This window comes from Curtobacterium sp. ISL-83, assembly GCF_018613895.1.
Classification (GTDB): domain Bacteria; phylum Actinomycetota; class Actinomycetes; order Actinomycetales; family Microbacteriaceae; genus Curtobacterium.
The window spans coordinates 112,140-194,967 of the sequence record NZ_JAGGPH010000016.1; the positions used below are offsets into that span (position 1 = coordinate 112,140).

The 82,828-nt window shown below is 70.9% G+C and carries 70 protein-coding genes and 2 pseudogenes; 10 read left to right on the forward strand and 62 right to left on the reverse strand.

Annotated features, from left to right (window positions below; translation table 11 throughout):
- Positions 1–404: 404 nt before the first annotated feature.
- The 13 genes from leuA to hrcA form a co-directional block, all read right to left on the reverse strand.
- Positions 405–2,174 carry a 2-isopropylmalate synthase gene (gene leuA, locus J7E22_RS15455; protein ID WP_214982721.1) on the reverse strand — a complete coding sequence of 590 codons (1,770 nt, stop codon included), beginning with the start codon at positions 2,172–2,174 and terminating at the stop codon, positions 405–407.
- A 297-nt stretch (positions 2,175–2,471) separates the two neighbouring features.
- Positions 2,472–3,866, reverse strand: coding sequence for an ABC transporter permease (locus tag J7E22_RS18330; protein ID WP_214982722.1), 1,395 nt, complete (start codon positions 3,864–3,866; stop codon positions 2,472–2,474).
- The gene (locus J7E22_RS15465; protein WP_214982723.1) at positions 3,863–4,615 is read right to left on the reverse strand and encodes an ABC transporter ATP-binding protein; all 753 of its coding nucleotides are present in this window, start codon (positions 4,613–4,615) and stop codon (positions 3,863–3,865) included. Before J7E22_RS15465 ends, J7E22_RS18330 begins: the two co-directional genes overlap by 4 nt.
- Positions 4,616–4,725: 110 nt before the next feature.
- On the reverse strand, positions 4,726–5,415 hold the full coding sequence (locus tag J7E22_RS15470; protein ID WP_214982724.1) for a response regulator transcription factor: 690 nt from the start codon (positions 5,413–5,415) through the stop codon (positions 4,726–4,728).
- The gene (locus J7E22_RS18335) at positions 5,412–6,650 is read right to left on the reverse strand and encodes a histidine kinase (RefSeq protein WP_214982725.1); all 1,239 of its coding nucleotides are present in this window, start codon (positions 6,648–6,650) and stop codon (positions 5,412–5,414) included. Before J7E22_RS18335 ends, J7E22_RS15470 begins: the two co-directional genes overlap by 4 nt.
- Before the next feature lie 56 nt (positions 6,651–6,706).
- Positions 6,707–7,651 (reverse strand): GTPase Era, encoded by a 945-nt coding sequence (gene era, locus J7E22_RS15480; RefSeq protein ID WP_214982726.1) that lies wholly within the window; start codon positions 7,649–7,651, stop codon positions 6,707–6,709.
- Complete coding sequence (locus J7E22_RS15485; RefSeq protein ID WP_214982727.1) at positions 7,648–8,973, reverse strand: hemolysin family protein; 1,326 nt, start codon at positions 8,971–8,973, stop codon at positions 7,648–7,650. Before J7E22_RS15485 ends, era begins: the two co-directional genes overlap by 4 nt.
- Positions 8,974–8,977: 4 nt before the next feature.
- Positions 8,978–9,439, reverse strand: a complete 462-nt coding sequence (ybeY, locus tag J7E22_RS15490; protein ID WP_214982728.1) for an rRNA maturation RNase YbeY — start codon at positions 9,437–9,439, stop codon at positions 8,978–8,980.
- Entirely contained in the window at positions 9,436–10,485 is a 1,050-nt protein-coding gene (locus J7E22_RS15495; protein ID WP_374193283.1) for a PhoH family protein, read from the reverse strand. Before J7E22_RS15495 ends, ybeY begins: the two co-directional genes overlap by 4 nt.
- Positions 10,475–10,828, reverse strand: coding sequence for a histidine triad nucleotide-binding protein (locus J7E22_RS15500; protein ID WP_214982729.1), 354 nt, complete (start codon positions 10,826–10,828; stop codon positions 10,475–10,477). Before J7E22_RS15500 ends, J7E22_RS15495 begins: the two co-directional genes overlap by 11 nt.
- A gap of 49 nt (positions 10,829–10,877) precedes the next feature.
- Entirely contained in the window at positions 10,878–11,624 is a 747-nt protein-coding gene (locus J7E22_RS15505; RefSeq protein ID WP_214982730.1) for a 16S rRNA (uracil(1498)-N(3))-methyltransferase, read from the reverse strand.
- Entirely contained in the window at positions 11,624–12,736 is a 1,113-nt protein-coding gene (gene dnaJ, locus J7E22_RS15510; RefSeq protein ID WP_214982731.1) for a molecular chaperone DnaJ, read from the reverse strand. The genes J7E22_RS15505 and dnaJ overlap by 1 nt, the downstream gene beginning before the upstream one ends.
- A 103-nt stretch (positions 12,737–12,839) precedes the next feature.
- Positions 12,840–13,859 (reverse strand): heat-inducible transcriptional repressor HrcA, encoded by a 1,020-nt coding sequence (gene hrcA, locus J7E22_RS15515; protein ID WP_214982732.1) that lies wholly within the window; start codon positions 13,857–13,859, stop codon positions 12,840–12,842.
- Between the two features lie 107 nt (positions 13,860–13,966).
- Between hrcA and J7E22_RS15520 the strand changes: the two genes are divergently transcribed.
- The gene (locus J7E22_RS15520; RefSeq protein ID WP_308159273.1) at positions 13,967–14,395 is read left to right on the forward strand and encodes a DUF4870 domain-containing protein; all 429 of its coding nucleotides are present in this window, start codon (positions 13,967–13,969) and stop codon (positions 14,393–14,395) included.
- Positions 14,396–14,408: 13 nt separating this feature from the next.
- On the opposite strand, the gene hemW is transcribed toward J7E22_RS15520, so the two are convergent.
- Positions 14,409–15,626: a radical SAM family heme chaperone HemW gene (hemW, locus tag J7E22_RS15525; protein WP_214982733.1), complete on the reverse strand. Its 1,218-nt coding sequence runs from the start codon at positions 15,624–15,626 to the stop codon at positions 14,409–14,411.
- Positions 15,627–15,654: 28 nt separating this feature from the next.
- Here hemW and J7E22_RS15530 point away from each other — a divergent pair, with 28 nt between their 5' ends.
- Entirely contained in the window at positions 15,655–16,356 is a 702-nt protein-coding gene (locus J7E22_RS15530) for an HAD family hydrolase (protein ID WP_214982734.1), read from the forward strand.
- Positions 16,357–16,650: 294 nt separating this feature from the next.
- Here the strand turns inward: J7E22_RS15530 and J7E22_RS15535 are convergent, their stop codons facing one another.
- The gene (locus J7E22_RS15535; protein WP_214982735.1) at positions 16,651–17,298 is read right to left on the reverse strand and encodes a DUF1990 family protein; all 648 of its coding nucleotides are present in this window, start codon (positions 17,296–17,298) and stop codon (positions 16,651–16,653) included.
- Between the two features lie 135 nt (positions 17,299–17,433).
- On the reverse strand, positions 17,434–19,281 hold the full coding sequence (gene lepA, locus J7E22_RS15540; RefSeq protein ID WP_214982736.1) for a translation elongation factor 4: 1,848 nt from the start codon (positions 19,279–19,281) through the stop codon (positions 17,434–17,436).
- 384 nt (positions 19,282–19,665) lie between these two features.
- On the opposite strand from lepA, the gene rpsT reads away from it, so the two are divergent.
- On the forward strand, positions 19,666–19,926 hold the full coding sequence (gene rpsT / locus J7E22_RS15545; protein WP_214982737.1) for a 30S ribosomal protein S20: 261 nt from the start codon (positions 19,666–19,668) through the stop codon (positions 19,924–19,926).
- 122 nt (positions 19,927–20,048) lie between these two features.
- On the opposite strand, the gene holA is transcribed toward rpsT, so the two are convergent.
- The 14 genes and pseudogenes from holA to J7E22_RS15605 form a co-directional block, all read right to left on the reverse strand.
- A complete protein-coding gene (gene holA / locus J7E22_RS17740) occupies positions 20,049–21,068 on the reverse strand; it encodes a DNA polymerase III subunit delta (protein WP_251009225.1) in 1,020 nt (339 codons plus the stop codon).
- A 580-nt stretch (positions 21,069–21,648) separates the two neighbouring features.
- A pseudogene (locus J7E22_RS18340) lies at positions 21,649–23,436 on the reverse strand (ComEC/Rec2 family competence protein); the annotation flags it as partial.
- On the reverse strand, positions 23,433–23,507 hold the full coding sequence (locus tag J7E22_RS18445; RefSeq protein ID WP_374193285.1) for a hypothetical protein: 75 nt from the start codon (positions 23,505–23,507) through the stop codon (positions 23,433–23,435). The pseudogene J7E22_RS18340 and the gene J7E22_RS18445, both read right to left, overlap by 4 nt.
- Complete coding sequence (locus tag J7E22_RS15555; RefSeq protein ID WP_251009226.1) at positions 23,486–24,463, reverse strand: SLBB domain-containing protein; 978 nt, start codon at positions 24,461–24,463, stop codon at positions 23,486–23,488. The genes J7E22_RS18445 and J7E22_RS15555 overlap by 22 nt, the downstream gene beginning before the upstream one ends.
- Before the next feature lie 140 nt (positions 24,464–24,603).
- The gene (gene leuS / locus J7E22_RS15560; RefSeq protein ID WP_214982739.1) at positions 24,604–27,159 is read right to left on the reverse strand and encodes a leucine--tRNA ligase; all 2,556 of its coding nucleotides are present in this window, start codon (positions 27,157–27,159) and stop codon (positions 24,604–24,606) included.
- A 190-nt stretch (positions 27,160–27,349) separates the two neighbouring features.
- Positions 27,350–29,047, reverse strand: a complete 1,698-nt coding sequence (gene cydC, locus J7E22_RS15565; protein WP_214982740.1) for a thiol reductant ABC exporter subunit CydC — start codon at positions 29,045–29,047, stop codon at positions 27,350–27,352.
- On the reverse strand, positions 29,044–30,699 hold the full coding sequence (gene cydD / locus J7E22_RS15570; RefSeq protein ID WP_214982741.1) for a thiol reductant ABC exporter subunit CydD: 1,656 nt from the start codon (positions 30,697–30,699) through the stop codon (positions 29,044–29,046). Before cydD ends, cydC begins: the two co-directional genes overlap by 4 nt.
- A gap of 9 nt (positions 30,700–30,708) precedes the next feature.
- Entirely contained in the window at positions 30,709–31,713 is a 1,005-nt protein-coding gene (gene cydB / locus J7E22_RS15575) for a cytochrome d ubiquinol oxidase subunit II (RefSeq protein ID WP_214982742.1), read from the reverse strand.
- A gap of 18 nt (positions 31,714–31,731) precedes the next feature.
- A complete protein-coding gene (locus J7E22_RS15580) occupies positions 31,732–33,144 on the reverse strand; it encodes a cytochrome ubiquinol oxidase subunit I (RefSeq protein WP_214982743.1) in 1,413 nt (470 codons plus the stop codon).
- Positions 33,145–33,425: 281 nt separating this feature from the next.
- Positions 33,426–34,361 carry an ABC transporter substrate-binding protein gene (locus J7E22_RS15585; RefSeq protein ID WP_308159274.1) on the reverse strand — a complete coding sequence of 312 codons (936 nt, stop codon included), beginning with the start codon at positions 34,359–34,361 and terminating at the stop codon, positions 33,426–33,428.
- Complete coding sequence (locus J7E22_RS15590; protein ID WP_214982744.1) at positions 34,358–35,095, reverse strand: ABC transporter permease; 738 nt, start codon at positions 35,093–35,095, stop codon at positions 34,358–34,360. Before J7E22_RS15590 ends, J7E22_RS15585 begins: the two co-directional genes overlap by 4 nt.
- Positions 35,092–35,814, reverse strand: a complete 723-nt coding sequence (locus tag J7E22_RS15595; RefSeq protein WP_214982745.1) for an ABC transporter permease — start codon at positions 35,812–35,814, stop codon at positions 35,092–35,094. Before J7E22_RS15595 ends, J7E22_RS15590 begins: the two co-directional genes overlap by 4 nt.
- The gene (locus J7E22_RS15600) at positions 35,811–36,680 is read right to left on the reverse strand and encodes an ABC transporter ATP-binding protein (protein WP_214982746.1); all 870 of its coding nucleotides are present in this window, start codon (positions 36,678–36,680) and stop codon (positions 35,811–35,813) included. Before J7E22_RS15600 ends, J7E22_RS15595 begins: the two co-directional genes overlap by 4 nt.
- 250 nt (positions 36,681–36,930) lie before the next feature.
- The gene (locus J7E22_RS15605; protein ID WP_308159275.1) at positions 36,931–37,578 is read right to left on the reverse strand and encodes a TetR/AcrR family transcriptional regulator; all 648 of its coding nucleotides are present in this window, start codon (positions 37,576–37,578) and stop codon (positions 36,931–36,933) included.
- Between the two features lie 220 nt (positions 37,579–37,798).
- Between J7E22_RS15605 and J7E22_RS15610 the strand changes: the two genes are divergently transcribed.
- Both J7E22_RS15610 and J7E22_RS15615 read left to right on the forward strand, forming a co-directional pair.
- Positions 37,799–38,863, forward strand: a complete 1,065-nt coding sequence (locus J7E22_RS15610; protein ID WP_214982748.1) for an App1 family protein — start codon at positions 37,799–37,801, stop codon at positions 38,861–38,863.
- A gap of 132 nt (positions 38,864–38,995) precedes the next feature.
- Positions 38,996–40,870 carry a glycoside hydrolase family 15 protein gene (locus J7E22_RS15615; RefSeq protein ID WP_214982749.1) on the forward strand — a complete coding sequence of 625 codons (1,875 nt, stop codon included), beginning with the start codon at positions 38,996–38,998 and terminating at the stop codon, positions 40,868–40,870.
- Positions 40,871–40,989: 119 nt separating this feature from the next.
- Here J7E22_RS15615 and J7E22_RS15620 read toward each other — a convergent pair whose 3' ends face one another.
- The 6 genes from J7E22_RS15620 to J7E22_RS15645 all read right to left on the reverse strand — a co-directional run bounded on the left by J7E22_RS15620 (position 40,990) and on the right by J7E22_RS15645 (position 47,825).
- Entirely contained in the window at positions 40,990–42,363 is a 1,374-nt protein-coding gene (locus tag J7E22_RS15620) for a glucose-6-phosphate dehydrogenase (RefSeq protein ID WP_214982750.1), read from the reverse strand.
- A gap of 147 nt (positions 42,364–42,510) precedes the next feature.
- Entirely contained in the window at positions 42,511–42,927 is a 417-nt protein-coding gene (locus tag J7E22_RS15625) for a cytochrome c oxidase subunit 4 (protein WP_214982751.1), read from the reverse strand.
- 3 nt (positions 42,928–42,930) lie between these two features.
- Entirely contained in the window at positions 42,931–44,667 is a 1,737-nt protein-coding gene (gene ctaD, locus J7E22_RS15630) for a cytochrome c oxidase subunit I (protein WP_251009227.1), read from the reverse strand.
- 11 nt (positions 44,668–44,678) lie between these two features.
- Positions 44,679–45,581 (reverse strand): cytochrome c oxidase subunit II, encoded by a 903-nt coding sequence (coxB, locus tag J7E22_RS15635; RefSeq protein ID WP_214982752.1) that lies wholly within the window; start codon positions 45,579–45,581, stop codon positions 44,679–44,681.
- Between the two features lie 287 nt (positions 45,582–45,868).
- Positions 45,869–46,258 (reverse strand): iron-sulfur cluster assembly accessory protein, encoded by a 390-nt coding sequence (locus J7E22_RS15640; RefSeq protein WP_214982753.1) that lies wholly within the window; start codon positions 46,256–46,258, stop codon positions 45,869–45,871.
- A 133-nt stretch (positions 46,259–46,391) separates the two neighbouring features.
- Positions 46,392–47,825: a dipeptidase gene (locus J7E22_RS15645; RefSeq protein WP_214982754.1), complete on the reverse strand. Its 1,434-nt coding sequence runs from the start codon at positions 47,823–47,825 to the stop codon at positions 46,392–46,394.
- A 53-nt stretch (positions 47,826–47,878) separates the two neighbouring features.
- Here J7E22_RS15645 and J7E22_RS15650 point away from each other — a divergent pair, with 53 nt between their 5' ends.
- Positions 47,879–48,451, forward strand: a complete 573-nt coding sequence (locus J7E22_RS15650; RefSeq protein WP_214982755.1) for a DUF3043 domain-containing protein — start codon at positions 47,879–47,881, stop codon at positions 48,449–48,451.
- A 697-nt stretch (positions 48,452–49,148) separates the two neighbouring features.
- Here the strand turns inward: J7E22_RS15650 and J7E22_RS15655 are convergent.
- From J7E22_RS15655 to J7E22_RS15775, 25 genes are all read right to left on the reverse strand, one after another.
- Positions 49,149–50,225: a quinone-dependent dihydroorotate dehydrogenase gene (locus J7E22_RS15655; RefSeq protein ID WP_214982756.1), complete on the reverse strand. Its 1,077-nt coding sequence runs from the start codon at positions 50,223–50,225 to the stop codon at positions 49,149–49,151.
- Positions 50,222–50,737, reverse strand: coding sequence for a transcriptional regulator NrdR (gene nrdR, locus J7E22_RS15660; RefSeq protein ID WP_214982757.1), 516 nt, complete (start codon positions 50,735–50,737; stop codon positions 50,222–50,224). The genes J7E22_RS15655 and nrdR overlap by 4 nt, the downstream gene beginning before the upstream one ends.
- A gap of 12 nt (positions 50,738–50,749) precedes the next feature.
- Positions 50,750–52,057, reverse strand: coding sequence for a histidinol dehydrogenase (hisD, locus tag J7E22_RS15665; protein WP_214982758.1), 1,308 nt, complete (start codon positions 52,055–52,057; stop codon positions 50,750–50,752).
- A 130-nt stretch (positions 52,058–52,187) separates the two neighbouring features.
- Positions 52,188–53,027 (reverse strand): hypothetical protein, encoded by an 840-nt coding sequence (locus J7E22_RS15670; RefSeq protein ID WP_308159276.1) that lies wholly within the window; start codon positions 53,025–53,027, stop codon positions 52,188–52,190.
- Positions 53,024–56,506, reverse strand: coding sequence for a DNA polymerase III subunit alpha (gene dnaE / locus J7E22_RS15675; RefSeq protein WP_251009262.1), 3,483 nt, complete (start codon positions 56,504–56,506; stop codon positions 53,024–53,026). The genes J7E22_RS15670 and dnaE overlap by 4 nt, the downstream gene beginning before the upstream one ends.
- Before the next feature lie 164 nt (positions 56,507–56,670).
- Positions 56,671–57,600, reverse strand: a complete 930-nt coding sequence (locus tag J7E22_RS15680) for an RluA family pseudouridine synthase (RefSeq protein ID WP_214982762.1) — start codon at positions 57,598–57,600, stop codon at positions 56,671–56,673.
- Positions 57,597–58,304 carry a signal peptidase II gene (lspA, locus tag J7E22_RS15685; RefSeq protein ID WP_251009228.1) on the reverse strand — a complete coding sequence of 236 codons (708 nt, stop codon included), beginning with the start codon at positions 58,302–58,304 and terminating at the stop codon, positions 57,597–57,599. The genes J7E22_RS15680 and lspA overlap by 4 nt, the downstream gene beginning before the upstream one ends.
- Before the next feature lie 2 nt (positions 58,305–58,306).
- Positions 58,307–59,002: a DivIVA domain-containing protein gene (locus J7E22_RS15690; RefSeq protein ID WP_214982763.1), complete on the reverse strand. Its 696-nt coding sequence runs from the start codon at positions 59,000–59,002 to the stop codon at positions 58,307–58,309.
- A gap of 196 nt (positions 59,003–59,198) precedes the next feature.
- Complete coding sequence (locus tag J7E22_RS15695; RefSeq protein ID WP_308159277.1) at positions 59,199–59,495, reverse strand: YggT family protein; 297 nt, start codon at positions 59,493–59,495, stop codon at positions 59,199–59,201.
- Positions 59,496–59,577: 82 nt separating this feature from the next.
- Positions 59,578–60,135, reverse strand: a complete 558-nt coding sequence (locus J7E22_RS15700) for a cell division protein SepF (protein ID WP_214982765.1) — start codon at positions 60,133–60,135, stop codon at positions 59,578–59,580.
- Between the two features lie 43 nt (positions 60,136–60,178).
- Positions 60,179–60,901 (reverse strand): YggS family pyridoxal phosphate-dependent enzyme, encoded by a 723-nt coding sequence (locus tag J7E22_RS15705; RefSeq protein WP_214982766.1) that lies wholly within the window; start codon positions 60,899–60,901, stop codon positions 60,179–60,181.
- Positions 60,902–60,908: 7 nt separating this feature from the next.
- Positions 60,909–62,072: a cell division protein FtsZ gene (gene ftsZ, locus J7E22_RS15710; protein ID WP_214982767.1), complete on the reverse strand. Its 1,164-nt coding sequence runs from the start codon at positions 62,070–62,072 to the stop codon at positions 60,909–60,911.
- A 195-nt stretch (positions 62,073–62,267) separates the two neighbouring features.
- Positions 62,268–63,593, reverse strand: coding sequence for an FtsQ-type POTRA domain-containing protein (locus J7E22_RS18345; RefSeq protein WP_214982768.1), 1,326 nt, complete (start codon positions 63,591–63,593; stop codon positions 62,268–62,270).
- On the reverse strand, positions 63,590–65,026 hold the full coding sequence (murC, locus tag J7E22_RS15720) for a UDP-N-acetylmuramate--L-alanine ligase (RefSeq protein WP_214982770.1): 1,437 nt from the start codon (positions 65,024–65,026) through the stop codon (positions 63,590–63,592). Before murC ends, J7E22_RS18345 begins: the two co-directional genes overlap by 4 nt.
- A complete protein-coding gene (locus J7E22_RS15725) occupies positions 65,023–66,195 on the reverse strand; it encodes a glycosyltransferase (RefSeq protein WP_308159278.1) in 1,173 nt (390 codons plus the stop codon). Before J7E22_RS15725 ends, murC begins: the two co-directional genes overlap by 4 nt.
- Positions 66,192–67,598 carry a putative lipid II flippase FtsW gene (ftsW, locus tag J7E22_RS15730; protein WP_251009229.1) on the reverse strand — a complete coding sequence of 469 codons (1,407 nt, stop codon included), beginning with the start codon at positions 67,596–67,598 and terminating at the stop codon, positions 66,192–66,194. The genes J7E22_RS15725 and ftsW overlap by 4 nt, the downstream gene beginning before the upstream one ends.
- Positions 67,561–69,090: a UDP-N-acetylmuramoyl-L-alanine--D-glutamate ligase gene (gene murD, locus J7E22_RS15735; protein WP_251009230.1), complete on the reverse strand. Its 1,530-nt coding sequence runs from the start codon at positions 69,088–69,090 to the stop codon at positions 67,561–67,563. The genes ftsW and murD overlap by 38 nt, the downstream gene beginning before the upstream one ends.
- A complete protein-coding gene (mraY, locus tag J7E22_RS15740) occupies positions 69,083–70,186 on the reverse strand; it encodes a phospho-N-acetylmuramoyl-pentapeptide-transferase (RefSeq protein ID WP_214982772.1) in 1,104 nt (367 codons plus the stop codon). Before mraY ends, murD begins: the two co-directional genes overlap by 8 nt.
- Positions 70,183–71,703, reverse strand: a complete 1,521-nt coding sequence (gene murF, locus J7E22_RS15745; protein ID WP_214982773.1) for a UDP-N-acetylmuramoyl-tripeptide--D-alanyl-D-alanine ligase — start codon at positions 71,701–71,703, stop codon at positions 70,183–70,185. The genes mraY and murF overlap by 4 nt, the downstream gene beginning before the upstream one ends.
- Entirely contained in the window at positions 71,700–73,316 is a 1,617-nt protein-coding gene (locus J7E22_RS15750) for a Mur ligase family protein (protein ID WP_214982774.1), read from the reverse strand. The genes murF and J7E22_RS15750 overlap by 4 nt, the downstream gene beginning before the upstream one ends.
- 35 nt (positions 73,317–73,351) lie before the next feature.
- Entirely contained in the window at positions 73,352–75,121 is a 1,770-nt protein-coding gene (locus tag J7E22_RS15755) for a penicillin-binding protein 2 (protein ID WP_214982775.1), read from the reverse strand.
- A 49-nt stretch (positions 75,122–75,170) separates the two neighbouring features.
- Entirely contained in the window at positions 75,171–75,944 is a 774-nt protein-coding gene (locus J7E22_RS15760; RefSeq protein WP_214982776.1) for a hypothetical protein, read from the reverse strand.
- Position 75,945: 1 nt separating this feature from the next.
- Positions 75,946–76,905, reverse strand: coding sequence for a 16S rRNA (cytosine(1402)-N(4))-methyltransferase RsmH (gene rsmH, locus J7E22_RS15765; RefSeq protein WP_214982777.1), 960 nt, complete (start codon positions 76,903–76,905; stop codon positions 75,946–75,948).
- Between the two features lie 105 nt (positions 76,906–77,010).
- On the reverse strand, positions 77,011–77,442 hold the full coding sequence (gene mraZ / locus J7E22_RS15770) for a division/cell wall cluster transcriptional repressor MraZ (protein WP_214982778.1): 432 nt from the start codon (positions 77,440–77,442) through the stop codon (positions 77,011–77,013).
- Between the two features lie 1,292 nt (positions 77,443–78,734).
- On the reverse strand, positions 78,735–79,130 hold the full coding sequence (locus tag J7E22_RS15775) for a DUF3040 domain-containing protein (protein WP_214982779.1): 396 nt from the start codon (positions 79,128–79,130) through the stop codon (positions 78,735–78,737).
- A 96-nt stretch (positions 79,131–79,226) separates the two neighbouring features.
- On the opposite strand from J7E22_RS15775, the gene J7E22_RS15780 reads away from it, so the two are divergent.
- Positions 79,227–80,345, forward strand: a complete 1,119-nt coding sequence (locus J7E22_RS15780; protein WP_214982781.1) for a polyprenyl synthetase family protein — start codon at positions 79,227–79,229, stop codon at positions 80,343–80,345.
- 123 nt (positions 80,346–80,468) lie between these two features.
- Here J7E22_RS15780 and J7E22_RS15785 read toward each other — a convergent pair whose 3' ends face one another.
- Positions 80,469–80,834, reverse strand: a complete 366-nt coding sequence (locus J7E22_RS15785; protein WP_214982782.1) for an Rv2175c family DNA-binding protein — start codon at positions 80,832–80,834, stop codon at positions 80,469–80,471.
- Between the two features lie 218 nt (positions 80,835–81,052).
- Here J7E22_RS15785 and J7E22_RS18450 point away from each other — a divergent pair.
- The 3 genes and pseudogenes from J7E22_RS18450 to J7E22_RS15800 all read left to right on the forward strand — a co-directional run.
- Positions 81,053–81,295: pseudogene (locus tag J7E22_RS18450) on the forward strand (hypothetical protein); the annotation flags it as partial.
- Between the two features lie 316 nt (positions 81,296–81,611).
- Positions 81,612–82,172, forward strand: a complete 561-nt coding sequence (locus J7E22_RS15795) for a LysM peptidoglycan-binding domain-containing protein (RefSeq protein ID WP_214982784.1) — start codon at positions 81,612–81,614, stop codon at positions 82,170–82,172.
- A gap of 193 nt (positions 82,173–82,365) precedes the next feature.
- Positions 82,366–82,828, forward strand: a 463-nt coding sequence (locus tag J7E22_RS15800) for a protein kinase (protein ID WP_214982785.1), incomplete at its 3' end; no start/stop codon positions are given.

Below are 82,828 nucleotides of genomic sequence, written 5' to 3' on the forward strand. Positions count from 1 at the left end.
CGATCACGCCCGCCCGCTGGCACGCCCGTCGGCGAGCGGGCAGGACACGCCGCGGGCGTTCGCCGAGTGGGCGGAACGAGTCGCGGCCGCCCACCGATCGTGACGAGAAGTGCCCGCTCGATCGCGCCCACCGCGACCGGCCCCCGCACGCACCACAATGCACGCCCGCCCGCCCGCCGGCGAGCGGGCAGGACACGCCGCGGGGGTTCGCCGGGCGGGCGGAGCACGTCGCAGCCGCCCGCCGATCGCGACGAAACGGGCCCGACCGGCGCGAGGCTGTCGAGCCGGCGACGCGACGACGGAGGCGCGGTGCGGGGCGGACCCGCACCGCGCCTCCAGGCGGTGTCACCTCACCGGTGGCGCCAACGAGGTCCGGCCAGGACCGACCTGTCAGCACCGCTCCGTCAGGCGGAGACGAGCTCCGGGGCGCCCGTCGCGGCACCGGCGCGCACCGCCCGGTTGACCGCGGAGACGATCGCCTTGAGCGACGCCGTTGCGATGTCAGCGTCGATGCCGACCCCCCAGAGGCGCACGCCGTCGACGTCGAGCTCCACGTACGACGCGGCCTGCGCGTCGCCCGAGGCGCTCATCGTGTGCTCCGAGTAGTCGTACAGCGTGACGCCGACGCCCTGCTCGCGCATGACCGACAGGAAGGCGTCGATGGGCCCGGTGCCGACCGCCTCGGCCGAGACCGCGCCCTCGTCGACGCGCATCGCGACGGACAGCTTCGTGGTGCCGTCGAAGTCGCTCGACGTCGCCGTCTTCGTGATCTCGTAGCGGCCCCACTTGTCGGACTCGTCCTCGGCGGGCAGGTACTCGTCGCGGAACAGGTCCCAGATGCGCTCGGAGGAGAACTCGCCGCCCTCGGCATCGGTGTGCGCCTGCACGACCCCGGAGAACTCGATCTGCAGCTTGCGGGGCAGGTCCAGCGCGTGGTCGGTCTTGAGCAGGTAGGCGACCCCGCCCTTGCCGGACTGCGAGTTGACGCGGATCACGGCCTCGTACGAACGGCCGATGTCCTTCGGGTCGACCGGCAGGTACGGCACGGCCCACGTGATCTCGTCGACGGTCTTCCCGGCGGCCTCGGCCCGGGCGCGCATCGCGTCGAAGCCCTTGTTGATGGCGTCCTGGTGGGAACCGCTGAACGCCGTGTAGACGAGGTCCCCGGCCCACGGCTGTCGTTCGGGCACGGGCAGCTGGTTGCAGTACTCGACCGTGCGCTTCACCTGGTCGATGTCCGAGAAGTCGATCTCCGGGTCGATGCCCTGCGTGAACAGGTTCATCCCGAGGGCGACCAGGTCGACGTTGCCGGTGCGCTCCCCGTTGCCGAAGAGGCAGCCCTCGATGCGGTCGGCGCCGGCCATGTAGCCGAGCTCCGCGGCAGCCACGGCCGTCCCGCGGTCGTTGTGCGGGTGCAGCGACAGGATGACGTCCTCGCGGTGTGCCAGGTGTCGCGACATCCACTCGATCGAGTCGGCGTAGACGTTCGGCGTCGCCATCTCGACCGTGGCCGGCAGGTTGATGATCACCTTGCGGTCCGGGGTCGGCTCGAAGATCTCGAGCACCGCATTGCAGATGCGGACCGCGACGTCGAGCTCGGTGCCGGTGTACGACTCGGGCGAGTACTCGTAGAACACCCTGGTGTCACCGGTCAGGCGCGCTTCGGCGGCCTTGCACAGCTGCGCGCCGGTGACCGCGATGTCCACGACCCCCTGGACGTCGGTGCGGAACACGACCTCGCGCTGCACGATCGACGTCGAGTTGTACAGGTGCACGATGGCCTGCTTGGCGCCGTCGATCGCCTCGTACGTCCGGTTGATGAGGTGCTCGCGTGCCTGGGTCAGCACCTGGATGGTGACGTCGTCGGGGATGGCGCCCTCGTCGATCAGGCTGCGGACGAAGTCGAAGTCCGTCTGCGAGGCGCTCGGGAACCCGACCTCGATCTCCTTGTAGCCCATGCGGACCAGCAGGTCGAACATCGCGCGCTTGCGCTCGGAGTCCATCGGGTCGATGAGTGCCTGGTTCCCGTCACGCAGGTCGACGGCGCACCAACGCGGTGCACGGTCGATGCGCTTCGTGGGCCAGGTGCGGTCCGGCAGCTCGACGCTGATCTGCTCGTGGAACGGGACGTACTTGTGGATCGGCATCCCGGAGGGGCGCTGGGTGTTCTGCATTGCTTCGTCGCTTTCGTCGTCAAGTGGAGAGCGGCCACGACGGACTCCGCGACGAGGTGGGCCGGAAGTGTCAGGCCTCGTCGCGGCAGCGAAGGAGGAGGAGCGCCGAGTACATTGCCCGCCCACCGTAGCACCGGCGGGGCGGGTTCGCGCGCGTGTGACGGAAGCGCGACGCGGCTCGCCGGGCGTGGTCCCGGGACGCCTCGCGGTCCCGGCGCGGTCCTGTCGCGGTCCCCGCGCGCGGCCCCAGCGCGCGGTGCGGTCACGGCGTGACGTCACGCGATCCCGCACCGGACGTCAGTCGACGGCCAGTGCCTCCGTCGGGGACACCCGCATCGCACGACGGACGGGCGCGATCGTCGCGACGACCGCCAGCACGAGCGCCCCGACGACCACGATCATGACGGTGGGGAGCGGCAAGACCGGCGTGATCGGTTGGCCGAGCGTGCCGAGGAGCGTCTGTCCGCCGACCCACCCGTAGAACGTCCCGAGCACCAGGCCCGTCACGACCGCGGCCACCACCATCTGCACGGCCTCGGTGATGATCATCCGGCGGACCTGCGCTCCCGTGAGCCCGAGGACCCGGAGCAGCCCCAGCTCCCGTCGCCGCTGCAGCACGCCGAGCGCCAGGGCGTTGACGACCCCGACCGCTGCGATCACCGCGGAGAACCCGACGATCACACTGACGACGACGTTGAGCTGGACGAAGAAGTCGGTCTGCTCCTGCACCATCCGCGGCGTCAGACCCGGCTGGTGGGACACGACGGTCTCCAACGTCCGCTGCATGATGCCGAGGGCCACGGCGAACGTGACGAGCAGGGTCACCCCGATGACGAGCCCGATCGTCGCGCGCGACGACCGCCCCGGTGCCCGCATCGCGTTGCGACCTGCGAGCAGGACGACGGGGTCGTGGGCCCCGATGCGGCCGATGAGCTGGAGCACCGGGGGCATGACCAGGGTGGCGCCGATCGCGACACCGGCGAACGACGTGAACCCGCCGAGGGCGGCCGGCAGGACCGCCAGGGGCGAGGACCCGCTCCCGACGAGGCCGACCACCATGAGCACTCCACCGAGCGCCGTGAGCACGATCGACCAGACGGTGCGCGCCCGGCCCGACCGGATGTCCTGGTGCGAGGGTTCGATGCTCGAGGACAGGGCCTCGAGCGGCGTCACGGTCAGGACGCGCCGCGACCCGACCCCGAACGCTCCCCAGGTCGCGAGCACGACGGCGACGATCGGCAGGACGAGCTCCCACGGCAGGAGCGTGTAGGCGGTGTCGGGCAGGAAACCGTTGCCACGCAGGACCACCACGAACAGCGCGGACAGCCCGGTGCCGACCACCGCGCCGACGAGTGCACCGACGACGCCGACTGCCAGCCCGGTCCGGGTGATCCGCCGCCGGAGGGTCGCGCCGGTGGCCCCGACGAGTCGCTGCAGTGCGATCAGCCGGGTCTGCCCGGCGATGAGCGTCGCACAGGTGTTCGCGGTGACGATCGCCCCCACGTACAGCGCGATGCCGAGGAACAGCCACCCCACGACGGACAGGATCGCCTTGACGGCAGCGAGGTCGGACAGGCCGCTCGCGCCGAGCGCCTCCGTCACGACGCCCGGGGCGATGACGAGTGCGGAACCGAAGGTGGTCCCGAGCGCCGCGACGAGGATCGTCGGGGCGAACGCGCGGAGGCCGTTCACGCTGCGGCCTCCATCCCGAGCATCGTCGTGGAGATCTCCGCCGCGGTCATCGCCGGCCGGTCCGCGACGATCCGCCCGTCGGCCAGGAACAGGATGCGATCCGCGTTCGCAGCCGCCACGGGGTCGTGCGTCACCATGACGACGCTCTGCCCCCACTCGGCGACCGCCCCGCGCAGGATCGCGAGGACGTCGCGGCCGGTCCTGGAGTCGAGCGCGCCCGTCGGCTCGTCGGCGACGACCACCGCCGGACGCGACGCCAGCGCACGCGCGATCGCCACGCGCTGCTGTTGGCCGCCCGACAGCTGGTGCGGCCGGTGTGTCAGACGGTTCCCGAGTCCGAGCATCTCGACCAGCCGGTCGATCCACGCGGACTCCTCGCGCGTCGGCTTGTGTCCGCCGAGCAGGAACGGCAGCTGGATGTTCTCGCGGACGTCGAGGGTCGGCACCAGGTTGAACGACTGGAACACGAACCCGAGGCGTCGACGACGGAGTTCGGTGAGTTCGCGGTCCGCCAGCGCCGTGATGTCGACGCCGTCGATCTGGATGCGGCCGCTCGACACCGCGTCCAGCCCGGCAGCGACGTGCATCAGCGTGGACTTCCCGGAACCGGACGGCCCCATCACCGCGGTGAACTCACCCGCGCCGACGTCGACGCTGACGTCGTCGAGCGCCGTCACCCGCCGCGCCGCGTCGCCGTAGTGCTTCGACACGTGGTCGAGACGGATGATCGGTTCGTGGTCAGTGGTCATGCTGACCACGATGACCGACGGGAGGCCCGTGGCGCGTCCGTCCCGCGACTGCTGTGGATGGTCCGCTCGGTTGGCTTCCCTGTGGAGGGGTCATCCGAGCGGATGAGGGCTCACTCGGCCTTCGCGACCAGACCGTGCTGGTGCGCGAACACGACGAGGCGCACCCGGTCACGGAGCCCGAGCTTCGTCAGCACCCGGGAGATGTGGGTCTTGACCGTCGCCTCGCTGACGTACTCGTGCGCCGCGATCTCGCTGTTGCTGAACCCGCGCGCCGCCAGGTCGAAGATCTCGCGTTCCCGTGGCGTCAGGTCCGAGAAGGCCGCCGGCACGGTCGCGGCGAGCTCGGAGGCGTCCTCGTAGCGACGCAGGAGCTCACGGGTCGCCGACGCGGCGAACACCGCCGTCCCCGCGTGCACGGTCCGGATCGCGGCGAGCAGGAACTCCGGGTCGGCGTCCTTCAGGACGAACCCGCTCGCCCCGGCACGGATGGCCTTCGCGGCGGCCTCGTCGAAGTCGAAGGTGGTCAGGACCAGGACCTTCGCCCCGTCGGTCCCGGCGTCCTCGACGATCCGCGAGGTCGCCGTGATGCCGTCCATCACCGGCATCCGGACGTCCATCAGCACCACGTCCGGTCGTGACCGTCGGACGAGTTCCACCCCTTCGGCACCGTCCCCGGCCTCGCCGACGAAGAGCAGGTCGGCTTGCGAGCTGATGAGCATGCGGATACCGGTGCGGAACAGCGCCTGGTCGTCGACGAGCGCGACGCGGATCGGGTGCTCGGTCGGCGAGGTCGTGGTCATCGTGGGGTGCGCTCCTGCTGGGTCGAGGTGATGCGGCCGCGGGGCATCTGCCCGCTGGCCGGGACGGCGGGCATCCGGACCGCCACCGTGAAGTCGTCGCCGCGGGGCCCCGCCGTCAGGGTCCCGCCCGTCATCGCTGCCCGCTCTCGCATCCCGACCAGGCCGTGACCGGTCCCTGGGCCGCTTGTTCCGTCGTCGGCGCGGCGGTTCACGACGGCGATCTCGACGGTGTCGGGGCGGTAGGTCAGCGATGCGTGCACCGGGCTGCCCGGCTCACCGTGCTTCCACGCGTTCGTCAGGCTCTCCTGCACGATCCGGTAGACGGCGAGCTGGGTCGTCGTGGGCAGGTGCGAGGCGTCGCCCTGGCGATCGATCCGGACGTCGAGCCCGACGTCGCGCATCTCCCCCACCAGCCGGTCGATGTCGTCGATCTCGGGGGTCGGGACCGTGCCCTGCTCGTGCCGCAGCGCGCCGAGGAGCTCACGGACGTCGCCGAGGGCTCGACGTGCGGTGCTCGAGATCGTGTCCAACGCCTGGTCGGCGATCGCCGGGTCGGCCCGCAGGGCGTACCGGGCGCCGTCGGCCTGCGCGATCACGACCGCGAGCGAGTGGGCGACGATGTCGTGCATGTCCCGCGCGATGCGGACGCGCTCCTGCTCCACCGCGACGGCACGATCTGCCCGGGCTGCGTCGCGTTCGGCGACGAGCAGTGCTTCGCGGCTCATGCTCGCGGCCTGCCGGACGCGTCGGACGAGGCCGGCGAGCCAGGGCAGCAACAGCAGCAACAGGACGATGGCGAAGTAGGTGAACGCGACCCGGGCGGACTCCTCGAGCGGCGGACCGGCGGTCACGATCCCCAGACGGTCCTCGTAGTCGCCGACGGCGACGTACACCGCCGCGACGAGGGAACCGCCGATGGCCGAGACGAGTCCCGCCGTCCGGACGCGTCGGCTGCCGTAGGCGCTGGTCGTGTACATGATCGCGGCGATGAAGGCGTTCGACAGGTCGGGCTGTTGGGCCGTCACCATCTCGAACACCGCGAACACCCACGCGATCGCCAGGGCGACACCGGGCGAGAGTCGACGGAGCGCCAGCGCGGTGGTCATCCCGACGACGGTCAGGTAGCCGAGCGGACCCTCGATGGCGCGGGCGGCGCTCACGATCACGAGTGCACCGAGGACCACGGCGACGAGGACGTCGGTGATGACCTGCGCACGCAGCATGGGACGGAACACCCCACCACGGTACGTCGCGGTGGGTGGCCCCGCGTCAGTCCGGCGGATGACGCGGATCAGAAGCCGAGGCGCCCCAGCTGCTTCGGGTCGCGCTGCCACTCTTTGGCCACCTTCACCCGGATGTTGAGGTAGACGTGCCGGCCACCGAGCAGTGCCTCGATCTCGGCGCGGGCCCGGGAGCCGACGTCCTTGAGCCGCTCGCCGCGGTGGCCGATCACGATCGCCTTCTGGCTGTCCCGCTCCACGAACAGGTTCGCGAAGATCCGCAGGGGGCCGTTCGGGTCTTCCTCCGGGTCGGGCTCGACCACGTCCTCCACCACGACGGCCAGCGAGTGCGGCAGCTCGTCGCGCACGCCTTCGAGGGCAGCTTCACGGATCAGCTCGCTGATCCGCTCCTCGTCGGTCTCCTCGGTGACCGCCGACGCGTCGTAGAGCTGCGGCGACTCCGGCAGCAGCTTCGTGACCTCGTCGAGGAGCACCTCCAGCTGGAACCCCTCGGTGCCGGACGTCGGGATGATCGCGTCCCACTCCCGGAGCTTCGAGACGGCCAGCAGCTGCTCACCGACGCGGTCCTTCGAGGACCGGTCGATCTTCGTGACGATCGCGACCTTCTTCGCGCGCGGGTACTGGTCGAGGGTGTCGTTGATGAACCGGTCGCCCGGCCCGATCGGCTCGTTCGCCGGCACGCAGAACCCGATCACGTCGACGTCACCGAGCGTGGACTGCACGAGGTCGTTGAGCCGCTCACCGAGCAGCGTCCGCGGGCGGTGGACGCCGGGGGTGTCCACGATGATGACCTGGCCGTTCGGGCGGTGCACGATGCCGCGGATCGCACGACGCGTCGTCTGCGGCTTCGAGGACGTGATGGCGACCTTCTCGCCGACCAGCGCGTTCGTGAGCGTCGACTTGCCGACGTTCGGACGGCCGACGAACGACACGAAGCCGGCGCGGTAGGGCTCACCGTCGGGACGCTGGGCTGCGGGGGTGGCGGTGTCGGTCATGCGTGGTGGGTTCCCGTCGTGGTGGGTGCGGAGTCCTCGGCGAACGCGTCCTCGACGTCCTCCAGGGCGGTGGTGCGCTCAGCGAGCACGGTGATGAGGTGGCGGCGCTTGCCCTCGACACGGTCGGCCGTGAGCACGACCCCGGACACCGTGACCGTGTCGCCGCGGATCGCCAGGTGGCCGAGCTCCTTGGTGAGCAGGCCGCCTGCGGTGTCGACGTCGTCGTCGTCGAGCTCGATGCCGAACAGGTCGCCGAGTTCGTCGACCGGCAGCCGCGCGGAGATGCGCCAGACGCCCGGCTCGACCTCGACCCGGTCGACGACGGCGCGGTCGTACTCGTCGCTGATGTCGCCCACGAGTTCCTCGATGAGGTCCTCCATCGTCACGAGTCCGGCGACGCCGCCGTACTCGTCGACGACCAGCACCAGGTGGTTCTTCGCCGCCTGCATGTGGCGGAGTGTCTCGTCGGCGTGCTTCGACTCGGGGACGAACTCGGCCGGACGCAGCAGGGTCGTCACCCGTGCGGTGGCGGAACCCGGCCGTTCGTAGAGGGCGCGCGACACGTCGCGCAGGTACAGCACCCCGAGGACGTCGTCGCTGTCCTTGCCCGTGACCGGCATCCGTGAGACGCCGGTGGCCAGGAACTGCTCCATGGCCGCGGCGACCGTGTCGGTGCCGTCGACGGTGGTCATGTCGGTGCGGGGCACCATGACCTCGCGGACGAGGGTGTCGCTGAACTCGAACACCGAGTGGATCAGCTCGCGGTCGTCCTGCTCGAGCACGTTGCTCTCGGTCGCCTCGTCGACGAGCGAGAGCAACTGCTCTTCACTCGACACCGTGGAGGCGCTGCCGCCCCGGCCCGGCGTGACCCGGTCGCCGATCGCGACGAGCAGTCCGGCGAGCGGCCCGAGCACGATGCGGATGCCGTGCACGAGTCCGCCGGTGGTGCCGATCAGCCGTTCGGCGTGCGCACGGCCGACGCTCCGGGGACTCGACCCGACGAGCACGAACGAGACGGCGGTCATCACGGCAGCGGCGACGATGAGGGCGACCCACCAGGTGTCGAACACCATCACGAGCGCGATGGTGACGAGGACCGCGGCGGCCGTCTCGGCGAGGACACGGAAGAAGTTGAGGGCGTTGACGTGCGCGCCGACGTCGTCCGCGATGGCCTCGATCGCCCGACGTCGCTTGTTGCCGCGGGCGATCTCGTCGAGGTCGGCCCGGGACAGCACCGACAGCGACGCGTCGGACGCGGCCAGCAGACCGCCGACGACCACCAGGACGAACGCCACCGCGAGCAGGGCGGCGACGAGCACCATCAGGTCACCGCCCTCGGCGCTGTGCGGCGAACGCGGAGAGGATCTCGCCCTGCAGGCCGAACATCTCGGCCTTCTCCTCCGGCTCGGCGTGGTCGAACCCCAGCAGGTGCAGGATGCCGTGGCACGTGAGCAGCAGCATCTCGTCGGTCGTGGAGTGCCCGGCGGTCTTCGCCTGCTCCTCGGCGACCTGCGGGCACAGCACGATGTCGCCGAGGAGGCCCGCCGGTGTCGGGTCGTCCTCGGTGCCCGGGCGGAGCTCGTCCATCGGGAAGCTCAGGACGTCCGTCGGGCCGGGCTCGTCCATCCACCGCACGTGCAGCTGTTCCATCGCGCCCTCGTCGACGAGCACGATCGCGAGCTCGGCGTCAGCGTGGACGTGCAGCGCGTCGAGCGCGAACGCGGCGAGCCGCTGGATGGCGGCCTCGTCGACCTCGACGCCGGACTCGTTGTTGAGCTCGATGCTCACCGGTTGCCTCCTCGGGCATCGTGCTGGCGGTGTCCGGCCTGCTCGGCCAGTCGTTCCTCGTCGTACACGGTGTAGGCGTCGACGATGCGGCCCACCAGCGTGTGCCGGACCACGTCCTCGCTGCCGAGACGGGCGAAGTGGATGTCGTCGACCTTGTCCAGGATCCGGGTCACGAGCCGCAGCCCGGAGAGGTTGCCGGGCAGGTCGACCTGCGTGATGTCACCCGTGACGACCATCTTCGAGCCGAAGCCCAGACGCGTCAGGAACATCTTCATCTGCTCGGGCGTGGTGTTCTGCGCCTCGTCGAGGATCACGAACGAGTCGTTCAGCGTCCGCCCGCGCATGTACGCCAGCGGTGCCACCTCGACCGTGCCCGCCGCGAGCAGCTTCGGCACGAGCTCCGGGTCCATCATCTCGTTGAGCGCGTCGTAGAGCGGCCGCAGGTACGGGTCGATCTTGTCGGTGAGGGTGCCCGGCAGGAACCCCAGGCGCTCCCCCGCCTCGACCGCGGGACGCGTCAGGATGATCCGGTTCACCTCGCGCCGCTGCAGGGCCTGGACCGCCTTCGCCATGGCGAGGTAGGTCTTGCCCGTACCGGCCGGACCGATGCCGAACGTGATCGTGTGCTCGTCGATGGCGTCGACGTAGGCACGCTGTCCGTCGGTCTTCGGCCGGACGGACTTGTTCCGGCTCGAGACGATCGGGGTGCCGAACGTGTCGGACGGCTTGCGGTCGTCGTCCAGGATGCGCGCCGACGTCGGGATGTCCGCCGGTCCGATGTCCTGTCCGTTCCGGACCATGCCGACGAGTTCGTCGACGAGGGCCTTCGCGCGCTGGACGTCGCGGTCCGGTCCGGTGAGCGAGACCTCGTTGCCCCGGACGAGGACGCGGACGGCGGGGTACTGCCGTTCGACGGTCTTGAGCAGCCGGTCCTGGGGGCCGAGGAGCTGGACCATGGCGATGCCGTCGACCCTGATGTCGACGCTGCTCTCGCCGCTGCCGACGGAGTCGTCGGTGGCGGACGGGGCGGGTTCGTTAACCGGCAAGGGTGCCTTCCTGCAGTTCACCTGCGAGTACGTGCGCGTGCACTTGGAACACGGTCTGACCGGCGGCTTCGCCGGTGTTGAAGACGAGTCGGAACTGGCCGTCAGCGCGCTCGTCGGCGATGCGACGGGCCGTGGCGACCATGTGGGCGAGGAGGTCCGGGTCGCCGGCGGCGAGCTCGGTGACGTCCGCGTAGTCCTCGGTCTTGGGGATGACGAGCACGTGGACGGGTGCCTGCGGCGCGATGTCCTCGATCGCGATCACGCGGTCGTCCTCGGCGACGATGGTCGCCGGGATCTCGCGCGCGATGATCTTCGAGAAGATGCTGGGCGTGCTGGTGCTCATTGCTCCATCGTAGAACCCGGCGCCTCCGTGCATCCTTCCCGCTTCCGCGTCACCAGCGTCCGAGCCGCGTCTGGAGGACTGCCAGCGCAGCCGGTCCCGCGGTCGACGTCCGCAGCACCGTCTCCCCGAGCCGCACGCGGAGCGCGCCCGCGGCGACGAGGCGTTCGAACTCCGACCCGTCGATCCCGCCCTCCGGTCCCACCACCAGCACGATCTCGTCGACGTCGGCGGGCGGCTCCCACGCGGACAGGCGCACGTCGCCCACCGGATCGAGCACGAGCACCACCCGTCGACCCGCTCCGTCCGCGGTGGAGCGCGCGAGCTGTGCCGTCGTGACCGGGGCGTCGACGCTGGGCACCCGTGCGCGGATCGCCTGCTTCGCTGCCTCGTGCGCGATCGCGGCCCAGCGTGCCCGGCCCTTCTCGACCTTCGCGCCGTCCCACTTGGACACGCTCCGCGCTGCCGACCAGGGAACGATCCGGTCGACGCCGATCTCGGTCGCCGCCTGCACCGCCATCTCGTCCCGGCCGCCCTTCGCGAGGGCCTGGACGAGCGTCAGCGACGGCGACGCCACCGGCGCCACGGACACGCCGGACACCGCGAGCACCAGGGCGTCGCGGTCGACCGACGACACCGTGCCGACGGCGACCGTCCCCCGGCCGTCGCCGATCCGCAGCGCCTCGCCCACCCGGACCCGGGACACGGTCACCGCGTGCCGCCCCTCGGCACCGTCGAGCGTGACGCTGCCCCCGGCGGTCACGCCGTCGAGCGTGTCGACCAGGTAGAGCGAGGCCATCAGAAGTTGAAGAAGCGGTCGCGGATCTTGCCGAACATCCCCTGCTGGAACCGCGCCAACTCGGGCTTCGCCGCCTTGTGCGACTTCGCGAACTGCTCGACGAGCTGGCGCTCCTTGTGGGAGAGCTTGGTCGGGGTGACGACCTGCACGCCGACCCGGAGGTCACCGCGTCCGCTGCCCCGCAGCTTCGTGACACCGCGGTCCTTGATCACCAGGACGTCGGCGCTCTGCACACCGGGACGGACCTCGAGCTCGACCGGGCCGTCGAGACCGTCGATCGTCGTCTTCGTGCCGAGGATCGCGTCGGCCATCTGGACCTCGAGCGTCGCGAGCAGGTCGTCGCCGTCACGGCTGAAGACGTCGTGGTGCCGGACGCGGACCTCGAGGTAGAGGTCGCCGGACGGGCCGCCGGCCGGTCCGACCTCGCCCTGCCCGGGCATCTGCAACCGGAGACCGGTTTCGACGCCCGCGGGGACGTCGACCGGGATCGACCGGCGCGCACGGATGCGCCCCTGGCCCTGGCAGGTCGGGCACGGGTTCGGGATGACCGTGCCGTACCCGCGGCAGGTACCGCACGGCGCGCTCGTGACGACGTTGCCGAGCAACGACCTGACCTGCCGCTGGATGTGGCCCGTCCCGCCGCAGATGTCGCAGGTCTGGGGGCTCGTGCCCGGCGCGCAGCACGATCCGCCGCAGGTCTCGCAGAGGACCGCGGTGTCGACCTCGACGTCCTTGTGGGTGCCGAAGACGACCTCGTCCAGGTCGACGTCGATGCGGAGCAGGGCGTCCTGTCCGCGCTCGGCGCGGCTGCGCGGGCCGTTGCCGCGCCCGCCGCCCGCACCGCCACCGAAGAAGGCGTCGAAGATGTCACTGAACCCGCCGGCGCCACCGCCGAACGGGTTGTCGGCCTGCGGCCCGGCGTCGTACCGACGCCGTTGCTCGGGGTCGCTCAGCACGTCGTACGCGTGCGTCACGTCCTTGAAGCGCTCGGCGGCGTCCGGGCTCGGGTTCACGTCCGGGTGGAGCTCGCGCGCCAGTCGGCGGTACGCCTTCTTGATGTCGGCATCGGAGGCGTCTCGCTGGACGCCGAGGACGTCGTAGTGGTCTGCCACGTATCCCTCAGTCGGTTCGGATCGGTCGGATCGGTTCGGTCAGGAGGCCCGGTGTGCGCCCCGCTGGTGGGTCGCGCCCGTCAGGTGGCCGGGTCGGTCTCGGTCAATGCTCACCGAGGAGTTTGGAGAGGTACCGTGCGACGGCGCGCACGGCGGCCATGTTCGTGCCGTAGTCCATGCGGGTCGGCCCGAGGACGCCCAACCGAGCGACCTCACCGCCCGCCAGGTAGCCACCGGCGACGATGCTCGTCGCGTCGAGCCCGTACTCGGCGTTCTCCATGCCGATGCTCGCCGCCACCGCGATGTCGTCGACCTGCATCTCACTGAACAACCGGAGCAGGGTGACTTGTTCCTCGATGGCCTCGAGCACGGGGAAGAGGCCGCCGGAGAAGTCCTGTTCGCTCTTCGCCAGGTTCGCGGCGCCGGCCATCAGCAGGCGGTCCTGCCGGTTCGCGCCGACCTGCTCGATGAGCGTCGCGACGACCACGCCGGCGAGGGGCTGCCCCTCCGGTCGGAGCTGCTGCGGGACGGCCCGGAGCGCCCGCGGGACGTCCTGGAGCAGGAGGCCGACGGCAGCGCCGTTCACGACGCTGCGGAGTTCGGTGAGCGCGGTCTCGTCGATCGGCACGTCGGTCTCGACGACCCGCTGCTCGACCCGCGCGGTGTCCGTGATCAGGACGATCATCAGCCGGGAGTCGCCCAGGCGGACGAGTTCGACGTGCTGGACGCGCGCCCGGATCATCGAGGGGTACTGGACGAGGGCGACCTGGTTCGTGAGCTGGCTGAGCAGCCGGACGGTGCGCCCGAGGACCTCGTCGAGGTCGTTCGGCGCCCCGAGGAACGTCTCGATCGCGTGCCGCTGGGCGCTGGAGAGCGGTCGGGTCCCCGCGAGGTGGTCGACGAAGAGCCGGTAGCCCTTGTCGGTTGGGACACGACCCGACGAGGTGTGGGGAGCGACGATGAGCTGCTCGTCCTCGAGCTGGGCCATGTCGTTGCGGATGGTGGCGGCGCTGACACCGAAGGCGTGCCGTTCGACGATGGTCTTCGAGCCGACCGGTTCGCGGGAGGCGACGTAGTCCCGCACGATCGCCTTGAGGACCTCGAGGCTGCGTTCGCTGACCACCTGATCCCCTTCCGTTCGTTCTGGCACTCGGACGTGTCGACTGCTGATCCTACGCCCGACCGCCGACGCCCCGGGACTTCTGCACAGGCCGCCGGTACGCTTCCGGCATGACCTACGGACAGCAGCCCGGCGGCGGCCAGTACCCCGGCGGACCGCAGCAGCCCGGCGGCCCCCAGGGCCCCGGCGGGTACTACCAGCCGCCGCAGCCGATGACGCCGGCGGACCAGCGGCTCTGGGCGACCCTGACGCACATCGGCGGGATCTTCTCGAACTTCGTCGCGCCGCTCGTCGCCTACCTGGTGCTGCGGGACCGCGGCGCCTTCGTGCGCGAGCACACCCGCGCTGCCCTCAACTTCCACCTGACGATGGCCATCGCCTACGTCGCCGGGACCATCCTGTCGATCGTCGTGATCGGACTGTTCATCATCTGGGCAGCGGGCATCGTGTCGATCGTCTTCGGGATCATCGCGGCCGTCGCGGCCAACCGGGGCCAGCTCTACCGCTACCCGCTGTCGATCGAGTTCATCCGCGAGTAGCGCCGGCGAGCGGTCAGTCCAGCAGCTCCCGCACCACCGCGTCGGCGAGCAGCCGGCCCGTCCTGGTCAGGTCGATCCGCCCCCGCACCGCGGCCGACCCGTCTACGAGACCACGTGCGATGAGCCCGGCGACGCGGCCACGGGCCTCCTGGCGGAGCTCGGAGGTGGTGAGTTCCCCGCGGACACGCGCGGCGAGGAGCACGCGCTCGACGTAGCGGGTCTCGGCGTCGAGCGTCTCGCGCCCGGCGGCCGGCGACACGCGGTCGAGCACACGGTTCGCGTAGGGCGCCGGGTGCTTCACGTTCCACCACCGGGTGCCCGCGACGCTCGAGTGGGCGCCGGGGCCGACCCCCCACCAGTCGTGGCCCTTCCAGTAGGACAGGTTGTGCCGGCTCGCGTGCTCCGGGCCGCGCGACCAGTTGGAGACCTCGTACCAGGAGTACCCCGCGGCCCCGAACACCTCGTCGGCCAGGTCGTACATGTCCGCGGCGAGGTCGTCGTCCGGGGCCGGGAGCTCACCCCGCGAGACCGCCCGGCCCATCGCCGTCCCGTCCTCGACGATCAGCGAGTACGCCGACACGTGGTCGGGTGCGCAGGCCACCGCCGCGTCGAGCGAGGTCCGCCAGTCGGCCAGGGACTCCCCCGGCGTCGAGTAGATGAGGTCGAGGCTGACGTCGAGCCCCTGCTGCTTCGCGAGGTCGACGACGACGGGCACGCGCAGCGGGTCGTGGGTGCGATCGAGGGTCGCGAGCACGTGCGGGACGGCCGACTGCATGCCGTAGCTCATCCGCGTGAACCCGCCGCGCTGCAGGGTCGCGATGGACTCGGCGTCGACGGAGTCGGGGTTCGCCTCGGTCGTGATCTCCGCGCCTGGCAGGATCCCCCAGGTGTCGTCGATCGCCCGGAGGATCATCACCAGGTCGGACGCCGGCAGCATCGTGGGGGTGCCGCCGCCGAAGAAGACCGTCGACACCGGGCGCCGCGGGACGCCGGAACGGTCGAGCACCGTCGCCGCCCACTCGATCTCGCGCACGGCGTGGCCGGCGTAGTCGTCCCGCCGGACGCCGCGGAGCTCCGAGGCCGTGTAGGTGTTGAAGTCGCAGTACCCGCAGCGGACGCGGCAGAAGGGGACGTGGACGTACACGCCGAAGGGCACGGCACCCGCGTCCGGGCCCGGGGTGATCAGGCCGTCCCGTGGGGCGGGATCGGCGATCGGGAGGGCACTCGGCATGGACTCCATTGTCGGCCATGATGGAGGGATGGAGCACCACGCGGTCCCCACCACGGTCCTCTGGGACATCGACGGCACGCTCGTCCTCAACGCGTCGTCGCCGGGCAACCTGTACCACCTCGCGCTCGAGCGGGCCGTGGGCCGGGACCTCACACTCCGCGTCGGACACCAGCACGGACGCACCGATGCCGGGCTCATCGCGGAGCACGTCCGGGCACACGACCTCGGGGACGACCTCATCCCCGTCGTCAGCGGGCACCTGCGGGACCTCACCACCGAGCGGTACCACGCCGGCGACCGGCGACGCCCGGCCCCCGGCGCGATGGACCTGGTGGCCCGGTTCGCGGAGCTCGGATGGCGCAACGGCCTGCTGACGGGCAACTCCGCGTACCGCGCTCGCGTCAAGCTGCTCGGCGCCGGGTTCGCCGTCGACGCCTTCGACTGGGAGCACTCGTACTTCGGCGACGAGGAGGTCGACCGCACCGGCGTCACCGGCCGCGCTGCCGAGGCCCTCGCCGGGACCCGTGCCGTGATCGTCGGGGACACCCCGCGCGACGGTGAGGCCGCCGACGCCGTGGGGATCCCCTTCGTCGCCGTGGCGACGGGGGTCTACGACGTGGACTCGCTCCGGGCCACGGCAGCGGTGACGATCGCGCGCGACTGCGTGCAGGACGGGCAGCTCATCGAGGAGGCGATCGCGGCGTTGCCGCCGCTCCGCCCGGTCGGCTGAGCCGACGGCCTGTCGGCGTCTCCGTCTGGAGGCGTGGGACGGGCTCAGCCACGCGCCTCCCGTCCGCGGGTCCACGCGTCCGGCGGCCGCCTGCCGACGCGCCATCGCGGCCCCGCCGAGAGCGCTCGACACGCCGCACGCCCGACGCCGAGGGCGCGGAAACCGTCGCTCGGCGACGCCCAGCGCGACGGATTGTGCTCCCCCACTGCCCGCGCCCGGGCGTGTCGCAGCAGCGCTTGGTCGCCGCGTGTCGTCGCCGCGTGTCGGTCGCCGGCCGGGCGGCCAGCAGGCGGGTCAGTCGCCGCGGAGGGCGGCCAGGTACTTCTCCGCCATGACCTTCTGCTGCCGCCGCAACAGCGGTGCGACGAACTGCCACTTCCGACTGGCCGGCTGCGAGAACTGCCGGATCTGCAGCCAGACGGAGCCGTCCGGGGTCCGCTCCACGACGAAGGACTCCTCGCCCGAGAGCGGGTGCCCCTCGAGCGTGCCGTACGCGAAGCCCTTGCGGTCGTGCTCGTCGATGATCGACACGACCCGGACCGGTGCCTGCACTGTCTGTCCGAACGCGTGCATCGTCAGGGTCGCCGTGGTCCCGGCGGTGACCAGCGGGGTCCCGTCGGCCGCGAACTTCTCGACCCGGGGCGTCCCGATCGAGGCCGGCGTGATCGGCACGCCCTCGTCGTCGAAGGTGACCGGGTTGTAGCGGACCTCGTCGTCGTCGGGCTGTTCCTCGACCTGCACGCGGATGCCGCTGCGCTCCTGGATCTGCCACGTCAGGGTCTGCGTGACCGCGGTCTCGAAGCGCGCGTCGCCGTGGCCGATCCGGGAGCGGGACTCCGTCGGGGTGAACCCCTCCGGCGGGTACGTCATGAGGTCCGGTGCCTGGGTCGCGCCCACGGCTCCGTACGTCAGGGCGGTCCGGTAGCTCCCGCGGGTACTCATGGCCGCAATGCTACCGGGGTGCCGGGGGTGCGGCCGCCCCGGCGGGTCGCGCGGGCCGCTCAGCACCCGTGCTGCGGGCCTCCCGGCCGTGATGCTGGCCGCCCTCCGGACGCGGGTCCGGAGGGCGGTCCGGCGCTACTTCTTCTTCTCTTCGACGTCCCCGGAGAGCGCGGCGATGAAGGCCTCCTGCGGGACCTCGACCCGGCCGATGGTCTTCATGCGCTTCTTGCCCTCCTTCTGCTTCTCGAGCAGCTTGCGCTTGCGGGTGATGTCACCGCCGTAGCACTTCGCCAGGACGTCCTTGCGCATCGCGCGGATGCTCTCGCGCGCGATGATGCGGGCGCCGATCGCGGCCTGGATCGGGACCTCGAACTGCTGGCGCGGGATGAGCTTCCGGAGTCGCTCCGTCATGAGCGTGCCGTACGCGTACGCCTTGTCGCGGTGCACGATCGCGCTGAACGCGTCGACCTGCTCACCCTGCAGCAGGATGTCGACCTTCACGAGGTCCGCGGCCTGGTCGCCGATGGGCTCGTAGTCCAGGCTCGCGTAGCCCTGCGTCTTGCTCTTCAGCTGGTCGAAGAAGTCGAAGACGATCTCGCCGAGGGGCATCTGGTAGCGGATCTCGACGCGGTCCTCGCCCAGGTACTCCATGCCGAGCAGGGAGCCTCGGCGCTGCTGGCAGAGCTCCATGATCGCGCCGACGTAGTCCTTCGGGGCGAGGATCGCCGCGCGGACCATGGGCTCCCGGACCTCGAGGATGCGGCCCGTCGGGAACTCGGACGGGTTCGTGACCTGGGTCGTCGTGTTGTCCTCGGTCGTGACGTCGTAGATCACGCTCGGGGCGGTGGTGATGAGGTCGAGGCCGAACTCGCGGCTGAGCCGCTCGGTGATGATCTCGAGGTGCAGCAGGCCGAGGAACCCGCAGCGGAAGCCGAAGCCGAGTGCGACGGAGGTCTCCGGCTCGTAGACCAGGGCCGCGTCGGAGAGCTTGAGCTTGTCGAGCGCCTCGCGGAGGTCCGGGTAGTCCGAGCCGTCGATCGGGTACAGGCCGGAGAAGACCATCGGCTTCGGGTCGGTGTACCCGGGCAGCGCCTGCGTCGCCGGACGCTGCGCGCTGGTGACGGTGTCGCCGACCTTCGACTGGCGGACGTCCTTGACGCCGGTGATCAGGTAGCCGACCTCGCCGACGGACAGGCCCTTCGTCGGGGTCGGCTCCGGGCTCGACACCCCGATCTCGAGGATCTCGTGCGTCGACTTGGTCGACATCATCTGGACCTTCTCGCGCGGCTTGATCGACCCGTCGATCATGCGGATGTACGTCACGACGCCGCGGTAGCTGTCGTACACCGAGTCGAAGATCATCGCGCGCGGCGGGGCGTCCACCGTGCCGGTCGGTGCCGGGACCGTGCGGACGACGCGGTCCAGGAGCTCCGCGACACCGACACCGGTCTTGCCCGAGACCCGCAGCACGTCCTCCGGCTTGCCCCCGATGAGCTGGGCGAGTTCGGCCGCGTACTTGTCCGGGTCGGCGGCGGGCAGGTCGATCTTGTTGAGCACCGGGATGATCTCGAGGTCGTTCTCGAGCGCCAGGTACAGGTTCGCGAGGGTCTGCGCCTCGATGCCCTGTGCCGCATCGACGAGCAGGATCGCGCCCTCGCACGCCGCCAGGCTGCGCGAGACCTCGTACGAGAAGTCGACGTGCCCGGGGGTGTCGATCATGTTCAGCGCGAAGGTCTCACCGTCGAGCTCCCACGGCATGCGGACCGCCTGGGACTTGATCGTGATGCCGCGCTCGCGCTCGATGTCCATGCGGTCGAGGTACTGCGCACGCATGGCGCGGTCCTCGACGATGCCGGTGATCGAGAGCATGCGGTCGGCCAGCGTGGACTTGCCGTGGTCGATGTGGGCGATGATGCAGAAGTTGCGGATCGCCCCGGCCGGGGTCGCGGCGGGCTCGAGCGGCGCAGATGCTTGTGGGCTCACGGTTCCTCGGGGTGGGTCGGACGGTCGGACAAGTCTCCCACGTCTGGTCGCCCGGCGAGACGCCCCGTCCCGCCGATCCGCTCGCCGGGCGAGACGCCCCCGTCCCGCCGATCCGCTCGCCGGGCGAGACGCCCCCGTCCCGCCGACACACCGCCGAGTACGCGAGACGCCGCGGTATTCGGCACCGTCTCGAGCAAACCGGGGCGTCTCGAGCAGACGGGGTCGTTCCGCGGCGTTTCGCTGCGTTGTTCCGCGCGGTTCCGCCTGGTAATGTTGGTGGCTGGCTTACGCGTTCCGTCGCCCACGGGTGGAACGCGATGCGACCAAGGGCCCCTCTACCCAGCGGTCGCAACCACCCGTCCGAGACGAAGCAGGAGAACATCCATGGCGAACATCAAGTCGCAGATCAAGCGCATCAAGACCAACCTGAAGGCCCAGGAGCGCAACAAGGCCTACAAGTCCGAGCTCAAGACGTTCATCCGTCACACGAACGATGCCGTTGCTGCCGGTGACAAGGACAAGGCCGTCGCGGCCCTGGCCGTCGCCACCAAGAAGCTCGACAAGGCCGTGAGCAAGGGCGTCATCCACAAGAACCAGGCTGCGAACCGCAAGTCGGCCATCGCCAAGAAGGTCGCGTCGCTCTGACGCTCTGATCCTCGTTCGAAGGCCCCGCACCGTTGGTGCGGGGCCTTCGTCGTTCCCGGGTCCACCTGCGCGGTCAGTACCGTTCCTGCACCGCCGCATGCGGACGGGAGGCCCCGCTCGCGTCAGCGTGCCTCGCCGCGTCGAGCGATGGTGCGGACCATGACCTCGAGCGCGTAGTGCGCATCGCGCGACCCGCCCTTCACCGCGGTGTCGGCCTCGGCGATGCTGGTGATCGCGTTCGCCAGGCCGGCCTCGCTCCAACCGGCGACGTCGCGCTGTGCTCGCTGCACCTGCCACGGCGCCATGCCGAGGGCTGACGCCGCCTGCCCGCTGGGGCCACGGAACGCGCTGACCTTCGCCATCGTGCGGATCTTGCTCGCGAAGGCGGCGACGATCGGGACCGGGGCTTCGCCCGTGGCGAGGGCGTGCCGCAGCTCCACGATGGCGGGTGCCGAGCGTCCGGCCAGGGCGATGTCCGCCACCTTGAACGCGTTCGTCTCGACGCGGCCGCCGTAGTACTTGTCGACGACCTTGTCCGTGATCTCCTGCGCTTCGTCAGCGAGGAGCTGTCGGCACGCCGCGGCGAGTTCGGCCAGGTCGTCCGCAAACGCTGTGACGAGCGTCCGGACCGCGGACGGCGCGATCTTGCGACGGGCAGCGCGGAACTCGGCGTTGACGAATTCGATGCGGTCGGTCTCGCGCTTGAGTTCGTCGCACACGACCTCGATCCCACCGCCCACCCCGCTGCGGATCGTGTCGAGCAGCTTCTTGCCCCGCATCCCACCGCCGTGGCGGAGCACGAGCGTGACGTCGTCCGCCGCGGCCCCGAGGTACGCGATGGTCTCGGTGATGAACGCGTCGGTGCACTTCTCGACGTTGGTCACGCGCACGAGCCGCGGTTCGCCGAAGAGCGACGGGCTCGCGAGGGTCGCGAGCAACCCGGGAGCGTACTGGTCGGCTTCGAGGTCGTGGACCTCGAGCGCGGGGTCCTCGCCGACGAGCAGGTCGCGGAGCACACTGCTCGCCCGCTCGGCCAGGAACTGTTCCGGCCCGGTGATGAGCACGACCGGCGACGGCCGGATGCCCGACCACGGGACCTGGTCGATCTTCGCGGCGGCGCGCGCGGGCTTCTTGGCGGGCATGCGTTCCTTCCGGTGGTGCTCCCTCGATCCTACGGGCGGCCGCCGACGATCCGCGTTCGGTACAGATGCGGACGGCTCCGTCGGCACCGGCACGGACGACGACCGTCCCCTGCCGGTCCGTCCGGAACGCCGTCGTCCCCGCGGCGCGGAGCATGTCGAGCGCTCGCGTGGTGGGGTGGCCGTAGGTGTTGTCCGCGCCGACGCCGATGAGGCCGACGGGTGCGGCGACCTGCTCGTAGAGCGCCGGGTCCTGGTCGGCGGCCCCGTGGTGGGCCACCTTGACGACGTCGACCGGGTCGAGTCCGGTGGCCAGGAGCCGTCGTTGCGCCGTCTCACCGAGGTCGCCGAGCAGGAGTGACGACACGCACCCGACGCACCCGTGGCCGGGGTCGGTCCGGAGCACGACGCTCGCGGCGTTCCCCGCCGCGACGTCACCGCTCGACGGCCAGAGCACCCGCCACGTCAGCGGCCCGAGCTCTCCCGACACCCCCGCCGATCCGCGACGCACGTCGACTCCGGCGTGCTGGAGGTCGCGGACGATGCGTTCGTCGGCAGCACGTCCCGTCGGACCCACGAGCGCGGTCCTCACGGACCCGGCGACCGTGCCGACGGCACCGACGTGGTCACGGTCGAAGTGCGTCAGGACGAGCAGGTCGATCCGCTCCACGCCGAGCAGGTCCAGGCAGGCGTGGAGTCGCTCGGGATCGTCGCCGGTGTCGACCAGTCCGATGGCGTTGCCGCCGCGGAGCAGGATTGCGTCGCCCTGTCCGACGTCGCAGGCCGCGATCGACCAGTCGTCGGGGATGCTCCCCCGCGCGACGACGACGGGGAGCGCCACGCTCGCTACGCCGATCACGACGACCGCGCCGGCGGCGAGGACCAACCACCGACGGAGCATCCCGGTGACCAGGACGGCGACGGCGACGGCGACACTGACCCCGGCCGCCGCGGCGACGCCGATCCCGTCACCCGGCCAGGGTGCCGACGCGAACGGGAGCTTCGCCGCCGTGTGTGCGACGACGCCGATGGCGCTCGCGGGGGCCCAGGCGACACCGGCCAACACCGAGGCGCCGTCCGGCCACACGGGAGCCAGCAGGCACGCACCGAGCCCGATCACGGTCACCACCGGCGCGAGCGGCTCGGTGAGCAGGTTCGCGGGCACGGCGTAGGTCGGCAGCGCAGCAGCCAGCGGGATGGTGGCCGGCCAGCACGCGAGCTGCGCCGACACCGGGACCGCGAGCACGGCCGCGAACGGCTTCCACACCCACTTCCCGACGAGGTCGGCCAGGGGCGGCCCGAGCACGACGATCCCGCTGGTGGCCAGCACCGACAGGGTGAACGCGAACGACCGGGCGGTCCACGGGTCGACGACGAGCATGCCGACCACGGCCAGCGCGATGACCGGCACGCCGCGCACGGGTCGCCCGGTGAGGTGCACCACGAGCACGATGACGGCCATCACGGTCGCCCGCACGATCGACGGATCGGGACGGACGAGCACGACGAACGCGAGGAGCAGGGCGACCGCCACGGCGGCACGGATCACCCGCGGGAGCCCGCACGCGCGCCCGAGGACCACGACGAGTGCCACGATCACGGCGCAGTTCGAGCCGGACACCGCGGTCAGGTGTGTCAGGGCGGCGGTCTCCATCGCGGCCTGCGTGTCCTCGTCGAGTCCGCTCCGGTCACCGATCGCGAGTCCACGGAGCAAGGACGCACCGGGTTCCGGCAGGGCCGACGAGACGCGGACGAACGCTTGCCGGGCGCGATCCGTGGCCGCCAGGAACCCGGTGGGCGGCTGCGTCCGTGGGGTTCCGCGGAGGAACACCACGAACGCCGTGGGCGACCCGGGGTCGTCGGGCTGCACCGTGGCACGGCCGGCGAGTGACGACCCGGCCGCGACCGTCCGCGGTCGGTCTGACGAGTCGGCCGCCGGCACCACCCGCACGGGCACCCGGAGCGCCGCCGCACCACCCGCGCCGACCGCACCCTCGACGGCCCGCAGCGTCCCGAGCACGGATCGGTCGCGCGGGGTCAGGTCGCGGTCGAGCGTCAGCTGCACCCCGACGGCACCCGGGCCGATCGACCGTACGGCGTCGGGCTGCCGCCGGACCTCCCCGACGCCGATCGCCACCGCCACGAGCGCGACGAGCGCCGCAGCCGTCAGGACGAGCGCGACCAGCACCCGCACGGTGTCGGGTCCCGAGCGCACCGCCCACAGCACGAGCGCGGCTCCCACGACGATGACGGCCCCGACGACCACGGTGGGGACCGCGGCCCGCGGCTGGCCGACGAGCAGCGCGGCGGCGAGCCACGCACACGCTGCCGGGAGCGCGATCCGCGTGTCGGAACCGGTCACCCCGCTCACACGCGCACCCGGTCGCGCAACTCTGCGAAGCGGGTGTCACCGATCCCGCTCACGTCGAGCAGGTCCTCCACGGCTCGGAACCCACCGTGCTCGTCACGCCACGCGATGATCCGACCGCCAGCGACGGGCCGATGCCCGGCAGCGTCTCGAGGGCTGCCTGGTCGGCGGTGTTCAGGTCGACGACGCCGGTCGGCGCCCCGGCCGTACCCGCCCCTCCGGGCGCCCCGGCAGCCCCGGACGCGCTCGTCGAAGATCCCGTCGTGCCCGCCCCTCCGGACACCGGGCCGAGCGCCTGCGGGACCTCGGCCTCGCCGACCCGCGGCACGTACAACCGCTCGCCGTCCTCGAGGACGCGGGCCAGGTTCAGCCGTGTGAGATCCGCTTCGGCCACCGCGCCACCGGCCCGCGTGAGCGCGTCCTGCACCCGGCTGCCGACCGGCAGGTCGACGACTCCGGCGTGGGCCACCGCGCCGAGCACGTGCACGACCACGGTGGCGGGGGCCGTCGCCGCGGCCGTCGGTGCCGCCGAACGCGCTGGACCGTCGGCGGCCCCTGGTGACGCAGGCCGGGGCGTCTCCCCCGAAGCCGTCACGGTCGGCGCTCCGGTCACGACGACACCGTCACCGCCAGCACCCGAGGACCCCGCGCCGAGTGCCACGACCACGAGTGCGATCGCCAGGACGACGCCGCCGAGGACGACCGCCGCACGGGGCGAGAGCGCGAGGCGGCCGGACAGTCCCGACGTGACCGGTTCCCCGGCGGCGGCAGCCCCGGCGCCCGAGCCGACCGGGCCAGCGACGAGCGGCGCGCCCGCCCCCAAGGCGGCCGGCAGCAAGTCGTGCAGCGCCCCCGGCAGCACGACCTCGACGCGCTCCTCCGGCCCACCCGCCACAGCGCCGCCGAGGCCGACGACGTCCCCGAAGCTCCCGTCGTCCCCGAAGCTCCCGCCGCCAGCGAGTGGCCCGGGCACCGGCTGCGAGACGGACGACCTCGACGACGGACCGGACGGGGGCCATGGCGACGACATGCCCGGAACGCTACGGAGCCCGACCACCCGGCCGGGCCCCGTCACCGCGAGCTGTGGAGAGCTCGGTCACCGCCCCCGCTGTGCAGGAACGACGCGCGCACGTTGCACGCGACCACGCAGCCCACGCAGCCCGGGACGGATCAGCCCTTGATCGCGATGTTCACGAGCTTCGGCGCCCGCACGATCACCTTCACGATCTCCCGGTCCCCGATGTACCGCTGCACGCTCGCCGACGACCGCGCGAGTTCCTCGAGCGCGGCGGGCTCGATCGACTTCGACACCTCGAACGAGTCCCGCACCTTCCCGTTCACCTGCACGACCGCCGTCAACGTCTCCTGCACGAGCAGCGTCGGGTCGGCCTTGCGCCACCCGTACGTGGCGACCGTGGCCTCGTAGCCCAGCATCTCCCACATCTCCTCGCCGGTGTACGGCGCGAAGACGCTCAAGCCGAGGGTGATCGTCTCGACGGCCTCCCGGACGGCGGGGTCGCCCGCTCCCGGGCCGCTGTCGATCGCCTTCCGGGTCACGTTGACCAGGTCCATGAGCCGTGCGATGACGACGTTGAACTTGAACGCCTCCATCATCCCCGGCGCGTCGGCCAGGAACCGGTGCGTGACCTGACGCAGGGCACGGTCGCCGTCGGCCCAGACCACGTCCTTCGTCGAGGTGACGTCCTGCGCGAGCCGGTAGGCGCGCGCCAGGAACCGTGCGGAGGCCGCCGGCGAGACGTCCTCCCAGTTGATGTCGTCCTCGGGCGGCCCGGCGAAGCCCATCACCAGGCGGATCGCGTCGACGCCGTTCGCGTCGAGTTCGTCACCGAGCGAGACACCGCCCTTCGACTTCGACATCTTCGAGCCGCCGGAGAGCACCATGCCCTGGTTGAGCAGCGCCGAGAACGGCTCGGTGAAGTCCAGGTACCCCAGGTCGAACAGCACCTTCGTGACGAACCGTGCGTAGAGCAGGTGCAGGATCGCGTGCTCGATGCCGCCGATGTACTGGTCGACCGGCGCCCACTTCCGGGCGGCGGCGGGGTCGAACGCCTGGGTGTCGTCGGTCGCCGACAGGAACCGCAGGAAGTACCACGACGAGTCGACGAAGGTGTCCATCGTGTCGGTGTCGCGGAGCGCCGGGCTGCCGTCGACGGGGTTCGGCACGTTCACCCAGTCGGTGGCCCCACCGAGCGGCGAGGTGCCCTTCGGCTTCAGGTCGAGCCCCTCGGTCGACGGCAGCCGCACCGGCAGCTGGTCGAAGTCCACCGGGTGCTCGGTGCCGTCCGCGCCGTGGATGATCGGGATCGGGGTGCCCCAGAAGCGCTGGCGGGAGATCAGCCAGTCGCGCAGCCGGTACGTCTTCGCGGCACGCCCGGTGCCGCGCTCCTCGAGCAGGCGGATCGCTGCGGTGATCGCGTGCTGCTTCGACATCCCGTCGAGCGGCCCGGAGTTGATCATCCGACCCTGGCCGGTCAGGGCCTTGCCCGTCGCGACGGGGTCGAGCACCGGCAGGTCGAAGTCGTCGAGCGTGGCCCCCTCCGGGATCACCGGGATCGATCCGGTGACGGCGGCGTTCGTGTCCACGACCACCCGCACGGGCAGGTCGTAGGTGCGCGCGAAGTCGAGGTCGCGCTGGTCGTGCGCGGGCACCGCCATCACGGCTCCGTGGCCGTAGTCGGCGAGCACGTAGTCGGCGGCCCAGACCGGCAGGCGTTCGCCCGTCAGCGGGTGGATCGCGAACCGGTCGAGCGGCACGCCGGTCTTCGGCCGCTCGGCGTTCTGCCGGTCGATCTCGGACGTCTTCTGCGTCGCCGTCAGGTACGCGTCGAAGTCGGCGCGCACCGAGGGTGCAGCGGACGAGACGAGCTCAGCCGCCAGGTCGGAGTCCGGCGCGACCACCAGGAACGTCACGCCGTGGATCGTGTCGGGACGGGTCGTGAACACCGTGACGGGCTCGTCGCGCCCCTCGATCTGGAAGTCGACGTCGGCACCGACCGACCGGCCGATCCAGTTCCGCTGCTGCGCGATGACCTTCGCCGGCCACCGTCCCTCGAGCTGGTTGAGGTCGTCGAGCAGCCGGTCCGCGTAGTCCGTGATCTTGAAGTACCACTGCGTCAGCTTCTTCTTGACGACGACGGCCCCGGAGCGGTCGGACGTGCCGTCGGGCAGCACCTGCTCGTTCGCGAGCACGGTCTGGTCCACCGGGTCCCAGTTGACCCAGCTGTCCTTCCGGTAGGCCAGGCCCTTCTCGTACATCTTCAGGAACAGCCACTGGTTCCACTTGTAGTACTCGGGATCCGAGGTGTGGATCTCGGTCGACCAGTCGAAGGACGGCGCGTAGCGCTTGAAGGACGCCTTCTGCTGCGCGATGTTCGCGTACGTCCACTCCTTCGGGTCGACGCCGCGCTTGATCGCCGCGTTCTCCGCGGGCAGCCCGAACGAGTCCCACCCGATCGGGTGCAGCACGTTGAAGCCCTGCTGCCGCCAGTACCGCGCCACGAAGTCGCCGAGCGCCCAGTTCTCGGCGTGCCCCATGTGCAGGTCACCCGACGGGTACGGGAACATCTCGAGGATGTACTTGCGCGGTCGCGTGTCGTCGAGGTCGGTCGTGAAGAGCCCGAGTTCCTCCCAGCGGGGCTGCCACTTCTCCTGCAGACGACGGAAGTCGTAGGCGTTCGGGTCCTCGGGGTACGGCTCGGTGGTCACGGAACTCTCAATCGGTCTGGAGGCACGGCTCACGCCCGTCGGGCATGGTCCGGTTGTCAAGATTACAAGCCGGGAGGCTCGCCCCGCGCCGTCGTGACGGCTCACGTGCCGCAGACGGTCGGCTCCCGCCCCGCAGATGCCCCGGGTCGCACGCCGCGGGTCCCAGGACCCCGGTCCACCGACGGCGGGTTCAGGCGTCGACGAGCCGGCCGTCCCGCATCCGCAGGGACCGGTCGACCAGGTCACGTGCGACCGGGACGTGCGACACGATCACGACCGAACGACCAGCCGCACGCGCGGTGGTCACCAGATCCCGCAGCACGGTGTCGCCGAGGTCGGGGTCGATGTCCGCGGTCGGTTCGTCGAGCACGAGCACGGGGAACGCGTGCAACAGCGCCCGCGCGAGTGCGAGCCGGTGCGCCTGTCCGCCGGAGACCAGCACGCCCCGCTCCCCCACGGAGGCGTCGAGGCCGCCGCGACGCGCGAGCCAGTCACCGAGCCCGACCCGCTCCAGGACGGCGACCAGGTCGTCGTCGGTCGCGGACTCCCGGGCGAACAGCAGGTTCTGCCGCACCGACTGGTCGAACACGAACGGGTCCTGCTCGATGAGCCCGACGCGGGCACGGACGGCGTCCGGGTGCAGGTCCTTCGCGGAGACCCCGTCGATCGTGTACGTGCCGTCGTGGTCCACGAACCGGACCAGGGCGTCGACGAGCGTCGACTTGCCGGCGCCGCTCGGTCCCTCGAGCACGACGACCTCGCCGGGGAGCAGCTCGAACGAGACACCGTCGACCGCCGGACGGTCCGCGCCCGGCCACCGCACCGAGAGGTCGCGGACCGCGATCGTCACAGGGCCGTCGACCACCAGGGACTCCGGGTCGGCCGGTCCATCGGGCTCGGCGACGATGCCGGCGGGCGCCTCGGCGGGCACGACGGTCTCGATGCGCTCGGCCGCCGCACGCACCCGTCGGGAGGTCAGGACCGCGAGCGGCACCGCTCCGACGACGTCGAACAGGGCGAGCGGCACGAAGACCGCGAGTGCCCAGAGCGGCCCGTCGAGTGCGCCCGACACCACCGAGGGCGCCCCGACCGCCAGGATGCCGATCACCGCGGCCCCGCCGACGAGTCCGACGAGCGCACCCACCAGGGACTCCACGCTGCCGCGCCGCCGGACCGCCCGGGTCACGTCGGCGTCGAGCCGGGCGAGGTGCGCGAGCCGCTCGTCGAGGGTGCCGTACGCCGCGAAGACGTCGAGCGTCCGAACGGTGTCGAGGACCAGGTCGGCGAGGTGTCCCCGCGCAGCCGCGGTGGCCCGGTCGGACTGCTCGGCGATCGCGCGCGTGGCGATCGTGCCCACGAGCCCCGCGACGACCAGCGCCAGGAGCAGCACGAGTGCGGCGGGGACCGAGACGATCGCGACGGCCACCACGGAGAGCACGGCCACGGTCGCGGCGGACACCAGGGGCCCGACGACCCGGATCGGCAGGTCCTGCAGCCGGTCGGTGTCGGTCACGAGCCGGGTGAGCAGGTCACCGCGCCCGGTCGCGCCGAGGCCCGTCGGCGCGACGGACGAGAGCCGCCGGTACATCTCGGTGCGGACGACGGCGAGCTGTCGGAACGATGCGTCGTGGCCCGCGAGCCGGTCGACGTACCGCAGGGCCGCGCGGCCAAGCGCGAACGCCCGCACCCCGACCATCACCAGCGTCAGGTACAGGATCGGCGGGTGCTCCGCGGCCCGCGTGATCAGGTAGCCGCTCGCGGCCAGGAGCGCCACCGCGCACACGGCGCTCAGCGCGCCGGCGGCGACCGCCTTCGCCCAGCCGGCACCGCGTGGCACGGCGAGCCACAGGACGGACGTGGACCGGGCCTCCCGGCCGGCCGCGCTCATGCCGCGGCTCCGCGCTCACCGGACACCGAGGCGGACACCGCGACGCCGCCGCCGGTCCGGACGTCCACCCGGAGGTCCCCGACGGCCACGACCGCGGGTCGGTGGCTCGCGACGACGACCACGGCACCTGCAGCCGCGAGCGCGCGGATCGCGGCGATGACGTGGGCTTCCGCGTCGGGGTCGAGGGCCGACGTCGGCTCGTCGAGCAGGACCAGGGGGGTCCGGACCCGTCGGGCCCGGTACAGGGCGCGGGCGACCGCGACGCGTTGCGCCTGGCCGCCGGACAGTCCGGCACCGGCTGCTCCGACCGGGAGGCCCGGCTCGACTCCCAGCCCGGCGTCGCGGAGCGCGGTCCGCACGTCGGCGTCGTCGGGGGTCGCGCTGAGCGCGACGTTCTCGGCGACCGTCCCGCGGACGAGCCGCGGGCGCTGGTCCGCCCACGTCACGCGATCGGCTGCGGGCCCGCTCCCGGGGAGCACGACGGTGCCCTCGTGCGGCAGGACCCCACGGATCGCGGCGATGAGGCTCGACTTGCCCGAGCCGCTCGGCCCGGCGAGGACGACGATCGCGCCGGCGGGGGCCCGGAGGTCCACCGGGCCGATGACCGCGTCGGGGCGTCGGACGAGCAGCCCGTCGAGCTCGAGGGCCGTGCTGGCGGGTTCGACCACGGTGGTCGTCGCGGCCGCGGTCTCGTCGTCGAGGACGTCGAGCACGGCGGCCGAGGCCTCGACGCCGTCCTGTGCGGCGTGGAAGTCCGCACCGACCTGCCGGATCGGGGCGAACGCCTCGGGGGCGAGCACGAGCACGAACATCGCGGCCCCGAGCCCGAGGGACCCGTCGACCAGGCGGATGCCGATCGACACCGCGACCAGGGCCACGGACAGGCTGGCGGCGAGTTCGAGCGCGAAGCCGCTCACGAAGGACAGCCGCAGGACCGCGATCGTGCCGCGTCGGTACTCGTCGGTCAGCGTGCTGATCCGGCCGACCTGCCGACGGGCGCGGCCGAACACCTTGAGTGTCGCGAGCCCCTCCACCGCCTCGGTGAACCCGCCGCCGAGCCGGGCCAGCGCGTCGGCTTGCCGGCGCTGCAGCGACTGCGTGGCGAGTCCGATCAGGATCATGAACACCGGGATCACGGGCAGGGCGCAGAGGACGATGATCCCGCTCGTCAGGTCACCGAAGCCGATGGCGACCAGGAGCACCGGTGTGGCGACCGCCGTGAGCGCGAGCTGCGGCAGGTACCGCCCGAAGTAGGCGTCGAGTGCGTCCAGCCCGGGTCCCAGCGTCGTGGCGAACCCCGCGCTCGAGCGCCCGGCGAGCCACTCGGGGCCCCGGTCGGCCGCCCGCGCCAGGACCGTCGCTCGGAGCTCGCTCTTCACCCGCGCCGCGGCACGGGCCGCGAGGTCGTCGGTGGCCCACGCCGCGGCCGCCCGGACGAGGACGGCCACGGCGAGGAGCGCCAACGCCTGGACGAACGTCGGCGGGAGCGAGCCGTGCCCGACGGCGTCGACGCCGAGCGTCACGGCCGCCGCGATCCCCCAGGCGATGGCGATCGTCGCCACCGTCCGGACCAGGCCGGTGCCGGCGGCGGCCAGCACGAAGCCGCGCGCCGTCCGGGACAGGCGCAGGAGCCGCGGGTCGAGGGGCTTCACGGCCGGGCCCTAGTGCGCGGCCTGGGTGATCTGGGCCCGCGAGACACGCTTGCGGAACACCCAGTAGGTCCAGGCCTGGTAGGCGAACACGAGGGGTACGAAGACCAGCGCGACCCAGCTCATCACCGTCAGCGTGTAGGTCCCGCTCGAGGCGTTGTACACGTTCAGGCTGTTCGCGGGGTCGTTGGTGGCGGGCATGACGTCGGGGAAGACGGCCGTGAACATCGAGAGCACGATCGCCGCGATCGTCACCGCCATCAGCGTGAACGCCCGGCCCTCTCGTCCCCAGGCGGTGCAGAGCACGGCGAGCACGAGGGCCAGCGCCGCGACGACGGACAGGACGAGCGAGGTGGCGGTCGCCCGGACGAACGCCATGGACACGAGGAACACGGCACCGACCACGATCGTCAGGATGCCCGACCGCGTTGCCAGGCGCTTCGCACGCTCGCGGATCTCGCCCTCGGTCTTCAGCGCGACGAACACCACCCCGTGCGTGAAGAACACCAGCAGGGTGGTGCACCCCGCCAACAGCGCGAACGGGTTGAGCAGGTCGAACAGCGTGCCGGTGTAGTTGTGGCCGGCGTCCATCGGGATGCCGCGGACCACGTTGCCGAAGGCCACGCCCCACAGGAACGACGGCACCGCACTGCCGACCACGATCATCAGGTCGAAGCGGCGCTTCCACGCGAGGTACTTGTTCTGGTGCCGGTACTCGAAGGAGACACCGCGCAGGATGAGCGCGGCCAGGATCAGCAGCAGCGCGAGGTAGAAGCCGGAGAACATCGTCGCGTACCACTCGGGGAACGCCGCGAACAGGCACGCACCGGCGACGATGACCCAGGTCTCGTTGAGGTCCCACACCGGGCCGATGGTGTTGATGAGCACGCGACGGTCGGTGTCGTCCCGGCCGAGGAACGGGAGGGACATCCCGACGCCGAAGTCGAAGCCGTCGAGGACGAAGTAGCCGACGAAGAAGACGCCGACGATCGCGAACCAGAGAACGGGCAGGTCCATGTCAGGCAGCTTCCATTGCTAGTAGACCGTCACTTCGTGCTTGACCTCGCCCGTCGCGGCGTCGACCTCGGCAGGAGCAGCCGGGCCCTCCTGGGCGACCTTCTTGATGAGCTTGAACTCGACCACCGCGAGCGATCCGTAGATGGCCGTGAACACCACCAGGGAGATGAGGACCTCGAGCCCCGTCACGTTCGGCGAGACCCCGTCCGCGGTCCGCAACAGCCCGAACACGAGCCACGGTTGCCGACCCATCTCGGTGAAGATCCAGCCGACGATCATCGCGGCCATCGGGAGCGGGACGGACCACGTCGCGACGCGCCAGATCCAGCGCTGCGTCGGGAACCGGCCCTTCCGCGTCAGCCAGAGGCCGGCGAGCGAGATCGCCACCGCGCCGACGCCGAGGGCGATCATCCACCGGAAGGACCAGTAGGTGACCCAGATGATCGGCTTGTAGTTGCCGGGGCCGTACACGTGGCTGTACTGCGCCTGCAGGTCGTTGATGCCCTCGACGGTGCCGTTGAAGGTGTGCGTCGACAGGAACGAGAGCAGGTACGGCACACGGATCGAGAACAGCTCGTGGACGCCGTCCGGGGTGCCGAGCGTGAAGATCGAGAACGAGGCGTCCTTGCCGGTGGCGGTGTTGTAGAGCGCCTCCGCCGCGGCCATCTTCATCGGCTGCGTGTCGACCATCGTCAGGCCGAGCTGGTCGCCGGTCAGCACCGTGAGGGCCCCGGCGGCGAGCATCGTCCACATGCCGAACTTCAGCGCCGGCAGCATCGTCTCGAGGTTCTGGTTCCGAGCCAGGTGGTACGCGGCGACCGAGATGATCACCGCCGCTGCGACCATGAAGCACGCGAAGAGCGTGTGCGGGAAGGCGGCGAGGGCGACCTTGTTGCCGAGCACCGCCCAGATGTCGGTGAGTTCGGCCCGACCCTTCGCCGGGTTCATCGCGAACCCGACCGGGTGCTGCATGAAGGCGTTGGCGGCGATGATGAAGTACGCCGACATGATCGTGCCCGCGCTCACGCACCAGATGCTCGCCAGGTGCAGTCCCTTGGGCAGGCGGTCCCACCCGAAGATCCAGATGCCGATGAACGCGGCCTCGAAGAAGAACGCCAGGATGCCCTCGAGCGCGAGCGGTGCCCCGAAGACGTCGCCGACGAACCGGGAGTAGTTGGACCAGTTCATGCCGAACTGGAACTCCTGCACGATGCCCGTGACGACCCCCATCGCGAAGTTGATGAGGAAGATCCGTCCGAAGAACCGGGTCAACTGCAGGTAGTGCGCGCGCCCCGTCCGGTACCAGGCGGTCTGGAACACGGCCACGACGACGGCCATGCCGATCGTCAGCGGGACGAAGACGAAGTGGTAAATGGTCGTGAGACCGAACTGCCACCGCGACAGGATGAGCGGATCGAGGAGGTCGTTCATGCGGCGCGTCCGTGTCGGCTCGCCGCGCGCTGTTCGTGCACGTCAGTTGCTTCCTGTGGAGGGGAACTTCTGCCTGTCACATCCATTGGGACGTCTCCACGGTACTGCGCTCGACCCCGTTTCGACAACTTGTAGAACCCGGTGTTGCACAAACGTGCATGGCCTCTGATCGGCACAACCGTGCGGAACAGGTGTGCCGCACGGGCACCCCCGAGAACGACGACAGGTGCCGGGCAGTTGCCCGACACCTGTCGTTTTCCTGGTGGCCGTGCGGCCGAGGCCTACAGCAGGTTGTGGTCCTGCAGGAACGCCTTCGCGACCGACGCCGCGGACTTCTGGTCGACCGAGTTCTGCCGGTCGAGCTCGATGAGGGCCTCGGTGGTGAGGACCTTGTTCACCTTCTCGATCGCGTCGGCTGCCTTCGAGTCGAGCTTCTTCGACACGATCGGCGTGACGTTGTTCGCCGGCACGAGGTGCTTCGGGTCCTCGAGCGTGACGAGCTTCTCGGTCTTGATCGAGGCGCTGGCGGAGTAGATGTCCGCGACCTGCGCGTCACCGTCCTGGATCGCCTTGATCGTCAGGGGGCCGCCGGAGTCGTTCTGCTGGTCCACCTGACCGGTGATGCCGTACTTCTCCTTGAGCCCCTTCGGGCCGTACGCCGCGGTGGCGAACTCGGGGTTGGCGGCGATCGAGATCGTGCCCCCGATCTTCGACAGGTCGGCGATGGTCTTCAGGTTGTACTTGTCGGCCGTCGCCTTCGTGACGGTGTAGGTGTCGGCGTCGGACGCCGCGGCGGACGACAGTGCCTTCACACCGGACGGCAGCGCGGTGGCGAGGGCGGAGTTGATGCCGTCCGTCGTCGTCTCGGTCGTGGTGGGCTTGCCGTTCTCCTGCAGCAGGAAGTTCAGCAGGTTGCCGTTGTACTCCGGGAAGACGGTGATGCTCCCCTTCGCGACCTCGGGCCAGTACGCCTTGCGCTGGCCGATGTTGAGCTGCTTCTTCACGGTGAAGCCCGCGTGCTGGAGCTCCTGCGCGTAGAGCTCGGCGATGATCTCGTTCGACGGGTAGGCCTGCGACCCGACGACGATGGTCTTGGAGTCGCCCGAGCCGGAGCCGGACTTGAGCGGGTCGCTCGACGAGCAGCCCGCGAGGGCGATGGCGGCGGCGGTCGCGACGGCGATGGTCGCGGCGAGACGCCGGGTGGGTGCTGTGATCACGGGTGGGTTCCTTCCACAGGGGTTGATGCTCGTGGTGCCGAGCTGGTGCTGCGCCGCGACGGACGCGCGGTTCCCGCGGTGATGCCCGCGGGGACGGCGAGCCGCTGCAGGACGGCGAAGATGATCTCGAACGCGATCGCCAGGGCGATCACGACGAGCGATGCGCCGAGGACCTCGACGTAGTCCGAGTTGGCGAGGCCGGAGAAGGCGTAGCCGCCCAGTCCGCCCGCGTTGATGTAGGCCGCCAGCGTGACGGTGGCCACGACCTGGAGGACGGACGCGCGGATGCCACCGACGATGAGGGGCAGCGCGAGCGGGATCTCGACCTTGCCGAGGATCTGCCACGCGGTCATGCCCTGCGCGCGGGCCGCGTCGATCGTGACACGGTCCACCGCCTCGACCCCGGAGTAGGTGCCGGCGAGGATCGACGGGATCGCGAGGATGACGAACGAGATGATCGGGGCCTGCAGCCCGAGTCCGAGCCACAGCGCCAGCAGCGTCAGGAGCCCGAGCGTCGGGAGGGCCCGGATGCCGCCGGAGAAGCCCACCGCGAGGCTGCGGCCCTTGCCGGTGTGTCCGATCAGGAGACCGAGCGGCACCGCGATCACCATCGCGATCGCGACCGTGAGGAGCGTGATGCCGACGTGCTGGCCGAGCCGGACCAGGATGGCGTCCTGGCCGACGTTGTTCGCGGGGGCGAAGATCCACGCGATGCCCTGGAGGAAGAGGTTCATGCGGTGACCTCCCCGGACCGGACCTCGGCGGCAGCGCGACGGCGGACGGACCGTGCGGCGCGCCCGGTGCCGCGGGTCCACGGCATGAGCAGGCGTCCGATGAGCACCAGCAGGCCGTCGATCACGAGCGCCAGGACGATCGTCAGGACGATCCCGGTGAGGATCTCGGCACTGATGCCCCGCTTCAGCCCGTCGGTCAGCAGGAAGCCGAGGTTCGCGATCCCGAGCAGCGCACCGACGGTGACGAGACTGACCGTCGACACCGCGACGACCCGGATCCCGGCGAGCAGCACGGGCCCGGCGAGCGGGAACTCCACGCGGAAGAACCGCTGCGTGGGCGAGTACCCGAGGGCTTCGGCCGCGCCGACCACCGCCGGGTCGACCGCGTCGATGGCATCCGCAGCGGAGCGCGCCATCAGCGCGACGCCGTAGATCGTCAGCGCGATCACGACGTTGATCGGGTCGAGGATGTTCGTGCCGAGCACCGCGGGCAGGGCGAGGAACAGCGGGAAGGACGGGATCGCGTAGAGCAGGCTCGCGACGACGACGATGGTGGAGCCCGTCGCCCGGGCCGCCCCCGAGCGCTTCCGCAACCGGGAGACGAGCAGCCCGAGCGGCACGGACAGCACGAAGCTGATCACGATCGGCGGGAGCGCCAACCAGATGTGCGCGATCAGGTTCGAGGTGATCGTGTCGAGGTTCCCCAGGACCCAGTTCACACGTCTCCCCGGTGCTGCTGCGGCACGGCCTGTGCGGCGTCGACGACCTGGACCGGCCCGGTGAGCACGCCGGCTGCCCGGCCCTCACCGTCCACCACGATCGGCCCGGTCGGGGTCTGCTCGACGCGGAGGGCACGACGGCCGCGCCCGGCGCCGATGAAGTTGGCCACGAAGTCGTCGGCGGGTTCGGCGAGGATCTGCGCTGGCGTGCCGAGCTGGGCGATCTCGCCGCCCTTCTGGAGGATGACGACCTGGTCGCCGAGCTTGAACGCCTCGTCGATGTCGTGCGTGACGAACACCACCGTCTTGCCGAGCTCGCGCTGCAGCCGGATGAGCTCGTCCTGCAGGTCGTTGCGCACCAGGGGGTCCACCGCACCGAACGGCTCGTCCATGAGCAGGATGTTCGGGTCGACGGCCAACCCCCGGGCCACGCCGACACGCTGCTGCTGCCCGCCGGAGAGCTGCGACGGGTAGCGGTCCGCGAACGCCCGGTCGAGTCCGACGGTGTCCATGAGGTCCAGGGCGCGCTGACGCGCTTCGGCCTTCGGGACGCCGGTCAGGAGCGGGACGGTCGCGATGTTGTCGACCACCTTGCGGTGCGGCAGGAGGCCCGCGTTCTGCATCACGTAGCCGATGCGGCGACGGAGCTGCACGGGGTCCACACCGGTGACGTCCTCGCCGTCGATCTCGACCGTGCCGGACGACGGGTCGACCATGCGGTTGATCATCCGGAGGAGCGTGGTCTTGCCGCTGCCGCTCGACCCGACGAGCACCGTCGTGGTGCGCGAGGGGATGACGAGACTGAATTCGTCGACCGCGCTGGTGCCGTCCGGGTACGTCTTGCGTACCGACCGGAACTCGATCATGGGTGCCCTTCTGTTCGGAGGTAGCCCGACTCCGCACGAGAGTACCCGCCGGGTCCGACAGCGGTTGCGTCGTGACGATCCGTGACGGTTCCCGGCGGGTCGCGCACATCGGACACCGATCCCGCGTGCACCGGACACCGAGACCGCGGATCGCGGACGTCGACGCCCGCGTCGGAGCACACCACAACGCGCCACGACGCCCGCGCTCCCTGTTCGGAGCGCGGGCGTCGTGGGATCGGACCGGTGTGCCTCAGGCCGCGGCGAGCACCGAACCCATGTAGCTGTGGCTCATCGCGCGGAAGGCCTCGACGAGGTCGAGATCGGGGTGCTCCCGATCTGCGAGCGCACGCGCGAGCACGGCGTGTCCCGACTCGGCGAGCACCGTCCACGCACGCGAGATCGCCTCGGTGTCGGGCAGCCCGAACCGCTCGCGCATGACCTGGCCGACCGCGCCGCCGAGTGCCGCCATGCGGTCCTCGCCGTCGCCGGAGCCGGTGTCCCCCGCGTCGCCGAACCGGATCGCGCGGAACCCGGGTTCGGTGCGGTACATCTCCGCGGTCAGGTCGATGAGTGCGTCACACCCGGACTGCCACGTGTCCGCGCCGCTGGCGTCGAGGGCCTCGACGAAGCGCGCGCCCAGTCGCTGGGTGCAGCGGATCGCCAGCGCCTCGACCACGGCGATGCGGTCGGGGAAGTAGCGGTAGACGGTGCCGATGGACGCGCCGGCGCGCTCGGCGACCATGGCGGTCGTCAGGCGCTCGAACCCGATGTCGTCGATCACCGCGGCAGCGGCGTCGAGGAGCCCGGCGAGGCGCGCCGAACTGCGGGCTTGGACCGGCTCGTTCCTGAGCAGTGATGATCCCCCCGGCAGTGCGTTCGATACCTCGGTGACGAGCACGTGTTCTCCTCTTCCCGCCGTGACGGGTTCCTTGCATGGTCGTGGCGGGACAACTCTCGCAGAGACCGGCTGGAACATCGCTGCGACTCTCCCATCCACGCGAGCACTCGTGTCCGGCCGGCCGTTCGAGCTGCCGTGCGCGTCGCGCCGGCATCCGCGAGCACCCGCGCGCCCCGAACGCGGTGGGCGACTTGTCGCACGACCGTGGGATGATGGCACGATGCCCGACCCGACGCCCCACGAGCCGTCGCTGGCCGAGCCGATCCTGCACCGGGCGGCCCGGATCGAGGACTCCATCCAGGAGTTCCGCGAACAGCGCGCCGTCCGCCACGGTCTCGTACCGACCGTGATCCCGTACACCGGCTACGGCGCACCGGGGTGGGTCCGGGTGCTGTGCCGCGTGCTGCTCACCCGTCGCGGCCTGGCCTCCGACGCCGCGTACCAGGGCGTGCGCGGGTGGCGGAGCTTCACGAGCGTCGCCGTGGACCACGCCGAGGTCACCGTGACCGCCGGCGGCAGCAGCCACGTCGTGCGGTCGGACCGCGGCGGGGTCGTCGACACCATCGTCCCGATCGACCTCGAGCCGGGCTGGCAGACCATCAAGTTGTCCGCCGGCGGGATGCGCGACGTCGACGCCTCGGTCTTCGTGGTGCACCCGGACACCCGCTTCGGCCTCCTGTCCGACATCGACGACACCGTGATGGTCACCTCGCTCCCCCGGCCGATGCTCGCGGCGTGGAACTCCTTCGTCCTCACCGAGCACGCACGCCGTCCCGTGCCCGGCATGTCCGTGCTGTACGAACGGATCCTCGCCCAGCACCCCGGGGCCCCGACCGTCTACCTGTCGACCGGCGCCTGGAACGTCGCCCCGACCCTCCAGCGCTTCCTGACGCGCAACATGTACCCGTCCGGCACGCTGCTGCTCACCGACTGGGGTCCCACCCACAACCGCTTCTTCCGCAGCGGGCAGCTCCACAAGCACGAGAACCTGCGGCGGCTCGCGAAGGACTTCCCGGACGTCCAGTGGCTCCTGGTGGGCGACGACGGGCAGCACGACGAGAACCTCTACGGCGACTTCGCCCGCGAACACCCCGAGAACGTCGCCGGCGTCGCGATCCGGCAGCTCTCCACGAGCGAGGCCGTGCTGGCCGGTGGCCGTTCCCGCGCACAGGAGCGGTCCCGTGACTCCGCGGCTCCCTGGGTCTACGCGCCCGACGGGGCAGGCATGTGGTCCGAGCTCGCCCGCGTCGGCCTCGCCGACCGTTCGGACGACGCCCCGGTCTGAGTCCCGACGGTCGCGACCTCGCCCCGGCCTGAGCCCGGACGCTCGCGACCCTGTCCCGGTCTGAACCCTCCCTCAGCCCGCTCCGTCCGCTGTCCGTGCCGCCGGACGCCCGCCGAGTGGTTCGATCGGAGGATGAGCACCAACGGCATCGAGGACCACGCCCTCATCGGCGACACCTACACCGCAGCCCTCGTGCGCCGCGACGGCATGATCGACTGGGCGTGCCTGCCCCGGTTCGACAGTCCCTCCACGTTCGCCGCCCTCCTCGGGGACGAGCACCACGGGCACTGGAGCCTGCGGCCGACCGACCCGGGCGCGACCGCCGTCCGGCGCTACGAGGACGACACGCTCGTGCTCACGACCGTCTGGACGACGAGCACGGGCGTCGCCGAGGTCACCGAGTTCATGCCGGTCGGCGCCCACCGCGCCACCATCGTCCGCCGTGTCCGCGGACTGCAGGGAACGGTCGAGATGCGCCAGATCCTGCGCATCCGGTTCGACTACGCCCGAGCGCTCCCGTGGATGCGTCAGATCGGCGACGACGAGGCTCCCGAGCTCATCGCCACAGCCGGTCCCGGGTCGATCGTCGTCCGTGGGATCCGGTTCCACGCCGACGACCACCGGCACATGGCGACGACGTCCGTGCACGACGGTGACGTCGTCGACACGACCCTCACCTGGTACCCGTCGCACCGCGAGCCGCCGGAGCCGATCGACATCGACGCCGCGCTGCACCAGACCACCACCTGGTGGCGCGACTGGATGTCGACGGCACGGACCGAGGGGCGCTACGCCGAGGCGAGCCGACGCTCCCTGCTGCTCCTCCGCGCGATGACCCACGGCGAGACCGGCGGTGTCGTGGCGGCCGCGACCACGAGCCTCCCGGAGGACCCGGGCGGCGAACGCAACTGGGACTACCGCTACGTGTGGTTGCGCGACGCGTCCCTCGCGCTCGCGTCGCTGATCGCCCACGGCTACCGGGACGAGGCCGCGCACTGGCGCGGCTGGCTGCTCCGCGCCATCGCCGGCGACCCCGCCGACGTGCAGATCATGTACGGCATCGCCGGGGAACGCGAACTGCCCGAGCGGGAACTCGACAACCTGCCCGGGTACGCGGACTCGAAGCCCGTGCGCGTCGGCAACGGCGCGTACACGCAGTACCAGGGCGACGTGTTCGGCGAGGTCCTGTCCGCCCTGCACGACGCGCGCGAACTCGGCGTCGAGGAGAACGCCGACTCCTGGGCGCTGCAGCGTGCCCTGCTCGGCTACGTCGAGCAGCACTGGCAGGAGCCGGACAACGGCATCTGGGAGATGCGCGGCCCCCGCCGCCACTTCACCCACTCGCGGGCGATGATCTGGGCGGCGTTCGACCGCGGGGTCGCCGCCGTCGAGGAGTTCGGGCTCGAGGGCCCCGTTGACCGCTGGCGGAGTCTCCGCGACCAGGTGCGGGCCGAGATCGAGGAGCACGGCTGGAACGCCGAGCGCCAGAGCTACCGGCAGCACTACGACACCGACGAGGTCGACGCGAGCCTGCTCGTCCTCCCCCAGATCGGCTACGTGCCCGCACACGACCCGCGGATGCTCGGGACCGTCGCGGCCATCGAGCAGGACCTCCGGACCGGGTCGGACGGCCTCGTGCTCCGCTACCGGACGTCGTCGGGCTTCGACGGGCTCTCGGGCAGCGAGCACCCGTTCCTGGCGTGCTCGTTCTGGCTCGTCGAGCAGTACGCGGCGTCGGGCCGGGTCGAGGACGCCGAACGCCTGATGGACGTCCTCGTGGGGTACGCGAACGACGTCGGCATGCTCTCCGAGGAGATCGACATCGCCACCGGTCACCACATCGGCAACACACCCCAGGCGCTGTCGCACCTGACGCTCGTGTCGGCAGCGGACGCGATCGCACGGGCGCGGGGAGCCGCGGTCGGCCACCGGACCCGCCTGGCCGTGCACGACGGCGGGACGCGGTCCTGGACGGGCGAGGGCGAGCGGGCCGGCATGCCCGGATGAGGTCGGCTCGACGCGGGTCGGTCGACCCGAGTCGCACGTGACGGACGGGAGGCGCGGTGCCAGCTGGCACCGCGCCTCCCGTCCGTCAGGGGGTCGTGTCGATCACGACGCGTCGTCTGTCAGGACGACGAGACCCAGCCCGCCGGGCCGCGCGAACCGGCGCGGTACTCCTCGAGGGGGACCTTGTCGGCCTTCCACGCGGCGACGACCGGTTCCACGATCTCCCAGCAGCGCTCGGCCACGTCGCCGCGGATCGAGAGCAGCGGGTCGTCGTGGAAGATGCCGTTGAGGACCTCGCCGTACGGGGTCAGCTCGCCGTCGTCGAACGTCGAGGACAGGGTGACCTGTCCCATCTCGAACGGGTTGCCGCCACCGTTGGCCGACACCGTCAGCTCGATCTCGTCCGGGTTCAGGACGATGCGGAGCGTGTCGGTCTTCGGGCGGCCGGAGAGGCCGGACGGCAGACGCGTGACCGGCTTGAAGGTGATGAGGACCTCTTTCCGGCTGGCGCCGAGCGCCTTGCCGGAGCGGAGGGTGAAGGGGACGCCGGCCCAGCGGGCGGTGTCGACCTCGACCTCGATCTCGGCGAGCGTCTCGGTCTCGCGCGACGGGTCGACGCCCTGCTCCTCCTGGTAGGAGGGCAGCTCCTTGCCGTCGATCGTGCCGGCCGTGTAGACCGCACGACGGGAGGCGATGGTCGCGTCGTCGCCCTTGAGCCGCGTCGAGCGGAGCGCCCGAGCGAGCGACGACCGGAACTCGACCGCGTCGATGGCCGCCGGGGCGTCCATCGTCACGAGCCCGAGGATCTGGAGCAGGTGCGACTGGATCATGTCGACCATCGCGCCGGCCTCGTCGTAGTACTGCGCACGGTTCTCGAGCCCGAGGGTCTCGTCGTAGAAGATGTCGACCTTCTCGATGTTCTCCGCGTTCCAGATCGGCTCGAAGAGTCGGTTCGCGAAGCGCAGCCCGATGATGTTCAGCACGGTGGTGCGACCGAGGAAGTGGTCGGTGCGGTGCACACGCTCCTCGGGGACGAGCTTGAGGACGGTCTCGTTGAGGGCCTCAGCGCTGGCGACGTCGGTGCCGAACGGCTTCTCGAACGCCAGTGTCGTGCCCTCGGGGAGCTCGACCTGCTCGAGCGCCTCGCAGATGTCCGACGCGATCTGCGGCGGGAGCGCGAAGTACAGCACCGGCTCGCCGTCCGCCGCGGCGAAGAGGGCCTTGAGGTGCTCGGGGTCGGTCGGGTCGCCCTGGATGAACTCGGTCGAGTCGAGGGTCGCGTCGACCTCCGGGCCCTTGACGTCCTGGGACGCGAAGGACTTGGTCACGATGTCCGTCCACTGCTCGGCGCTGCGGGCGCTGCGGCCCGTGCCGATCAGCTTGACGGGAACCGCTCGACCGCTCTGCAGGAACGTCCCGAGGCCCGGGAGCAGGAGGCGGGAGGCGAGGTCGCCCGTCGCGCCGAAGATGATGAGGGTGCGCTTGTCGGTCACCGGAGGTGACTCCTTTCGCTGTGGTGTGGGGAGGTCCGCTTCACGGTAAGCCGTGGAGGGTCCGGATGATTCCCGGTTTCAGGCCCGGGACGCACTTCGGGCGGCACCGGATGTGGTGCCGCCCGAATGAGTCAGGTGTGCTCGGGGTCAGTGCCCGAAGTTGCCGCGGTAGTACTCGAAGACCCAGCCGACGAGCGTCACCGCTACCAGGGCAGCGCCGATCGGGACCATCCAGAGGCCGGCTGCGACCCCGAGGAAGATCACCGCGACGGACGCGGCCAGCAGGATCGGCCACCACGACCAGGGGCTGAAGTGCCCGAGTTCGGCGTCGCCGTCCTCGATGTTCGCATCCGGACGGTCCTCGGGGAGGACACCGCCCTGGGACGCCATGACCCGACCGAGGTAGAACGCGATGAACGCGGACATGAGACCGGTGAGGCCGATGGACACCGTGCCCACCCACTCGAGCTCGCCGTAGTAGATCATCGACCAGATCGAGTAGGCCGCATCGGCCAGGATGAAGAACCCGAAGAGGATCCAGAACAGGTTGGTGTTCGCGCGCATCGGCTACTTCACCTTGCCCTTCGCGGCGTCGTAGGTCGGGGCGTCGGGAGCGTCCTTCGCAGGACCGACACCGATCGGCACACCCGCTTCGGGGTGGTTCAGGTCGAAGGCCGGGGACTCGGAACGGATCCGCGGGATCGACGTGAAGTTGTGCCGCGGCGGCGGGCAGCTGGTCGCCCACTCGAGCGATCGGCCGTAGCCCCACGGGTCGTTCACGGCGACCTTCGGAGCGTTCCGGGCGGTGACGTAGACGTTGAAGATGAACGGCAGGAACGAGATCGCCAGGATCATCGAGCCGATCGTCGACAGCTGGTTCATCCAGGTGAAGCCGTCGTTCGGCAGGTACGTCGCGTACCGACGCGGCATGCCGATGACGCCCAGCCAGTGCTGAATGAGGAACGTCGTGTGGAACCCGATGAACAGCAGCCAGAAGTGGATCTTGCCGAGCCGCTCGTTGAGCATCTTGCCGGTCCACTTCGGCCACCAGAAGTAGAACCCGGCGAACATCGCGAACACGACGGTGCCGAACACCACGTAGTGGAAGTGCGCGACGACGAAGTACGAGTCGGACACGTGGAAGTCGAGCGGCGGGGAGGCCAGGATCACGCCGGTGAGCCCACCGAAGGTGAACGTGACGAGGAAGCCGATCGACCACAGGATCGGCGTCTCGAACGTCACCGAACCACGCCACATCGTGCCGACCCAGTTGAAGATCTTCACGCCGGTCGGGACTGCGATGAGCATCGTCATGAGCGAGAACCACGGCAGCAGCACCGAGCCGGTGACGTACATGTGGTGCGCCCACACCGTGACCGAGAGGGCCGCGATGGAGATCGTCGCGTAGACGAGGGTCTTGTACCCGAAGATCGGCTTGCGGCTGAACACCGGGAAGATCTCCGACACGATGCCGAAGAACGGCAGGGCGATGATGTAGACCTCGGGGTGCCCGAAGAACCAGAACAGGTGCTGCCAGAGAAGGGCGCCGCCGTTGGCCGGGTTGAAGATCTGCGCCTGGAAGACACGGTCGAGCCCGAGGCCGAACAGGGCCGCGGCGAGCACCGGGAAGGCCATCAGCACGAGCAGCGCCGTGACGAGGGTGTTCCAGGTGAAGATCGACATGCGGAACATCGTCATGCCCGGGGCGCGCATGGTGATGATCGTCGTGATGAAGTTCACCGCGCCGAGGATCGTCGAGAACCCGGTCATGCCGAGACCGAAGACCCAGAGTGTACCGCCGAGCCCTGGTGTGAACGTCGTGTCACTGAGTGGGGCGTAGGCGAACCAGCCGAACGAGGCCGCGCCCTGCGGGGTCAGGAAGCCACCCACGGCGATGAGCGCACCGAACACGTAGAGCCAGAAGGCGAAGCCGTTGAGTCGCGGGAAGGCGACGTCGGGCGCACCGATCTGCAGCGGCATGACGGCGTTCGCGAACCCGGAGAACAGCGGCGTCGCGAAGAGCAGCAGCATGATCGTGCCGTGCATCGTGAAGAGCTGGTTGTACTGCTCCTTCGTCGCCACCACGTGCAGGCCGGGCTCGAAGAGCTGCGCACGGATGACCAGCGCCATGACGCCGGCGAGCAGGAAGAAGATGAAGGACGCGATCAGGTACATGTACCCGATGGTCTTGTGGTCGGTGGAGGTGATCCACCGAACGATGATGTTGCCCTTCCGACCCACCTTGGACGCCTGGTAGTCCGGCGTCGTGGGGGTGATCGGTTGGCCGACGAGTGACGTTGTCATCTGACGAGCCCCTACTTGTTCTCACCCGACGCCGTGACGGGCGCCTTGTTGTTCGGTTCGTTCGTGTTGGTGTTGTACTCGTTGCCGAGCAGACCGACCTTGCCCGCCTTCTCGAGCTTGCCCAGGTACTCCTGGTACTTCGCCGGCGACACGACCTTCACCTGGAAGAGCATGAGCGAGTGGTACTCACCGCAGAGCTCGGCGCACTTCCCCTGGTAGGTGCCTTCCTTCTCCGGGATGAAGTACTCGTAGTTGGTCTTGCCCGCGAGCATGTCCTTCTTGTAGAGGAAGTCGATGACCCAGAAGGAGTGGTTGACGTCACGCGTCGACAGCTCGATCTTGACCTTCTCGCCCTTGGGCAGGTACAGCGTCGGGAGGAGCGACTCGTCGACCGCGCCGTTGGCGTTCTCTTCTTCCTGGGCCTGGATGCCCTGGTAGTAGACGCTCTTGTCCGGGTTCTGCTGGTCGATGTAGTTGAAGTCCCAGCCCCAGCGCTTGCCGTAGACGTGGATCGTGGCGTCCGGGTTCTTGAACTCGTGCTCGATCGCCGTCTGGTCCTTCGCGGTGAAGGCGAAGAAGCCGAGCACCAGGATGAGCGGGACGATCGTGTAGAAGATCTCGAGCGGCATGTTGTACCGCATCTGCACCGGCAGGCCCGTCTGGCCCTTCCGGCGGCGGTAGACGATGGCGGCCCAGATGATGAGCCCCCACACGATCAGGCCGACGGCCAGCAGGACGATCCAGCTGGTGGTCCACAGGCCGACGATGCGGCTCGTGTGGTTCGTGACGTCCTTCGTCTGCTCCGTGCCGGGGAGCCATCCGTTGAGCTGCTGCTGCGAGCAGCCAGCCAGTGCGATGACCAGACCGACGGCCACCGGGACGGCCGCCCAACGTATACGGCGATTCGAACGCACTGTTACCTCTCGGAAAGACGTGAACCCGGAGCACAGCCCGTCGGTTCGACGGGAGCGACACGAAGGCCGCTCGTGGCTGGCTCCCAGCTTGGTTGGAACACTCCTAGCTTACTCGCAGCTCGACACCGCTCGCGCACACGCGACACGCGTGCGGCCGGTAACCGCGGGCCCCTGGGACCGGTTTTCCCTGGTCACCGGGGAGCGGGGGCTGCGGCCGGGACGCGAGCGGGGAGCGAGCCCGTCGGCCGCTCCCCGCTCGCGTGTCGTGCTGCCCCGACGGGCGGCGCTCAGTGGAAGGAGTCGCCGCAGGCGCAGCTGCCCTGCGCGTTCGGGTTGTCGATGGTGAAGCCCTGCTTCTGGATCGTGTCCTCGAAGTCGATGGTCGCGCCGTCGAGGTACGGGACGCTCATCTTGTCGACGACGACCTCGACCCCGCCGTCGAACGCCGCGGTGGCGTCGCCGTCGAGCAGACGCTCGTCGAAGTAGAGCTGGTAGATGAGGCCCGAGCAGCCGCCGGGCTGGACCGCGAGGCGCAGGCGGAGGTCGTCACGCCCTTCTTGCTCGAGGAGGCTCGCGACCTTGGCCGCGGCCGCGTCACTGAGCAGGACGCCGTGGGACCGGGACTCGGTCGCCGGCGCTCCGGCCGGAGCTGCCTGGTCGATGATGGTGTCGCTCATCCGCGCGTCTCCCTCCGGGCGGTGCGGTTCACCGCGCCTTGCCTTGATTGTAAGCACCCACCACCGACGGACGCACCGCCGTGTCGGACGGGAGGCCCGTGGCGGGGTCGCCACGGGCCTCCCGTCCGTCTGGTCAGGCGCGCGTCGCGAGCCGCGCGAGCAGGATCGTCTCCGCCGCGATGGCGCGGTGGAGCACGCCGAGGTGCTGCGATTCGTTCGGGCTGTGGGCGCGGGTGTCCGGGTCCTCGACGCCGGTGACCAGGATCTGGGCGTCCGGGAACTCGGCGGCGAGGTCGGACACGAACGGGATCGACCCACCGATGCCCTGCTCGACCGCCTCGGCACCCCAGCCTTCGCGCATCGCGGTCCGCGCCTCCTGGACGGCCCAGCCGGCGGTGTCGACGAGGAAGCCGTCCCCGGCGTCCGGCTCCGAGATCTCGAGACGTGCACCGAACGGCACGTGGGCGCGCAGGTGGCGCTCCACTGCGGCGGCGGCCTCGGCGGCGGGCTGGCCCGGCGCGACCCGCACCGACACGCGTGCCGACACCGTCGGGAGCAGGGTGTTCGAGGCGTTCGCGACGCTCGGGACGTCCATGCCCGTGACCGTGATGGACGGCTGGAACCACATGCGGGACAGCACGGGGCCGCGGCCGACCGGACGGACGCCCTCGACCAGGGCGGCGTCCTTCGCGAGCTCGGCGTCGGAGCGGTCCGGGACGTCGGCCTCGTACGAGGTGAGCCCCTCGACCGCGACCGAGCCGTCGTCGTCGTGCAGCGAGGCGAGCAGGCGCACCATCGGGATCATCGCGTCCGGAGCAGCGCCGCCGAACATGCCGCTGTGGCTCGCGTGCTCGAGGGTGGTGAGCGTCAGCTTGAACGTCACGTTGCCGCGGAGCGAGACGGTGATCGAGGGCACGTCGACCGACCAGTTGTCGCTGTCCGCGACGACGATGACGTCGGCGGCGAGGTGCTCCTTCTGCTCCTGCAGGAACGTGCGGAACGACCGCGAGCCGAACTCCTCCTCGCCCTCGACGAAGAGGACGACCCCGAGCTCGAGGTCGTCGCCGAACCGGGCGTGCAGCGCGCGGAGGGAGGCGATGTGCGTCATCACGCCCGCCTTGTCGTCGGAGGCACCACGGCCGTACAGCCGGTCGCCGCGGAGGGTCGGCTCGAACGGCGGCGTCTCCCACAGGGCGTCGTCGCCCTGCGGCTGCACGTCGTGGTGCGCGTAGAGCATCACCGTGGGCTTGCCGTTGCGGGCCGGGCGGACCGCGAGCACCGCCGGCTGCCCGAGCTGGTCGTCGGCGGCGTCGGCCGTGGCGCCGTCGAACGCCGACCGCACGATCCGGACCTCGTCGAAGACACCGGTCGAGCGGGCGAGGTCGGCGACGGCCTCGGCGCTGGCCTGCACGTTCGCGGGGTCGTAGGCCGACCACGACACCGAGGGCAGGCGCACGAGCGCGGACAGGTCGGCGATCGTGGCGGGAAGTGCGCCGTGCACCTGTTCGCGCAGGGCGTCGAGGAGGGCGGGGTCGGTCGCTGCGCTGGTCTGTTCGGTGTCGCTCATGCCCGGTAATCTAGAGGACGATCCACCTCCCAGACCGCTGTTAGGAACGCACTGTGGCGAAGGCCCCGAAGACCGAGACGACCGTGAACCCGACCGAGGACGAGCTCCTCGCGGGTGGCAAGGGCCGTCCGACGCCGTCCCGCCGCGAGCGCGAGGCAGCGAACCGCCGCCCGCTCGTCGGCAACTCACCCGTGGACAAGAAGGCCGCCCGGGCACGCTTGAACTCCGAGCGCGAGAAGGCCCGCGTCGGCATGGCGAACGGCGAGGAACGGTACCTCCCCGCCAAGGACCGCGGTGAGCAGCGCCGGTTCGTGCGCGACTGGATCGACGCCCGGTGGAACGTGGGCGAGGTCATGATGCCCGTGCTCGTGCTGTTCCTGATCGTCGGGTTCGCCGCGTCCCGGACCGTCGTCGCGTCCTACGCACTGCTCCTGGTGTGGGTGTTCGTGGCGCTCTTCGTGCTGGACTGCGCGATCCTGTGGCTGTCGTTCCGCAAGAAGCTGACTGCCAAGTTCGGGTCGATGCAGCGCGGCACGTTCCTCTACGTCCTGACGCGTGCGTGGCAGATGCGGTTCCTGCGCCTGCCGAAGCCGCAGGTCAAGCGCGGACAGTACCCGACGATCTGACCCGCTCCCCCACGTTCTGAGCGCCGCCCGGCTTGCCGGGCGGCGCTTCGTCGTTCCGGCGTGGTGTGGACGAGCGGTGCGGGGCGGGCTGGTGGCGTGCCTCCAGGCCGGGGGCCCGTCCGCCGGGGTGGCCAGCCTCGTGCTGGGGTGGGCGCAGGCCGTCGAGTGGGCACGACCCGCCGCGTGCTGGTCAGCGAGGAGGCACGAACTGTCGCTCCTGCGGGCCGGGCGCGACGAGATGTGCGACCTCGGCGGACGGCGCCTGGCGTGTCGAGCGATCTCGGCGAACGGCGTACGACGGGGCCGCGCGCTCTCCGGCGAGAGTGCACGACACGCCGCGTGCGGGTCGCCGAGGGGGCACGAACTGTCGCTCCCGCGGCCCGAGTGCGACGAATCGGGCCACCTCGGCGGCAGCGGCCGGGCGTGTCGAGCAACCTCGGCGGACGGCGCCGGGCGTGTCGGGCGACCTCGGAGGACGCCGTACGACGAGGCCGAGGGCTCCGACGAGAGTGCACGACACGCCGCGTGCGGGTCAGCGAGAGGGCAGGAACCGTCGCTTCCAGACGCCGAGCGCGACGAAGCGGGCGACCTCGGCGGATGGCGCACGGCGTGTCGGGCGACCTCGGCGGACGGCGTTGGGCGTGTCGGGCGACCTCGGCACCCGCGGCCGGGCGCGCCCGCCGCCGCGACACCGCCCTCAGCGCGCGGCAGTCCGCAACCGGCGCCGCCGCAGCCGGTTGATGCGCGCCGCCCACGTCGGACCCTCGTAGAGGAACGCCGTGTAGCCCTGCACCAGGGTCGCCCCCGCATCGAGGCGGTCCTGGACGTCCATCTCGCTCGTGACCCCGCCGACCGCGATCACGCAGAAGTCCTCGGGGACGGCAGCACGGACACGACGGAGCACCGCGAGCGACCGGGCCGCGAGTGGCGCCCCGGAGAGTCCCCCGGCGCCCATGGCCTCCACCTCGGCCGCAGGAGTCGTGAGACCCTCGCGCGCGATCGTGGTGTTGTTCGCGATCACCCCGGCGAGCCCGAGCTCCACCGCGAGTCCGGCGATCGCGTCGATCTGCTCGTCGGTCAGGTCGGGCGCGATCTTCACGAGCACCGGCACGTGCCCGGCGGCGTCCCGCACGGCGCTCAGGAGCGGCCGGAGCTGGTCGAGTTCCTGCAGACCCCGGAGGCCCGGCGTGTTCGGGGAGCTCACGTTCACCGCCAGGTAGTCGGCGAACGGAGCCAGGCGGCGGGTCGACTCCAGGTAGTCGTCGACGGCGTCCTCGACCGCGACCACGCGGCTCTTGCCGATGTTCACGCCGATGACCGGTCGGCCGGGGTTGCGACGCGCGCGCTCGAGGCGGCGTGCGGCTGCGGCGGCGCCGTGGTTGTTGAAGCCCATCCGGTTGATGAGCGCCCGGTCCGGGATGAGTCGGAACAGTCGCGGCCGCTCGTTGCCCGGCTGGGGCTTCGCGGTGATCGTGCCGACCTCGACGTGCCCGAAGCCGAGCAGTCCGAGTCCGGCGATGCCCTTGGCGTCCTTGTCGAACCCAGCGGCGAGCCCGAACCGGGACGGGAAGTGGATGCCCATCGTGGTGATGCCGTCGGCGGCGGGCGGTCGGCAGTACCGGTCGACCACACCGTTGAGGAAGGGCACGCGCGGCAGCCACGTGATGACCGAGAACGCCAGGTGGTGCGCGCGCTCCGGGTCCATGTTCGCGAACACGGCGCGGAAGACGACCGCGTAGCCGCCGCGGACGATCCGCTCGGCGATGCCGCTCACGCGGGAGCGCCGTCGGGAGCGGTGCCGACGGCCGCAGCGGATCCGGCACGCGACGCAGCGTCCGCGTGGTGGTCGATCCGGAGCTGCGTGATGGCGTCCTCGAAGTCGTCGAGGGACTCGAACGCCTGGTAGACGCTCGCGAAGCGGAGGTACGCCACCTCGTCGAGCTCACGGAGCGGCGCGAGGATCGCGAGCCCGATGTCGTTCGCGTCGATCTGGCTGGACCCCGACGACCGGACGGTCTCCTCGACCCGCTGCGCGAGCACCGCGAGGTCACCGTCCGTCACCGGACGACCCTGGCAGGCCTTGCGCACGCCGGACACGATCTTGTCGCGGCTGAACGGTTCGGTGACGCCGTTGCGCTTCACGACGTTGAGCGACGCGGTCTCGGTGGTCGAGAACCGCCGTCCGCAGTTCGGGCACTGGCGGCGGCGACGGATGGAGGTTCCGTCGTCGCTCGTCCGGGAATCGACGACGCGGGAGTCCGGGTGGCGGCAGAAGGGGCAGAACATGGCGCCCCCAGGCTACCGGCTCGTGCGCTCGGTGACGGCGGCGGCGTGCCCGGGGAGCTGCTCCTCCGTCGCCAGCGCCACGATGTGCGTCGAGACCTGGTGCAGGGCCTCCGGCGAGTACCGGATCACCTGCTGCGGCCGGAGGAACGTCGACGCCGACAGGCCGGACCCGAAACGCGCCTGACCACCGGTCGGCAGGACGTGGTTCGAGCCGGCGAGGTAGTCACCGAGACTCACCGGGGTGCTCGGGCCCACGAACACCGCTCCGGCCGCGTCGATGTCGGCCAGGACCGCGTCGTCGTCGGCGGTCTGGATCTCCAGGTGCTCCGGCCCGTACGCGTTGCTCACGGCCGCCGCGTCGGCGAGCGAGTCGACGAGCACGATCGCGGACTGCGGTCCGTCCAGGGCGGTCTGGAGGCGCGCAGCCGTCCCGAGTGCGGCCACCCGCGACGGGATGGCAGCCTCCACTGCATCGGCGAAGGCCGCCGACGTCGTCACCAGCACACTGCCGGCCTGCTCGTCGTGCTCGGCCTGGCTGACCAGGTCGGCGGCCACGTACCCGGCGTCCGCGCTGTCGTCGGCGATCACGAGGATCTCGGTCGCGCCGGCCTCGGCGTCGATGCCGACGACCCCGCGCACCAGGCGCTTCGCCGCGGCGACGTAGTTGTTGCCCGGTCCCGTCACGAGGTCGACCGGCTCGAGGCCGATCTCCGGCACGCCGTGGGCCAGCGCGCCGATGGCACCGGCCCCACCCATCGCGTAGACCTCGTCCACGCCGAGGAGCCCGGCCGCCGCGAGGATCGTCGGGTGCACCGTCCCGCCGTGGTCGCGCTGGGGCGGCGACACGAGCGCGATCGACCCGACGCCCGCGACCTGCGCCGGCACGACGTTCATCACCACGCTGGACGGGTAGACGGCCTTGCCGCCCGGCACGTAGAGCCCGACGCGCCGCATCGGCTGCCAGCGCTGGTGCACCTCGGCGCCGTCCGCGAGGGTCGTGACCGACCCGGCGGGCACCTGCGCGGCGCTGGCGGCACGGACCCGGCGGATGGCCTCGTCGAGGGCCGTGCGGAGTTCCGGGGTGAGACCGGCGACCGCGGCGTCGATCTCGGCCTGCGGGACGCGCACGTGTTCGGGTGCTCCCCCGTCGAACCGCTCCGCCTGGTCGTGCAGCGCCGCGGCCCCGGTCGTGCGGACGGCCTCGACGAGCTCGCGTGCGGCGTCGACGGCGTGCGACACGTCGCCGGTGGCACGGGGCATGAGCCGGAGGAGTTCGGCACGGGCGGGCAGGCCGCCGCGGAGGTCGATTCGCTGCATCATGAGGTGACCCAGCCTACCGATCGCGGCTCCGCGGTCGACGTGCGCGACGACGGGCCGACGGCCGGTCTCCGGACTCGCACCGCGCCTCCCACCCGTCCCGCTCCACTGGTTCCGGTTCGACCGGTTCTGCTCAGACCAGTGCGTCGACCACCGGCCGGTGCAGCGCGACGGACCGGTCGTCCCAGGCGCCGAGCAGGTGCAGCGTCACCACCCGGAACGCGAGCGCGCGGACGAGCAGCTGCGACCACCCGTCGACGCCGACCCCGAACGATGCCAGTCGCGCGACCGGCACCCCGTGCCAGCACACCGCGTCGACCGCCGCGATCGCCGCGCCGAAGCCGGACGGCCGCCAGGACGGCGCCCAGTCGATGACGGTGGGCGGCTGACCGTCGGCGAAGAGCACGTTGCCGAGCAGGTCGCGGTGGATCAGCTGCCGCGGTGCGTCGACCGGTCGGAAGGCGTCGGACAACCGCCGCACGGACACGTCGTGGGCGATCGCATCCGGCACCGGTGCCTCGTCCCAGACCATGCGGTCCGCACGGCTCCACGGGTCGACCGTCCGATCGAGGAACGACGGTCGGGCCAGGTGGGCGACGGCCCGGTGGAACGCGGCACCGGCACGGAGGACCTCGGCGACGCGGGTCGCGTCAGCGGTGCCCGGCACCCACTCCCAGGCCTCCCACGGACCCCTCGTCCAGTGTCCGTCGGCGGTGGGCACCGGCCGCGGGGTGTGGAACGCCGACGTGTGCTCGAGTGTGGCCAGGACACCGGAGCGCCAGGCTGCCTCGGCGGCGTTGCCGTGCGGCCGGAACACCAGGTCGCCCGCCCGCCACGTGGTGCCCTGTCCCCCGGCGAGACGCTCGGGCACCGACCCCGCCACCCCGAAGGCACGGAGGGTGGCGGCGTCCGGAGCGTCGTTGTCCGGACCGCCCGTGTCCAGACCGGCGGTGCCCGGATCTTCCGTGGTCACACCAGGCAGCGCGGGCCGAGCAGGCTCTTCAGCTCGCCGAAGAGGTCCGGCGTCAGGTTCACCGGGAACGGCAGCTCGAAGGTCCGAGCCACGTCGTCCTTCAGCAGCTTGAGCCGGACCTCGGTGTCGCCCTGGTGCCGTCCGAGCACCGCCGCGAGTTCCGTCACGATCTCGGTGGTCGCCTGTCGCTCCGGCAGCGCGAGCGTCAGCGGACCCGACCCCATGGCGTCGCCGACGTTCGGCTGGAACATGCTCACGGCGTGCAGGGCCTTGCCGTCGTCGCGCACGTTCACGCGGCCGCGCAGCACCACGATCGAGTCCGCCACGAGGGACGGCCCGAACTCCTGGTAGGTCTTGCCCAGGAACATCACGCCGATCTCACCGCCGAAGTCCTCGATCTGCACGATCCCGTACGGGTTGCCGCTCGACTTCGCGACCCGGTGCTGCACGCTCGTGAGGAGTCCCGCGACCGTCACGGTCTCGCCCTCGACGGAGTCGTCGGCGGCGATCAGGTCGGCGATGGTGATCGACTGGTGCTTCGCGAGCTCGATCTCGAGTCCGGCGAGCGGGTGGTCGGACACGTACAGGCCGAGCATGTCGCGTTCGAACGCGAGCTTGTCGCGCTTCGACCACTCCGGACGGTCGGGCACCTGGGAGACCGCGGCCGCACTCGGCTGTTCCTCGGCGACCTCGGCGAAGAGCGAGTCGAAGTCGAACCCGACGTTGCCGTGGGCCTCGTCGCGCTTGACCTTGACCGCGCCCTCGACGGCGCCTTCGTGGATCTCCACCAGCGCCCGACGGGTATCGCCGAACTCGTCGAACGCCCCCGCCTTGATGAGCGACTCGACGGTCCGCTTGTTGGCGGACGAGATCGGGATCTTGCGGAGGAAGTCGTGGAAGGACTCGAACGCGCCCTTGTCGGTGCGGGCCTTGACGATGTCGTCGACCACGTTGAACCCGACGTTGCGGATCGCGCCCATGCCGAAGCGGATGTCGTCCCCGACGGCGGCGAAGAAGCCGATCGACTCGTTGACGTCCGGCGGCATCACCTTGATGCCCATCCGGCGGCACTCGTTCAGGTACAGGGCCAGCTTGTCGCGGGCGTCACCGACGCTGGTCAGGAGCGCCGCCATGTACTCGGCCGGGAAGTGGGCCTTCAGGTACGCCGTCCAGAACGACACCACCCCGTACGCGGCGGAGTGCGCCTTGTTGAAGGCGTAGTCCGAGAAGGGCAGCAGGATGTCCCACAGCGTCTTGATCGCCGCGTCGGAGTACCCGTTGTCCTTCATGCCCTGCTGGAAGCCCGCGTACTGCTTGTCGAGCTCGGACTTCTTCTTCTTGCCCATCGCGCGGCGGAGGATGTCCGCCTGGCCGAGGGAGAACCCCGCGACCTTCTGCGCGATGGCCATGACCTGCTCCTGGTAGATGATCAGGCCGTACGTGCCGCCGAGGATCTCGGCCAGGGGCTCTTCGAGCTCCGGGTGGATCGGCGTGATCGGCTGCTCGCCGTTCTTGCGGAGCGCGTAGTTGGTGTGCGAGTTCGCCCCCATGGGCCCCGGTCGGTACAGGGCGATGAGCGCGGAGATGTCCTCGAAGTTGTCCGGCTTCATCAGGCGCAGGAGCCCGCGCATCGGCCCGCCGTCGAGCTGGAACACGCCGAGGGTGTCGCCCCGCTGCAGGAGCGCGTAGGCCTCCGGGTCCTCGAGTCCCATGTGCTCGAGGTCGAGGTCGATCCCCCGGTTGGACTTGATGTTGTCGAGGGCGTCGCTGATGATCGTGAGGTTCCGCAACCCCAGGAAGTCCATCTTGATCAGGCCCAGGGACTCCGCAGCGGGGTAGTCGAACTGCGTGACGATCTGGCCGTCCTGCTCCCGCTTCATGATCGGGATGATGTCGATCAGCGGGTCGCTCGACATGATGACGCCGGCCGCGTGCACGCCCCACTGGCGCTTCAGTCCCTCGAGACCGAGCGCGGTGTCGAAGACCGTCTTGGCCTCCGGGTCGGTCTCGACGACGGTGCGGACGTCGACGGCTTCCTTGTAGCGGGGGTGGTCCTTGTCGAAGATCCCGGTGAGCGGGATGTCCTTGCCCATCACGGGCGGCGGCATCGCCTTCGTGAGCTTCTCGCCCATGCCGAAGGGGAACCCGAGGACACGCGAGGAGTCCTTGAGCGCCTGCTTCGCCTTGATGGTGCCGTACGTGACGATCTGCGCGACGCGCTCCGACCCGTACTTCTCGGTGACGTACTTGATCGCCTCACCGCGGCGCCGGTCGTCGAAGTCGACGTCGAAGTCGGGCATGGAGACGCGGTCCGGGTTGAGGAACCGCTCGAAGATCAGTCCGTGCCGGATCGGGTCGAGGTCGGTGATGCGCATCGCGTAGGCGACCATCGAGCCGGCGCCGGAACCACGGCCCGGCCCGACCCGGATGCCGTTGTTCTTCGACCAGTTGATGAAGTCGGCGACCACCAGGAAGTAGCCGGGGAAGCCCATCTGGTTGATGATGCCGACCTCGTAGTCGGCGCGGTCCTGGACCTCCCGCGTGACGCCGTCCGGGTACCGGTACGCGAGCCCCTTCGCCACTTCCTTCTCGAACCAGGAGTGCTCGGTCTCGCCCTCCGGCACGGGGAACTTCGGCATGTAGTTCGCCGAGGTGTCGAACTCGACGTTGCACCGCTCGGCGATGAGCAGCGTGCTGTCGCAGGCCTCGGGGTTGTCGCGGAACAGGTGCCGCATCTGCTGCGGGGTCTTCAGGTAGAACTCGTCGGCGTCGAACTTGAACCGGTTCGGGTCGTTCAGCGTCGAGCCCGACTGCACGCAGAGCAGCGCGGCGTGGGACTTGGCGTCGTGCGCGTGCGTGTAGTGCAGGTCGTTCGTGCCGACCAGCGGGATGTCCAGGTCCTTCGCGAGGCGGATCAGGTCGGTCATGATCCGGCGCTCGATCTCGAGTCCGTGGTCCATGATCTCGGCGAAGTAGTTCTCCTTGCCGAAGATGTCGCGGTAGTCCGCCGCCGCCTTGATCGCCTCGTCGTACTGGCCGAGGCGCAGCCGCGTCTGGATCTCCCCCGACGGGCACCCGGTGGTCGCGATGATGCCCTCGTGGTACTCCTGCAACAGCTCGATGTCCATGCGGGGCTTGAAGTAGTAGCCCTCGAGCGACGCCTTCGACGACAACCGGAACAGGTTGTGCATGCCCGTCGTGTTCTCGGCGAACATCGTCATGTGCGTGTACGAACCGGCGCCGGAGACGTCGTCGCCACCGCCGTCACCCCAGCGCACGCGGGTCTTGTCCGTGCGGTGCGTGCGCGGCGTGATGTACGCCTCGGTCCCGATGATCGGCTTCACGCCGCCGGCCTTGGCGGCCTTCCAGAACTCGAAGGCGCCGAACATGTTGCCGTGGTCGGTGACGGCGACGGCGGGCATGCCCTGGGCCGCGGTCTCGGCGACCAGGTCACCGAGTCGGGCCGCACCGTCGAGCATCGAGTACTCGCTGTGCACGTGCAGGTGGACGAAGGAGTCGGAATCCGACACGGAACCTCCGGTTCGTACGGGCTGCTGCGGGGTCCGACAAGACTAACCGCGGCGGCGGACAATCCCGCGCGTGTCCGTGCGATCCAGGGCGTGTCCGGCGGACGCAGCGCCGCTCAGTGTGAACCGGCGCGGATCCGGTCGAGGGCCAGCTGCAGGTCCTCCGGGTACGACGCCTCGAACGACACCCACTGCCCGGTGCGCGGGTGCTCGAACCCGAGCCGGACGGCGTCCAACCACTGCCGGGTCAAGCCCAGCTGTCCGGCCAGCACGGGGTCGGCGCCGTACATCGTGTCGCCGACCAGCGGATGGCGTGTCGCGGCCATGTGCACGCGGATCTGGTGGGTGCGCCCGGTCTCCAGGTGCACCTCGAGCAGGGTCGCCGAGCGGAACGCCTCGAGCGTCGCGTAGTGGGTCACGCTCGGCTTGCCGTCGGCGGTGACGGCGAACTTCCAGTCGCTCGACGGGTGCCGCCCGATCGGCGCGTCGATCGTGCCGGAGGTCGGGTCGGGGTGCCCCTGCGCGAGCGCGTGGTAGACCTTCTCGACCGTCCGCTCCTTGAAGGCGCGCTTCAGGTGCGTGTACGCCAGCTCGGTCTTCGCGACGACCATGAGTCCCGACGTCCCGACGTCCAGCCGGTGCACGATCCCGGCTCGCTCGGCGGCACCGGAGGTGGCGATGGTGAACCCGGCGGCGGCGAGTCCCCCGGGCACGGTCGGACCGTCCCACCCCGGGGACGGGTGCGCCGCGACGCCGACGGGCTTGTCGACCACGACGATGTCGTCGTCGTCGTGCACGACCGTCATGCCCGGCACCTCGACGGGGACGATCCGCGGGGCTTCCTTGGGCGTCCACTCGACCTCGAGCCAGGCGTCGGCCTGCAACCGGTCGGACTTCTCCGCGGGCACGCCGTCCACCCGGACACCACCGGCGGCGACGACGTCGGCCGCGAACGACCGACTGAACCCGAGCAGCTTCGCGATGGCGGCGTCGACGCGCTCCCCCGCGAGCCCGTCCGGGACGGGCAGGGATCGTGCTTCGGTCACGTGGCGTCGTGCCCGAGACGATCGGACCCGAGGCGATCAGGACCGAGGCCGTCGGACCCGTCGCGCGGTCCGCGGGGGTCCGCGCTGCTGGCCGCGACCGGACGGGAGGCACGGGGAGCGTCCGCCACACCGCCGTCGGCGGCCGGTGTCGTCGCCTCCGCCGCGGCTCCGCGACGCCGCTTCTCGGACACCGCTCGCGTGCCGTCGAGGTTGACCCCGAAGATCGTGAGGAGCACGAAGACCACCATGCTCACGCAGATGAACGAGTCGGCGATGTTGTAGATCGCGGGCATCATCCACGGGGTCGAGATGAAGTCGACCACGTGGCCCCGTCCGAAGCCGGGTTCACGGAACAGGCGGTCCAGCAGGTTGCCGAGCGCGCCGCCGAGCAGCATGCCGAGCACGAGCGCCCACCACATCGATCGGATGCGCCGGGCGAAGACGATGATCGCCACGACCACGGCTGCCGAGACGACGGAGAAGACCCACGTCATGTTCACCGCGAACGAGAACGCGGCACCGGGGTTCCGCACGTACAGGAACTGCAGCGCGTTCCCGAGCACGGGGACGACGGTGCCGTACGGCAGGTGTGCCACGACGAGGGCCTTGGCGCCCTGGTCGAGCGCCACCACGACGACAGCGGCGAAGGCCAGTGCCGCGATCGCGCGGACACTGACCTTCGCCGGTTGTGCTGGTTGCGACAACGTCAGTTGCCGAAGCCCTGGGCCGATGCCGGCGCCGGGGTGCGACCGGACTGCTCCGTGCCGGACCCGTCGAGCTCTGCGAGCTGGGACTGGATGTAGTCCTTCAGCTGCGCGCGGTAGTCGCGCTCGAACGTGCGGAGTTCGTCGATCTTGCCCTCGAGCTGGGTGCGCTCCTGCTCGAGCACCGCGACACGCTGACGGTTCGTGTTCTCGGTCTCGGCGAGGATCTGGCGCTGCTTGGCCTCGGCCTCGGAGACGAGGCGAGCGGCCTGCGCGGTGCCCTCGGCGATGAGCGCGTCGCGCTTCTCGACGCCTTCACGGACGTGCTCCTCGTGGAGACGACGTGCGAGCGTCAGGAGGTTCGTGGTGCCCGCGGTGTCCTCGTCCGCCGGGACCGTCGCGGCGGCCGGAGCGGCAGCGGCGACGGGGGCGGGCTCCGGAGCGGCAGCCACGGGGGCCGGCGCGGCCTCGGGCTCCGGCTCGGCCTGCACGGGGGCAGGCTGCTCGTCCGCTGCCGCCTTCGGCGCCGACTCGGCCGCCTGCAGTCGCTGGCGGAGCTCGTCGTTCTCCGCGGTCAGGCGACGGAGTTCGACCACGACCTCGTCGAGGAAGTCGTCGACCTCGTCCTGGTCGTAGCCCTCGCGGAACTTCGTCGGCTGGAACCGCTTGTTGACTACGTCTTCCGGCGTCAAAGCCATTGCCGTCACCTCAATAGAACTGCTGAACGTGTGGAACCGCTGTCGTCGCGACCGAATGTACCAGTCACGCCGTGCGGTGCGGATGCCCACTGGCGCGGGCATCGATCCCGTCCACCGTACACCGACGGTGGAGTGGAACCGCGCCCGAGCCTGGGCGTGGCGCGTGTCGCGGCCGGGGGATGGCCGGACGCGCGGGTCAGACGACGGCGGCGATCGACCGCACGACGGACATCAGGATGATCACGACGAGCATCACGATGGTCCAGCCGAAGTCGAGCGCCACTGGCCCCATCCGGAGCGGGGGCAGCACCCTCCGGATCGCCCGGATGGGCGGGTCCGTGAGCGTGTAGACGACCTCGGACAGGATCAGGAGTCCGCCCCGAGGCCGCCACGACCGGTTGTACGCCTGCACGATGTCGAGTGCGAACCGACCCCACATCACGAAGAAGTAGAGCAGGAGGAGGAAGTACAGGATCGTGAAGATCGCGGACACGCTGGGGCTCGCTCGTCTCGGGTGTGCGCCGCCACGCGACAACGCTCACGCGGCGGGCACAGGCGGGTGGCCTCGGGGAGGCTCAGGGCTGGGCGAAGAAGTTCGCCTCGATCTCGGACTCTACCTCAGCGGGCTCACCGCTCACGGCGACGTGGGCCGGCGACAGCAGGAAGACCTTGTTCGTGACGCGCTCGATCTTGCCGTACAGACCCAGCGAGAGTCCGGACGCGAAGTCGATCATGCGACGGGCGTCACCCTCGCTCATCTGCGTGAGGTTGATGATGACGGGGATGCCGTCGCGGAAGCTCTCGGCGATGGACTGGGCGTCCTTGTACTCGCGCGGGTGGACGGTGAGGATCTCGTTCATTTCCTGGACCGGGGTCGCCTTCTGTGCGGTGCCGTGCGCGCGGCGGAGCGGGGTCACCTGCGCGCCGCGCTGGTGGGTGTGCGTCTTCGCCTCGGCCGGGGCGGCCGTGGCGACGGGAGTCGCAGCCGGTGCCTCGTGCGCGACGGGTGCCGGAGCCGGGGTGGGAGCGGGCTGCTGACGCGCGGGCGCGGCCTGCTGCGGCTCTTCCTCGTACTCGAGTTCCTCGTCGGCGAGGCCGAGGTAGACCATCGTCTTCTTCAGCGGACCAGCCATGGTTCCTCCCGGAGATCGTGCTCGTGGATGCCCTGTGACGAGGCTAGGCGGGAAGGGGCCGGTTTCCGGTGATTGCGGTCCCGATCCGCAGGTGTGTCGCGCCCTCGAGCACGGCGTCGGCGTAGTCACCGCTCATCCCCGCGGAGATGTCCGTCGCGGCGGGCTCGAGTTGCCGGACCCGGTCGGAGATCCGCCGCAGTCGGGCGAATGCGGCTCGCGGTGCTTCGTCGAGCGGGGCGACGGCCATCACACCGCGGAGGCGGATCGTGCCCGTGGCGAGGACCCGTTCCACCATCGCCTCGACGTCCTCGGGCCGGACACCGCCGCGATCGGGGTCGTCGGTCAGGTTCACCTGCACGAAGCCGTCGATCACGGGCGGCTCGGGCTCGGCCTCCGTGGGCGCGAAGGCGTCGACGACGGAGTCGCGATCGAGCGACTGCACCACGTGCGCGTACCGCCGGACCTGACGCGCCTTCTTCGACTGGAGCTGCCCGATGAAGTGCCAGGTGAGCGAGAGGTCGGCCAGCTCCGCGGCCTTCGCCTGCGCCTCCTGGTGGCGGTTCTCCCCCACGTCGGTGACGCCGAGGGCCGCGAGGCCGCGCACGAGCGACGCCGGGTGGAACTTCGTGACCACGATGAGCGTCAGCTCGTCGGGTGACCGGTCCGCGGCTCGCGCCGCGTCGGCGATGCCCTCCCGGACGGACGCGAGACGCGCCTCCAGTCCGTGGTCGTGACCATCGGATGGGAGGCGCGTCTCGGCAACCACGGCTGACTTACTTCAGGAAGTCGGGGACGTCGAGCTCGTCGTCGTCATCGTCGAAGGCCGGGTCGGCGGCACGCTGCGCGGGCGCGGCGTGCTCCTGCGACGCCCAGGACGGCGTGGAGGCCGTGGAGTCCTCGATCGCCGCGGTCGGGCCGCCGGCGGAGGACGATCCGCCCTCCGGGTCGACCCAGCTGGAGCGACGCTCCTTTTGCTGCTGCGTGGTGGGCTCTCCACCGTCGAAGCCCGCGGCGATGACGGTCACACGGACCTCGTCGCCGAGGGTGTCGTCGATGACCGCACCGAAGATGATGTTGGCCTCCGGGTGGACGGCTTCCTGCACCAGGCGCGCGGCGTCGTTGATCTCGAAGATGCCGAGGTTCGACCCGCCCTGGATCGAGAGCAGCACCCCGTGGGCGCCGTCGATCGAGGCTTCGAGGAGCGGCGATGCGACGGCCAGTTCGGCGGCCTTGATCGCACGGTCCGCGCCACGGGACGAGCCGATGCCCATGAGGGCCGAGCCGGCGCCCTGCATGACGCTCTTCACGTCGGCGAAGTCGAGGTTGATGAGACCCGGGGTCGTGATGAGGTCGGTGATGCCCTGCACGCCGGCGAGGAGGACCTGGTCGGCGGTCGCGAAGGCCTCGACCATCGAGATGCCGCGGTCGCTGATCTCGAGCAGGCGGTCGTTGGGGACGACGATGAGCGTGTCGACCTCGTCCTTGAGCGACGCGACGCCGTTCTCGGCCTGGGACTGGCGACGCTTGCCCTCGAAGCCGAACGGCTTCGTGACGACACCGATGGTCAGCGCACCGATCGACTTGGCGATGCGCGCGACGACCGGGGCACCACCCGTGCCGGTGCCGCCGCCCTCACCCGCGGTGACGAACACCATGTCGGCGCCCGCGAGGGCCTCTTCGATCTCCTCGGCGTGGTCCTCGGCGGCACGGCGGCCGACCTCGGGGTCCGCGCCGGCACCGAGGCCGCGCGTGATCTCCCGACCCACGTCGAGCTTGACGTCGGCGTCGCTGAGCAACAGCGCCTGGGCGTCGGTGTTGATCGCGATGAACTCCACGCCGCGCAGGCCGAGCTCGATCATGCGGTTGACGGCGTTGACGCCGCCGCCGCCGACACCGACGACCTTGATGACGGCGAGGTAGTTGTGGTTCGTGGTCACGTCAGTCCGGCCTCCGGTTGAACTCTCAACCTCTACTTGAAGTTCAGAGTCTTTGCTGCTATTTGTGGTGCTGCGACGACGCTACGGGTGCGCTCCGCGCCCTGTCGTGCCGCCACGCCGCGTGTCGTCGATCGCGTGGCGCAATTCGCGTCGCACGGGCGAGCGCTCGGGTCGGCGCGCGGGTCAGTGCTCGCGTCAGTGCTTCGCGCGGATGATGCCGTTGTCGGGGGCACTCACGTCGTACTCGACCGCCGTGCCCGGGTTCCGGGACGCGTGGTCCTTCACGAGTGCCGCCAGGAGCGCCGCCTTCGCGACCGACTCGTCCGGGCTTCCCCAGACGACCGTGGACTTGTCCTTCATGGTGAGCGTGACGTCGTCTGCCGTCGATGCCCTGACCGAGGCGACCTGCGCACGGACGGTGGAGGGCAAGGAGAGCACGACCTCGGTCATCGTGCGGAACACCGGCGACCCGAGCTTCGCCCGCCCTACGTCGGCGACGGGCATCGTCGCGGGCTGCTTCGGCGACGACTGCACGACGATCCCCGCCGGGTCGACCAGGGAGTACGAGCTCCCGGTCTTCACCGCGACGACGGGGGTCCGCTCGGTCACCGTCACGACGAGGGTGTGCGGCGGCGCCTCTTCCGTCACGTAGCTCTCGATGAGCGGGAACCCGGCGATGTCGCGCTTGATCGCTCCGAAGTCGAGCCGTGCCAGGGGCGTGCCGATCTGGTCGGACAGTGCCTGGCGGAGCGCCGTCTGGTCCACCCGGTTCGTGCCCTTGATCTCGATGCGCTGCAGCGCCATCAACGGTGAGAAGACGGCGACCAGGATCGACACCCCGAGCACCAGGACGACACCCGCTGCCGTGATCCACGCGGCTCGGCGGTGCCGGCTGCGGCGGGTGAACCGGCGGACCTCCGCGCGTTCGAGCAGCCGGCGGCGGCGCTTCGCGAGGCGCGCCTCGCGAGCGGTCTCGGCGGCGCGGACGCCGGCACCGATCGGCGCCTCGTCGTGGTGGTCCGGACGGGAGGCACGGTGCGGGTCGATGACGTCGGTGATCGTCGCGTCGTGGTCACCGTCGTCGATCCGGTCGGCGCCGTCGCCGTGGGCGCCGTCACGCGATGCCCGTGCGTCGGGGTCGCGGAACTCCTCGTCGGGGGTCAGCTCGCGGAGCCGTTCCGCGACGCTCGACAGGCCCTCGCCGAACCGGCGACCGGCGGCACCGGCGAAGACGCCGGCGCGTGCCCGAGGCGTCGCCGCGACGTCGGGTGCGGCCTCGTCGGTCAGGGGCCGGTCGGCCATCGCCCGGGCAGTGTCCGCGCCGAGGGTGTCGGGCGTGACCCCGTCGCCGACCGGACGGTCCGCGGACGACGCGCCCCGCGCCTCCAGGCCGTCGACCGGGCGTCCGCGGGACGGACGCCGCGCCCGGAACGGAGCACGACGCTCACCGCGCGGTGCCACCACCGCGTCGGCCTCGTCCGGCGTGGCCGGACGGTCGTCGAACCCCTCGGGACGCTTCACCGGGACAGCGCTCCGTCGTCCTGCAGGGCATCGTCCTGCAGGGCACCGAGGACCTGCGGGATGATGCGGTACACGTCACCGCAGCTGAGCGTCATGATGATGTCGCCGTCGTGCGCCACCGCGGCCGCGCGGGCGGAGGCCTCGGCCCAGTCGGGCAGGAACTCCACGCGGGTCTGGTCGTGGAAGCGCTCCTGCACCAGGGCGCCGGTCACGCCGGGCTCCGGGTCCTCGCGGGCACCGTAGACATCGAGCACGACGGTGTGGTCGGCGAGCTCCTCGTAGACCTTCGCGAAGTCACCGGCCATCAGGCGGGTCCGCGAGTACAGGTGCGGCTGGTGGATCGCGATGATCCGGCCGTCCCCGACGACGTTCCGTGCCGCCTTGAGCGCGGCGGCCACCTCGGTCGGGTGGTGCGCGTAGTCGTCGTACACGGACACGCCGCGCTCGACGCCGTGCAGCTCGAAGCGACGCTGCGTGCCGCCGAACGCCTCGATGCCGCGGAGCGCGTCCGAGGGCGCGACGCCGAGACCGACCAGGACCGCGAAGGCGCCGACGGCGTTGATCGCGTTGTGGCGACCGGGCACCCGGAGCGTCAGGTGGTGGGTCTCGCCGGCGGACCGGAAGTCGACCTCGACGCCGGCTGACTCGACGATGCGCTCGATCCGGACATCGGCGTCCGCGGCTTCGCCGAACGTGACGATCTCCGGCGCGTCCGGTCGTGCCCGGAGGCCCGCGGTCACGGTCTTCGCACCGGCGTCGTCGCTCGAGATGACGACGCGCTCGGAGGCCTTCGCCGCGAACTCGACGAACGCGTCGATGAAGGCCTGCTCGCTGCCGTAGTGGTCAAGGTGGTCGGCGTCGACGTTCGTGACGAGCGCGACCGCGACGTCGTAGAGCAGGAACGAGCCGTCGGACTCGTCGGCCTCGACGACGAACAGGTCGCTCGTGCCGGGCGCCGAGCTCGTCCCGAGGGACTGGATGACGCCGCCGTTCACGAAGCTGGGGTCCAGCCCGAGCTCGACGAGGGCGGTGACGATCATGCCGGTCGAGGTGGTCTTGCCGTGCGCGCCGGCGACCGCGACCAGGCGGTGCTCGGCGATCAGCGCGGCGAGGGCCTGTGACCGGTGCAGGACGGGGAGGCCGCGGCGCTGGGCCTCGAGCAGCTCGGGGTTGTCGGGCCAGAGGGCGCTCGTCACGACCACGGTGTCGGCGTCACCGAGGTTCGCCGCGTCGTGCCCGATGTGCACGTCGGCGCCGAGGTCGCGCATCGTGCCGGTCGTGCCGGACTCGCGCGCATCGCTGCCGGACACCCGGTGCCCGGCCGCGAGGAACAGCCGTGCGATGCCGCTCATGCCCGCACCACCGATGCCGATGAAGTGCACCGTCCCGAGGTCGTCGGGGATCGGCTGGGTCAGGTCGGGCTTGATCGTCATGGTTCCTCCGTGGTGCGTGCGGCGCGCTGCTCCGGGCTGGCCGGTCGCTCCGGGCTCGCCGGTCGCTCCGGGCTCGCCGGTCGCGCGGGGCGAGCCGGTCGCTCGGCGGCGTCGAGCACGAGATCCGTCATCCGGTCGGCGCCGTCCCGGTGGCCGACGCTGCCTGCACGCACCGTCATGTCGGCGATCCGGGCACGGTCCTGCAGGATCGTCAACAGCTGGAACGTCACCCAGTCCTGGTCGAATTCCTGATCGGCCACCAGGACCGCTCCACCTGCGGCGACGACGTCCTTCGCGTTGTGGCGCTGTTCGCCGTTGCCGACAGGGTACGGCACCAGCACGCTGGGCAGCCCGACGGCAGTGAGCTCGCAGACCATGCCGGCACCTGAGCGGGAGACCACGAAGTCGGAGGCGGCGTACGCCAGGTCCATCCGGTCGCAGTAGGGCAGGACGTGGTAGCCGTCGAGGTCGCTCGGACCGATGTCCGACGCTGCGCCGACGACGTGCAGCACCTGCCACCCGGCGCCGACGATCGCCGCCGCGGAACGGTTGATCGTGCGGTTGATGCTCCGCGCCCCGGACGAGCCGCCGGTCACGAGCAGCACCGGGCGGTCGGCGTCGAGCCCGAACGTCGCCAGGGCCTCGGCACGGACGGCGCGACGGTCGAGGGACTCGATCTCACGTCGGAGCGGCATCCCGACCACCCGGCCGTGCCGCAGCCGCGTGTTCGAGAACGTCAGGCCGACGTGGTCGGTGAGGAACGCGGCGAGACGGTTCGCCAGCCCCGGCTTCGCGTTCTGCTCGTGCACCACGATCGGGGTGCCGGTGCGCTTCGCCGCGATGTAGGCCGGTGCGGCCGCGTAGCCGCCGACGCCGAGGACGACCTCGACCTCGCGCTCGCGGATGATCTGCTCGGTGGTGCGGACCGCACGCCAGAAGGCGCCCGGGAACCGCAGTGCGGCAGCGTTCGGCTTCCGCGGGAACGGCAGGCGCGGGATCGTCAGGAGTTCGTAGCCGCGCATCGGCACGAGCCGGGACTCCAGGCCCTCGGCGGTCCCGAGCACCAGGACCTCGGCGTCGGGCCGACGCTCGGTCAGCCGGTCGGCGACGGCGAGCAGGGGGTTGACGTGGCCGGCGGTGCCACCGCCGGCGAAGAGGTAGCGGCTCACCGCGGGACTCCGTTCCTGGCCGGGCGGCCGGTGCGGGCAGCGGGGTCGATCTGAGCGGCGGCGCCGGTCCGGGGATCGGTGCCGCTCCGGGCGGCGGAACCCGTCCGGGTGGCGCGGCCCGTCCGCGCTGCGAGGTCCGTCCGGGTCGGCATCTGGTTCTTGGCCGGGAGCTCCCGCGCGAACGAGAGCACGACGCCGATCGCGACAAGGGTCATGATGAGTGCCGAACCACCGGCTGAGATGAGCGGGAGTGGCACGCCGAGGACCGGCAGCAGGCCGAGCACCACGGCGATGTTCACCAGGGCCTGCCCGATGATCCACGCGAGCACCCCGCCCGTGACCGTCTTCACGAAGGGATCGTTCGACTGCCGGATGATCTTGATCATGCTGATCGCCAGCACCACGAAGAGGCCCAGGACGACGACCGCCCCGACCAGGCCGAGTTCCTCGCCGATGATCGCGAAGATGTAGTCGTTGTCCGCCTCGGGCAGCCACGACCACTTGGCCTTGGAGTTGCCGAGCCCGACGCCGAACACCCCGCCGGACGCCAGTGCCCACATGCCGTGGACCGGCTGCCAGCAGAGGTCCTGGTACTGACTCGTGTCGGTGCACCCGGACAACCAGGCGCTGATGCGGGTCGACCGGGAACTCGACGCCATCGTCACGAACGGCAGCATCACCGCGATCGCGCCCACGCCGACCAGCAGGTGCTTCGCACGGGCACCGCCGACGTACAGCGCGCCGAACACCAGGATCATCATGATCATCGCGGTGCCCTGGTCGCCACCGACCAGGACCAACCCGATCGACCCGAGGCTCGCGATCCCGATCGGGATGAAGACCTCTTTCCAGTCGTCGAGCTTGTCCCGCTTGACGTACATGATCGCGCCGATGCCGAGCACGAGCGCGAGCTTCAGGATCTCGGACGGCTGCGCGGTGAACGACCCCACCTTGATCCAGTTCCGGTTGCCCTGGATCGAGTAGCCGAGCGGCGTGAGGACCACGAGGGCCTGCACGACCAGGCCGATGCCGACGATCCACATCGCCCAGCGACGCCAGAACCGGGCGGGCAGGCGGCTCGCGATGAGCATGAGCGGGACACCCAGGACCGCGTACAGCCCCTGGCGCGACGCGGCACCGAAGAAGTCGTGCGTCGCCGCGTACTGCTCGACGCTCGACGACGACAGGACCATCACGACGCCGAAGACGACGAGGAACAGGGTGACGCCGAGGATCGTGTAGAACGTGCTCGACTCCGCGACGAACACGTTCTTGACGGCGACGACCGCGCCGTTCGTGCGTCGGGCGGCCGTGCTCGGGGCGCTCATCGTCGTCCGGCTGCGTGCGCCGCGGGTCCCCGCAGCGCTACGGCCGTTCGCCGGAAGGTCGGTCGGTGTCGCCATCGGCGCTTCCCTCCAGGTGCTCGTGGACCGCCGTCGCGAAACGACGCCCCCGGTCCGCGTAGGAACCGAACTGGTCGAACGACGCGGCTGCCGGGGCGAGGAGGACCGTGTCGCCCGGTCTCGCGACCGATGCGGCATGCCGGACCGCCTCGGGCATGACCTGATCAGTGTCCGACGCCTCGACCTGCAGGACCGGTACCCCGGGCGCGTGTCGCGCGAATGCCTCCAGGACGGGGGTCCGATCGGTGCCGATCACGACGACCCCGCGCACGTCCGCGCCGAATCGAGCGACGAGCGCGTCGATGTCGACGCCCTTGAACAGGCCACCCACGATCCAGACGACCTTGTCGAACGACGCCAACGAGGCCGTGGCCGCGTGCGGGTTCGTCGCCTTCGAGTCGTCGACCCACGCGACGCCGTCGGCCGAGGCGACGAGTTCCGTGCGGTGGTGGTCGGCGCGGAACGACCGCACGGCGGTGCGGATGTCGTGGGGCGGCACGGCGCCCGCCCGTGCGAGTGCCGCCGCGGCGAGCACGTTCATGGTCATGTGCGGGCTCGCGAGACCGGCTTCCTCGAGGTCCGCGATGGTCGCGAGCTCGAGGGCGCTGTTCCGGCGGTCGTCCCCGAAGGCACGGTCGCACAGGACGTCGTCGACGATCCCGACGTCGCCGGGCGCGGGCACGCCGGGCGTGAAGGCGACGGCGCGGCAGCCCTCCACCACGTCGGCCTCCTCCACCATGTGGCGGGTGACCTCGTCGGTCGCGTTGTACACGCACGCGAGCACGGTGCGCTCGTAGACCTTCGCCTTGGCCGCCCGGTACGCCTCAGCCGAGCCGTGCCACTCCAGGTGGTCGTCGGCGATGTTGAGGCAGGCGCTCGCGAGCGGCACCACCGCGCCGTCGCCGGACGTCGGCATGTAGTGGAGCTGGTGGCTCGAGAGCTCGACCACGAGCACGTCGAAGCCGTCCGGGTCGCGGACGACGTCGAGCACCGGCACGCCGATGTTCCCGCAGGCGACGGCCCGGAGACCCGCGGCCTCGTACATGGCGGTCGTCAGCTGGGTGGTCGTGGTCTTGCCGTTCGTCCCGGTGATCGTGACCCACGGCGCTGCCACGGGACCCCGGACGACCTTGTCACGCACCCGCCACGCGAGCTCGATGTCGCCCCACACCACGCTGTTCGCCACCGACCACTCGACCGTCGCGTTGTGCGGCGGCAGCCCGGGCGAGACCACGACGACGTCGGGCGCCTGCTGCTCGAGCTCGGGCGGGACCCGGTCGAGCGGCGTCTGGACGAACGTGGCGCCGATCACGTCGAGCAGCTCGACGCTGTCCGCCGGGGCGTCCGTCGAGTACACCGTGACGGTGCTGCCCAGCTCGACCAGGGTGTCGGCGACGGAGAAGCCGGTCGCACCGAGTCCGAGGACGGCGACGTCGAGTCCCTTCCACCCCTCGGAGTACCAGCTGTCGAGGGAGGTCAGGCGATCAGCCAACGCGCGCGATCCATTCGAGGTAGAAGAGTCCGACACCGGCCGCGACGCAGAGCCCCGCGATGATCCAGAACCGGACGACGACGGTCACCTCGGCCCACCCCTTCAGCTCGAAGTGGTGGTGCAGCGGACTCATCCGGAAGATCCGCTTGCCGTGGGTGATCTTGAAGTACGCCCGCTGCAGGATGACCGACCCGGTGACGATGAAGAACAGACCACCGATCAGGATGAGCAGCAGCTCGGTGCGGCTGAGGATCGCGAGTCCGGCCAGGGCACCGCCGAGGCCGAGCGACCCGGTGTCACCCAGGAAGATCTGCGCCGGCGAGGTGTTGTACCAGAGGAAGCCGATCAGCCCACCGCAGACCGCTGCCGCGACGACGGCGAGGTCGAGCGGGTTGTTCACGGTGTAGCAGGCGTGTGCGGTGTTCGCGTCGAGCCGGGCGCCGCCGCAGATCTGGTTCGACTGCCAGAAGCCGATGATCACGTACGACCCGATGGCCAGGATGCTCGAACCGGTGGCCAGGCCGTCCAGTCCGTCGGCCACGTTCACGCCGTTCGACGTGGAGACCGTCAGCAGCACGATCCACGCGAGGAACAGGATGGTGCCGATCACGGTGCCGAGCGCCATGAAGTCGAGCCACGGGATGTCCCGGATCGCCGACACCATGGTGGACGCCGGGGGCTTCCCGTTCGACGTCGGCACCACGAGCGCGATCGTCGCGAAGATGACCCCGACGATGACCTGACCGAGGACCTTCGCCCACCCGCCGAGCCCGAGACTCCGCTGCCGCCGTACCTTCAGGAAGTCGTCGATGAACCCGACGAACCCGAGGCCGACCATCAGGAACAGGACGAGCAACCCGGAGAGCGTGATCGAGTCGCGCCCGACCAGGTGCCCGACGAAGTACCCGATGACGGCGCCGATGATGAGCACGATGCCGCCCATCGTTGCGGTCCCGCGCTTGGTGTGGTGCGACTGCGGTCCGTCGTCACGGATGAACTGTCCCCACCCGAGTCGGTGGAACAGCTTGATGAAGAACGGCGTGAGCAGCAGTGTGAACACCAGCGACACGGCGCCGGCGACCAGGAGCGCGATCATTCGGTGACACCTCCGAGGCGGTCGCCGAGGAACCGCAGCTCGGCCGACTTCGAGGACTTGACGAGGACGACGTCGCCGGGGCGGAGCATCTCCTCGACGGCGCGGACGGCGTCGTCGACGTCCTCGACGTAGACGGACTCGCCGTCCCACGATCCCTCGAGGGTGGCGGCCTGGTGGATCGGGCGAGCGCCGCGGCCGACGACCACGAGCTGCCCGATGCCGAGACGGACGACGAGGCGACCGATGCGGTCGTGCTCCTCGACGGAGAACTCGCCGAGCTCGGCCATCTCGCCGAGGACGGCGACGGTCCGCTCCCCCGGGCGCACGATCTGCGCCAGGGTGCGGAGGGCGGCCGCGGTCGAGTCCGGTGACGCGTTGTACGCGTCGTTGATCACGGTGACGCCATCCGGGCCGCCGGGCATGAGCTCCATGCGCCAGCGCTCGGCACGCGTCATGGAGGCGAGTGCCTCGGCTCCGGCCGCGAGGGGCACGCCCCACAGGTGCGCGACCGTCAGTGCGGCGGACGCGTTCATCGCGTGGTGCTCACCCAGGATGGCGAGGCGGACGTCGACGGTCTCGGGGAGGTGATCCGTTCCTCCAGGCAGGGTTGCTTGTGCGGAGTGCTCCCCTTCCCGACGGACGGGAGGCGCGGTGAGCGTGAAGCGGGTGCCGCTGCGGTCCGTCTCGATGCCGCTGATGCGGTAGTCGGCGTCCGCCGACGTGCCGAAGCCGACCACCTGGGCGGCCGTGACGGCACGCATCGACGCGACCCGGTCGTCGTCCACGTTGAGGAGCGCCGTCGCCGACGCGGGCAGGTCGGTGACCATCTCGGACTTCGCGCGCTGCGTCGCCTCGATGCCACCGAACTCACCGGCGTGCGCGAGGCCCACCTTGAGCACCGCACCGACGTCGGGCCCGGCGATCGAGACGAGCTTCGCGATGTGACCGACGCCGCTCGCCCCCATCTCGACGACGAGGTACCGGGTGTCGTGGGTGATCCGGAGCATCGAGATCGGGGCGCCGACGTGGTTGTTGAACGACCCCTGGGGCGCGACGGTCTCGCCGTGCTGCTCGAGGATCGTGCGGAGCATGTTCTTCGTGCTCGTCTTGCCGTTGGAGCCGGTGATCCCGACGACGTGCAGCGGAGCGGGCGCACCGGACTCGTCGACACGGTCGGCGCTGCTGGCACGGACGCGCGCGACGACCTCGTGCGCGAGCGCGGCGAGGGCGGCGTAGCCGTCGGCGACGACGATCTGGGGAGCGGTCGTCTCGACCAGTTCGGGCGTGACGACGAGCGCGGCACCGGCCTCGGTCGCGGCCGGGACGAACCGGCGGCCGTCGGTGACTTCGCCGGGCAGGGCGAAGAACACGCTGCCCGGACGGACCAGGCGGGAGTCGGTCTCGACCGTGCCGTCGACGACGAGGTCGCCCGGGGCGGCGACGTCGGTTGCCTGCGCACCGGCGAGCAACTCGCCGTCGACCGCGGTGGCGATCTCGGCGAGGGTCATGGGGATCATCGGGTCTCCTCCGCGGGGCCGGTGTTCGGCTCCCAGCCGGCCTCGCGCAGGGCCGCACGGGCCTCGTCACGGGCGGAGTACGGGGTGCGGACGCCCTGGATGTCGCGGTAGTCCTGGTGGCCGGGACCGGCCCAGAGGATCGAGTCCCCCTCGCCCACCAGGCTGATCGCGGTGCGGATCGCGGCCTCGGGAGGCGTGACCTCGTGGAGCTCGTGCTCGGGGAAGGCCTCGTGGGCGGCGTCGACCAGGGTCTTCCGGATCGATGCGGCGTCCTCGAACCGGGGGTGGTGGTCGGTGATGACCAGGATGTCCGACCCTGCGGCGGCCACTCGGGCCATGTCCGCGCGCTTGGTGGTGTCGCGGTCGCCGTCGGCACCGAAGAGCATCAGGACCTTGCCGGACGTGAACTGCCGCACCGCGGCCAGGGTGTTCTCGAACGCGTCCGGGCTGTGGCCGAAGTCGACGTAGACACTCGGTCCGCGGTCGCCGGACACCCGCTCGGTCCGGCCGGGCAGGTAGCACTCGATGGCGCTGACGGTCGGGGCATCCTCGTAGTGACGGTGGTTGCTCTCGAGCGCCTGCGCGATCGCGCCGAGTTCGAACCCGCCCTCGACGAGCATCACGATCGCCAGTGCGGCGTTCGCGGCCATGTGCCAACCGATCAGCGGCACCCGGGTGGTGAGCTCGCGGCCCTCCGGTCCGGTCAGGCGGAACTCGGTGTACGCGGCGTGCGCTTCGACGATGTCGACGTGCCACTCGGCCTCGACGTCGGGGTGCACGGTGATGGTCGTGACCGGGATCCGGGAGTCCTGCACGACGCGGTGGCCCCAGTCGGTGTCGAGCGAGACCACGCCGCGGCGCGCGTGCTCCGGCTGGAACAGCGGCAGCTTCGCCTGGTAGTACTCCTCCATGTCGGCGTAGTCGTCGAGGTGGTCGTGCGACAGGTTCGTGAACGCCGCGACGTCGAAGACGATGCCGTCGACACGGTGGCGGCTGAGTGCCTGCGCGCTCACCTCCACCGCGACGGCACGGACCTCGCTCTCGCGCATCCTGGCCAGGAGGGCGTGCATCTCACTCGCCTCCGGCGTGGTCAGCCGACTCGTGACGCTGAGGGAACCGATGTGCCGTTCCGCGGTGCTGCTGAGCCCGGCGACCAGGCCGAGCTGCTTGAGGATGCCCTCGAGGATGTACGAGGTGCTCGTCTTCCCGTTCGTCCCCGTGACCGCGAAGAGCTGCGGCAGGTCGGTGGCCTCGTCCGGGTGCGTGCGGTACACCCACGCCGACACGTCGCCGAGCGCCGCCCGGGGGTCGTCGACGACCAGGACCGGGAGGCCGGACGGCTCCGCGAGCGCGACACCGTCGGCGTCGGTCAGGACCGCCACGGCACCGCGCTCGGCGGCGTCGGTGGCGAACTGCGCCCCGTGGCGGTTCGCACCGTGCACGCCGACGAACAGGTCACCGGGCTGCACCTCGGCGGCGCTCAGGGTGACGCCGGTGGTCTCGACGGCGTCGACCGAACCGACGACGCGCAGACCGAACGCGTTCGCGAGTTCGGCGACGGGCCTCGGGGTCGGGTGTTCGGGCCGGAGGACCGGGGGGATCCGAGCGGACAAGTGCTCCTTCTTCCTCACCACGTGGACGGGTCGGGCTACCACGTTGACGGGTAGGTCCGTGCCTGCGTCGTGGAGGGGGCGACGCGGTACTTCTCGAGCACCTGGGACATGAGTGTGCGGAACGCCGGAGCCGCGCCACTGGACCACTTGTTGGCCTGCGGCTTCGTGAACGTCACCGTGACAACATACTGGGGGTCCTCGGCGGGTGCCATTCCGGCCACCGACGTGATCCGCTCAGAGCCGTAGCCCTTCGCGCCGTCCGCGACCTCGGCGGTCCCGGTCTTCGCGGCGATGTTGTAGCCCGAGATCGGCTTCATCCCCACGAGCGTGCCGCCGGTGACCACGCTCTGCAGCATGTCGACGACCTGGGTGGCAGCGGCGTTCGACACGACACGCTTGCTCTGCACGTCGGGCGCGTCGATCGTCTTGCCGTCGGCCGTCTGGCAGCCCTTCACGAAGTGCAGCGGGATCCGGACACCCCCGTTCGCGAGGGTTTGGTAGATGCTCGCGACCTGGAGCGCCGTGGTCGAGATGCCCTGGCCGAACATCGAGTTGATGCCCGTCTGCTGGTCCCAGTTCGGGCTCTGCCCGTAGTTCATCGACGGCTGGCCGGGGTAGTCGATCGCCGACTCGGGCTGGAACAGCCCGAACGCCTTCATGTAGTCGTACCGTTGCTGCTGGGTCAGCCGTTGCCCGAGCTCCGTGATGCCGACGTTCGACGAGTCGCGGAGGATGCCCGTCAGCGTCAGGTTCTCGGTGGGGTGGAACTCGGAGTCGTGGATGGTCCCGCCCCAGGGGAAGGTCCGCGAGTACGGCACGACCGCCTGGTCGGTGGGGCTGGACTTGCCCTGGTCGATGAGCGCCGCCGCGATGGCCGCCTTGATCGTCGATCCGGGTTCGTAGCTCGCCGTCAGGGCACGGGACCCGTAGGCGCCCTTGTCCTTCGTCCCGTCGACGTTGTTCGGGTCGACGGTCGGGTAGTCGGCGACGGCGAGGAGCTCGCCGGTCTTCACGTTCGTGACGGTCGCGGTGGCGGACTCGGCACGCAGGTCCTTCGCGGCGGACGCGACGGTCTGCTGCGCCATGTACTGCAGGTCGCTGTCGATGGTGGTCTCGAGCGTGCCGCCGTTCTTCGCCTTCTTGGTGGTCACCGTGCTGCCCGGGAGCTGCACGCCGTCCTCGCCGCGCTCGTACGTCTCGGAACCGTTCGACCCCGCCAGGCACTTGTCGTACGCGTACTCCAGCCCGGCCTGCGCACCGTCGGTGCCCATGAAGCCGGTCAGCGCGCCCGTGGTCGCCCCGGTCGGGTACACCCGGGCCGCCTGCTTCTCGGCGTAGATCCACGGGATGCCCAGCGCGGTGACGGCCTCGTACTGCCCCACGTCGAGCCCCTTCGCCACGTAGGCGAAGTCGGACCGGGGGTTCGCCGCGATCACGTGTTGCATCGCACCGACCGTGGCTCCGGAGGCCTTCGCCAGCGCTTGCAGGGCGGTGTCGACGGAGACGTTCTTCACCCGCGACCCACCGAGCTTGCCCACGAAGTCCTTCACCAGGCGCGGTGCGGTGGTGATGTTGTACCGGCTCACGCTGTCGGCCAGCTGCGTCCCGTCGCGGTCCACGATCGAGCCGCGGGTCCCGGCGATCGTCACGGGGATGCTGCGCTTCGCCTTCGCGGCGTCGTTGAGTTCGGCTGCCTGCACGACCTGGATGTCGACGAGGCGGACTACGAAGACCGCCACCAGGGCGATCACGGCGATCATGACGATGCTGTATCGCAGGCGTCGGTTGCGGATCGTCTTCGTCACGCGGTGCGGTCCTTCCCGGGTGGTGCGTCAGGGTGATCCCGCCCGCAGGTCACCGGGTGGTGGGTGCCTGGAGCTGGTTCGGGTCGGACTCTACGGAGGACTTCGGGGAACCCTGGCTCGACGCGCTGGCGCCGCCGGTGTTCCCAGCGTCGCCCGTCGTGCCGGACGTGGTGTCGGTGCTCGACGCGGTGGAGCCCGTCGTCGCGGCCGCTCCCGCGCCGGTCGTGGTGCTCGTGGAGGTGCCTGCTGCTCCGCTCGCCGTGCTCGCAGCCGAGCCGGACGCTGAGCCGGTCGCCTTGCCCGTCTCCTTGCTCGCCGAGGTGTCCCCCTGCGAGGCGGCGAGCGGCACGCCGTTCAGCAGCGCGTTCGGCACCTGGTTCTCACTGCTCGCAGTGGCCTCGTCCGGCGCGGCCGGCGTCGGCGTGCCGTACACCCGACCGGTCTTGGGGTCGAGGTACACCGGCGTCGAGTTCGCGATCATCCCGAGCGACTGCGCGTTGCGGGCGAGGTTCTGCGGCGAGTCGAGCACCCGCAGGTTCTCGGACAGGGACTGCTGCGTCCGCGACAGCTTCGTCTGCTGCGCCGACAGTGAGCTCAGCGTGTAGGCGCCCTGGCTGAGCACCATGCTGATCCCGAGCTGGGCCAGGAGCAGGATCCCGAGCGCTGCGACCGCGATCACCGCGAACGCGATGCGGGGGCGTGCTCGGCGCTGCACCCGCGTCGGCGTGACCTCCACGAGCTCGGGACGCCCACGACCGGTGGACGGCCGCGGAGCGCGCGACGGGACGACGACGGGGTCGACGAGTGCGAGGTTCGTGCTCATGTCACTTCCGGATCCGCTGGGCCGCGCGCAGGCGCACGGGTGTAGCTCGGGGGTTGGCGGCGCGTTCGGCTTCATCGGCCAGTTCTGCGCCCTTGACGATCAGGGAGTACGTCGGGGCGTGCTCGGGGAGCTCGACCGGCAGGCCGGCAGGGGCGCTGGACGTGGTGCGTTCGACGAGGGCCCGCTTGACGATGCGGTCCTCGAGTGACTGGTAGCTCTCGACGACGATCCGACCGCCGACCGCGATGGCATCGAGCGCCGCCGGGATGGCCCGCTCGAGGACGCTGAGTTCCGCGTTGACCTCGATGCGGAGCGCCTGGAAGACCCGCTTGGCCGGGTGCCCCTGGCGCTGGATCGCGACCGGGGTGGCGTCGTGCAGGACCTGCACGAGGTCGCCGGACATCTCGAACGGCGCGGTCTCGCGTCGCTGGACGATCGCCCGGGCGTACCGAGCCGCGAGCTTCTCCTCGCCGTAGCGCTGGAAGATCCGGCGCAGCTCGCCCTCGTCGTAGGTCGCGAGGACGTCGGCCGCGGTCTGCCCGTCCGTACGGTCCATGCGCATGTCGAGCGGGGCGTCCTGGCTGTAGGCGAACCCGCGCTCCGCACGGTCGAGCTGCAGCGACGAGACGCCGAGGTCGAACAGCACGCCGTCGACCGCGTCGAACCCCTCGTCCGCGACGGCGTCGGGCAGCCCGTCGTACACGGTGTGCACGAGGCGCACGCGGTCGCCGAAGCGGGCGAGCCGCTCCCCCGCGATGCCGAGGGCGTCCGTGTCGCGGTCGAGGCCGATCAGCGTCAACTCGGGAAAGCGCTCGAGCAGCCCCTCGGCGTGTCCGCCCATCCCGAGCGTCGCGTCGACGACGACCTTGCCCGGCCCGTCGAGGGTCGGCGTGAAGAGGTCGACGATGCGCTGCAGCATGACCGGCGTGTGCGGGAAACGCGGTGAGTCGTTGTCTGCCATGTGCAGCCCCTCGTCTCCTGGGCCGCGGGTCCGGATCCCCATCCATGCGACCTGACACCGGGGAAGGTGTGTCAGGGCGGACGGCTGGGAGTCCCGATCCACGGATCAGAAGATCCCCGGGATCACCTCCTCGTCGTTGTCGGCGAAGCCCTCTTCGACCTCGGCGTAGTAGGCCTCCCACGCGGGGGTCGACCAGATCTCGGCACGGTCACCGCTGCCGATGACCGTCAGGTCCCGCTCGAGCCCCGCGTAGTCGCGGAGGTTCTGCGGGATCGTGACGCGGTTCTGCTTGTCGGGCTGCTCTGCGCTCGCTCCAGAGAGGAACAGGCGCATGTAGTCACGCGTGCGCTTCGACGTCATCGGGGCGGTGCGGATGCGCTCGTGGATCTCCTCGAACGTGTCCGCGCTGAAGACGACGACGCAGCGCTCCTGGCCGCGGGTCATCACGAGTCCGCCGGACAGTTCTTCCCGGAACTTGGCGGGGAGGATCACGCGACCCTTCTCGTCGAGCTTCGGGGCGTAGGTACCGAGCAGCACGTCGGGCCTCCCCTCAGCTCCACCGGACCGATGCAAGCCCCACTTTACTCCACTCCCCTCCCCACACCTAGGTTTTCGCTCCCGGAAACACCCCCGGCACTCGTTCTGGGGGTCGAGCGGGTGCTCCGCTCCGGAGTTCCAGCCGGCCGCTGGCCCGGAACGGCGGGCCTGTGGTGCGTGGTGGGGGCCGTGGAGGGAAGTGGAGGACTTTCACACCCCCAGGGCGTCCTGGAGGCGCGCCGCACCCCCGCCACGCCGCCCCCGCCCGCCCCTGGTCCCGACCCGGATCGCCGAGCGGGCACTTCTCGTCCCTCTCGTAGCCCCCGCCCGACGCATTCCGCCCGCTCGCCGGCCCGCACGCGGCGCGTCCTGCACACTCGCGTCCGCGTCTCCGGCCCCCGCGCTGCGCCATGCCGCTCCCGAGCTCGCACGACGCACCGCCCGCCACCGCGGGAGGCTGCAGGAACTGCGCCCTCGGGCGTCCGGCGCCCCGAGGCGCGTCGAGCGGGCCCTGTTCGTCACGCTCCAGGTACCGACGCGACCGATTCCGCCCGCTCGGCGCACACCCCGCTGCGCGCCCTGCCCGCTCGGCGATCGGCTGCCGCGGGGCGCACCGCGGCGCACCGTCCAGGCGTCGGGGGCTCGAAGTGCGTCGAGCGGGCGGTTTTCGTCACGCTCGTGGCGGCGGGCCGACCGATTCCGCCCGCTGGGCGTACACCCGGCGGCGTGTCGTGCCCGCTCGGCAGTCGGCTACTCCAGGCGCACCGCGGCGCGCCCGCCCTGGCGTCGGGAGCTCCGAAGCGCGTCGAGCGGGCGGTCTTCGTCACGCTCGAGGCGCCGGGCCGACCGATTCCGCCCGCTCGGAGCACACCCCACGGCGCGCCCTGCCCGCTCGGCGGTCGCCTACCGCCAGCGCACCGCCCGGGCGTCGGGAGCCCCGAGGCTCGTCAAGCGGGCACTGTTCGTCACGCTCGAGGTGCCGACGCGACCGACTCCGCCCGCTCGGCAACGGCGCGCGGCGCGTCGTGCCCGCTCGGAGTGCTGCCCCGACCGATTCCGCCCGCTCGGCAACCGGCGCGCGGCGCGTCCTGCCCGCTCGAGGCGCACCGCGCGGCCAGCCCGGCCGCTCGGGCCGGGGCACCGCCCGGTGGCCCAGCGTGCTCGAAGAACACCACGCCCGGAGCCGGGCCCGGCGCAACCGGCCCGGGCATGCAGAACGGGGCCGGTCCCGAAGGACCGACCCCGTGGAGGAGTGGGGAGCGCCCGACGCCGGAGGGCGCCGCGCTCAGGACCTACTGGTCCGGATCGTTCCGCTTGTCCCAGCGCTCGTTCATGCGCTCCATGAAGGATCCGCCACCGGACGCGGAGGGACGGGCACTCCCGCCACCGGCGGAGCGCGGTGCACGAGCCGGCTTCGCCTTCGGCGCACGCATGCCCGGACGCAACGCGAACAGCACGCCCGCGAGCATCACGACGAACCCGAGGATGCCGATGAGCGGCTGCCGGAACACGAGCCCGAGGATCACGACCGCGACCCCCGCGAGTGCACCGAGCACGCCGAGCGTGATGGAGGTGTACGACGGGCGGCCCTGGCGGCGGGTCACGCGCGCCACGAAGTCGGAGTCGTTCTGATAGAGACTGCGCTCCATCTCTTCGAGGAGTCGCTGCTCTTGCTCCGAGAGTGGCATCTGTGTTCCCTCTGTTCCTGGGATCGACGCTGGGCTGTGGACCCGGGTTTTGGTGGTCCGATTCTATGTCTCGACCGCTCCACTAGGGTAGGGACTGTGGCTGAGAGTACGCGATTAGTGGACCTCGTCTCGGCGCGAATCGACCGGGCCCTCGACGAGCAGCGTGAGCGCCTCGACGCGATCAGCCCGGACCTCGCGCCCTTCGACGAGTACGCCCGAGACCTGCTGTCCGGCGGCAAGCGCTTCCGGGCCCTGTTCTGCTACTGGGGATGGCAGTCCGTCGCCGGTCGGTCCGGCTCGTTCGACCCCCTGTCCGAGGGCTCCCGGCAGACCACCGCCGAGGCCGTCGTCACGGTCGCCGCGGCCCTCGAGGTCTTCCACGCCGCCGCCCTCGTGCACGACGACATCATGGACCGGTCCGACACCCGTCGTGGTCGTCCCGCTGCGCACCGTCGCTTCGAGTCCCTCCACCAGGACTCCGGCTGGGTCGGCGACCGCGCTCTGTACGGCACGAACGCGGCGCTCCTCCTCGGGGACCTGCTGCTGTCCCTGAGCGACTCCGTCTTCGACGAGGGGTTGGCGCTGCTGGACCCCGCTCGGGCGCGCGTCGTCCGCCAGGAGTTCCACACGATGCGCCTCGACGTGACCGCGGGGCAGTACCTCGACGTCCACGAGGAGACCGCCTGGCCGACCATCGACGAGGCCGAGCACCTCGTCCGCGCCCAGCGCGTCATCGTGTTCAAGTCCGCGAAGTACTCGGTCGAGGCGCCGCTGCTCATCGGCGCCCTGGTGGCCGGCGCGACGGAGGGTCAGCTCGAGGGCCTCCGCGCGTTCGGACTCCCCCTCGGCGTCGCGTACCAGCTTCGTGACGACATGCTCGGGGTCTTCGGCGACCCCGAGGTGACGGGCAAGCCCGCGGGCGACGACCTGCGCGAGGGCAAGCGCACGGTCCTGATCGCCTCGGCCCGGAAGGCGCTGGCGAACGGCCCGCGGCAGCTGCTCGACGAGCTCCTGGGCGACCCGGACCTCGACGAGGGCCAGGTGCAGATGCTCCGCGCGACCCTCACCGAGTCCGGCGCGGTCGCGGCCGTCGAACGGTCGATCGACCGGCACGTGCAGCGCGCGAAGGCCGCGCTCGACGCGGCCCCGCTGACGCCGTCGGCGCGCGAACAGCTCGCGACGCTCGCGGACACGGTCAGCCGCCGCGTCGCGTAGGCGCTGACGGACGGGAGGCGCGGGACCAGCTGGTCCCGCGCCTCCCGTCCGCCAATGGGTGCCGTCGCGCACACGAGCGCGGCGCGGTCGGAGCAGGTCCGGACTAGTCGGAGCAGGTCCGGACTAGAGGAGCGACTGGGCCACGCGACGGACCTCGGCCTTGCGGCCGGCGCGCAGCGCGGCGATCGGCGAGGTGCCGAGGGCGTCCTCGACGCCGAGCATCCAGCGCACCGCCTCGTCGTCGGTGAAGCCGTTGTCCCCCAGGACGATCAGCGTGCCGCGGAGTTCGGGGAGCGGCTCGGTGTCGTCCAGGAACTCGCTCGGCACCCGGAGCACGCCACCGACGCGGGCGGCGAGCAGCGTCTTCTGTTCGAACAGGCGGTGGACCCGCCCCGGGCTCACACCGAGCAGGTCGACCAGGTCGGGGACGGTCAGCCACCGCTCGGAGAGGGTCAGGTCATCGGTCGGTGCAGCGCTCACGCCGTCCATGTTGCCAGAGTGCCGCGGGCAGTCACACCGCAACGTTCGTCACACCAGTCACACACGCAACATCCGACTCTCTGGTTGACTTGGGAATCGCGCCATGCCAGCGTTGAGCCACCTGTGAGTGCGCGCATGCGTCCGGCTCACCGGAGGACAGGAGAAACCCCGTGGACCACTCCGCAGACGAAGACACCCGCCGAGCCCGATCCGCCCGCTTCGCGACGATGCCGATCGTCCTGGCCGGGACGCTCGCGGTGACCGCGGGACTCACCGGTCCGGTGGCGCACGCCGAGCCACGGCACGACGACGACACCGCCAACAAGCGCCACGTCGACCAGGACCGGAACGTCGGGGACCGCCCCGTGTTCGGGACCGCCCTCGCGCGGCCGTCGCAGACCACGGTCACCGAGGTCGCCGCGGTCCGGACGGCTCCGCACACCTACACGGTCCGCCAGGGCGACACCGTGTCCGGCATCGCCGCACGGTACGGCCTGTCCGCGCAGGAGGTCCTCGTCCGCAACGGCCTCGGCTGGAACACGATCATCCACCCGGGGCAGACCCTCCACCTCGCCACGGCTCCCGCCGCGAGTTCCGCGCCGACGACGACGCNNATCGCGCGTCGGCGTGTCGACGTCCGCCCTCCTCGGCGCGAACAACCTGTCGTCGCACTCGTTCATCTACCCGGGCCAGACCCTCCGCGTCCCCGCCGCGGGCTCCGCGCCGAGCGCCCACTCCGCGCCGACCGCGCACGCCAGCACCACCGCGGCGGCGCACTCGGGCAGCGTGAAGATCGGTGCCGGTGACACGATCGCCTCCCTCGCGGCAGCGCACGGCGTCTCGGTGAAGGCCCTGCTCAGCGCGAACGGCCTCAGCTACACCAGCACGATCTACGCCGGCAAGACCCTGGTGCTGCCCGGTGCGGTGGCGACCAGCTCGCGCTCGTCGTCCGGTGCGCTGTCCACGGAGCAGTGGAGCAACGCGCGGACGATCGTCGCCGTGGGTCGCTCGCTCGGGGTCTCCGACCGCGGCATCGTCGTCGCGCTGTCCGCCGCCATGCAGGAGTCCAGCCTCCGCAACCTGTCGCACGGCGACCGCGACTCCGTCGGGCTGTTCCAGCAGCGCCCGAGCCAGGGCTGGGGGTCCGCCGCCCAGCTGCAGGACCCGGCCACCGCGACGAAGCGCTTCTTCCTCGGGCACGCCGACGTCACGCGCGGGCTGCTCGACGTCAAGGGGTGGCCGTCGATGAGCGTCACCGCTGCGGCCCAGGCCGTCCAGGTCTCGGCCTACCCGAAGGCCTACGCGCAGTGGGAGCGGGCCGCCGAGGGTTGGTTGGCAGCGCTCTGAGCACCCCCGGGCCGGCGACGGGCGCTGCACGGGTGGCGACCGGTCCTCGCTCGACGGCGACCGGTGCTGCCTGGTCGTCGTGCGGACCCGCCGCGCCCCAACCGCGCCGCCGAGTCATCCTCGAGATCGAGATTGGGTCACGGCCGGTGCGTCAGTCGGGGTGCGTCCACTCCGCCTTCGTAGAATGCCGCCGATGACCACCAACGCCGCCACGGACCCGATGATCGGTCGCATGATCGACCACCGGTACCGCGTACGCTCCCGCATCGCCCGCGGGGGGATGGCGACGGTGTACCTCGCGACCGACGTCCGCCTCGAGCGACGCGTCGCGATCAAGATCATGCACGGGCACCTGGCCGACGACCAGGCCTTCCGTGAACGCTTCATCCAGGAGGCCCGTTCCGCGGCCCGGTTGTCCCACCCGAACCTGGTGGGCGTGTACGACCAGGGCGCCGAGGACGACACCGCGTACATCGTGATGGAGTACATCCCCGGGATCACCCTGCGGGACCTGCTGCAGGAGCACCATGCGCTCACGCCCGAGCAGGCGACCGACATCCTCCGCGCGGTCCTCGCCGGGCTGGCGTCCGCACACCGCGCCGGCATCGTGCACCGCGACCTCAAGCCCGAGAACGTGCTCCTCGCCGACGACGGCC

Excerpts from the sequence above, each read along its gene's own strand:
- J7E22_RS15520 (WP_308159273.1), top strand. The coding sequence starts at position 13,967 with ATGACCTACGGACAGCAGCCCGGCGGCGGCCAGTACCCCGGCGGACCG.
- era (WP_214982726.1), bottom strand. The coding sequence starts at position 7,651 with ATGACCGACACCGCCACCCCCGCAGCCCAGCGTCCCGACGGTGAGCCC.
- J7E22_RS15465 (WP_214982723.1), bottom strand. The coding sequence starts at position 4,615 with ATGACCACTGACCACGAACCGATCATCCGTCTCGACCACGTGTCGAAG.
- holA (WP_251009225.1), bottom strand. The coding sequence starts at position 21,068 with ATGCCCGCCAAGAAGCCCGCGCGCGCCGCCGCGAAGATCGACCAGGTC.
- J7E22_RS15640 (WP_214982753.1), bottom strand. The coding sequence starts at position 46,258 with ATGAGCGACACCATCATCGACCAGGCAGCTCCGGCCGGAGCGCCGGCG.
- J7E22_RS15645 (WP_214982754.1), bottom strand. The coding sequence starts at position 47,825 with ATGAGCGACACCGAACAGACCAGCGCAGCGACCGACCCCGCCCTCCTC.
- dnaE (WP_251009262.1), bottom strand. The coding sequence starts at position 56,506 with ATGCTCGACGGTGCGGCCCGACTCGGTGACCTGGTCGCCGAGACCGCG.
- hemW (WP_214982733.1), bottom strand. The coding sequence starts at position 15,626 with ATGCCGAGTGCCCTCCCGATCGCCGATCCCGCCCCACGGGACGGCCTG.
- rpsT (WP_214982737.1), top strand. The coding sequence starts at position 19,666 with ATGGCGAACATCAAGTCGCAGATCAAGCGCATCAAGACCAACCTGAAG.
- J7E22_RS15625 (WP_214982751.1), bottom strand. The coding sequence starts at position 42,927 with ATGCGCGCGAACACCAACCTGTTCTGGATCCTCTTCGGGTTCTTCATC.
- J7E22_RS15500 (WP_214982729.1), bottom strand. The coding sequence starts at position 10,828 with ATGAGCACCAGCACGCCCAGCATCTTCTCGAAGATCATCGCGCGCGAG.
- J7E22_RS15610 (WP_214982748.1), top strand. The coding sequence starts at position 37,799 with ATGCCCGACCCGACGCCCCACGAGCCGTCGCTGGCCGAGCCGATCCTG.
- J7E22_RS15785 (WP_214982782.1), bottom strand. The coding sequence starts at position 80,834 with ATGGACGGCGTGAGCGCTGCACCGACCGATGACCTGACCCTCTCCGAG.
- J7E22_RS15485 (WP_214982727.1), bottom strand. The coding sequence starts at position 8,973 with ATGGTGCTCGTCGCCGCCCTGCTCGCGGTGGCGTTCGTCCTGGTGGTC.
- cydC (WP_214982740.1), bottom strand. The coding sequence starts at position 29,047 with ATGAGCGCGGCCGGCCGGGAGGCCCGGTCCACGTCCGTCCTGTGGCTC.
- J7E22_RS15600 (WP_214982746.1), bottom strand. The coding sequence starts at position 36,680 with ATGATCGAGTTCCGGTCGGTACGCAAGACGTACCCGGACGGCACCAGC.
- J7E22_RS15775 (WP_214982779.1), bottom strand. The coding sequence starts at position 79,130 with ATGCCACTCTCGGAGCAAGAGCAGCGACTCCTCGAAGAGATGGAGCGC.
- J7E22_RS15580 (WP_214982743.1), bottom strand. The coding sequence starts at position 33,144 with ATGAACGACCTCCTCGATCCGCTCATCCTGTCGCGGTGGCAGTTCGGT.
- J7E22_RS15505 (WP_214982730.1), bottom strand. The coding sequence starts at position 11,624 with ATGGCCTCGCTCTACCTGGTCGACACGCTCGACGGCGTGACCGCCGGG.
- J7E22_RS15530 (WP_214982734.1), top strand. The coding sequence starts at position 15,655 with ATGGAGCACCACGCGGTCCCCACCACGGTCCTCTGGGACATCGACGGC.
- J7E22_RS15690 (WP_214982763.1), bottom strand. The coding sequence starts at position 59,002 with ATGGCTTTGACGCCGGAAGACGTAGTCAACAAGCGGTTCCAGCCGACG.
- J7E22_RS15555 (WP_251009226.1), bottom strand. The coding sequence starts at position 24,463 with ATGTCGTCGCCATGGCCCCCGTCCGGTCCGTCGTCGAGGTCGTCCGTC.
- ctaD (WP_251009227.1), bottom strand. The coding sequence starts at position 44,667 with ATGACAACGTCACTCGTCGGCCAACCGATCACCCCCACGACGCCGGAC.
- leuA (WP_214982721.1), bottom strand. The coding sequence starts at position 2,174 with ATGCAGAACACCCAGCGCCCCTCCGGGATGCCGATCCACAAGTACGTC.
- J7E22_RS15760 (WP_214982776.1), bottom strand. The coding sequence starts at position 75,944 with ATGAGCACGAACCTCGCACTCGTCGACCCCGTCGTCGTCCCGTCGCGC.
- mraY (WP_214982772.1), bottom strand. The coding sequence starts at position 70,186 with ATGATCGCGCTCCTGGTCGCCGGCGCCGTGTCGCTGGTGTTCACACTG.
- J7E22_RS15470 (WP_214982724.1), bottom strand. The coding sequence starts at position 5,415 with ATGACCACGACCTCGCCGACCGAGCACCCGATCCGCGTCGCGCTCGTC.
- J7E22_RS15615 (WP_214982749.1), top strand. The coding sequence starts at position 38,996 with ATGAGCACCAACGGCATCGAGGACCACGCCCTCATCGGCGACACCTAC.
- murC (WP_214982770.1), bottom strand. The coding sequence starts at position 65,026 with ATGACGATCAAGCCCGACCTGACCCAGCCGATCCCCGACGACCTCGGG.
- murF (WP_214982773.1), bottom strand. The coding sequence starts at position 71,703 with ATGATCCCCATGACCCTCGCCGAGATCGCCACCGCGGTCGACGGCGAG.
- J7E22_RS15590 (WP_214982744.1), bottom strand. The coding sequence starts at position 35,095 with ATGAACCTCTTCCTCCAGGGCATCGCGTGGATCTTCGCCCCCGCGAAC.
- J7E22_RS15700 (WP_214982765.1), bottom strand. The coding sequence starts at position 60,135 with ATGGCTGGTCCGCTGAAGAAGACGATGGTCTACCTCGGCCTCGCCGAC.
- J7E22_RS15535 (WP_214982735.1), bottom strand. The coding sequence starts at position 17,298 with ATGAGTACCCGCGGGAGCTACCGGACCGCCCTGACGTACGGAGCCGTG.
- nrdR (WP_214982757.1), bottom strand. The coding sequence starts at position 50,737 with ATGTTCTGCCCCTTCTGCCGCCACCCGGACTCCCGCGTCGTCGATTCC.
- hisD (WP_214982758.1), bottom strand. The coding sequence starts at position 52,057 with ATGATGCAGCGAATCGACCTCCGCGGCGGCCTGCCCGCCCGTGCCGAA.
- rsmH (WP_214982777.1), bottom strand. The coding sequence starts at position 76,905 with ATGGCAGACAACGACTCACCGCGTTTCCCGCACACGCCGGTCATGCTG.
- ftsW (WP_251009229.1), bottom strand. The coding sequence starts at position 67,598 with ATGGCGACACCGACCGACCTTCCGGCGAACGGCCGTAGCGCTGCGGGG.
- cydB (WP_214982742.1), bottom strand. The coding sequence starts at position 31,713 with ATGGACCTGCCCGTTCTCTGGTTCGCGATCGTCGGCGTCTTCTTCGTC.